A 113,765-nucleotide genomic window follows, 5' to 3' on the forward strand; every position below is an offset into this window, starting at 1 on the left:
TTACCAGCTGCTTTCAATTCATTGGCACGACCAGTAATATCTTGAGCCGCTTCTGGATAGCTATCCACTCCCCAAGCTTTTTGAATAGCATCTGTTCTTGTCCAGCTCTTATCCATAACGACTGTGTTAGATCCTGGCAGACGGTAACCGTTGGCTACCCCATCCGTTACCAGGAGGAAGACCGTCTTACGACCGTTTTCCATATTGCCTTTGACACGGTTGTACTGAGCAATTGTATCATCAATCGCAGGAACAGTTGGAGTCCCACCATCAACAGCGATATTATCGATGAAGCTATGAACTTTATTTTGATCGCTCGTTAAGCCACTATTGCCATAGGTATAGTTTTTACCAGTCGAATTCGCATCGGTATATACATTCGCAGGGCTACCACTAAAATCATTGTTTTCAAAGTAACGCACCTGATCCAAACCTTGGTAAGAAGCAACGAAGACCCGGTCAGTTGTCCGAGGATCATCAGTCTTAACGAGATAAGGGTTTGTCTCATCGTATTGTTCTGGACTAACATAAGTAGTCAACCGTTTAAGGGCACGTTTGACACTTGGAATCGTTGTTCGGAATGACCCACTGGCATCCTGCAGGATGACCAAGTCAATCGGCTTCCGCGGAACTGACCAGTCCGTTGCGTCTGTTTTTTCAATCTTCCGATAACACCCATTTTGTGTAATCGTTGTATGTTCATCGATCCGTCTCGTCTCGATATTGAGCGGATTATTTTCCTCAGCTTTGACACTACTGATAAAGGAACCTGTAATAGCCGATGGAATGGACATGAACAAAATTGTAAATAGAACTAGAATTTTTTTTATAAAATCTCTCATATCTCCATAAGTCCTTAATAGTCTAAAACTATTAATCTTTACCTCCTACCTCATTTTCATATATAGCAAATAGACTAATCTAACCTCTCTTACAGGATTATCTCTTCATATAAAAAATACTTAGCTAGAAAAACAGCCTATTATAGTTACAAAGCAAATCTTTACCTAGAATTTAATATTAAGTTAATAGTTTTAATTCACTGAAACTATTTCTATTAAATTATTTCCCATCAAACTATTATGTTAAAAGGCAATAATAAAAGACATGCAAAATAATTAAACAAACTTTTTAGCACCTCTATATTCAAAACAAAATCTTTTTCAATCTATACAGTACTTTCTTAACAAGAATTAGATTGAGAATTAAAATTTCGATTTATATCGACCAATATAATTCGTTTTAAATCGTTTTTTAATTTTTGTTAAAGGTGTCCTGTAAATCATCCCTCCTTTTATTAATTTAGAATCATATCCTACTGTCATTTTCTCATTTCATCTCCATAAGCATTTAAACAATTACAAACAAATTAAATACTTCATTTATATTACAGTATGTTACGATATCGGTTTATTATATCATATTTTTTTAAAGTAATCACCTATTTTTGCATATTTTATTAAGTTTTTTTTATAAGTAATATGAATAATAAAAATATTACTAAGCAATAATTAAAAACCCCGTTTTCACGAGGTTTAGTGTCTGATTATAATTGTTATCTGGGAACGGAATCGAATTAAGCTTCGATTTCTGTAACCATACCTGAACCAACGGTACGTCCACCTTCACGGATAGAGAAAGTAGTACCTTGTTCAACGGCGATTGGGTGGATCAACTCAACGTCGATTGTTACGTTATCACCAGGCATTACCATTTCAGTACCTGCTGGAAGTTCGATTGAACCTGTAACGTCAGTTGTACGGAAGTAGAACTGTGGACGGTAGTTGTTGAAGAATGGAGTGTGACGTCCGCCTTCTTCTTTAGTAAGGATATAAACTTCACCCTTGAATTTAGTGTGTGGGTTGATTGAACCTGGTTTAGCAATAACTTGTCCACGTTCGATTTCATCACGTTGGATACCACGAAGAAGTACACCTACGTTGTCCCCTGCAAGACCTTCGTCAAGCTGTTTACGGAACATTTCAACACCAGTAACAACTGCTTTTTGGATTTCTTCTTTGATACCAACGATTTCGATTTCGTCGTTGACCTTAACGATACCACGGTCGATACGTCCTGAAGCAACTGTACCACGACCAGTGATTGAGAATACGTCTTCGACTGGAAGAAGCAATGGCTTGTCAGTATCGCGTTCTGGTTCTGGGATGTACTCATCAACAGTGTCCATCAATTCCATGATGATGTCTTCATATTTAGAGTCACCTTCAAGAGCTTTAAGAGCTGAACCTTGGATAACTGGAAGATCGTCACCTGGGAAGTCGTATTCTGACAAGAGGTCACGGATTTCCATTTCAACCAATTCAAGCAATTCTTCATCGTCAACCAAGTCAACTTTGTTCATGAAGACGATCAAGTGCTTAACACCAACCTGACGTGAAAGCAAGATGTGCTCACGAGTTTGTGGCATTGGTCCGTCAGTTGAAGCTACTACAAGGATTGCTCCGTCCATTTGAGCGGCACCAGTGATCATGTTTTTAACGTAGTCCGCGTGTCCTGGAGCGTCGATGTGAGCGTAGTGACGCTTAGCAGTTTCATACTCAACGTGCGCAGTGTTGATAGTGATTCCGCGTTCGCGTTCTTCTGGAGCAGCATCGATAGACGCATAGTCTTTAGGTTGGTTAACTGCTGAAGGCAAGCGACGTGCCAATACAGTTGTGATAGCTGCTGTCAAAGTAGTTTTACCGTGGTCAACGTGTCCGATAGTACCAATGTTAACGTGTGGTTTACTACGATCGTATTTTTCTTTTGCCATTTGAGTAAAAGCCTCCAATAAAATATATTTTATAGATAGACAGTAGGCAATACAGTCTAACTTTCCTTACTATTTTATCAAATTTAAATGAAAATGCAAGTCTTTTAGCATTTTTTTGTGAATTATTCCTTGTCTAATTTATAGTAAGGTTGATACCAAGAAAAGCGGTTGAATTGTCACAAGTATATCGAATTAAAAAGCACTTTGGTTACAAAAATAGAAAAAACCGGAACAATTCCGATTTTCTCTTTGTATTAGCCAGAGTTTCGCAGACCAGTCGCTATACCGTTGATGGTTATGTGAATCAGCTTTTCTTGATCTGGTGTAAGCTGACCGTTGCGCTGACGCTTGATTAGCTCTAGCTGGATATAGTTCAAAACATTGAAATAAGGCATACGATAGTGCAAGCTATCTCTCAGATAGGTGTTTTCTGCCAGAAGCTCATCGTGCCCTTCAATCTCTAGAATGACATCCTTAGTCAGCTGCCACTCATCCAAGATAATATTGAAAATATCACGCACATTCTGATCTTCGCAAAGCTGCGCATACTCAAAAGCGATATTCATATTTGACTTAGACAGAACCATGTCTACATTTGATAAGAGTGACTTGAAGAACGGCCATCTCTTATACATAAATTGCAGAAAAGCTAAGTTATTTTCTGGGTCTTCATCAATGAATTCCTTGAAACTCGACCCAACACCATACCAGCCTGGGAACATAACTCGACTTTGAGACCATGAGAAGACCCATGGAATAGCTCTGAGACCACCGATTTCAGTGATGGTTTTACGGGCAGCTGGACGAGAACCGATATTAAAGCTAGAGATAGCCTTGATCGGGCTGGATTCAAAGAAATAATCGTAAAAACGCTCGTCGCCAAAGACCAAATCACGGTAAATCTGATAACTGCGATTGACTACTTGGTCCATGATTCGCTCATATTTATCAGAAGTATGGCTATCGCTCTTCTTATGAGTTACCATGCGGTTAATGGCGGCAGATACCAGCATTTCCAAGTTATAGTAGGCTGCGTCTTTGTTTCCATATTTATTTCCAATAACTTCCCCTTGCTCAGTCAGACGAATCCGGTCATTGATACTGCGGAGTGGCTGAGAAGTAATAGCTTCATAGGTTGGGCCGCCACCACGTCCCACCGTACCTCCCCGGCCATGGAAGAAGGTGATTTTCACGCCAAACTTATCACCGATGGCTGTCAGCTGCTGCTGAGCCTTGTAGAGAGTCCAGCAAGAAGATAGGTAACCACCGTCCTTATTACTGTCTGAATAGCCCAGCATAATTTCCTGGTAATTATCCTTAGAGGCAATCCACTTCTGTGCAATCGGTAGAGACAGGTATTTCTCCATGGTATCGCAGGAATTGTCCAAATCCTCAATGGTTTCAAAGAGCGGAACAATCTGGACACGAGCCCCATTTTCGTCAATCAGCCCCACTTCCTTGAGCATAATAGCCAACTCAAGTAAATCTGATACACTGGTCGAGTGAGAGATAATATTCTGCTTAATGACTTCCTCACCGATAGCATCTTTTAGCTGACGGGCTGTTTTGAAGATTTCCAGTTCCTTTTGCAGAAGTTCGGACTTAGGCTCGTGAGTAGCTGACAGGATACGAGGATCTTCTAGCAGCTGTTTGAGGAGAACTTGGCATTTTTCTTCTTCCGACAGACTACTATAATCTTGAACAATATTAGCTGAAGCCAAGAGCTCAGCCACACAGGCTTCATGAACACTGGAATCCTGCCGCATATCAATGCTGGCCAAGAAGAAACCAAAAACATCAACTGCTTGGAGAAGTTCAGTCAAGTCGCCACTTACCAAGGCTTCGCCATGATGTTCGATAAGAGAATCATAAATGACCTGCAAGTCTTCCTTGAATTCCTGAGCTGTTTTGTAAGAAGGTGTCTCTTCTTTCTTCAGCTCGGTCAGGGTCTCGCTGATACGAGACCGGATATAATTAGGGATGATTTCTCTTCCTTTATTGCTGACAGAAAGATTGGCCTTCGCAGACAATTTTTCCTCAGCTCGGTCAGTCAATCGCTGATCGTCACTTGAAAAGTTGCCTTCTTTAAGGTAAAGCAAGGTTTGAATCAGCTTGGACTGGATATAGTGGAAAGCTCGGCGGTAAGGCTCATTTTCCCGATAAACAGACTTGTCTGTAGACAGAGCTGCCATTTCTGCTACTGCCTGACTGGTTTCTGAGAGGTTGGTCGATAGCGAGAAGGTGCGATAGAGTGTATAAACCTTGTCAATGTAATAGTTGAGAATGACTTCACTCTGGAGGGTAGCTGATAGTTTGAGGGTTTCTGCGGTTACAAAAGGATTGCCATCTCGGTCTCCACCAATCCACATTCCCATGGTAATAGGCTTAGGATTATCCAGCTTGATCCCCCGCTCTTCCGCCAAGCGTCTGTATTCGACCATAAAGTTAGTGATCGCTTGTAGGAAAGAGCTGTTGTAGTACTCCATGACATTGGTAATCTCATTGGTCACTTTCAGCTTTTTCTCACGGATCATATCCGTCTGCATCATGAGCTCAATATAGCGACGGAGATTTCCTAGCCACTTCTTCTCATTGACCAGACCCGCTTTAACATCACGATGCTGGCGCAGCAAACTATGGATATGATTGGTTAAGTCCAGAATAGTCTTGCGCTGAACTTGCGTCGGGTGAGCAGTCAGTACTGGCACAACATTCAGATTTTCCAAGATTTCCTGAGCATTTTCCCGCGTTGAAATCAGGTCAATGGTTGTTGATAGCTTTCCAAGATAATCCTGATCGATATTGTTCTGATGGTTGATTTCATAAGCTAAATCCACGTCTTCTGAGATATTAATCAAAAGCGGCAAAATAGAGAAATAACGGGAAATATAAACCATTTCATCTGTCGTTAGCTCTTCTACAATTGCTTTTAACTCATGATATTTGGAGTTAACCGCCAACTCCTCCATGAGGGAGATTTTTTCAAAAGTCTCAGGGCTGAGAAGATTTCGAGTAATGTCGGCAAGCAAGTCTGTCAAAATGGCGACTTCTTCTCGAATCACTTCTTTATTGCTGTAGCTTTCTAATTTGTTAAATGACATAATCTGCACCTTTCATTTTTGCAACAACTGTTCACACGAACTGCGTTTGAGCTTCCTCAGACTGGTCTTGCGCCTCCGCTTCCATCTGTTCATAGAGGGCATCACGGCGCTCGTTGGCATCAATATTAAGTACCAAGGCGATGGCTACTGACAAGACCAGAAGACTGTTCCCTCCTTGCGATAGGAAAGGGAAAGTTACTCCTGTAGACGGAATGAGACCTGAGATTCCACCGATATTGATAAAGGTCTGCATGAGTATCATACCGCCGATTCCCAAAGCCATCATGGAGTTAAATGGATTCTTAGCCCGAATCCCGACCAAGATAATTCTCAAAATTAGGAAAAAGAGCAAGGCCAGAATCAGACTGGCACCAAAGAAACCAAACTCCTCTATCACGATAGAAAATACAAAGTCCGTATGAGCTTCCGGCAGATAACCGCGCTTCTCAATAGAGTTACCCAAGCCTAGACCAAACCAGCCGCCATTACTCATAGCATAATAGGAATTAGCCAATTGGTGGCCTGAGCCAGACAAATCCTTGAAGGGATTGAAGAAAGCGCTGAAACGCTTGGCCACATACCCAAAGACTGGAATCTTGGCCACGCGCTCAACCCCAATCAACCAAATGCTCGCCAGAACCAATCCCGAAACACTGACAATGGCTCCAAGCATCGTAGAAAACCACCGGTAGCCAATCCCGCTGACAGCTATCATTATCACGACGGTCAAAAATAGAATAGTCGCATTTCCAAGGTCTGGCATAATCGCTACAATCCCAATCAGAATAGCCACCATGGTCCGCCAGTCGTTAAAGGCTTTGGGAAACCAATGGTTGTGAGTCAGGGCTTGGTAGTCATAGACCTTTATCTCCCCCTGCCTCTTTGTAAAGCGAAAAGCTAGATACCAGACCAGAATAATCTTCAAATACTCCGCAGGCTGAATACTGAAAGCTCCAAGCTTGAGCCAACCATGGGCACCGTTAATAGTACCAGTTATAAAACGAGATAAGAGTAAGAGGATAATCTCAGCAAAGATAACTATAGTCAGGATGCCTCCTTTTTTCAGGAAACCCAAGCGGATTCTATATAGGAGCGCAATTATAAAGAGACTTATTATCCAAAAAATCCCCTGATTCAAGACCATTCCAAAACCATTTCCTCCGGCCTGAATCGAGGTGGGACTCGTTGTTGAATAGACCACAATCAATCCCAAAACAGATAAAATCAAATAGGGAATCAAGATGGAATAATTCAACAAGTGCTTCTTGTCAATTTTCATATTTCACCATTAAACTTCTAAAAATTCAATTCTCATTATACCACCTTTTGGATTGAAAAAAAAGCATTAGTGCAGAGACTGGAATAATAAGGACTTGCTTTCTCTCTTTTACATAAAATTGTGATAAGATATGAAGCAAGCAAAGGAGGAGAACATGACAGACATTTATGATATCGAAATCCAAAAACAAGACGGAAGTCTGCAAAAAATGAGTGATTATAAAGGAAAGATTCTGCTGATTGTCAATACAGCGACCGGTTGCGGCTTCACTCCTCAGTATCAAGAACTGCAGGGACTCTATGAGCGCTACCAGAAAGACGGATTTGAAATCCTGGATTTCCCCTGTAATCAGTTTGGCCAGCAGGCTCCTGGAGACGCTGCAGAAATCAACAGCTTTTGCAACCTTAACTACGGAACGACCTTTCCTCGATTTGCTAAGATTGATGTCAACGGTCCTCATACTGCTCCACTCTTTGACTGGCTCAAAAAAGAAAAGGGTGGTCTTCTGGGCGAGAAGATCAAGTGGAATTTCACAAAGTTTCTGGTCAGCCGAGATGGAACAGTCATCAAACGTTTCTCTCCACAAACCTCTCCTCAAAAGATAGAAGAACTGATTCAAAAGCTATAATCTGTCGCAAGACCAAAACTATTTAGGCATCGAAACCCTATCTTCCATAGCTTAGCTAAACTCTTTAAAAATATCTTGATTTTGCTTTATAATATTTCAATTATGTTACGTTTTATTCATTTTTCGACGAATACAGGGGATATTTTTTGCTTTTTTATTTATTTTAAGTTAAAATAAACCAGTATGAGAAAGAGGATTAAACCGCTTGCAATCCTAATTTTCTTTGCTTCTTTTATCACTTTAATTTTGATAAGCAAGCAAATTACTGACTCTCAGGAAAAGCAAGCACAGGCAAAAATTTCACAAACTAAACAAACTCCAAGTTCCTCAAAAAAAGAGGAAACATCTGACGATTCGTCCTTAGATGAAGAGTTTATTTCCAGACCAATCATTGACATTTCTGGCTGGCAGCTGCCAAGTGAGATTAATTACGACTTACTCGCACAGAATGTTTCAGGAGTAATTGTCCGTGTTCATAGTGGAGCACAGGCAAAAAAAGAAAACGCAGCAACCCACCTGAATGGTCTGGACAAGTCTTATGAAAGACATATCAAAGAATTTCAAAAGCGCAACATCCCTGTTGCTGTCTATGCCTATGTGGCCGCCAATAGCAAAAAGGAAATGGAAAAAGAAGCTGAAAGTTTCTACAAGGCTTCTGCCAAGTACCATCCAACCTATTATTGGCTAGACGTCGAAGAAAAGACCATGTCTGACATGAATGCGGGAGTTGAAGCTTTCCGAGCCAAGCTAGAGTCACTTGGTGTTAAAAATATTGGTATCTATATTGGTACATACTTTATGGAGGAGCATAGCATCTCTACCGACAAGTTCACAGCAATTTGGATTCCGACTTATGGTAATGACGACGGCTACTACAATGCCGCACCGAATACAGAGCAAGATTACGACTTGCATCAGTACACATCACAAGGTCAGCTGACTGGTTTCTCCCATTATCTTGATTTGAACCAGTTGTCAACCTTGAAAGACCAGACAGCTACCTATCAAAAGCTATTTACGGTTCCTAAAGAAAGTCAATAGCTCAGAGCGACAGCTCAAGTCTCAAAGACTGCTGTCGTTTTTTATTGTCACAAAATAGGAAATTTCCAGCCATTCCCTCTTAATAAAGCCTATATTTTATGATATAATGATTTGATAAATGAAATTAGAAAAGGAAAATACAATGATTTCTTGGTTGAATAGAATTTTCAAAGGAATGGTCATTGCACTTGGCTTTATTTTGCCGGGAGTTTCAGGCGGAGTTTTAGCAGCTATCTTAGGTATTTATGAACGCTTGATTCATTTTTTAGCACATTTAAAAGAAAACTTCGTCGAAAATGTTCTCTATTTCATACCAGTTGGAATCGGAATGATTTTAGGAATTGCCGCTTTCTCCTATCCTGTCAATCTGCTGCTGGATAACTACAAAGTGATTGTCCTTTGGGGATTTGCTGGAGCTATCATCGGGACTGTTCCCAGTATTATTAAAGAGTCTGTCGCTAAAAGTGAGCGCGATCGGACTGATATTCTCGTTTTCTGGGTCAGCCTCATTCTTTCAGGAATCTTTCTTTATTCCTTAAATGGCATGGTCGGCACCTTGCCAGCTAACTTTCTCTCTTTCATCTTAGCTGGAGCCTTGATTGCACTGGGCATTTTAATTCCCGGACTCAGTCCGTCCAATCTTCTCTTAATTTTAGGACTCTATGCACCTATGCTGAATGGCTTTCGTAAACTGGATCTCTTGGGCACCTTCCTTCCTATCGGAATCGGAGGCGCCTTAGCACTGATTCTCTTCTCTAAACTCATGGATCATATTTTGAAAAACTACTACTCTCGTGTCTATCACTTTATCATTGGCATCGTCCTATCCAGTACACTTCTCATTGTAGTGCCTCAAGCAGGAAACAGTGAAAGCATCAGCTATCATGGAGTTTCTATATTGACACTTGTTCTTGCAGCCTTTTTCTTCGGTCTAGGAACCTGGTTGGGTCTCTGGATGTCACAATTAGAAGAGAGATATACTAATGGCTAAAAAAACAAAAATCAAAAAAACACTGGTCGAGCAAATTTTAAGCAAGGCTAAGATTGAACATCGAGGCCTGCAGCTAAATGCCTTAGCAGAACAGCCAGCCGATGACTTGGATCGTTCGCAGATTTATAAAACCTTGGCCTTGACAGGAGACAAGACTGGCACAATAATCGGTATCTTGCCAATCACAGAACATCTGTCCGAAAAGAAAATGGCCAAGATTTCCGGTAATAAAAAAGTCAGTATGATTCCTCAGAAAGACTTGGAAAAGACAACGGGCTATGTCCACGGAGCCAACAATCCTGTCGGTATCCGTCAAAAGCACAACTTTCCAATCTATATCGACCAGTCAGCTCTAGAGCGAGATAGCATTATCGTTTCTGCCGGTGAAGTCGGCCGCAGTATCGAAATCAAGGCTCAAGATTTGGCAGATTTTGTTCAAGCTAACTTTGCAGACCTCAAGGAAAGTTCTAGCTCATAATTCTTCAATATTGCACCTAATATTCTCAATAAACCCTAATAAGAAAGAAACAATCAACCACTATGAAATTATACTTTGTCCGACACGGAAGAACGGAATGGAATCAGGAAGGCCGCTTTCAGGGAGCCAGCGGTGATTCGCCACTGCTGCCAACCGCCGTTGAAGAACTGCAAACCTTAGGAAAACATCTGGCTCAGACACAATTTGACAAGATTTACAGCAGCGATCTCCCACGCGCCATTCGCTCTGCTGAGATTATCCAAGAAGAAAGCCAGTTTCCGACTGAAATCGTATCAGTACCTGAACTGCGAGAATGGCAGTTGGGAAAACTGGAAGGCGCAAAAATCTCTACCATAGAAGCCATCTATCCGCACCAGATGACTGCCTTCCGCCACAACCTTTCGCAATTTAATCATACGTTTTTTGACGCTGAGTCGGTTTACCATACGACTCACCGGACCATTTCCTTTATCAAGACCTTAAAGGACAAGGACTATGAGCAAGTGCTCATTGTCGGGCACGGAGCTAACTTAACCGCCAGCATTAGAACCATGCTGGGCTATGACACACCTCTCCTGCGCAAGAATGGCGGTCTGACCAATGCCAGTATCACCATTCTTGAAACAGAAGACTTTGAGAATTTTGAGCTGATCACTTGGAATAATACGGATTACTTACTTGAAAAGGCAGAAAATTAAGGCTGGATTTCTAGCTTTTTTTCTTACTTTATAGCCAAATATAGATGAATTTCCCTATCTTTTGTGATAAAATAGGTAGGAAAACTTTTGGAGGAAAAACATGACTACTGAACATATCGAGGAATTAAACGACCAGCAGATTATCCGCCGTGAAAAAATGGCTGCGCTGGCTGAGCAGGGAATTGACCCTTTTGGCAAACGCTTTGAGCGGACTGCTAACTCTGCTCAACTAAAAGAAAAATACAACGATAAAGATAAAGAAGAATTAAACGAACTCAATGAAACAGCTATTATCGCTGGCCGTCTCATGACCAAGCGTGGCAAAGGAAAAGTTGGCTTTGCCCACATCCAAGACCGTGAAGGCCAAATCCAGATTTATGTGCGTAAAGATGCGGTTGGTGAAGAAAATTATGAAATCTTCAAAAAGGCTGACTTAGGAGATTTCCTCGGTATCGAAGGTGAGATTATGCGGACAGATATGGGTGAGCTTTCTATCAAGGCGACCCACCTTACTCATTTGTCTAAGGCTCTGCGTCCCTTGCCTGAAAAATTCCACGGCCTGACAGATGTCGAAACCATCTACCGCAAGCGTTATTTAGACTTGATTTCCAACCGCGAAAGCTTTGAACGCTTTGTAACTCGTTCAAAAATCATCTCTGAAATCCGCCGTTACTTGGATGGCCAAGGCTTCCTTGAAGTTGAAACTCCTGTTCTTCACAATGAAGCAGGTGGTGCTGCTGCTCGTCCATTTATCACCCACCACAATGCCCAAAACATTGATATGGTGCTACGGATTGCAACCGAGCTTCACCTTAAACGTCTTATCGTTGGTGGTATGGAGCGAGTGTATGAGATTGGCCGTATCTTCCGTAACGAAGGAATGGACGCAACTCACAATCCAGAGTTCACTTCCATCGAGGTTTACCAAGCCTATGCAGATTTCCAAGATATCATGGACTTGACTGAAGGTATTATCCAACATGCTGCTGTCTCTGTAAATGGAGATGGACCAGTCAACTACCAAGGAACTGAAATCAAGATTAATGAACCATTTAAACGCGTTCACATGGTTGACGCCATCAAGGAAATTACTGGTGTTGATTTCTGGCAAGATATGAGCTTTGAAGAAGCTGCTGCCTTGGCTAAAGAAAAGAAAGTTCCGCTTGAAAAACACTTCACTGAAGTCGGCCATGTTATCAACGCTTTCTTTGAAGAATTTGTGGAAGAAACCTTGATTCAGCCAACCTTTGTCTACGGTCACCCTGTAGCAGTATCACCTCTGGCTAAGAAAAATCCAGAAGATCCACGCTTCACGGACCGTTTCGAGCTCTTCATCATGACCAAAGAGTATGCCAACGCCTTCACAGAGTTGAACGATCCAATCGATCAATTATCTCGTTTTGAAGCACAGGCAAAAGCCAAAGAACTGGGCGATGACGAAGCAACTGGCATTGACTATGACTTTGTCGAAGCTCTGGAATACGGTATGCCACCAACTGGAGGCCTAGGAATCGGTATCGATCGTCTGGTTATGTTACTAACAGACGTGACTACCATTCGCGATGTCCTGCTCTTCCCAACGATGAAATAATCTGTATTTTATACGATCTTAAGAAAACAGATCCTGCTGGAATTCCAGCAGGATTTTTTACATCATAAAAAAGTCTGGTTCCCCAGACTTTTGACTATATTATTCATATCTCAGTGCTTCGATTGGATCCAGTTTAGAGGCCTTGTTGGCCGGCAGGATACCGAAGAGAACACCGATGGTTGCTGAGAAGAGAAGGCTGACGATGCTGACTGGTAGAGATACCGTTACTGGTGTTCCTTCCAGCATTTGACTCATGGCCGAGCCTAGTACAGACGCAAGTCCTGCAGCTAGAAGCAGTCCAATCAAACCACCAATCAGTGTCAAAATCATAGACTCAATCAGAAATTGCATCAGTATATTGCCACGCGTTGCTCCCAGAGCCTTCCGCAGACCGATTTCCCGAGTCCGCTCAGTGACCGATACCAGCATGATATTCATAACGCCGATACCTCCAACAAAGAGAGAGATTCCGGCGATGGCTCCGATAACACCCGTCATTGCACCATAAATATTTTGCACTTCCTGATAGAGGGCACTATCATCTGTCACTTGATATTCTCCCTGTTGGAGACCAGCAATTTCTGTTAATTTCTTGGCAACCTTAGGACCAAGTTCTGGAACCAAGCTGGTATCATTCACTCGAAGAACAATCTCTGAAATCTCATCTACTCCAAAGTTGGCAGCTATGAGAGTATTGGTCGTAATGGCATTGCCACCATAGACCTGCATGGAACCAGATGCAGCAGCAGTTTCAGGATCTCTATAAACCCCAATCACCCGATAGTTACTGGCACCCACTGTCACAATTTTATTGATTGCCTCTTCAGCGGAAGAAAAGAGGGTCGCAGCCAGATCTTCGTCCAGCAGCACAACACTAGCAAAGCCCTGATAGTCTTGCTGCCTCAAAGCACGACCAGCAATGATTATGTATTTTTTCACTTGAATATAGGTCATGTTTGCGCCGACAAAGTTGACGCGCTCAGCCTGCTTATTTTCATAGCTAAAGGTTTCCATAGCAGAGTTGGTCACATAATAACCATCCACTCCCTTGATATGGGTCAATTCCTTAACCCATGCTTCCTGGACCTTGGGTGGTTCCACCACTTCTTCACTTTCATCTTCCACATTTACAGAATAGAGATCAGCCGTCTGTGTGTAGGAGCCGTCCTTGCTCTTTTTAGGAGAAAAGACAAGGCGCATGTTTTTCTGACTTTTAGTAAAACTCTCATTGACCCGCCGGGTAATAGAATCTCCTAAGGCCATGATAACCACAACCGAAGCCACTCCGATAATAATCCCAATCATGGTCAGGAAAGACCGCATCTTATGTCCAAGAATGGAGCTAATGGCAAATTTCCAGTTTTGCATTAGACTAGTCCTCCTTCCTTAGTGCTATCAGATGAGATGACACCGTCACGAATGACAATCTGTCGTTTAGCATAGGCCGCAATCTCAGGCTCGTGAGTTACCATGATAATGGTTTTCCCTTCTCGATTGAGCTCAGTTAAGAGCTCCATAATCTGCTCACCAGTCTTGGTATCCAAGGCCCCCGTCGGTTCGTCAGCCAGAATCAGAGAGGGATTATTGACCAAAGCACGCGCAATGGCTACCCGCTGCTTCTGTCCTCCGGAAAGCTCTGAAGGCAGATGATGCATCCGCGTGTCCAACTCCACCTTGGTCAAAAACTGCTCGGCCAAGGACTTACGTTTAGATAGACCGACTCCTGCATAGATTAAGGGCAGTTCCACATTTTGCAAGGCATTGAGCTTAGACAAGAGAAAGAACTGCTGAAAGACAAAGCCGATTTGCTTATTTCGAACCTTGGCCAGCTTCTTATCACCTAGCTTAGCTACTTCTTCGCTTCCCAGATGGTATTCACCAGTGGTCGGACGATCCAGCATACCAATGATATTCATCAGTGTAGACTTACCAGATCCAGACGGTCCCATGATGGCAACAAACTCGCCCTCTTCAACCTCCAGACTGATGTCTTTTAATACCTGCAGTTTCTGGTCTCCATTGCGATAGCTCTTATTAATATTTTTTAACTCAATTAGCTTCTTCATAAGATTTCACCTCTTGACCGTCTTTCAAGCTATCTGTCGGATTGATGATAACTTTACTATCCTTTGTCAAACCAGATGAGATTTCTTGATTTTCAGCATCAGCATTTCCGAGCGTTACTTCTGTCTTCTTGGCAACTCCTTTTTCCAGGACCCAAACATAGTTCTTGTCTCCGTCCATTACCACACTGCTCACTGGCACAATGAGTCCCTGAGTATTGTTTTTAACTTCGATATTGACAGAGAAGCCTTGCTTGAGCTCACCAATCTCACTTGTAATGTCAATTGTAAATGGATATTTAGAACCTGAAGCTGTTCCGCTGCCACCTGTTCCAGATGGCTGAGCTGCTGCTTGCTGGCCGTCTTTCGGATAGTTGGAAATGTAGCTGATTTTACCAGTCCATTTCTTGTCTGGGTAAACCTTTGATGTAATGGTCACTTCTTGGCCGACAGACAAGTTAGCCAAATTGTATTCGGATAATTCACCCTTAATCTGCAGATTCCCATTGCTGACGATGTGAACCAATGTTTGAGTGGCACCAGTTGTTGATTTTGAAACATCACGGTTGACTTCCACGACCGTACCATCTGCAGTGCTGGTCACTGTTAAGGCATTGAGAGTAGCTTGTGCTTTGTTCATATTATCCACTGCATCAGCTCGAGCATCGCGCAGGTCAGCTGCCTGAGACTCCACAGAACGCTGAGCCTGAGCTTCAGACGCCCCATCAGCTTCTTCGTCGCCGGTAGTATTTACAGTCACACCATTGGTTTGCAAGTCATGCAATTGACGATCGGCTTTGCTAACCGCCCGAGCAGCCGCATCATAAGCAGCCTGAGCCTCTGCACTTTTATAAGTGACCAACGCTTGACCGGCAGTCACTTGGTCACCAACATTGACCAGTACATTTTCCAAGTCACCTTTGGTGCTGTCATAGTAGATGTACTGCTCGTTGCTGGCTGTAACATTGCCTGTCAGTAAGACTGAAGAAGCCACTGAGCCTTCCTTGGCTTTCTGAACCAGCGGAGTCGTATCGACCGGTGCCTCAGAAGGATTCCCTCCATTTAAAAACATGAAGAGAATTGCTCCTGCAACAACTGCAATCGTAGCTCCAATAATGCTAAATAATTGCCATTTCTTTAACTTTTTCATCTCTTTTCCTCCTCTTGATGAAAACGATTTTCTTTTGTTATATTATATCACAAGGCTATCATAATTCTTCTAAAAAAATTTACAGTTTTTCACAAATGGTTGCTATTTTATCTCAGATAGTCACTCCACTCAAATCCGTAGCAGATTTTTGCATTCACCTGCTAAAAAAGGTACAATTACCTCATATAATAGAAGGAGATTCTAACAAAATGAAAGAATTTGATATGATTGCTATTGGCGGTGGCAGCGGGGGGATTGCTACCATGAATCGGGCCGGCGAATACGGTGCCAAGGTTGCCGTTATTGAAGAAAAGAAACTAGGTGGCACCTGTGTCAATGTCGGCTGTGTCCCAAAGAAGATTATGTGGTACGGAGCCCAAATAGCTGAAGCTATCCAGCATTATGGACCAGACTACGGCTTTACCTCTGATAACCAAGCTTTTGATTTTGCTACCCTTCGGAAAAATCGCGAAGCTTATATTGACCGAGCACGTTCGTCCTATGACGGTAGCTTCAAGCGGAATGGTGTCGAACTGATCGAAGGACGTGCCCGTTTTGTGGATGCAAACACTGTCCAAGTCAACGGCGAGCTTATTCGCGCCAAGCATATCGTTATCGCGACGGGTGCTCATGCTGCTATTCCAAATATCCCTGGCGCAGGCTACGGCGAGAATTCCGACGATGTCTTTGCTTGGGAAGAGTTACCTGAATCTGTAGCCATTGTCGGAGCAGGCTATATAGCAGTTGAGCTAGCTGGCGTGCTCCATGCTCTAGGAGTTAAAACAGATCTTTTTGTTCGTAAGGATCGACCACTGCGCAACTTTGACAGCTATCTGATTGACGGCCTGCTCCAAGAAATGGAGAACTCTGGACTCCAGCTTCATACCCATAAGATTCCGCAAAAGCTGGAAAAACTGCCTGATGGTCAGCTCAAGCTCTATTTTGAAGACGGCAGCAGCCACACAGCCCAGCATGTTATCTGGGCCATCGGGCGTAAGCCAAATGTTCAAGACCTCAATCTGGAAGCAGCTGGCGTCACTCTCAATGAACGTGGCTTCATCGCTGTAGATGAGTATCAAAACACTGTGGTTCCTGGCATCTATGCTCTAGGCGATGTAACAGGTGAAAAAGAATTAACTCCTGTTGCTATCAAGGCTGGACGGACCCTGTCTGAGCGTCTTTTCAATGGTAAAACAAATGCTAAAATGGACTACTCAACTATTCCAACTGTTGTCTTCTCCCATCCTGCTATTGGGACAGTCGGCCTGAATGAGGTAGAGGCTATCAAGACTTACGGAGCAGAAAATATTCACGTTTACACATCTAGCTTCACATCCATGTATTCAGCTGTCACCCAGCATCGCCAACAGGCCAAGTTCAAGCTCATCACTGCCGGTGAGGATGAAAAGGTCGTTGGCCTGCACGGTATTGGCTACGGAGTAGACGAGATGATTCAAGGTTTCGCTGTTGCTATCAAGATGGGCGCTACCAAGGCTGACTTTGATGCTACAGTTGCTATTCACCCGACAGGTTCCGAAGAATTCGTGACCATGCGATAAAAATTCAAAATCAGAAGAGGTTTGGTATTCCATCCTCTTTTTGACTTCTGCTACCATTTTATAATAAAGATGTTGATCGTTCCATAACCTAATCTTTCATTTTACAGACGAATCTTACATTTTTGTAAGATTGTAATTAAAGCTATTTCAGCTTCATTTGACACTCCTTTGAAATATCCATAAAGAAATTCCAAAGATTATAAAAAGCGATCTTTTTATTAGTTATTATATGCGACAAGGAGCCTGAAATGAAATCTCAGACTCCTTTTTCTTTATGGTAAAATAGCTACAGCCCTAACTGGTGAACCGCTGGCTTGATGCCAGTTGGGGAAGCTAATTGAGATGAGAGCACCTTTAGCCGGCAGCTGATCCAGATTGGTCATAACTTCTAGCTGATAAATGTCCTGCTCCAAAAGATAGTATTCATTGAGCAGCCCATGCTCCGCTGTAGGAATACCCGCATCTGTATCAAAAGTTTCGTGACCTACCGCCTTGACACCACGCTCATGGATAAGGAACTCTAGAGCATCCCGTCCCCACCCAGGAGTATGCTGAATCTTCTGATCATCCAGATTGCGCATAGCTGATTGACTTGGCCAACGCTTGGACCAGTCTGATCGAAAGGCAACAAAACGTCCCTGGCTCAATCTGTCCGTGCTCCGCTTCAAAATCTAAAATATCCTGCTTGCCTAGTATAAAGTCTGGATTCTCTGTTACTTCCTTAGACTTATCAATAACCACCACAGGCAGGAAAAGATCTTTTAGCTCAATCTCTCCCAACCAACGACCACCCTCCACAAAGTGAATCGGAGCATCAATATGAGTCCCGTATTGGCCAACTACAGAAAATTGCTGAACATGAAAACCGTCTTTCAAAGTGAAAATATCCTTCTTCTCCAAGGCAGGCAGAGCTGGAAAATGCGGACTGTCTTCCCTAATCTGATGGGACAAATTAACCCATTTTTTCTCCTGTAGTTCCTGATAAATTTTTAATAAATCTGTCATAGCCTTCTCCAATCTAGTCAGTCTTGCTTTAGGAAGATGTTGATTACGCACCCACACCTCTAGCAAAAACTCTTATTTACTTTTGCATTATTATATCAATCAAAGTGTGCTGCTGCAATTCTTTATAGCACTTTTAGATAATCCTTTTTTATTGATAAGAATATAGTTTGAAGCTATAGCTAATTTTTCTAATGAAGCCTATTCAAGCATTGAAAATTTTGATATGATAGTACAAAGCAATCCAGAAACGAGGAAAACTGATGAGTAAAACAAAAAAACTTCTTGCAGCCTTGGGCATCCTTTTCTTTAACATTTTTGGTCTTATCGCCTTCATCGTCTTGCTCATCAGAAGCAAGAAACGAAAATAAGAATCTGTCTGTATAATTGTCTCGTTCGATTAAGAAGGACTTGACTTTTTTTTATTTAGTTTTTAAAATAGTTACCATAAAATTAAAAAGAGGTTTACTATTTATGAACAAGAACAAAGCTTTTCTTCTTGCCCTCCCAGCTATCGGAGCTGCTTTCCTAGCTGTCCTGTCCCAATTTACTATTTCCATCGGCCCCATTCCCATCACACTGCAGACTTTTGTTATCGGTCTGATTGCGACGATTTTCAAACCTCGCGAAGCTGTTTTGTCAGTCTTTATTTATCTGCTGCTGGGAGCTATCGGTCTGCCGGTCTTTGCTGGAGGAAGCGGTGGTTTTCAGGCTCTCTTTGGCCCAAGCGCCGGCTATCTCTGGTTCTTCTTACCCTTTGCGCTTGTGACATCCAGTCTGACTCATAAGGACAGTCCTTTCTATATGATTTTTATAGCCAATGTATTGGGTGCCGCTCTCGTCTTTGTCGGTGGTATCTTAGGGCTGCAGTTCTTTGGAGGGCTTGATTTCTCTAAGTCAGTAGAGGTTGGCCTAACTCCTTTTATCCTGCCTGGATTGATAAAAATTATTGCCATCACCATTATCAGCATCCCTATTTTTAAGAGTCTGAAGTTTCATCCCTACTTTTCAGAGAAATAAGAATCTGTCTGTATAATTGTCTCGTCCGATTAAGAAGGACTTGACTTTTTTTATTTAGCTTTTAAAATAGTTACCATACAATATAAAAGAGGTTTACTATTCATGAACAAGAACAAAGCTTTTCTTCTTGCCCTCCCAGCGATCGGAGCTGCCTTCCTAGCTGTCCTGTCCCAATTAACTATTTCCATTGGTCCCGTTCCCATCACGCTGCAGACTTTTGCTGTCGGTTTGATTGCAACGATTTTCAAACCTCGCGAAGCTGTTTTATCAGTCTTTATTTATCTGCTGCTGGGAGCTATCGGCCTACCGGTCTTTGCTGGAGGAAGTGGTGGTTTCCAGGCTCTCTTTGGCCCTAGCGCCGGCTATCTCTGGTTCTACTTACTCTTTGCCTTTGTTACATCCTGTCTGACCCATAAGGACAGTCCTTTCTATATGGTTTTTATAGCCAATGTATTGGGTGATGCTCTCGTCTTTGTCGGTGGTATCCTAGGACTCCATTTCTTGGGAGGATTTGATTTCTCTAAGTCGGTCGCGATTGGTCTTACTCCTTTTATCCTGCCTGACTTGCTAAAAATGGTTGCCATCACCATCATCAGCATTCCTATTTTTAAGAGTTTGAAATTCCATTCCTACTTTTCTGAGAAATAGAAAAAACTGATAGAACTTTCTCTATCAGTTTTTAAATGCATCCACGAGAATTTGGAATTCTTCATTAGAAAGTGTAATTCCCTTGCCCATCTTGCTGTGGTCTGGACTCCAATTCCGAATATCATACTTAGCTGGTGCTCCGTTAAAGCTAACGCGGTTAAGTTCCTTGGTCCAGCCCTTGTCATTTTCAGACAGGACCAGAAGTTTTTCTTCAATTTCGAATGTAAATTCAGCCATATTTCACCTCTTGTTTTATTTTCCAACTAATAATTCGTAAAAGAATTTACAATTTAGGGAATTTTGTTATATAATATATTGTAACAAGTTATGGAGATTTTAGCTATGAAAAAATATCTCGAAATGATTTTACAAAGAGCCAACGAATTTATCAGTGGCAAAAAGAATGAACAAGGACCAGAGGACAGCGGCCGCATCCTGCGTACCATCGAGCTAGCTCTGCGAAAACAATCTGGTGTCCACGTTATCTTTCTGGATAAAAGCTTCACTGGCGATATTGTTAAATACGATCGCGAGCGCCAGCAGCTGATTATCAAAAATTTCAAGAAAAGTATGACCACTATTATCCGCGTGCAGGACATCAAGCGAATCAGCCTCGTACCCAATAATATCCGTGAAGCCCAAAAGAAAGACATTCGCATCACTAACCGTCGTTTCAAAAGATAACTCTTCTATCCAGCTGGATGGAAGAGTTATTTGTTTGTCTGAAAATAAATCGATCGATGCTTCTTGCATCTTGGATTAAACGGATGAGTACAGATAGGACAAGCATCCTCACAGCCAAGATACTGAGAAATAGTCAGCTCCGTCCTGCAATGACCACAAAGAACTACTCGATCTTCTGACCGACTCACAGGATAGGCCAGAAAAGCATGATCTTCGTAGCGGTCATGACAGAGAAAGCAAGGATAATATTTCTGACAAGCAAAGCACTTAAGGGCTATGATATCTCTCTCACTGTGATAATGCTGGCAGCGAGTCTCCTCATCAAGAATATCACCGTAAACCTGAATCATGCTATTTCCTCTCTGAAAATCTCTATTCATAAAGATGGCTTTTAGATTAAAAAGTCACCTAAGAATATAAGATTAAGCTCGGACGGTCACGCTAGTGCCATCTTCCTTGTAAAGATTAATCAAGCCTTCCTTTCGAGCCCGCACCATATCGCCAGCCTCTACGGGCTGCTCCAAGTGAATGGTCAGAAGCTCCATCGGATTAGGAGCCCGATCAATTTTGTTACCATCAGCATCACGAAGGTCTGTGACAAAGGTTTCAAAATGACGGAAGCCCGGTCCATAAAACTCAACCTGATCTCCTTCATGGATAACATTGCGCTGACGGATAGTCGCTGTCTGACTGTCTGCGTCATAGGCTACTACTTCAGCTACAAATTTGTATTCTGGAATCTTGCGTCGCGCTCCGAACAGCTGCTCATTCTCAGTTGGAGTATGATAGTAGAATCCTGTGGCCAATTCACGTTGAGCAACCTTCCACATCTCATCAACCAAGTCCTGCTTGATAGCTTCAAACTTTTCAGGACTTTCTAGATAAGCGTTCACTGCTGCTTTATAGCAGTTAGTCACCGTAGAAACGTAATGAATGGACTTCATCCGTCCCTCAATCTTCAAGCTATCTACTCCATTTTCAATCATGTCTGGTATGCGGTCAATCATGGACATATCAACTGCGGACATGGAAAATTCTTCCGGAACTTCCCCCTCCAAGCTCTTACGTTCTTGACCAAAGGGCATATCGTAGAGGTCATATTTCCAACGGCAGGATTGTGAGCAGCCTCCACGATTGGCATCACGCATACTCATGTGATTGGATAACGTACAGCGGCCGGAGTAGGAAATACACATCGCTCCATGAACAAAGGCTTCTATTTCAACGTCAGTCCGTCGGCGAATTTCAGCCAGCTCAGCCATAGAAACTTCGCGAGCTAGGACAACACGAGTCAGTCCTAGATTTTTCCAGAACTCCAGCGTTTCATAGTTGGTCGCACTAGCCTGAGTTGACAGGTGGATTTCCAGACCAGGTGCTTCTGATGCTGCAATAGCAATCAAAGCTGGATCTGAAACAATGACAGCCGCAATCCCAATGTCCCGCAAACGGCGGAACCACTCACCAGCTCCCTCTTCATTCCCCTCGTGCATGACCATATTGGCCGCGACATAGACCTTGGCACCATAACTAGCCGCAAACTGAACCCCTTCTTCCATCTGTTCAAAGGTAAAGTTCCCAGCCCGGCTGCGCAGACCATAGGCTTGTCCGCCAATAAAAACAGCATCTGCTCCATATCGAACAGCTACTTTTAGCTTTTCCAAAGTACCAGCAGGTGACAACACCTCTGGTCGTTTTAACTTTCTTGCCATCATTTTCTCCTATTTGCAATATAAAAGTGTTGATGTCTAATCCTTATTATTTTATAGTAATTTACCCCTAAAAGCAAGGTTCTTTGAATTATTTTCACAATTCTAATTTTTAGATTATTCGAATTAATTCAAAAAAAATAGTTTGAAGCATTTATTTTTTACTCATGTTTTATAAATCTCATTTTTGTTCACAAAAAAGAACTCCTAAAAAGAGTTCTCGTTTCTAAATTTATTTTATCATATCAGGGTCATAGTCATAAAATCCTGTATCAAGAAAACGATTTTTCGGATGCAGTTTATGAATCGCCTCATCCAGCACAAAGGCATGGTCTGAGCTAAACTTGCCTGCTTCAATCAAATCTCTCGCCTCTACAAAAATCTTTGCAATCTCGACAAAGTTGTGACCAGGTGTGTAGAGACCTTCCAACTTCCAGTTGCAGAAGCCATGGTCAACCAATTCTATCAGCTTGGTCATCAAATCCAAGTCATTATTGGCAAAAATATGAGTACCATGATTGTCCTCAAAAATCGAGTAATGGCTCTGCGGATCGCTTGGTTCTGCCAGAAAAAGATCTCGTTCCCGTGTCTTTTCATCATCGATATGAGTGAAATTATAGTAATTCTGCAAAAGAGGACGCTTGGAGTGATGGATGACACTAGCTCCGTAAACCAAGACTTCAGCAGGAATTTCCAGAATTTCTGGCATCTTAAAAAGCTCAGCAGAAGGAATCTCACGCGCTAGGACAGCTTCTGAAACTCCAGCGTTCTTAGCCCAAAAGTTAATCTGACGGCTGCTTGTAACCATGGTCGAGGCATCGTAAATAGTCTTTAATTTATAGCTATCTCGCTGCAGCACATAAAAAACACCAGCATCCCCAACGGTAATATAATCTGCCCCAATCTCCTGCAAAAAATCAAGGTAGGGCTTAATATTATCCATCATTTCCTGATGCATGAGCGCGTTTACTGCAACGGTCAACTCTTTTCCTGCTTGGTGAACTAAGTCAGAAATTCGATTTAATTCGTCTAAACTAAAATTATGAGGCAAACGAAGGCCATAATTTTTCTCACCGACATAAATTCGATCGACATTTGCCTCTAAAAGTTCCTCAACTTGTTCTATACTTTCAGCTGTTGCTGTAATAATTATCTTTTTCATACAACCATTATAGCAAAAAAATATAAAGGAGAAGTTCTTAATTCGAATTTATTCGTTTTGTAACACTTTTGTAACATTTTGAACAAGCAAAAAATGGTAGAATTAAGGGGTACTGTAAGGAGAGAGAATTATGCCCGTAAGAAAATATCAACAATATGACGATCCAACTGACTACTACTATCAAGAAATTGAATCTGAACAAACTCCACTTTATCAGGATTACCTCCCTGAAGCGGATTACTCACCAAAATTAAGTGAACTCTTTTTCTTCGTGAATATTGCTGTTTTTTGTGTCTTGACAGTTTTGTTTAGCTTCTTATTCTTGAGTTTAAAAATGAATACATTTATGTCCTTCACTTTAGCCATTGCTTCTAGCCTGATTAGCATTCAATCTTATCGCCTATTCGCAAAAAAACGCCAAACTAGCAAATAAACCAACCTTGTGATTCTACGATTTTAAAATATAAAATGAAACCGAAGAAGTTTTACCTCTTCGGTTTCGTTTTCATTCTAACAAAGAAGACTAGCAAAATTGCTAGTCTTCTTTATTTTTCTTCTTGACTATCTTTTTCAACAGCCTTTTCTTCTTGTCCTTCTGTCACTTCTGCTCCGAAGTCAATGATGATTTCTTCTGAAGGTTCCTCTTCTTCCTCTTCGAAGATCACAGGTTCTTCCTCAGCAAAGCTGCTTTCTTCTTTATCAAATTTTTCTTTGATTTCGTTAAACCTATCTTGCGAATAGTCCACGACTGACTTGGTCGTTTCTTTGACAGATTCGATGACTGTTTCAGCTGTAATCTCGCCTTTCTCAACTTTTTCTTTGGTTTGTTGAATTGCGCTGACAGCTTGATTTGAAAAATCTTTAGCGGACTGAACAACAGCTTCGTGGATATCATCAGGATTTTCTTGGTATTCCTTAACAAAGTCCCGAACCTTATCTGTAGTTTCCTTTCCTTTCTTACTGGTTAGAAAATAGGCAGCTGCTGCACCTGTAATGGCACCCAATAATAGTGATGAAAATTTTCCCATGGTAGACCTTCTTTCTTATTTTTTAAACAATTTTGAAGCAAAACGCAAAGCAGACAAACCAGCTGTAGTTTTGACGGTTCCTTTACCAGCTGACACCGCTTTTTTACTCAGCGAGCGGGCCTGAACGTTTAAATCTGAAACAGACTCAGACAGGTCCGCCACAGCTGTAAACAAAGGATCAATAGTTGCAACTTTTTGATTGATGTCGTCAGTCAAGACATTGACCTTGGCCAGCAGATCATTGGTTTGGTGAAGTGTCACGTTGACATCAGAAGTCAAGACCTTGATGGTGTTTTCTGTTTCATCTAGCATCTTACCAGCTTTTTCGCCCAGATTTTTGACAGTAATCGTCAAGTAAATCACGAAGATAATAAGGGCAACCGCCAGTAAAGAATAAGCAATTTCAATTATCATATTTCTCTCCTTTCATCGCTGACATCTCTTATGAATGAGTCAACGAATCTATTATTTCTTATTCTTGGTAATAAGGGGCTTGCTTTTTTCTTTGGTAAATGATGATGCCTATTCCAACAAAAATAAGAATCAGCGACAGCCATTGGGAAACACGCAGACCAGCAAACATGAGACTGTCCGTCCGCATCCCCTCAATAATCATCCGACCAAATCCATACCAAATTAGATAGAAGGCAGCGATTTCTCCCTGTCTCAGCAACTTAGGCCGACGGCGAAGAACAATAATCAAGATAAAGCCAATTAGGTTCCATACAGATTCATAGAGGAAAGTTGGCTGTCTGTAGCTACCCTCTATATACATATTTTCCCGAATAAAGCTAGGCAGATAGTCCAAATTCTTAACTGCCGCACCATAGGCCTCATGGTTGGCAAAATTTCCCCAGCGACCAATACTCTGGGCAATCATCACACTTGGTGCTGCAATATCCAGAAAATCAACTGGGTGAATCAGCCTTCTCCTACAAAAAAAGTAGAGAACGATAGCACCAGCTATCAGCCCGCCGTAAATAGCAATACCTGCTATTCCGCCATTCCAGAAATCAATGATTTTTATCAGATTCTTACCGTAATAATCCCACTCGAAGGCCACGTAATAAAGCCGGGCACCCACGATAGCTACGGGAAAAGCCACTAGGATAAAATCCAAAATATCATCAGGAATAATCTTCCGACGCGGAGCCTCTTTCATGGCAAGATAAACGGCTAATACTAAGCCTGTGACAATACAGATGGCATACCAGCGAATACTGATAGGTCCTAGTTGGATAGCTACTGGATCAATCATGTTTCACCTCATTCCGGCTAATTAAATCAGTGAGGCGCTCTTCAAAGATCTTTGTAGCATCATAGCCCATTTCCTTAGCCCTATAATTCATTGCTGCTGCTTCAATCACAACCGAGATATTACGACCAGTTTTCACAGGAATCCGAATACGCGGAATTCTGACGCCAACAACTTCCAGCTCTTCAGCATTATTTCCCAGCCGATCAAATGTTTTGAGAGTATCGTAATTCTCCAAATAAACAGCTATCTGAACTTGAGAAGAATCTTTAACTGCACTGGCTCCGTATAAGCTCATAACATCTATGATACCAACACCACGAATTTCCAATAGATGTCGCAGGATTTCAGCTGGCTCTCCCCAAAGTGTCATTTCATCCTTGGCATAGATATCCACTCGGTCGTCCGCAACCAAACGATGGCCACGCTTAACCAATTCAAGCCCTGTTTCACTTTTACCAATTCCGCTGTCCCCTTGGATGAGAACCCCCATGCCATAGATATCCATCAAGACACCATGAACACTGGTTCTCTCAGCCAGTCGGGAATCAAGGTAGCTGGAAATTTCTCCAGATAAGCGACTAGTAGAGGTTTTACTTCTGAGAATTGCAATCTGCTTCTCATCAGCTGCCTTAACCATTTCTTCAGGAATCTCTAAGTTTCGAGCAATGATAACCACCGGTGTTTCAGGTTGAAACATTTTCAATAACACTTGATGGCGGTTATGCGAGGTCATTTTCATTAGGTAAGACCATTCCTTCATTCCAATCAGCTGTATCCTCTCGGGTGTATAAAAATCAAAATATCCAGTCATTTCAAGTCCTGGGCGGGAAATATCAGAGGTTGCTATTTCTTTTTCTAGTAAACTTTCGTCTCCACATACCTGAGACAGACGGGATATTTTTAAGAGGTCTTTAACCTTTACCGACATTGTCTTCTCCCTTCAAATTTGTCTGCTTCTATTATAGCAAATTTTCATCCCAAAAGAATCCTTAAGATTGATTTTAGAACGAAAAAATATTTTGATTTAAATCAACTTTTAGTGAAAATAGAAAAACAACCGCGATATCAATCGATTAGGCTGCTGAGAATTTTCTTTTGGTTATTAAAACATGGATGGTTTTCTACAAAATCTGGGACCTCTTTCAGAGGCAACCAGACATGAGCATCTGTTTCGCCTTCCTGATAGCGGACTTGGCTCTTATCGCCAGACACAACCACTTCAAAATAGTCGAAATGGCACTGGTCTTTGATAGAGCAAACCTGCTCCAAAAGTCTGATGCTGTCAAGAACCAGGCCTGTTTCCTCTTTTAATTCACGTAGTGCAGCAGTCTGACTATCCTCTCCAGCCAGCACACTCCCTCCTGCTCCGAACTCATAGTAGCCAGGATAGAGACTTTTATTTGCTGACCGCCGCATAAATAAAATATCACCATCCTGATGGCGAACCAAGACATTAACACATAGATGAAACTGTCCTTCAGGAATTTTTTCTCCTCGAACTAAGAGATGAGGGAGTTGATTTCGATTTAAGTCATAGGCATTCCAAATTTCTGTCATATTTCCTCCTTGAATAAATGCTTAGGATTTCGTTGAATTTGCAAGGTTCAGTCTATTTCAATTTGAGATATAGATCGCTTTTTATAGTTAGAAAGGTTGATTGAATGAGCTATAGAGTACACGATTGTATTTGAAACTAGCATACCAAAAATATAAAATAGGCTGTTAGGAAGGGAGCTTATAATTATTTGGAAACCTCCAACAAAACCATAAATTACGAGACATAGAACTGGCAGAAATAAGATAGATATAAGTCCTACTAAACGCTCTGAACTTTGCTCCGGGGATAATACTTTCAAGAAAAAGAATAAATTCCACAAACCAAATGGAAATGCTAGAATACCTATAAAGAAAACAAAGAAGCTAGCATATCCTCCTGCTATCATGCCCGCTGCAAAAATAAGAACTATATGTAAAATTAAACTAATAATCAAATAGAGGAAAAATTTCCATAAATACACCGATAAAGAAAATTGTTTCATAATACTGCCTTTCTAATCTTCAAAATGATCTGATAAATCAAGGGACTCAGCCTTTTCCATTTGTTTAGCCATATGTAGCTGCTCACGTGCCTTTTTGATAGAAAAGGCTAAAAAATAAAAGAAAGTATTGACTAAAAGACAAACGAATAATATTGGAATCATGCTTTTAAAGCTATTGATCCCATTACTTAGACCATCTTCATAAGAACTATCCAAAAAGAAAACAGAAACTGCAATAAAAAGCGGATGCATGAAAATAGATAGTAGCAAAACACTTTTTTTCAGAGATTGACTAATTGGTGGTGTAAATAGAAAGAAGAAAAAATTCAAAAAGCCATAACCAAAAATCATCATCCCTAGAAAAGACACTGTTAGACTAGTACCATAGTTAAACTTAAAGAGAAAAGCCAGAAGACCAAGTCCTCCAAAACTAACAATATATGACAGAATAATATAAAGCAAGAACTTGAATGCATACCGTATGATTGAAAATTTTTTCATAAAATCATTCTCTCCTCTTCATCTAGTAAAAAATCGGGAGTGAATCCCGAAATTTTCTATTTTATTAAGAATTACCAAAACCAGCCGTCTTTATCGTCTTCGATAGCTTCTGCTTCTTTTCGTTTGCGTGGACCAGTTCCGTACATTTCTTCTTCTATGTCTTCTTTATAGGGCATAACCATAGCCAGCAGGATATAGATGAGAATTCCCAAGCCGAAATTGACCACAGTAAAGATAATAAAGAGGAAGCGCACCAGACTCAGATCAAAATCAAATTTATCACACAGACCGGACAAGACACCGGAAATCAGTCGATTCTTTTTCAACTTATAGAATTTCACGTTCATGATAGAGACCTCAATGATCATATTTACTTTATTCTACCACATTTCACAGAAAAACAATCGGGCCAAAGGCTGATTATACCTTAGAAAATTCATTCTTTTGAAAAAAGAGAGTTCTTCAAGGAACTCTCTTGCTAATCTATCAAGCTTTCTCTGATAAACAGAGCTTGCCCATACAGCGTCCGCAACGGTATTTTTGAAGATTGACTCTGCGTCTGCGACGGATAAGTGCTCCGCAGCTCAGACATTCATAGATGAGAAGGGATTGCGAATCTGACAATGAGGGGGCGTAGCGCAGACCATCAACTAGCTTGAGCAGGTCTTTAAAATCTCTATCCCCATGGCGGTATCCTTTACCCTGATAATATAGGTGATAGTGAGCCAGCTCATGGCGAACAATTTTTCGAAAAGTCTCCAACCCAAAAGTTTCATAGATTTTTGGGTTAAAATCCAGATGTCCGTCTTTAGGAAAGAAGCGTCCCCCTGTAGTGCGGAGACGCTTGTTCCAATAAGCTTGGTGGCGGAATTCCCAGCCAAAATCCTCAGCTGAAACCCGCTTGACATAGTTAGTTAGATTCATTTGGTGCTATCAGAGAGAGGTTAACCTTCTCCCGCTCCACATCCAGTTTATCCACCCAGACTGTGACTAAATCGCCAACAGATAGGACCTGACTAGGATGCTTGATATAGTCAGTGCTCAGCTTGGAGATATGAATGAGACCGTCTTCGTGGATACCGATATCCACAAAGGCTCCGAAATCGACGACATTACGTACGACCCCTTCCAGCTTTTGACCGATACGCAGATCCTTGATATCCAAGACATCCTGCCGCAGAACTGGCGCATCAAAGGAATCACGCAAATCCCGACCAGGCTTGAGCAGATCAGCAATAATATCTTTGAGGGTTTCTTCTCCCAAGCCCAGCTCTGCAGCCAAACTAGCAACCCGAACAGCCTTTAATTTGGCTTGGGCCGCTTCATCCAAACTGCTGATTTCCAGACGCTTAAAGAGCTCCTCCACCGCCTTATAAGACTCTGGGTGAACGCCTGTATTGTCTAGCAGATTATCACTCTCGGGAATACGCAGGAAGCCGGCTGCCTGTTCAAAAGCTTTTGCACCCAGACGCGGCACTTTCTTGATGGCCTCGCGAGACCGAATCAAACCTTCTGTTTCCCGATACTTGACAATATTTTCTGAGATAGTTTTATTAAGACCAGCTACGTGGGCCAGCAGTGCAGGACTGGCGGTGTTGATATTAACTCCGACTTGGTTGACCACGGTATCAACGACAAAGTCCAGGCTTTCAGACAGCTTTTTCTGGCTGACATCATGCTGGTACTGGCCAACCCCGATAGACTTAGGATCTATCTTAACCAACTCTGCTAAAGGATCCTGCAGACGGCGGGCAATGGAAATAGCTGAGCGCTTTTCAATAGTCAAATCTGGAAATTCATGACGAGCTAGTTCACTAGCAGAGTAAACAGATGCTCCGCTTTCATTGACGATGACATAGCTGACAGTTGGATGGGATTTCAAAACTTCTGCTACAAAAGCTTCACTTTCTCGGCTGGCAGTTCCGTTTCCGATGGCAATGATTTCCACGCCAAACTGCTCAATCAGCTCCGATAACTCTTTCTTAGAAGCTTCAATCTGAGCTGGCTTTGCTGGCGCTACTGGATAAATAACATGAGTCGTCAGCATCTTACCTGTCGCATCAACAACAGCCAGCTTGGCTCCTGTCCGAAAGGCTGGGTCAAAGCCCAGTACTACGCGACCTTTGAGAGGAGCAATTAGGAGAAGATGACGGAGATTATCTGAAAAGAGCTGAATCGCTCCATCCTCAGCGGCCTCAGTCAGCTCGGTCCGAATACGGCGCTCCATGGCTGGAATGATTTTCTTTTTGACCGCTTGCTGAACAGCTTCAATAATATAGGCATTTTTCACCTTGAAACGTACTTCAAAGAAGCGCAAGATCTTCTCAAGATTGTGCTCAAAACCAACCTTGAGAATACCTTGCTTCTCACCACGGTTAAGGGCCAGTGTCCGGTAGCCTTGCATGGTCGCTACTTTTTCGGAAAAATCATAATAAATCTGGAAGACCTGCTTTTCATCCAAATCACCGTCTTTGAGACTGGATACGATAAAAGAATTGGTCTGCATCTCATGGTAGGTCCAAGCCCGCAGCTTAGTATCTTCGGAAATTGCTTCAGTCAGAATATCCACTGCTCCAGCAAGAGCAGCTTCTGCTGTCGGAAAGGCTTCACTAGTCAGTTTCTCAGCTTCTTCTTGCAAGTTAGCCGCATCCTGTAGGATGAGGCGGGCCAAAGGAAAGAGACCTGCTTCACGGGCAATAGTAGCCTTGGTACGGCGTTTCTCCTTATAAGGAAGATAAAGTTCTTCCACATCAGCCAGCTTTTCAGCAGCCTCAATCTCAGAGCGCAACGCATCCGTTAGTTTTCCCTGCTCCTCAATTTTAGCTAAGACCGTCGCTTTACGCTCTGCCAAAGCAGTCATGCTCTTATCTAAGTCGATGATCGCCTTAATCTCGACCTCATCCAGATTTCCTGTCATTTCCTTACGGTAACGAGCAATAAAAGGAATCGTATTCCCTTCAGCGGTCAAATCTAGGACCTGTGATACTTGGCTTTCTTTAAGGCCCAATTTCTGGGCAATTTTTTCAATATTTATATTTTCCATAACAATCCTATTATATCACAAGTGCTTTGAAAGATAGGCTATTTTAGAACTATTTAGTACTATTTGTACAAAAAAATTTAGGGTAAATCAGCGACAAGAAGTCCCTTATGTTTCAAAATTTCATTTTTTGATGATTGGTAGTATAATAGAATTATTATTTTAGAAATGAGGTGCCTTTATGGCTGTTAAATTTACTAGATCAGACGATTTGGACAAGATGTTCGAGGAGTTTGCTACCCTACCCAAGATGGAAAAGGTAGAATTCCCTGAGGAAGACAAGAAAAGATCTAAAAACGAGAAGGATAAGAAAGAATGAGCTTCTTCTCTCAGTTGCCGGCCAGTGTCCTGCAAGCCGGTGCCATCTTTCTCTCCATTATCATTGAGGCCCTGCCTTTTGTCTTGATTGGAAGTATCATTTCTGGCTTTATCGAGGTGTATGTCACGCCAGACAAGGTTTATCGTTTCCTACCCAAGAACAAATGGGCTCGGATTTTCTTTGGAAGCTTGGTTGGTTTTGTCTTCCCATCTTGCGAGTGCGGAATTGTTCCCATTATAAATCGGTTTTTGGAAAAGAAAGTTCCCAGTTACACGGCTGTGCCCTTTCTGGTAACGGCTCCGGTCATCAACCCCATTGTGCTCTTTGCGACCTACTCAGCCTTTGGTAATTCCTTCCGAATGGCTCTGCTTCGTGCTTTAGGTTCTATGGTAGTGGCTATTCTTTTAGGGATTTTTCTGGGCTTCTTTGCAGACAGCAATATCCAAAAAGAAAATCGCAAAGCAGTCCATGAGCATGACTTTTCACATCTCAGCAAGGGGCAAAAGTTTTTTCAGGTCTTTGTGCAGGCCATTGACGAATTTTTCGATACTGGTCGCTATCTGGTCTTTGGCTGTCTCTTCGCCAGCCTGGTTCAGGTCTATGTGCCAACCAGAATCTTGACCTCCATCAGCTCAACACCAGCTGTTGCTATTCTCCTGCTCATGCTGCTGTCCTTCCTGCTCTCACTTTGCAGCGAAGCTGATGCTTTCATCGGGAGCTCCTTGATTGCTAGCTTCGGCTTATCGCCAGTCTTAGCTTTCTTGGTCATTGGGCCTATGCTAGATGTCAAGAATCTGCTGATGATGAAAAACTACTTTAAGACACGCTTTATCTGGCAATTTATCAGCCTGGTTACTGTCGTTGTCTTTCTTTACTCTTGGCTTGTGGGGGTGGTGCTATGATTCGATTTCTAATCTTAGTTGGCTACTTTGAGATCACCATGTACCTGCAGCTGACAGGCAAGCTCAACCAATATATCAATCTCCACTACTCCTATCTGGCCTACTTGTCTATGATTTTGTCCTTTATCTTGGCAGTCGTGCAGCTCATCATCTGGATGAAGAAGATGGAGGTCCACAGTCATTTAAGCACTCGCTGGGCCAAGTTAGGCAGCGTGCTGCTCCTTGTCATTCCGCTTTTTGTAGGAATTTTCTTTCCAACTGTTACCTTGGATTCGACAACAGTTTCGGCTAAAGGATTTCATTTCCCGCTAGCTGAGGGAACTTCAACTGCTATTCAGCAGGACGAAGGCACTACCAGTCAATACCTGAAGCCTGACACTAGCACCTACTTTACCAAAGGGGCTTATGAAAAAGAAATGCGGGCAGCCGCCAAGAAATATGTCAAGCAAGATACCATTCAGGTCACAACTGAGAACTACATGGAAATCATGGAGGTCATCTATGATTATCCCGACGAGTTTGTAGGGAAGACGCTGGAGTTCACCGGATTTGTCTACAATGATCCCAGCGATCAGAAGAGCCAATTTCTCTTTCGCTTCGGTATTATCCATTGTATCGCCGACTCAGGTGTCTATGGCCTCTTGACGACTGGAAATACCCAGCATTTCGAGAATAATACCTGGATTCATGCCAAGGGAAAAATTACCATGCATTACCATAAAAGTCTTGGACAAAGCCTGCCAACTCTAGAAGTTGAAAGCTTTGATAAGGTAGAAAAACCGGAAAATCCTTACGTTTATCGGGTATTTGAATAAAGAAAACGAGGCTGGCACAATCGTGTCTTAGCCTCATTTTTTGTATTTGAATATGTTTCAAGCAGTGGTTAATTTCTTTCTATTTATCTCCCTTTTCAGAAACCGAATTTCTGAATACAATCTTTAGAAAAATTGTGATAAAATAGAGACATCATTTAGAAAATAGGTATCAGGATGTCTTCAAAAGTTATTGTAACAATTTTCGGAGCCAGCGGTGACTTGGCCAAAAGAAAACTCTATCCATCCCTCTTCAGGCTCTATAAGTCTGGTAATCTTTCCAAGCATTTTGCAGTCATTGGAACAGCCCGCCGGCCTTGGAGCAAGGAGTATTTTGAGTCTGTCGTTGTCGAAGCAATCGCTGATTTAGCTGACAGCCCCGAGCAAGCCCAAGAGTTTGCCAGCCACTTCTACTATCAAAGCCATGATGTGCAGGATACCGAGCACTACATTGAACTGCGCAAGCTTCAAAACCGACTCAATGAGCAGTACCAAGCCGAGCACAATAAACTCTTCTTCCTGTCCATGGCTCCGCAATTTTTCGGAACCATTGCCAAACATCTCAAGTCTGAAAACATCGTAGATGGCAAAGGATTTGAACGTCTGATTGTCGAAAAACCTTTCGGAACAGACTTGGCAACTGCCAGCCAACTTAACGAAGAACTCTTGGCAGCCTTTGATGAAGAACAGATTTTCCGTATTGACCATTACCTAGGCAAGGAAATGATTCAGAGCATCTTCGCTATTCGTTTTGCCAATCTTCTCTTTGAAAATATCTGGAATCGTGACTACATTGACAATGTCCAGATTACTTTTGCTGAAAAGCTAGGTGTCGAAGAACGTGGCGGTTACTATGACCAGTCCGGTGCTCTACGAGATATGGTGCAGAATCATACTCTGCAACTCCTGTCACTCTTAGCTATGGACAAGCCGAAAAGCTTCAGCAAAGAGGACATTCGGGCAGAGAAAGTCAAAGTTTTTGAACGCTTGGTACAGCCCGATAAAGAAGACCTAAAACGTTTCTTTATACGCGGTCAGTATAAGTCTGGCACGGTCAAAGGCAAGAAATACATCTCCTACCGGAGTGAGCCTAATGTCAATCCTGACTCCATGACCGAGACTTTTGCTTCAGGAGCTTTCTTCGTAAATAGCGAGCGTTTCCGTGATGTTCCATTTTTCTTCCGAACTGGTAAACGTCTCACTGAAAAAGGCACTCTTGTCAATATTGTTTTCAAGCAGATGGAGTCTATCTTTGGTGAGGAATTAGCACCAAATGTTCTGACCATTCATATCCAGCCGACTGAGGGCTTCTCACTTAGCATGAATGGCAAAGAGGTCGGCGAACGCTTCAGCTTAGCTCCCCTTTCTCTGGACTACCGGACAGACGCAACAGCTAGTGGTGCTTCCCCTGATCCTTACGAAAAATTAATCTTTGACGTTCTTAACAATGACTCAACCAACTTCAGCCACTGGGATGAAGTGCGCTCCAGCTGGGAGCTGATTGATCAGATTGAAGAGCTATGGCGTAGCAACGAAGTGCCTCTTCATGAGTATCCTGTCGGTTCTATGGGACCAGATGCTTCTTTTGAACTCCTTAGAGAATTTGGAGCTGACTGGCAGTGGTCTCCAAACAAATAAAATTTAAAAATTGTTCATAAAAAACCAGTACTCATACTGGTTTTTTGTTTTATACCAAGCCTTCAAGTAGGCCTTTCATAAAGTTCTCTGAGTTGAACTCACCGATATCATCAATCTTTTCTCCAAAGCCAATCAGCTTCACTGGAATATCCAATTCCTGACGAATGGCTAGCACAACTCCGCCTCGGGCTGTTCCATCGATTTTTGTCAATACAATTCCTGTGACTGGAGTGATTTTAGAAAATTCCTTGGCCTGAACCAGAGCATTCTGACCGGTTGAAGCATCGAGAGCTAGGAAAGTCTCATGCGGTGCTTCTGGATCCACTCGCTTAATAATGCGGCCAATTTTCTCTAGCTCTGCCATGAGGTTGTCCTTATTTTGCAGGCGGCCAGCCGTGTCAATCATAAGAACATCAACCTGCTCTGCCTGAGCACGCTCCATACCGTCATAAACCACGCTAGCAGGATCGCTCTTCTCAGGCCCCGTTACGACTGGAACATCTACGCGCCGACCCCATTCAGCCAACTGAGCCACCGCTCCAGCTCGGAATGTATCTGCTGCTACCAACATGACTTTCTTGCCTTGTTGTTTGTACTTATAGGCTAGTTTACCGATAGAGGTGGTTTTACCAACTCCGTTGACCCCTACAAAGAGCATGACAGTCAGTCCATTTTGGAAATTGATTTTTTCATTAAAGCGGCCATCTTTCTCATAAATGTCCACCAATTTTTCAATAATCAGCTGGCGTAGAGCAGCTGGTTTTTTAGCATTTTCCAGACGAGCTTCATAGCGTAGTTCCTCAGTCAGACTGGAAGCCACTTGAACCCCTACATCACTAGTGATGAGCAGTTCTTCCAAGTCTTCGAAGAACTCTTCATCTACCGAGCGGAAATTAGCAAAGAAGGCATTAAGCCGTGCTCCAAATCCTGTCCGAGTTTTCTTTAGGCTGCGGTCATATTTTTCCTGAGTGGATTCCTCTTGAGGAGGATCAGCAGGCTCTTCTGTAGCGGCTGCTTCTGATTCTTCAGCAACATCAGCTGCTTGAACGACCTGTTCTGATTCTGTTAGTAACTCATCTCCTATTTCTGGCTCAAACTCACTATTTGAATCAGTTGCCACCCCGTCATAAGAAGCTGCTTCATGCTCAGTATGAGATGATGCTTCATCCGAAAGTTCCACTTGTTCAACAACTTCTTCTACCGTTTCGTCACTGCTTTCAGGCTGGTGCTCTTCTAGAGTTTCTTCAGTCTGAGTTGCTCCTTGAGCCACTTCTTGATTTTCTGCAATAATTTCTCTTTCATGCTCTGGCTCCTTGCTTTCTTCTTGGATAGTTTGAGATGCAAGCTCTTCTGTTACTAACTGCTCTTCAACATCAGCCAAACTATCTTTTGTATCCGAAATTTGGTCATCAAGTTGCTGCTCGTCCTGATAGGACTGAACAGCTTCCGCTTCAAGATTCTCTCCTGCTTCTGGAACAGGCGCTGTTTCTTCTTCAAGCTCGCCAATGTTTTCCAATGCTTCCTTTACAACTTCTTCAATCGGCGGTTCTTGTTTTTTTCGGCCGAAAAGGCGGTCAAATAATCCCATCGGCTAATCCTCCTTTAGTACATATTCTTCAATAGCCCAAGCCACTGCATCCTCATCATTAGTCATAGGTGTCACCACATTGGCTGTTTCTTTGACGATGGCTACTGCATTCTGCATAGCCACTCCCAGACCAGCCCACTCAATCATAGACAGATCGTTGGCTTCATCACCACAGGCCATGACCTGACTTCTCTCAATGCCTAAATGGGCAATCAGTTTCTCCAAGCCATTAGCCTTATGAACATTTTTAGGGGACCACTCCAGCAGCATTTCTCTAGATTTGAAAATCTCATAGCGCTCAAATAATTCTGGAGAGATTTGCTCAATAGCCGCATCCAGTGGTTCTTTAGCATAAGCGGTGACACATTTGTTATAAGTCTGCTGGCTGGACAAATCACTGAAATCAATAGGCTCAAAGGTCAGAGCTGGATTGAACTGAGCATAAAGCGAATCTTGATCGGATTGAATCTGATAGACCAGTCCTTCGCAGATAGCATCAAGAGGGATATGGAGCTTGTCTGTCTCCTCGTAAATCCGAGCCACATCATCATAAGAAAAGACTGTTTTATCAAGGATTTCTCCAGTATTGCGCTGAACAAGACCACCATTAAAAGTAATGGTGTACTCATCCTCTCGACCGTCTGTTCCCAGCTCATGCAGGAAAAAGTCCATGGCCTTGAGGGGACGACCAGTCGTCAAAACTACCTTAACTCCCTTATCCTGAGCTGCTTTTAGAGCTGCTAAATTGCGGTCAGAAATCTTCTTGTCTGAATTTAAAAGAGTTCCATCCAAGTCCAGAGCAATCAGTTTTATATCTGCCATTATAATCCCTCCATGTAAGTGATAACCGACTGAGCATCATGGTGACCGATGACTTCCTTGGCCACTTCTAAAATCTCAGGGCGAGCATTTTCAGTCGCGATCGGATAGCCAGCCACCTGCATCATGTGCAAATCGTTGAGATTATCACCAAAAACCATAACCTGAGAAAGATCTATGTCTAGCTTCTTAGCCAGCTCAACAATGGCAACGCCCTTATCCACATGGTCCAGAACGATGTCAATGGACTTATAGCCAGTTGTCATGGCCTTGACTCCATCGATATTCTCATTGACCCAGGCTTCACCAGCTGCGACTTGGTCCTCAGCAAAATTGGTCGTAAACTTGAAGATTTCATCGTCGATATCAGCCAGGCTAGCTACTTTTTGAATATTTTCATTATAATGAGCACTGAAAGAAAGATAGGTCGGATCCACAGTCTCCAAGACATAGCAGGCACGTTTGCCTGTCAAAAGCAGCTCGTTGACATTGACATAGGGAGATTCCTGCAGCTTATCAAAAACCTTGAGATAAAAATCCCTTGGCATGGTTGCCTCATAGAGATCCTCTCCATGAAATTCCACCAAACTGCCGTTTTCAGCAATAAAAATAATCTCATTGCGCACTTCCTCAAACAGCTTTTCCAGCGACAAGAGGGCGCGCCCGCTGGCTACAGCAAAATACATGCCTTTTTCTTTGAAGCGAGCCAAAACTTGCTTGAGACGGTCCATATCAAACTGACCTTTACTGTCTAAAAAGGTGCCATCCATATCCGTTGCTACTAATTTTATACTCATTTTACATACTTTCTAAATCTTTTAACTTGACCGAGACAATCTTGGAAACGCCAGATTCCTGCATGGTAACTCCGTAAATAGAGTCTGCAGCTGACATGGTTCCCTTACGGTGAGTAACCACGATGAACTGACTGTCCTTGTCAAAGCGATTGAGATAATCCCCAAAGCGTTTAACATTGGCTTCGTCCAGCGCTGCTTCCACCTCATCCAAGATAACAAAAGGAATGGTCTTAACGCGGATGATAGAGAAGAGCAGAGCCAAAGCCGACAAGGCCTTCTCGCCACCGCTCATCAGATTAAGCGACTGGATCTTCTTACCCGGTGGCTGCACGGAGATTTCTACACCAGCCGTCAGCAAGTCTCCCTCCGTCAATATCAGGTCTGCAGAACCACCGCCAAACATCTGACAGAAAGTCACCTTGAAACTTTCACGAATGGCTTCAAAGGTTGATTTAAAGCGTTCCTTAACTTCGTCATTCATCTCTTCAATCGTCTCTAAGAGCAAATTTTTAGCTGATAGGACGTCGTCTCGTTGCTCGTTGAGGAAGTTCAAACGGTTGCTGACTTCTTCAAACTGCTCAACTGCTTCCAGATTGACTGGACCTAAAGCTCGAATGGCTTTTTCCAGATCCTTAACTTGGCTTTCAGCAGCTGATAAACTTTCTAACGGACGAGCCTGGCTGCTTGCTTCATCGAAGCTCATCTGATAGTCATCTGTCAGATTGCTTGCCAGACAGCGCATGACATCCATGAGCTTATCCTTTTCTGCCTCTGCCTTGGCCTGCCGGCGAATCAATTCTTCATTTTGATGGCGGGCTTGCTCCAAACGACTGGCAATATCGTCAGACTGACCTTCTAGATCTTCAAGCTCAAATTTCAGACGAATCAGTCTTTGATCTAGCTCAGTCTTTTCTTGCTTGGCTGTCTCTAATTGCTCTTCCATGATTGTAATATCCACTTTCTGCAAGCTGGACTGCTCCTTTTGCTCCATCAAGAGTTCCAAGGTCGCCTGCTCTTTTGCAAGGCTGGCTTTTTCCTCGGACAGACGCTCCAAGTCATTCTTTTCAAAGCGTTGGTTGGAGGTCAACTCTGTTCGCTGGAGCTTGAGTTCAGCTAGACGAGAGGAAAGCTTGTCAAAACGAGCCTGAACTGCATCTTTGTTCGACTTAACCTGCTCTATTTCTGCAGTGATGTCTGCTTTTTCTTGCTCAATCTCAGTCAAGCGGGTCTGCAGTCGGTCTTTCTCTTCTGAAATATCCAAAGCAGATTGACCAGCCAACTCCTGTTCCTGTAGATTTTTCAGACTTGTGAGCTCTTCTACACGCTTGGCTAACTGTTCATAGGCCAAATTAGCCTTTTGCTCAGCCAAGCGAGCCTGCTCACCGTCTGTCTTGATTTGTTCCAATACCTGCTTAGCCTGACTTAGCTGGTTTTGCAGAATTTGCACCGCTTCTTCCTGCTCTTTCAAGCTGACATTTTTCTGCTTAATCTCTTCAAGCAAAGCATCTAGCTCCGGCTTGATAAAGATAGTATTGTTGTTGCGGTTGGCACCACCAGCATAAGATCCGCCAGTCCGAAGCTCTGTTCCATCCAAAGTCACCATACGAACTTGATAGCGCACTTGGCGAGCTGCTGCTCTGGCATGCTCCACTGTATCAAAAATAGCAGTCGTTCCCAGCAGATTTTGAAAAATGCTGTCTAACGATGACTCATAGCTGACCAAGGAAGAAGCCAGTCCCAGAAAACCAACACTTTTTTCAATCGTAGCACGGTTATGGTCAGGCAGCTGACGCGGCTTGATGGTTGTTAAAGGCAGGAAGGTTGCCCGGCCAGCCCGATTTTTCTTCAGAAATTCGATAGCCCGAGTCGCAGCCGCCTCATCTTCTACGATGATATTCTGACTGCTGGCTCCCAACGCAATTTCCAGCGCTGTCTGATAGTGGGGATCGAAGCTGAGTTTTTCGCTGACTGCTCCAACAATGCCACCCAGTCGGCCAGCTTCCTGCAGCACACTCTTGACCCCAGCATAGAAATTGCTGTGATTTTTGAGAATGGCTTCCAAACTATTAGAACGTGCCTGCTTGTTTTTGAGGTCGTCCAAAAGTTCAAACATCTTAGTCTGCTGATGTTTATAATCAGCCTCTAGCTTCTCTACCAACTGAACCTGACTCTGGTAATCTGCTAGTAGAGTCTTGAGGGCTTGGCGAGCAATTTCCAACTCCTCCAAACCAGCCTGTTCCTGAGTCTGACTAGCCTCCAAATCAGCCTGCAGCTTTGCAAAGTCTGCCTTCTTGCTCTCAGCCAATTTAAGCTCACTAGCCAGCTGACTCTCCAGAGAAGTCAAGTCATTAGAAAGATTTGCCTCTTCCTGCATGAGCTTGACATACTGCTCACGCAGATGCTCAATCAGCTGATCCGGATCATCTGAAAAGTCTGCTAATTCTGCTTCCAAAGCAGCGATAGACTCCTCATTGTCAGTCAGTTGGGCAGCTATTTGGCTCAATTCAGCCTGCTTGTCTTCTATGTTGCTTTCTATCTGAGCCAGTTTTTCTGACAAAGCAGCCAAACGCTCTTCATTTTCCCGGCGGCTCGTCGCTGCCTGACTGGACTCCAACTTAGAAAGATCAATCTGACGCTCCAAATCACTGATTAAGCGGGTCAATTCCAGCAAACTAGCTTGATCATCAGACAAAGTTTGATTGAGCTCATGGCGCTTGGCCTTCAAGGTTTGGTTTTCAACTTCCAGCTCATCTCGCTTGCTGTAGTAGGCTGCCAGCTCCTGCTGGATATTCGTTAAATCTTCTTCAGCCTTGATCAACTTTTCCTTATTAGCTGTCAGCTGAGCGACCAAAACATCCAAGTAAAGCTCTCGGCGCTGGCCATCCAGACTCAAGAAGCGCTTAGCAGTTTCAGCCTGCTTCTCCAAGGGCTTGACCTGGCTCTCCAGCTCGTAGATAATGTCTTCCAGTCGATCCAGATTATCCTGGGTTTGACTAAGCTTGCTTTCCGTTTCCTTACGACGCGTCTTATACTTAAGCACTCCAGCAGCTTCTTCAAAGATTGCCCGACGTTCCTCCGGCTTGCTGTTAAAGATTTCCTCGACCTTCCCTTGGGAAATAATGGAGAAGGAATCTCGTCCCAGCCCAGTATCCATGAAGAGATCGTGGACATCGCGCAGACGGACTTTTTTGCCGTCAATCTTATACTCACTGTCACCGCTGCGGTAAATGTGACGCTCCACCCGAATCTCATTGGCAGCATCCTTGATAAATTGGTCGCTGTTGTCCAGAACCACTACCACTGATGCGTAATTTAGTGGTTTGCGGGTTTCTGTTCCCGCAAAAATCACATCGGGCATCTTGCCGCCCCGCAGACTTTTGACACTGGACTCTCCCAAGGCCCAGCGCAGGCTCTCCGTAATATTGGACTTGCCGGAACCATTTGGCCCAACAACCGCAGTCACTCCCTGATCAAAGACAACTTTAGTCTTGTCAGCAAATGACTTGAAGCCCTGAATTTCAATTTCCTTTAAAAACATGAAGAACTTTCCTTTTCAAATGCGTTTTTAGCAGCTTCCTGCTCGGCCAGCTTTTTAGAACGCCCCTGGCCTTGACCGGACTTGCGACCATTGATGAGAACGGCCACCTCGAAATTTTTGGCATGAGCCGGTCCTGTTTCAGAGACAACCTGATAGGCAATTTCCACATCACCATTAATCTGCAGCAACTCTTGCAGCTTGGTCTTATAGTCCGTCACCCGCTCAAAATCTCCCGCTTCCACCTTAGGAATCATGACTTGATAGAGAAAGCTTTTGACTGCTTCCACACCCTTATCCAAGAGCAAGGCACCTAAAAAGGCCTCGAATAAATCCCCTAAAATCGTATCACGATTCCGGCCGCCAGACTTCTCCTCACCGCGTCCCAGCTTGATAAATTGATCAAACTGACAATCACGGGCAAAGCCTGCTAGACTCTCCTCCCGAACAATCATGGAACGCAGCTTAGATAGATCACCTTCTGGTCTCTTAGGATACTTGGTATAAAGATACTCCGAAATAATCAATTGTAGAACAGCGTCTCCTAAAAATTCCAAGCGTTCATTGTGTGAAATTTTTAAGAGGCGGTGCTCATTGGCATAGCTCGTATGGGTAAAAGCCGTTTCCAACAAGGTCTCATCAGAGAAGACCAAGTCAAACTGCTCCAGCAATGCTTTTTTCAAATTTTCCATTACTATTTTAGATCATGCTGGCTTCAGCCAGATAAGCAGCATGACACCTTTTCCTTTCCAAAGATATACAGTCTCTATTATAACAAAAAACAGGCGCAAACGCACCTGCTGACAGTGATTTCTATTCCTTATCCGGAATTACTTTAAACAAATAATAGGTGATAAAAATGGTCAGACCCAACAGTCCAATCTTAACCCAAATAATAGGCGCTAGAAAAATGGAAATCCCCATCAAGATATAGATGGAAACGATGATCTTTTTTTTACGCTCCTTGGCAATCGTTCCCGTCTCTCGAAAATCTGCCACATAGATCTGGTACATCTTTGTATGATAGAGCCAATTCTCAAAGCGCTTGGAACTGCGTGAAAAGCAGGCAATGGACAAGAGAAGAAATGGTGTCGTCGGCAGGAGAGGCAGAAAAATCCCCAAAACTCCTAACCCTAAAGATAAGAGACCTACCACAAAGTAAATTGGTCGCATACAAGCTCCTTTGCAAAATAAAACCGTTACTTTTTAAATATATAATGGATACCGCACTAGAGCAATAAAACCAAACCTTTCGGTCTGGTGTTTAAATACTCGTCAAAGGCGTTGCGGTATCAGGCGAGGTATCATAGACCTGGAAATCGTGGCCGACTGCCATATCGGCTTGAGCCAGTTGATTGACCATGGTCATGTGAGCCAATTCCTTGATATTGTTTTCCTTGCTGAGATGCCCTAGATAGATTCGCTTGGTGCGATTGCCTAAAGTCCGAATCATGGTCTCTGCTCCGTCCTCATTGGACAGGTGACCCATATCCGAAAGAATCCGCTGCTTGAGACTCCAAGGGTAGGCACCGCTGCGGAGAATTTCAATATCATGGTTGCTCTCAATCAGATAGCCGTCGGCATTTTCGATAATCCCAGCCATCCGGTCACTGACATAGCCCGTATCCGTCAGCATGACAAAGCTTTTGTCATCCTTCATGAAGCGGTAAAATTGTGGACAGGCTGCGTCATGGCTGACACCAAAGCTCTCCACATCCAAGTCTCCAAAGGTCTTGGTCTTGCCCAATTCAAAGATATGCTTTTGACTAGCATCCAGCTTGCCTAAGTCCTTTTCCATAGCCTTCCAAGTGGCCTCATTAGCATAAATATCTAAATGATACTTGCGGGCCAACACTCCAACACCATGAATGTGATCCTTGTGCTCATGAGTCACTAAAATAGCATCCAAATCCTCAGGCTTGCGGTCAATTTCGCCCAACAAGCTAGTAATTTTTTTCCCTGATAAGCCAGCGTCAACCAGAATCCGCTTTTGGTCAGTTTCCAGATAGAAACAATTACCGCTTGATCCTGACGCCAGAATACTGTATTGAAATCCTTTAGTCATGTTTACTTTCTATATATCATCTTCATTATCCCAGTCGTCATCCCGGACGCCATCATTCTCATAAGGCAAGACAATGGTAAAGGTCGAGCCCACACCATACTCACTCTTAGCCCAGATAAAGCCCTGATGCTGCTTGATAATTTCCTTAGCAATGGCCAACCCCAGACCCGTTCCGCCCTGTGCGCGGCTGCGTGCCTTGTCCACTCGATAAAAGCGATCAAAAATCTTAGGCAGGTCCTGCTTGGGAATCCCCAGACCTTCATCCGCAATTGAGAGAATCAACTGCTCATCCGTTGTCTTGATGGAAACAGTAATGGTTCCACCATCTGGCGAATACTTGATAGCATTGTTCATGATATTATCAATGACCTGGGTCAGCTTATCTGTATCAATCTCTACCCAGATCGGTGTTATAGGATAATCACGGATAATCTCATATTTCTTAGTCTCGTCTTGATTTTTTATCTTGTCAAAGCGATTGAGGATAAAGGTGATAAATGCGGTGAAATTCGTCAGCTCCACTTCCAGATGACTGGTCTCGTTGTCGATACGTGACAAGCTGAGCAAGTCCGTCACCATCCGCATCATGCGGTTGGTTTCATTGAGTGATACCTTGACAAAATCTGGTGCTACCGGCTCAGACAAGGCTCCCTCATCCAGGGCTTCCAGATAGGACTTAACACTGGTCAGCGGAGTCCGCAACTCATGGCTGACGTTAGAGACAAAGAGGCGACGCTCCCGCTCTTCCTTGTCCTGCTCGGTCGTATCATGCAAGACAGCTACCAAACCAGAAATGAAGCCCGACTCCCGCCTTACCAAGGCAAAGCGAACCCGCAAGCTCAGATACTCACCATTTTCATCCTGAGAATCTATCGTCAGCTCAGGAACATTGGTAATCAGATCCCGCAAATCATACTCGTCTGAAATCGAAAGCAGATCCAAAATACTCATATTTTGGACCTCATCTCTCTTAACTCCCAACTGCTTGGTTGCCATATCGTTGATAGTGATGATCTGCCCCCGGCGGTTGGTCGCAAGCACGCCATCTGTCATATAGGACAGGATACTGGAAAGGCGTTTTGTTTCTTGCTCAAGGTTTTCATGTGTCAGTCGAATGACCTCTGAAAGATCATTGATACTGTTGGTCATATCTGTGATTTCTGGACTCCCTTGCATGTCCAGCACTTCAGAATAGTCCCCTGCAATCAAATCTTTAACCTTTTGATTAAGCTGCACAAGCTTTTGGTTATCACGGCGATTTTCCAATAAAAGCAAGGCAACAACTACAATGAAGCCGATAATAATGATAGCAAAGACGAAATCCGCAGAAATCACAAATTGTTTAATTGCTTCAATCATTATTTCTCATATAATAGCCAACTCCGCGGCGAGTCAAGATATACTCAGGCCGGCTTGGCGTATCTTCAATCTTTTCACGCAGGCGGCGGATCGTCACATCCACTGTACGGACATCGCCAAAATAGTCATAGCCCCATACTGTTTCCAGCAAGTGCTCACGTGTCATGACCTGACCGATATGTGTCGCCAAATGGTGAAGCAGTTCAAACTCACGGTGGGTCAGCTCCAGCTCCTTACCATGCTTCTTAGCTACAAAAGCATCTGGCAAAATCTGCAGTTCCCCAATGGTCAATTCGTTTGGGCCACTTTCTTCTACTTGGTTTTCCACAACAAGGTCTGCCCGACGAAGAAGTGCCTTGACACGCGCCTGCAGCTCACGATTTGAGAAAGGCTTGGTCACATAGTCATCAGCACCGATTTCAAGTCCGATAACCTTGTCAAACTCACTGTCCTTAGCAGACAATACAATAATCGGAACATTGCTGGTCTTGCGAATAGTCCGAGCAACTTCCAGTCCGTCCACTTCTGGCAACATCAAGTCCAGAATCAAGATGTCTGGCTGTTCTGCCTCAAACATTTCCAAGGCTTCCTTACCATCAAAAGCAGTCAAAACCTCATAGCCTTCTTTGGCCATATTAAACTTAATAATATCTGAGATTGGTTTCTCATCATCTACAACTAATATTTTCTTCATATGTTCACCTTAACATAAGATTGGGATTGAATCAACTCCATGATAGAAAAGTTGTGATATAGTCAGCTAAGTCGTCCTGCATCAATACGTGCAAAAGGCAATCTAGTTTGCCTAGCTAGACTCCCAATCCAATTTTATTTATTTATATAGTCTTATTATACCAAAGTTTTCTTAAAAAACACTAATTCAAGCCATTTTTATTCCACATTTGTAGAAAATGGACGATTCTCATCAAAAAAATTTCTCTCTGAATAAAAATAGTCATTTTTATTCAATTTGACAGTTTATTTATTCTATGGTAAAATCTATGTCATATTATCTAACACAAAGGAGAAAGATATGGCTTTAGTTGAATTTAAAAATGTCGAAAAGTATTACGGAGACTACCATGCTCTGCGCAATATCAATCTCAGTTTTGAAAAAGGGCAAGTAGTTGTACTGCTGGGACCATCTGGCTCAGGAAAATCTACTCTTATCCGTACAATCAACGCTTTAGAAGGTATTGACCAGGGAAGTCTGATTGTCAACGGCCACGAGGTCGTGAACGCTGCTGCCAAAGATCTGGTCAACTTACGCAAAGAAGTCGGAATGGTCTTTCAACACTTTAATCTTTACCCCCACAAAACAGTGTTAGAAAATGTCACTTTGGCGCCTATTAAAGTTCTAGGAATGGATAAACAAGAAGCTAAAAAAATCGCTCAAAAATATCTAGAATTTGTCAACATGTGGGACAAGAAAGACTCTTACCCAGGCATGCTGTCCGGTGGACAAAAGCAAAGGATTGCCATTGCCCGTGGATTAGCCATGCACCCTGAGCTTCTACTCTTTGATGAACCGACTTCTGCCCTGGACCCTGAAACAATAGGGGATGTTCTGGCTGTTATGCAAAAATTAGCCAAAGACGGCATGAACATGATTGTGGTCACACACGAGATGGGCTTCGCCCGTGAGGTAGCTGACCGCATTATCTTCATGGCAGACGGTGAGGTGTTAGTGGATACTACTGATGTTGATGCTTTCTTTGACAATCCTACCGAACCTCGCGCTAAGCAGTTTCTCAGCAAAATTATCAACCACGAGAGTGATAACGTGCTTTCTTAGAAAGGAGAAGAACTATGAAATTACAAAAAATACTCATCAGCCTACTCTTACTCCTTCTGACTCTAGGCTTAATCCATGCCGCTCCCGCACAAGCCGATTCCAGTACCAGCCAACAGGTCAAGGCTATCCAGAAACGCGGTGTTCTCAATGTCGGTGTCAAGCAGGATGTACCTAACTTTGGTTACCTAAACCCTGATAGCAATACATACAGCGGTCTAGAAATCGATATTGCAAAGAAAATTGCTAAGGAACTAGGCGTCAAAATCAACTACGTCCCAGTTACTGCACAAACACGCGGACCACTTCTGGACAATGGGCAAGTTGACATGGTCATTGCGACCTTTACCATCACAGATGAGCGTAAGGAAATCTATAATTTTACAACCCCTTACTACACAGATGCTTCTGGTTTTCTAGTTAATAAATCCAGCAAAATTACAGACGTCAAGGACTTGAATAACAAGACTATCGGCGTCGTCCAAGGCTCTATTACTCAAACCTTGCTGGAAGAAATCGCTAAAGAGAAAAAGCTCAACTTCAAATATGTGGAGTTAGGCTCCTACCCTGAACTTGCTGTTTCCTTGCGGGCTCACCGTATTGATGCCATTTCTGTTGACAAGTCCATCCTGACTGGCTATGTAAGTTCCAAGTCAAACATTCTGGATTACAGCTTCAAAAAAGCTGATTATGGTGTGGTAACAAAAAAATCCAATACTCAATTGAATGACTATGTAGATGGCCTAATCTCTAAATGGAAGGAAGACGGCAGTCTACAGAAACTTTATGACAAATATGATTTAAAACCATCTACTTCAACAGATGATTAGAAAGGAGACCCCATGAGTTTTAGTATTTTTTCTTGGCAGGCCTACTTTGCGGACTTTGGCAAGTTTTTCCAAGGATTCCTCTTTACCTTAGCTATTTCTATCGGTGCCCTGACCTTGGCTCTTTTACTAGGGATTTTCTTTGGAGCTATCAGCACTGGTAAGCATAAAGTTCTACGTGGTCTAGCTCGTGTTTTTGTTGAGTTTTATCAGAATACACCACTCTTAGTGCAATTTGTAATTGTCTTTTACGGTCTTCCGCTAGTCAGCAATTACACCATCATGCCCTCAATCTATTGGACTGCGGTTCTCTGTGTAGGACTGTACCACGGTGCTTACATCGCCGAAGTCATCCGCTCAGGTATCCAGTCCATTCCTCGCGGACAGACTGAAGCTGCACTCTCTCAGGGCTTTACCTATGTAGAAACCATGCGATACATCATCCTGCCCCAAGCTTTTCGGATTATCCTGCCACCGTTAATCAATCAGGTCGTCAATCTGATAAAAAACACTTCTACCGTCGCTATTATCTCTGGTATGGATCTGATGTTCGTGACCAAGTCTTGGTCTGCTCTGAACTCCAACTACATCCCAGCCTTTGCTGGAGCAGCTTTGCTCTACTTCCTCCTTTGCTTCCCAATCGCCAGCTGGGGACGTAAGGTAGAGGAAGCCAATAAACAAGCTTACAGCATCTAAGGAGGTCTCTATGGAAAATATTTTAAAAGTCTTAACCGCAAACAACCTCCTCTTTATCCTTAAGGGGCTCTGGCTGACGCTGCAAATTTCTTTCATTTCCATTGTCCTATCCACGATTTTTGGAACTATTCTAGCCGTCATGCGAAATGGAAAAACTAAACTGCTCAAGCTGATTGCCAGCATTTACATCGAATTTGTCCGTAATGTACCCAATCTGCTCTGGATTTTCACTATCTTTTTAGTCTTTCAGATTAAGTCAACGCCAGCCGGTATCATCAGCTTCACTGTCTTTACTTCTGCTGCTTTGGCAGAAATTATCCGAGGCGGTCTCAATGCCATTGACCCAGGTCAGACTGAAGCTGGCTTATCTCAAGGATTTACCCAGTTTCAGATTTTGCGTTATATCATCCTACCTCAGGCTATTCGGAAAATGCTGCCAGCCATCATTTCTCAGTTTGTCACAGTGATTAAGGATACCAGCCTTCTCTATTCTGTTATTGCGCTCCAAGAGCTCTTTGGTTCTGCTCAAATTCTAATGGGACGCTATTTTGAAGCTGAACAGGTCTTCGCACTCTATCTACTAGTAGCAGCCATCTATTTCCTGATTAACTTCGCTATTTCCAGCTTCTCGCGCAAGCTATCCCAACGCTGGGCTCAAGCTGCAGAATAAGTAGCTCAGATACAGATCAACTGTCCAAAAGTTGAGTTTACCAACTCAGCTTTTTTATTTTTAATATTTGTGGTAGAATAATATCAAAGGATAGACAAGGAGAACGATATGAAAAAACTAACATGGCTTTTCATCACTTTCTTAACAGTAATCTTTCTCAGTGCTTGTGGTCAGTACACTAGCTTCCAGGGAAAATGGAAGGCTCAGAAAGCAAATGGAGAGGACATTGACATTGTCTTCAATGACAAGACCGGCAAGCTAGGTGATAAAGAATTTCACTATAAGATAGATAAGTCAGGCTATCAAGATAATACCAAATATTACAGTATCACTGTCAGCGACACCTATCACTACACCATCCTTTTCCCAGATGATGATATGAAAATAGCTACTCTTCTAGAACCTGATGACCCGTCTAGCGACCCTCTCTATGGGGAAATGCTCTATGCCATGAACCGAAATGAGTATCCTGATTTTGATGATTATGTGGATAAATACTTGAATTAAAACTAGAAAGACCACTGATGTAATCAGCGGCCTTTTTATTACTCTTTTTTAAATAGTTTGTCAGCTAGAAAAACAGCATTTAGTACCCTAGGAAATCCGACGTAAGGGATGCATTGCAAAAAGCATTCTATAATCTTTTCGGGGGTTAAGCCAACATTTAAAGCCGCTTGAATATGTACTTCCAGCTGTGCTTCACAACCTCCCTGTGTCAAAAGGCTAGCAAGAGTGACGATTTCTCTCTCCTGTAGATTCAGTCCCTCCCGACTATAGATATCGCCAAAAGCAAATTCTACAATATAGTCTCCTAGATCGGGAGCTATTTCTTTCAGAGAGGAAATGACCTTCTCACCGCCCTCACCATCAATCTGATTGAGTCTTTCCAATCCACGTTCAAATCGCTTATTTTTCATTTGCATTTACCTCCTTAAACGATTACAATGTCATTATAAATCTTAGACCATACTCTAAGTCAAGAAATCAAAGGAGGTTTTTTATGAAAATCGGTCTATTTGCCCAAAAAGTGAATTTATCAACGCATACACTCCGATATTATGAGAAACGAGGATTGATTAAAGTTGATAGAGATCAAAGTGGTCAGCGTTCCTATGATGAGAACGATCTTGCTTGGGTTCAGTTTATTCAGCGTTTAAAAGATACGGGTATGCATTTGAAAGATATTCAGAGATATGCTGACTTACGCTACCAAGGTGATGGCAGCCTGAAAGAACGCTTAGAAATGCTGCAGAAGCACCGCAGCTTTGTTCAAGAACAAATTAAAAATTGGCAAATGTCACTTAAAAAATTAGATAATAAAATTGAATGGTATCAAGCAGAAATCAGGAATCTTCCTAAATAGTCTATAAACGAAACCCGAGCCAATTGCTCGGGTTTTATTGTTTTCCAATGAATTCTACTTTTCAACGCGTGATTTGCTGGCAATGTCTGCTAAGATCTGCTCTACAAATTCGTCTACTGATATTGTATGTGTTTCTTTTTGACCGTAGCGGCGGACATTGACAGTCCCGTCTTCTACTTCCTTATCACCAACGATGAGCTGATAAGGAATCTTGCTAGTTTGTGAAGCACGAATCTTGTACTGCATCTTTTCATTGCGCTCATCCACATCAGCACGGACACCCTTATCGCGCAGCTTCTTAGCCACTTGCCAAGCATAGTCAATATGGGCTTCGTTAGAAACAGGAATCAAAGTCACTTGATGCGGAGCCAGCCAAGTCGGGAAGGCACCCTTGTAATTTTCAATCAAGATGGCTGTGAAGCGCTCCATGGTTGAGATAACCCCACGGTGAATCATAACTGGGCGATGCTCTTCACCGTCAGCTCCGACATACTTGAGGTCAAAACGCTCTGGCAAGAGGAAGTCCAGCTGGATAGTTGACAGAGTTTCTTCATTTCCTAGGGCTGTTTTGACCTGGATATCGAGTTTCGGACCGTAGAAGGCTGCTTCTCCTTCTGCCTCAAAGTAGTCCACACCCATTTCGTCCAAGGCTGCTCGCAACATGGTTTGGGCATTTTCCCACATCTCATCGTTATCAAAATACTTATGCGTATCCTGAGGGTCTCGAAGAGACAGACGGAAACGATATTCTGTCAAGTTGAAGTCAGCGTAAACGTCGATAATCAACTGCAGCGCACGCTGGAATTCTTCTTGAATCTGTTCTGGCGTTACAAACAAGTGGCCATCGTTCAAGGACATTTCACGAACCCGCTGCAAACCAGTCAGGGCACCAGATTTCTCGTAGCGGTGCATCATGCCAATCTCAGCGATACGGATTGGCAACTCACGGTAAGAGTGAACATGGTGTTTGTAGACTTGGATGTGGTGAGGGCAGTTCATGGGACGAAGAACAAACTCTTCCCCATCACCCATATCCATGGTTGGGAACATATCTTCTTGGTAGTGCTCCCAGTGGCCAGAAGTCTTATAAAGCTCCACAGAAGCCAAAGGCGGAGTGTAGACGTGTTGGTAGCCGGAAGCCAACTCTTTATCAACGATGTAACGCTCCAACTCGCGACGGACAGTCGCACCATTTGGCAGCCAGAATGGCAAACCTTGACCCACTTCTTGAGAAATCATGAAGAGATCCAGCTCTTTCCCTAACTTACGGTGGTCGCGTTCTTTAGCTTCCTCCCGCATTTGCAGATATTTCTTCAGGTCTTTCTTGTCAAACCAAGCAGTACCATAGACCCGCTGCATCATAGCATTGTCGCTGTTCCCGCGCCAGTATGCTCCAGCTACGTTCAAGAGATGGAAGATTTGGATTCGACCTGTGGATGGAACGTGAGGCCCACGGCAGAGATCCACATATTCGCCTTGACGGTAGATGGTCAAACCGCCCTCATCTTCTGAGTGCTCTTCAATCAATTCCAACTTGTAAGGATCGTTTTTGAAAATTTCACGCGCCTCATCCTTGGTCACTTCCTCACGGATGGATGGGAAGTTTTCTTTGACGATTTTCTTCATTTCTTCTTCAATACGAGGCAGGTCTTCGTTAGAGATTTGACCAGCTTGATTGTCCGTATCGTAGTAGAAACCATCCTGAATGGCAGGACCAACGCCCAAGTGAATATCTGGGAAGAGACGGCGAGCTGCTTGCGCAAACAGGTGGGCTGCTGAGTGACGCAAGATATCTAAAGCATCTTCGTGGTCAGGTGTCACGATTTCAATGGCACCGTCTTCAGTGATGGCACGAGTCGTATCAATCAATTTGCCGTTGAATTTACCAGCCAAAGCTTTTTTAGCTAGGGAATTGCTGATAGATTGAGCAATTTCAAAAGTTGTAACGCCAGATTCGAATTCACGAACAGCGCCATCTGGGAAAGTAATCTTAATCATGAGTTTTCTCCTTTAATATCTATTCTATTTATATTGGACAATTTAAAGATTCGAGCAATCTCTTCCGCAGTCTGCTTTTCTGATTGACGACCATCTGTCATGAGACTAGAATAACCTAATTTCATCGCTTCCTTACGAACCATTTGAGCAAAAAGAATGTCTCGCTGCATCCAGTTTTCAAAAGCTTGCTCAGGATTGGTTGTTCCCTCTAAGACATAAGGAACCCATTCTCTCTGTCTATAATGCTTTTTCTGAAAATCAGCTGTCGGAGTCAAGCATAGATAGGAAGACGCTGGCCATTCAAGCTCCTTTACCAAGTGAGGCAAAAGTCCTGCCCCCTCAACCAAGAGTGGTCTATCTTGATTTTTTATCAAGTAAGATTTTACATAAGGAAAAATCTCTTCATAAAAGCGCCATTCTTCATCTGCCATCTCTTCTGGATTTCTCATCCAGATTTGTTCCGGATTTCTGTCCTGTCTAAGAAGGCAAATCGGCTGTGAGTCTGCACTTGCTTGACTCATCATCTCGTCTACCAAATCATCCAGCTTGATATGAAGCAGCTGATACTGTCTAGCAAGAAGTGAAGCAATTGTTGACTTCCCACTACAAGGCGATCCGCCAATCATATAAAGCACCATTCTCCCTCCTTCTGACAAAAGAAAAACGACATCCATAAAAGGACGTCGCAACGTGGTTCCACCTTCATTTATGCAAGTCAAAAGACTCACACCTCGAATCGGCTCTAACGTAGCCACCGTTTTATGTTTGCATAAAAGCTAACAGAGTAGTCCCAACTGCATCCTCTACGCGATTTCCAGCTCCACGCGCTCTCTAAAAGATTTCCTGCAGGTGATATGTCTCTAGAAAACATTATAGCACGATTGGAAAAATTTGCAAGAGCTATTGTCCATCAAAACCAGAAAAATGATTTAGAGCCTCTTGACTCAAAGTGGCAGCTTGACGTTTTTTACGGTATTGCTCTGCCAACAGCATTCCTCCCAAAGAAAGGAATAACAAGACATGAATATCCCTAGCATTATAAAGCGTGGAAGTGATTGGATTATAAATCTTGTCTCCTGAGTAAAAAAGTCCGTCAAAAAAGTTTTTGAATAGATAATAATACTGAACCCCTGGAATCAAAAGAAGAAAGGACAGTGAAAAACCTTGCATCCGAGTATTTATATAAACAATCACTGCACCAATCAAAGGAAGCAGCACAGCATAATAAAATAAATTAAGATTAGAAAGCCAGTTCAAATCGCTTCCCATACTTTCTGTATTATTTATAAAATATTGCCAAATTTGTTCCCAAATCAAACCCGAACCAACGACAATGCCATAGAACAAAAGCAACAAAGGCAGCTGTTTGAGATATTTTTTCATAAGATTTCTCCTCTATTTCTAAACAAAACCTTACATAAATAGCTATCGCCATAATGATGCAAGTCATGTTTTTATTCTAATAATTTAGTTATATTCCTTATTTTTTTCACTTGCTTACTCGAAGCTTTGAGGATACGAACGGAGCCGTTGATTGGTAGAGAAATGACTTTTCCAGGCAGATAGGCCACTGTCTTGGCCAGACGCTTGGCAGCACTTTCCTCTGGGCTAAGCTCATTATGGAAGTCCTTGGAAATAGTTAAATCCAGATAAAACTCATAGACTCTGCGACCAAAATTCTCCGCTGAAATCTCGTAGAGCTTGCCTGCTAACTTCTGCTCATCCATATCAGGCGTCGCAATAATTGCCTCTAAAATAGCACCTGATAAATCTCGCTCTTGGTAATAAAGGGTTCCAAAAATCTTGTCACTGATAACATTATCCAGATAAGGATTTCCATGGGCAATAATCGGTGTGCCGCTGGCTAAGCTTTCTAAGTAAGTCAGACCTTGGGTCTCGCTGGTTGAGGCAGATATAAAGAAATCCGCAGCTTTATAGTAAAGGGCTGTATCACTAGGAGCAATCATCCCCGTAAAGATGACAGCTTCTTCAATCTGAAGCTTGGCAACCAGTTCTTTCAAGTCTTCCGCATAGGGACCGTCGCCGACAATGACCAACTTGACTTTGTCATTTTCTTCAAGGACGGCAGGCATCGCCTCAACGATAGCCTGGATATTCTTTTCATAAGAAATTCGCGACAGGCTGAGCAGCATTATCTCATCTTCAGCCAGTCCTAGCTTGAAACGCAGCTTTTTGATATCCTCACGCGAAATTTCCGGTCGCTCAAACTTCGCCAGCTCAATCCCTGTCGGAATCACCCGTTTTTCTGCTTCGATTTTATAATCAACCAAAAGGTCATAAACAATCTCGCTAGGGCAAATAACCCCATCCAAGTCACTCATGAAGCCACGGACGATATACTTGACCATGCTAGGACGAATGACCATCCCCTTGGCAATATAGTGCACATAATCTTCATACTGGGTATGGTAGGTATGTACTACCGGAATCCGTAGCTCTTTAGCAATCCAAATCCCCAGCAGCCCTAGTGAAAACTCAGTCTGAGTATGGATAATATCCAGCTGGTACTGACGAGCAATTTCCAGTGCATGAGAAAATCCTCGGTAAGCCACTCTTCGATCCTTAAAGGCAAAGAAAGGTACGCTGGGAATCCGAATAATCTGCCAATCCTCATAGCGATTGACATCCTTGTCCGTCGTTGTAAAAATAAATACCGTGTGACCTAATTTTTCCAGCTCCGTCTTCAAAGTCCGAATACTGGTAGCAACCCCAGAGACCTGAGGAAAATAGGTATCTGTAAAAAGACCAATACGCATCTTACATCTCCAAAACTGTTTGATAAGCCTTAACTAACTGATCTGCAACATCGTCAATAGACCGGCTTTTAGCCACCTGATAGCCTGCTTCGCGCTTGTCCACCTTTTTATCTAAGACATTTCTCAGAGACTGGACAAACTCGTCTACGTTATGACAGAGCTCGGCTGAACGCTCATCCACCCAGCCATGATAAACTGGAATATCGCGCAACACAACATTCTGCTCACTGGCCAAGGCTTCCAGGACAACAATTCCTTCAGTTTCCTCATAGGACGGGAAAAAGAAGGCATCTGCTCCAGACATGGCTCCCTGGAAAACCGCTCCCTTAAAATAACCAGGGAATTCGACATTATCAGGGTGGTCAAAGAGAACCAGCCGACGAATCTTGCGCGGAATCAGCCAGAGATTGATAGAGCCCAGCCAGATAAAGCGTACATCTGGCATCCTGCGGGCAACCTCTACAAAGTCCTCAATCCCCTTGCGGCGGAAATAAAGGCCAGCACAGACGACCACCTTCTGCCCCTCTTCAATCTTGAAATGTTTTTTAAATACTTCTTCCTTATGAGCATCTTTCTTATACTTAGGCAGGTCAATACCGTTTGATACAGCCACTATAGGAGTAGTGACCCCATAAGACTGGATCAGCTGCTTGGAATACTCCGATGGCGTGATAATGAAATCTGCCTTTTTATACATGTGCGTCAGGTATTTACCAAAGAGTGGGGCAAAGAGATTGGATCCAATAAAGGAGTTTTCAAAGTCCTCCTTGGTCGAATGCCCATGCATAATCACTTTTTTATTGCCCCTCTTGGCAGCATGGAGGAGAAGCAAGCTACGGGGACCATAGGTATTGATGTGGACCACATCATAATCTCCTAAAACGTCCGTCGTATAAGGAATCCCAGCCAAATCCAAGGCATGCATCTGATGCTGGAGGGCTCGGCCGATTCCTGATTTCTCCAAAACGGACTTTCCTTCAAGATACAGTAATACTTTCATACTTCCTATTATACCGAAAATCAAATAAAAAGGAAAACCACAAGGGCAACTGAGGTAAAAAATCCATCCAAAGCCTGATAGCATATAGAAAACGCTCTAGCTGAACGGAAACACAAAAAAGCTGAGGTACTATACCTCAGCCTCGCTTCATAATCATGAAACTCCATTAAAGCAGTCATTGACTTAGTCTCTTCAGACGCTTTTCAAGTTCAGAGAAGTTCCTAATCAGACTTGCAGAACACCGCTTATTTCCGAGTTGATTTACGCTCGCTAATGCTGTGAGCCAGGAGAACTTCGCGTTCTTCCAATTCTTCCTTATGCATAATCTTAGTCAGCATGCGCATACTGATAGCGCCGATGTCATAGAGGGGCTGACCGATTGTGGAAAGGTTAGGACGAGTGAAACGAGCTACTTGCGAATCATCACTGGTAATGATTTCAAAATCTTCTGGAACTTTGATGCCTTGATCAGACAGACCATTTAAGAGGCCTGCTGCCAGTTCATCTCCTGTGACAAAAGCTGCAGTTGCTTTGGAAGCAACGACACGCTCCGCCAAGTGGTAGCCATCATCATAAGAATATTTAGATTCAAAAACCAAGCCTTCGCTATATGAAAGTTTCTTGTTCTTCAAGCCATCTTTATAGCCTGATAGACGGATTTTACCGTTGATATCATCTACGAGCGGTCCGCTTACAAAGGCAATTTTCTTATTGCGCTTAGCCAGTAATTCTACAGCATCAACCGTTGCTTGCTTGTAGTCAATATTAACGCTCGGAAGCTGATGCTCCACATCGACAGTACCCGCCAAAACGACCGGTGTGCGTGAACGTGAAAACTCTGAGCGAATTTTCTCTGTCAGATGATAGCCCATGAAAATAATGCCATCCACCTGCTTAGAAAAGAGCGTATTAACAACGGATACTTCCTTATCATCGTCCTCATCACTGTTAGCCAAGACAATGTTGTATTTATACATCTCGGCAATATCATCAATCCCTTTTGCCAAGGTTGAGAAATAGCTATTGGTAATATTTGGAATGACAACGCCGACGGTTGTAGTCTTCTTGCTGGCTAGTCCACGTGCTACTGCATTTGGACGATAGTCAAGACGATCAATGACCTCTAAAACTTTTTTACGTGTGTTTTCTTTGACGTTCTTGTTTCCATTCACTACCCGACTGACTGTCGCCATCGAAACTCCCGCTTCACGGGCGACATCATAAATGGTTACTGTGTCGTCTGTGTTCATATAGTTTCCTTTCTTCTATTGAAAATATCGTTTTCACTTTCCTACATTCACCATTTTATCACTTCTTGTAAACACTTTCAAGTATTTTGATAAGTTTTTGAAAAGTCTTGCTTTTTTTGACATTTTTTGCCAAAATAGAGGCATAGAAAGAAGGTTGTGACCATGACAAAAATCCAACAAATCACCCACTATCTCGAAAATGAGAAGCTAGATGCTGCTGTCCTGTCTGATCCAGTCACTATCAATTATCTGACTGGTTTTTATAGCGACCCGCATGAGCGGCAGATGTTTTTGTTTGTCTATCCTGATCATGAGCCCCTGCTCTTCGTTCCTGCTTTAGAAGTTGAGCGTGCTTCAGGTTCTGTTCCCTTTTCAGTCCTTGGCTATATGGACTCTGAAAATCCTTGGCAGAAGATTAAAGCTGCCCTGCCGGCTCACTCCTTCAAGACTGTCGCTCTTGAGTTTGACAACTTGATTTTGACCAAATATCATGGATTGAAAACTGTCTTTGAATCTGCAGAATTTGCCAACCTGACTCCTTACGTCAACCGCTTGCGCCTGATTAAGTCTGCCGATGAAATCCAGAAAATGCTAGTAGCTGGCCAATATGCTGACAAGGCTGTTAATATCGGTTTTGACAATATTTCACTGGACAATACCGAAACGGACATCATCGCTCAGATTGACTTTGCTATCAAGCGAGAAGGCTATGAGATGAGCTTTGAAACTATGGTGCTGACGGGAAATAATGCAGCTAATCCGCACGGCATTCCCGGAGCAAATAAAGTCGAAAATAACGCCCTCCTCCTTTTTGACCTTGGCTGCATGGTCAATGGCTATGCCAGCGATATGACACGGACCGTTGCTGTCGGCCAGCCGGATCAGTTCAAAAAAGATATCTATTATCTGACATTGGAAGCCCAACAAGCTGCACTTGACTTTATCAAGCCAGGCGTCACAGCTCATGAAGTAGACCGTGCTGCTCGGCGAGTTATCGAAAAAGCGGGCTACGGTGAGTATTTCAATCACCGCCTCGGCCATGGTATCGGTATGGATGTTCACGAATTTCCATCTATCATGGAGGGCAACGACATGGTCATCGAAGAAGGCATGTGCTTCTCTGTTGAGCCTGGTATCTACATCCCTGGCAAGGTCGGTGTCCGCATCGAGGACTGCGGCTATGTCACTAAGAATGGTTTTGAACTCTTCACCGAGACTAGCAAGGACTTACTGTATTTTGAATAGAATTTTATAAGCCTATATTATGTCTTGAATGATTATTGGGTTTGGCAAAGGACTTCTGGTTATTTGAGCTATCATTGTTGTGCATCGTTATAGCTGTCTTAGTCCTTAAGCATTTATAATTTCAAAAAACGATAGAAAATTTTCTGTCGTTTTTTCTTGTTTCCCAATAATTATACTAAGTCATTTAGATTTACCTGCTTTTCCTCCAATGACGTCGTCTGTCAGAGACATTCCGAAGAAATCAATTACTCCGCACTATCCAGTTTTTATCTCTTCTTGCCCTTCTGATTTAAAAATGTTATAATTTTTTATGAAAAATTGTCTAAAAATTCTAATCTTTGCTGTTAAGGAGGTCTGGATGCTCTTCAAAAGGTCAGAAAATCACGGATTTTCTCGCTATGTCTGCCTGTTCTTGCTTCTCACCATTTTTCTGGCTTGTTCCCTCTTTTTAGCTGTTTCTTTGGGATCAGTTACTATTGATATACAAGACACTTACCAGATTATTTTCAGCAAACTCGGATTTCCCCTTGGCACAGGTAAACTATCTCCATCCACAATCGCGATTGTTTGGAACATGCGGGTTCCAAGAGTGCTTTTGGGAATCCTAGCTGGTGCTGGCCTGTCTGTCTGTGGCAGCGTCATGCAATCTACTGTCAATAATCCTATCGCAGAGCCTTATATCCTGGGAATTTCAGCCGGTGCAACCTTCGGAGCCACACTGAGCATTATCTTAGGGCTCAAATCCATTACTGGCGCTGGCGCCTTTATAGGAGCCATTCTGGCATCGGCAGTGGTACTTTTTATCGCATCCATGCAGGGAAAAATGACGACAAGCAGTCTGATTTTATCAGGAACAGTTGTAAATGCCCTTTTTATCGCCTTTTCCAACTTTATCATTTCTGTCGGTGCCAATGCTGACAGCCTTATGACAATCAAGTTCTGGACTATGGGCTCACTGGCTGGAACTTCTTGGTCAGATCTTGCCTTGCCGGCTCTTGTTGTCGGTCTCTCCTTTTTGTTTTTCTGTTCCCAGTATCGTATTTTCAATACTATGATGATGGGGGATGAAGCAGCTTTGACACTGGGAGTCCCTCTGCGTTTTTACTGGTTCCTCTATATCACAGTTGTCGCAGTCATGACTGCGGTGCTAGTTGCCTGCTGCGGTATTATCGGCTTCGTCGGACTAATCACTCCGCACATTGCTCGAAGATTAGTCGGTACCAACTACAAAAGGCTCTTTCCTATCGCTACCCTGCTCGGCTCTCTCTTTCTTGTCTGGGCAGATGTTTTAGCTAGAATTTTGGTCAAAAATGCCGAGCTGCCGATTGGGATCTTCACCGCTTTGGTCGGCGCACCCTTCTTTATCTACATTGTAGCCAAAAGCCGAAAGGAGGTAAGTAGCTGATATGGATCTAACTTGCCAAAATATCCACTATTCTATTGGCCCAAAAGAGATTTTGAAAGGGATTTCGCTCAAGGTCGAGGGAAATCAGTTTCACACCATTTTAGGGCCCAATGGAAGCGGCAAAACTAGTCTGCTCAAAACCATCTACCGCCAAATCAAACCTGACAGCGGGGACATTTATCTAAACGGAAGGCCACTTGAACAGATCCGCATAAAAAAAGCAGCCCAGAAAATAGCCGTTGTAACTCAGTTTAACCATCTTCAGTTTGACTGCACTGTCCAAGAAATCGTCATGCTGGGCAGGACGCCGCATCTCTCTTTTTTTCAAAAAGAGAGCGAAAAAGACTACGCCCTTGTCCGTCATGCCTTGAGTCAGGTAGACATGCTAGACAAGGGAGAGCGAACCTATCTATCCCTGTCCGGTGGTGAGAAGCAAAGAGTCCTGCTGGCACGCGCTTTGGCCCAGCAGCCAAGCCTACTGCTCCTAGACGAGCCGACCAATCACCTGGATATCAAATACCAGCTGGATATGCTGCGTATCGTGAAAGACCTGAACATCAATGTTTTGGCTGTTTTACACGATATTCAACTGGCTTGTCGGTATTCAGACTATTTGTACCTCATGAAGGGAGGTGAGATTGCATACCAAGGCGCTCCAAAGGAGGCCATCACTCATGATTCACTGCAAGCCGTTTACGGTATTCAGAGTAAAGTGATCTGGACCAAGGATCGACAGGCCATGCTTCAGTATCTATAAGAGTCTACTCTCAGCTTTATCTATACAAGCTCCAAGCCCAAGAAAGGAAGGCAATATGAAAAAAACACTCAGTATCTTACTCGTCGCAACTGCTGCACTGACAATGGCAGCCTGCAATTCTTCATCTAAGGAAAGTACGAAAGAAAGCTCAACTTCGCAATCTTCCTCCAAAACAGAGAGCGCGAAAAAGAGCACAGCAGAGACAAAATATCCAGTGACAATCAAAACTTACGATGCAGAAGGCAAGGAGATTGATCAGGTCTTTGAAAAGGCACCGGAAAAGGTCATCACCAACAACCTTTCAACGACCGAAATCTTGATTGAACTAGGATTGAAAGACAAGATCGCCGGTATGCTCAATCCAGACAATGATGTCACAGATAAATACAAGGCTGATATTGCCACCATTCCGCAAGTCGGCGACAAGAAAACCGTATCACAGGAAACTGTGCTATCCTATGAGCCAGATGCTCTTCTTGGCCGAAACATGATGTTTTCCGAGAAGTCTCTGGGGACAGTCAGTGCCTGGAATGAAAACAAAATCCTTGTCTACACACAGAAGGCTTCCCTGTCCAATACCAAGCAAGACCTAGGCAATATTGTTGAAGATGTCAAGAATATAGGAACCATTTTTAATGTCCAAGACAAGGCCAATCAGTATGCTGACCAGCTGCAAGCAAGAATTGACACTGTCAAGAAAGCCAATAAGACTAGCCAAGGCGAAAAGAAAAAAGCGCTCATCATGTGTGCCTACAACGATGAGACTTTCGGTGCCTATAAATCTGCCCTGCAGGAGAGCCTGCTCAACCAGCTCGGCTATACCAATGTAGCGACCGGAACCTCTGACTTGACCTTGGAAAATCTGGTCTCTATGGATCCTGAAGTCATCATCTACGTAACCAGCGACCGCAACAAGGCCATGGATGAGCAAGCAGTTGATCTAATGAAAGCCAATTCCGTTCTGGAAGATGTCCCAGCGGTCAAAAATCAGAATATCATGACCATCTCCTATGATGAGTTCATGGATTACGGTCCTGCAGTAATCGACTCACTCGAGAAAATCAATGACTTTGTCAATAAATAAGACTTTTGTCTGGGAGGGTATCACTGTCAACATTGCCCTGCCCCAAGATTATGACAAATCACGACCTTATCCTGCTGTCTTGCTAAACGATGGACAGATAAACTACCTAAGCAAGCTTTCTCCATCGGTAATCTTAATCGGACTGATATCAAACAACAGGCTGGACGATTATACACCCTGGAAAGCCAATGCTCTAAAGCCTGGCAATCCTGATTTTGGCGGCAGAGCAGATAGCTACCACCAAAAGCTCTTCAGTGATATATTAACAGAAATCAGACAGCACTACAGACTGGATGACAAGAGAATTGCCTATGGTGGCTACTCTCTCGGTGGACTAGCGGCTGTTTACAGTCTCTATAGCGACTGCAAGATCCCCTGCGTCTTTTCTATCTGCGGTTCCTTTTGGTACCCTGGTTTTACCGACTATTGCCGGACCCAGAACTTGAAAAACAAGGGCTGTCTGGTTTATTTGCAGAATGGAAAGGCTGAAGGCGCGAATCACTCGAACCGACTTTCCAAGGCTCCTTTCTATGCTGAAGAAATTCATCGCTTGATTCAGAAAGAAATCCTTACCACCTGCTCCATCTTTGACCCTTATGGGCATCATGAAGTCCTCAAAGAGCGCTATGTTGCCTTTGCCGACTGGCTGGCCACACAATGGCATATTGACTAATGAAAATCCCCTTTGTCACTTACAACAGCTGACAAAGGGGATTTTTAGTTTATTGCTGTACGTAAAAAAGACTCTTACCAGTAAAATGGTAAAAGTCTTGAGTAGAAAGATTTATTCAGTTTTCTCCCCTGCCTCTAGTTTCAACAAAAAGGCTTTTTTATCAAGACCGCCGGCATAGCCGGTCAATTTGCCGTCGCTTCCGACAATCCGGTGACAGGGAATCAGAAGGGAAATCGGATTATGACCGATAGCGCCACCGACTGCTCTAGCCGAGCCAATTTTTCCATACTCAGCCTGCAATTCTCGCAAAATATCTGAATAGGTAGCCGTTTGCCCATAGGGAATCTTCTGCAGCACTGTCAGAACCTTGCTTCTAAACTCAGTTACTTGAGGTGCCAATGGAATTTCATTTATTGCGGGATTTTCTCCCTTAAAATAAGCGTCCAACCAAGCAAAGACGCGTCGGCTGACTTCTGTCTCTTCCTCCTCTGCTTGCTCCAAATCATAGCCTGCCCCAAAATATTTCTGTCCCTCAAGCCAAAGTCCCAACAAGGCATTTGAGTCCGTCAAGATGAGAATCCGGCCAATCGGCGATGTATAATAAGTCTTGTACATATTTTTTCTTTCTTCGATCTTCTTGATATGCCTTATTATACCACTCTTGTCTTAATTTTTGCCACAATCCCATCTGGGTCTGTGACTTCTAGCTCTTGGGAGCTAATCCATCGGACTGGCGCTTGTAAGACCTGAGCATTTTCATAAATAGCTACTAGTTCTTCTTTCCCTTCTACTTGCGCTTCAAAATAGGCTAGTCCCATTTGCTTAGGTTGGCGATGATTCAAGTGAGAACCTCCCCACTCATTGACGGCTAAATGATGATGGTAGTTCCCTGATGCCAACCAGCTAGCAGAAGGTACAGAAAATTTATCCTCCAAGCCTAGAAGCTTTTGGTAAAAATGACTGGCAGCTCTGCTATTTTTCACAGACAGATGGACATGGCCCATACGAGTGCCTTCCGCAATACTAAATGGTTGGACTTCCTGACCTAGTTCATAGATTTCTTGAGCCGCGAGCGCTTCCGTCACTCCGATAATGCGGCCATCTTCTCGAATATCCCAATCAGTCTGAGGTTTATCCCGATAAAGCTCAATGCCATTGCCTTCTGGATCCTCCAGATAAATGGCTTCACTATAACCGTGGTCTGCCCCTCCAACCATAGGAACTTTATTCTCTGATAAATGCTTAAGGATATCCGCCAAAGCTTGACGACTTGGAAGCAAAAGCGCCAAATGATAAAGACCGTAAGCCGACTTGACGGGCTGTCGGTCACTGGTTGCTAAGAGCCTCACCAGCGCTTGTCCGTCCCTGCCCAAAGCAACCTGTCTGTCCTGCTCTTCCAAAAGCTCCAGCCCTAAAACACGCTGATAAAAGTCCTTTTGTCTTGCTAAATCGGCCACATAAAGCGCCACCTCTCCTAGATAAATCTTGCTTTGATATTCAAAAGTCATGTTTTTCTCCTCTCTTAAATTTTAAATTTCAGCAGTGCTCCTGCTCCATCTTTTTTTATTTCTCCAAAACAGAAATAGGTTCCTTGATATGGTTTTCCACATCTCTATTTGCTCCGAAGGATTATTCGGATTGTAATTGTTTTTATTACAACTATTAGTATAGCACATTCTAATGTAATGTCAATAATTACATCTCGGAAAATTCTTAACAAAAAAAACAATCTGCTTCCTAGGAAACAGATTGTTCTTTAATTTCTTTTTCGGTTGCTGCGACAACTTCGTCAAGGCTGGTCTGAGCCAATTCAGCTTCCATAGCTGCCTGAATAGCTGCCAAGCGGTCATCTAAGACATTGTGAATGTTCTTGCCGATAGGACAGTCTGGATTGGGCTTGTCATGAAAACTAAAGAGCTGGCCACTCTTGCCTAGACATTCAACCGCACTATAGACGTCCAACAGACTAATATCTTTCAAATCTTTGGCAATCTCAGCTCCTCCAGTCCCACGAGCAACGGTAATCATCCCGGCATTCTTGAGCTGAGACAGGGTCTTGCGAATAATAACTGGATTGACGCCAACGCTGCCGGCAAGGATATCACTTGTCAGTTTTTGTTTTTTTCCCTCCAAAGCCAGAACAATCAGCATATGAGTGGCAATGGTAAAACGGCTAGAAATCTGCATTTTTTCTCCTCCCTCATCATTTTCTCTCACTATTATATCCCAAAAAGGGTGTAACTTCAAGAGTTACGACTGGACTTTAAGAAAGCTGCAATCTCATCTGCATAGCCTTCCCGTTCACTGATTTCTCTCAGTAGGTCGTGATTGTGGGTATGGTGGATACCATTGACCAAACTCTCCTGATAAATCTCATAATAAGGCAAGTGGAGCTCCCGAGCCAATCTCAGCTCCTGCTCCACATCGTAGGCCACGCGCCGAAGGTCGACATCAGCCAGACCCGTCTCATCAATCTCTAAAATGGCATACTGGGCTCGCAAGTCCTGACGCAAAGCCGAATCTAGAAAGAATGGCTGACCAATAGAGCCGGGATTGATAATCAGCTGCCCTTGAGTCCCATAACGGAGAAACTGTTGGTGAATATGACCATAAACAGCGACAGCGCAGTCATTCCCCTCAAAAAGTCGGTCGAAATCGCTCTGCTCGCCAATATGAATCAGCTCCCGCCCCCAATTCTTATCGGGCAGATGGTGGCTGACCGCAATCTTCAATCCTTCTACTTCTGTCAAGATCTGCAGACGAAGTTCCTGCATGCGGTCAATCTCTTCAGGACGGATTTCCTCTAGGACAAAATGACAGAGCCGGGTCAGATAGAGATGGCTGGGACGATCCAAATCTAGTTTTTGATGCAAGGCATGCCAGAGGCTGTCTTCCCAATTCCCCCTGACCTGGACGCTGATGCTCAGCTGCTCCATCCTATCTAGGATATTCCTGCGACCGGTTCCTGGCAGGAGCAAATCCCCCAAAAACCAATAGTCTGTCACTTGCTGGCTTTCCGCATCCGCCAGTACTGCTTCCAAGGCTGTGCTATTTCCATGCACATCGGATAATAAGGCAATTTTTCGTGTCATAGCGTGTCTTTCTCTTTCTTTACAAGGAATATTATATCAAAGTTCAAAAAAACTTCCACCTCACAAGTGAGGGAAAGTTTTGAAGTATTTTTATCAATCAACAGACTTGAGTGCTTCCAGCATATCCACCCGTCTGAGGCGGTAATTGACAAAGAAGCCAAGCAAGGTCAGAATAAGAGTCACCGCTGTTAGAGGAAACAGATAGACTGAGAGACTTACTTGAGGGGTTAAGCTGATAATGCTAGGCGCAACCTTCTCAATCAAAAAACGATGCAGGAAGAAACCGCCTAGAAGCCCAACTGCCATCCCAATCACTGACAGAATAATGGTCTCTCGATAGATATAGAGGGTCACTTCCTTATTATGGAAGCCCAAAACCTTGATAGTGGACAGCTCGCGAATCCGCTCAGCTACATTGATATTGGTCAGGTTGTAGAGAATGACGATTGCTAAAAGAATGGAAATCAGGACCAAAATTAGCATTGTATTATTAAGAGAATCAGCTAAAACATTGAACTGCTTCACCATGCTTGCATTTTGAGAAACACTCTTGACAAACTTGAGACTCATAAATTCATTGGCCTTGTCCACAATATTTTTGCTAGAAGAGTCCTTGAGTCGCACTAGATAAGCGTTTTTCTCGGGCTTTTTCCAGTAAATTTTCTGGTAGTCAGTTGCCTTCATAAAGGCAAAATGGCCAAAATGATTCTCATTGACTCCTGTGAGCTTGACTGACTTACCACCCAGCTCTATACTACCACCGGGGCTAACTCCAGCTATACGGGCCAATTTATCCGAAACAACTACACCGTCCTTGATAGTCAGCTTTTGCTGGTTGTCAGGACTCTCCATAGAAATAAAAGGTTCAAAATTTTCCTTGTCCGTAACCATTAAAGTGACTGATTCTGTCTCTTTTTTTCCTTTGTATTTCTCTGTCAAGGTTTCACTGTAGATCTCCTGATAGTCAGCAATCGAGTCATCTGCCAGCATCTTTTTCAGCTTGTCTTGCTCGGCTTGATTCTCCCCAGGATTGACAGCGACAATCAAGTCGTATCGCAGAATCTCCTCAAACTGACGTTTTGGAATACCACCAATAGAAGATTGGAGTCCTAGACCGGCAAAGAGCAAGGCAACAGAACCCGCCACACCAAAGATGGTCATAAACATCCGCTGCTTATAGCGAAAGATATTGCGAGCTGTGACCTTCTGAGTAAAGCTAAGACGTCGCCAGATAAGGGTCAGTCTTTCCAAGAAAATCTTGGAGCCTTTGACCGGTGGCTTGGGCAAAAGCAAGTGGGCTGCTTCTTCTGTCAGCTCCCGTCTTGCCACCAAATAGGCAGGGAGAACACTGGATAGAAGGGAAAGCCCAAGGGCCAGTAAACTATAGGAAATATAAAAATATGCATGAGGGGCAGAGAGCACCATCCCTCTGGTAATAATAGAAGAAATCACTCCAGACAAGAAATAATGTCCCAGCAGAATCCCTATGAAAGTACCTAGACTCCCCGCCACCAAACCGTAAAGAGCAAACTTGCAAATGATATCTCGGCTATGATAGCCTAGAGCCTTGAAGACGCCTGCATTCGTTCGCTCCTCATCGACAAAGCGAGTCATGGTGGTAAAGGTCACCATAGCTGCCACCAAATAGAGCACCACCGGGAAGATATTGCCAATCGACGCAATACTATTCATGGAGTTTTTATACATATGATAGCCATTCCCACCTGGCAGGGACTTGCGGTCATAGCTATGATAGGCCGGCTCTTTCAAACGACTAAGCTTTGCCTTAGCGTCAGCTAGCTTGTCCTTGCTAGCTGATAAGTCTTTCTCTGCCTGAGCTAGCTCTGCTTTTTTCTGATTGAGCTGGAACTCAGCTTCCTGAATCTGCTGCTGGCTCTGGCTGAGCTGTGCAGGAGGGAGGATAGAAGCAGATTGAGCTGCCGCTAGCTGGCTTTTTTGCTGGTCTAGCTGACTCTCAGCTTGCTCTAATTGCTTTTTACCTTGGGTCAGCTCGCTCTCTGCCTGAGCAATCTTATCTTGGCCCTTCTGAATGGTGCTTTTGGCATCTGCCTCTAATCGCTTAAAACGGGCCGCTCCGTTATCTTCCAGGCTCTTGTCCAAAGCAGTCTGGTGCTGCTCCAAACGCTCCTGATAGCTTTCAGAGAAGGGAGCCAGCTTTTCTAAATCATGATAGCGCAGGCGGGCAATACTGTAAACATCTGTATCAAAGGCCTTGGGGCTGACTACAGCATAGGCTGATAAAGCACCGCTTCCACTAGTCGCATTGCCCAGATTTCTATCAGACCAGAGTTCTGCCGAGTTGACAAATCCCACAATCTTATAGGTCTTATTTTTCAGAACTGACCGACTGCCTGCTTTCTCGGTCAGATCAATCTCCTGACCAAGTTTATATTTCTTGGACCAAAAGCTAGCCAAGGCAATTTCTTGCTCTTTCTTAGGAAGACGACCGGAGGTCACTTGAAAGTTTGAAATATCCTTGGTATCTGAGAATACTCGGAGAGCCTCCTCGTCCACGGTGACATCTGTCAGATAGCCAAACTCGACATCAGTTCCCTTGATAGCTTCCAGCTCTTTCTGATCCTCCGCATCCAATCCATAATCCGCCATAACGGCCAAGTCCATGGTTCGCTGCTCTTTCAAGTAATCTGTTGCTGTTCTGCGCATATTGGGTGGAGCGACCTTAAGTCCCACAAGAGCTAAAGAGCCCAGCATCATGAGGATTAAAATAGATAGGAAACGTCCTTTAGAGCTAGTGAAGGAGCGCAGAATATCTTTCCAATAAATCTTTCTCTTCATATCAATACTCCAATGTACTTATATCCTGTGGTTGATCATTGACTGTGATACTCTTGACTCTCGCGTCGTGCATGCGAATGACCCGATCAGCAATGGGAGCTAAGGCAGCATTGTGGGTTACGATAATCACCGTTGCCCCTTGATTGCGGGACATATCCTGTAAGATTTGCAGCACTTGCTTGCCGGTATTGTAGTCCAGAGCTCCTGTCGGCTCATCGCAGAGCAAAATCTTGGGATTTTTTGCCACAGCCCGAGCGATAGACACCCGCTGCTGCTCCCCGCCTGATAGCTGGGCTGGAAAGTTATTGAGGCGATTTTCCATACCAACTGCGGTTAGAACGGCCACTGGATCTTGGGCATCCTTGACAATTTCAGAAGCCAATTCGACATTTTCCTTGGCCGTCAGGTTGGGCACCAAATTGTAAAACTGAAAGACAAAGCCCACATCATTGCGACGATAGTCCGTAAGCTGGTGGGAATTGTAGTCAGCAATATTCTGGCCGTCTATCAAGATGTCTCCCTCATCATTGGTATCCATACCTCCGAGGATATTGAGCACTGTTGACTTACCGGCACCAGAAGCACCCAGGATAATGACCAGTTCCCCCTTTTCAATCTCAAAAGAAATATCATGATTGGCAACAATTTCCGTGTCACCTACCTGATAACGTTTAAAACTATGTTTCATTTCAATATAAGCCATATCGTTTCTCTCCTTTTCAAAGCTCGTTTCCTTAAATCAACAAGGTGTTGATTCTAAATCACAGATATTATATAATGAGCTTAGATAAAAAGCAATAATCAAAAATCAACAAAGTGTTGATTTAAGCAAAAAGGAAGAAAAATGGTCCAGAAACGAAAAACTAGCACTAAGGAAGACATCAAGGAAGCCTTGATTCAACTACTATCAGAGGAAAGGTTTGATACTATCTCCATCAGCAAACTCTGCAAACGGGCAGGGATTAATCGCGGCACCTTCTACCTCCACTACCAAGATAAATATCAGATGGTTGATAGTCTCAAAAACGACATTATTTCCCAACTTTCTAGTTATAGCATGTTTGAAGCAGAGAACGAATATCCCAAAAAGTTAATGATAGCAAAATTTCATATACTCCGTGCTAATGAACGTCTTATCAATGCCTTGACCAAGAGCCATTATATTGACTTTCGGGAGGCTATTCGGGAGTACATAACCAGTATCATTCTGAGTGATAAGCAAAAGGCTGCTACCCAGCGTTTTTTAGAGGAGAACTTCCATATCCCTCAGAAATACGCCTTGGAAATCTTCCTATCCAGTGTTGAGGGGATTATTTCTCTTTGGATAGCCGGAGGAGCTCAAGAAGAACCTGAAGAACTCACTGACATAATTTTGACTACTTATAACTATGATTATTTGAGATAAGGGCTCTAGCTTGAAGGCTAGCCTGGACAAGAGTCGTTTTTTTCCACTATGAAAGGCCGAACATATTGCTCGGCCTTCTTTTTATTTTAGATTAGTTTTTCTTTGTTTTCTTCAAAAGGAAGAAGACTCCTGCTAGGATAATCAATCCTGCAAGGCCCATGATGGTCACTTGCTCACCTGTTGATGGCAGGTCTTTTTTCTTGGCCTTGACGGACTGCTCATTTCGATACTGCACTTGGTAAACAGAGAAATGATTGGTCGTGAAGCTGATGGTCTGGTTTTGATTAACCGTTACATCAAATTTCTCAACCTGCTTACCATTTTCATCCAAAGCATAGACGGCATCTACTGGCAGATCTTTGCTAAGTGGGATCGTCACAAGAGTTGGACTGACCTGATGCACCGGCTGACCATTCGGATCGGTCAAGCTAATGTCATAAGTATCAGTCGGCTGAATCTTGCTTTCCAGTTTTTTCACAGACAGCTGAAGACCGGCCTTGACCAAGTCAGCGTTTTTCAAGCGAATGCCAGTTGCGAGATCCACCAAGTTGTCATCTTCTACATTGACTTCCGTCCGTGTATCAGAACTGCTAGAGGTTGCCGAAGAGGAAGAACTTGACGAACTTTGAGATGACGAAGAGCCGCTAGAATCTTTGCTGGAGCTAGATGGAGTTGTTTTTGTTGCTTCCTTGATTTTAGCTTCCATTTCAGCTTCTAGCTCTTTCATTTCCTTAAAGACTTGCGCTGCTCGAGCTTGTGTTTCCTCAGTAACTTTTGCTGAAGAGTCTGGCAGAGCTGCATTGGCTGCATCCAGAGCATTTTGCTCCTCAATAAAGCGGGCTTCCAAAGCCTTCCACTTGTCTTGGACAGAAGTACCAAATAGGTCCTGATGCTTGGCCGCCATATCGTAGATATGAGATGCCACCCAGTACCAAGAGTCTGGACTGTAGCTAGTTGTGTTGACCTTATAAGCATCGTAAGTATCCGTGATATTCCCATTATAAGGCAGGTAAGGTGAGAAGCGCGGACTGCCTACCGCCAGCCACATAGTGCCTCCGCCCATATTGGCTGGAACGCCGTCTTTGAGCTGGAAGATATGAGCTTCCATGACATTTGGGTTGCCCAGCGGATATTTGTAAACAGGATCAGTCGTACCGCGTTGTGGCAGCCCCTTACCATCTAGCTCCATTTGGTCCAGCGGTTTGAACTGAGTACCCTCAAAGCGATTGCGCTGCATAGCCATTACATCTGCTACACTGATCTTTCTGTCTGTGGAGTGCATGAGATCAAAGTAAGAGTCGTTATAAGACACGGCCACATTTGGATCTAGACTGGTGATACCTGCCCAGGCACGAGAACGATCTGCCTCTGCCATCGGTGGATTATAGGACTGAGAAATGTGGAATTTGCCGTCAATTTCTTTATAAGAGTTAGCTTGCTTGGCTACATCCTGAACACCTTTTGAGGCAATGACGTTTTCTGTATCGTCAAAGTCAACACTGCCCAAGAAGAAAGTATTAGGAAAGACAGCATACTTGTCATCTGGGAATTTAATAGCAACATATTGGTGGCCAGATAGGATTTCCATATACCAGACACCAGTCTTGTCAGCAATGGTGATAATATTCCCCTCTGCTGCTCCCTGCTCTCTGACAATCTGCGCCATCAGTTCCACACCCTGACGGGCTGTCTGAACATGAGGCAGAACGACAGTTGTCAGGATAGACTCAGCCAAGCCATTTTCTACATAAGGATCCACTTTTTGAATGGCATCATTGGCCTTGGCAGAAACAGTCGCAGAAATGGAAACACCGTATTCATTGAAGCCAACCTCGTCAAAAATACCTTGGGATGGGGTCACATCTGATACCGAAGTATACTTGTAGCTTTCTGCCGGCAAGGTCCATTCAAAACCGTTGGCTTCATCGACTAGTTTGGCACCACTCGCATTAGTCTTTCTCGGATGAACCAGAAAGACCTTATTGTGATTTGGCTCCAAGTCCTCTGTCCGACCGTAAAGCGTTGTGCCGTCTGCCGTAAGGTCTTTCCCGACAATAAATCCTGTGCAGGCTTCGACCACTTGGAAAGGAAAGAGAAAAATGGTCGAAATAGCTAACAAGGAACGAAACAATATTTTTTTCATAAAAATATCTCCTTTGTTTTTTTGTGAAAAATTACAAAATTAAATACTATATTCAGTATAGCCTTTTACTCTAAGTTTTGCAAGCGATTTCATTTTTTTGACGTGTAAGATTTACTAGATAAATAATTCATTTCAAAATAGAAAAAAGCCAGATAAAATCCGACTTTAAAGACACGTGGCTGCGGAGGCACAAACCGCAGCCGCGCAAGTATTGCAGGAAAGAATGGATAGGAGAAAAAGGACAAACTTCTCTCCTATTACCAAACTGGTTGTGCTTCATAACTTATATTATTTTCTCATCTTTTCCTAGACAAGCAATCTTACCATACGCTGACCCGCTTATCTGGAGCCAGATACATGGCATCACCTTCTTTAATTTCTGGATAAGTTTCATAGAAGGCCTCTACATTTTTGAGTTGCTGGTTGACCCGCAGTTCGGACGGAGCATGGACATCTACCTTCAGAAGAAGTTGGTTAAATTGCAGACTAGCCTTGCTTCTCCAGATATTGGCATAGTTTTCAAAGTAATTCTTCAAGTCTGCATCTGGATATTTCTTTTTAACAACTTCGAGAGTGGCTGAAAGTCCACCGGCATCGGCTACATTTTCTGTTACTGTAAGCTTTCCGTTGACCTTGCCGCCGTAAATTTCAATACCATCCCACTGCTTGGTAACAGCTTCAATTTTCTTGTCAAAAACTTTCTTATCTGCTTCTGTCCACCAATTGTTCAAATTACCCTCTTCATCAAAGTTTGCACCATTTGAGTCGAAGGCGTGAGTAATCTCGTGACCGATAACCATACCGATACCGCCGTAGTTCTTTTCCATCTCTTGCTTAACATCAAAGAATGGATTCTGCAGGATTGCGGCTGGGAAGTTGATACTGTTATTTTCCTGTGAGTAGTAAGCGTTGATATCATAGGAAGGCATCGCCCACTCGTCCTTGTCTACTGGCTCAGAGAAGTGCTCAACATCATATTGATGTTTTGCTTGACTCAAAGCAATTGCATTCTCAAAGAAGGATTTTTTATCGTCTACTTTCAAGGCCTTAGTCACTTCGCGAACTTTTTCAGGATAGCCGATATAGAGTTTCATAATATCCAGCTTCTTGACTGCCTTCTGTTTGGTTTCTTCTGATAGCCATTCGTTTTTCAGCATACGTTCCCGATAGACTTCCTTGATATCCTTGACCATTTGGGTTACTTCTTGCTTGGCTTCCTCACCGAAATATTTGCGTCCATAGTAAAGACTGAAGACATCTGAAAAAGTTCCTGTTGTCAGATTGTATGCTGCATCTTCTTTTGAAGTTGCTTCCTTAGTACCTTGCAAGGATTTTTGGTACTCTGCAAAAATCAGCCGATAGTCATCGGTTAGAAAACTAGATGCTGATGCTGCCTGCTTCACAAGCATCCAAGATTTGAGCTTGCCAAAGTTCTTGTCATTAACTACCTTGGCAAAATTTTCATAATACTTAGGGTTAGGTACATTGACATCACCAGATTCCTGGCCTAGATAGTCATTGATAATATCGTGAAACTTAAAGGTATCAGAGTAAGCATTGATGTCTTCAGCCGTCTTAGGATGGTGAAGATTTTTAATTTCCGAAGTTTCTTCATTACTTTGGGCATACTTGGCCAATTCTCCATCAAATTCTAAGGCTTCTTTGACAATCTTTTCGCTCTCTTTTTCACTGTAGCCCAGCTTTTGCATGGCTTCTTTGAATGCTTTTTCCAGCGGATCCATCATCCTTTTCTTAGCAGCTTCATCTTCATAGTAGCTCTTATCCGGCAGCATAAGACTTGGACTGGACAGATTCACTTGTTTCTGATTGGTATTTTCTAGGTTAGAACTAATTTCAAAAGTAAACGGCAGAGCCAAACCGCGTTTTTCCCAGTCAACAGCCTTGCCAGCTAGGTCCTTTAGATCGGACAAGTCTTCAATTTCCTTGAGATAGGACTTGAGAGGATCTAAGCCATCCTTTTCCCGCTGCTTGAAGTCAGTCGCTTGCTGGTAGTATTTGATAAACTCAGGCATGCCTTCAATCGTTGACTCTTCTTTACCAGAGACTAGATTTTTGACATCCGCCTTCATCTTATCCTTGACCTGCTCGTTCAGCTCATAAAACACACCATTAGACGGCTGATCGCTAGGGATTTCTGCCTTTTCCAGCCATTTTTTATTGATAGCCTGATAGTAATTGGTCCTCACTGTGGCATTCTTATCGATCGGTGTCTCCTGAGGGACAAAGGTCTTATAAGCCCAATAGCCACCGGCAGCCAAGATTAGGCCGGTCACAGTCAACGTAGAAGTTAGAATGATTTTGGTTCTTTTCTTCATGAGTTCCTCCTTGTATATTAAGTAAAATATAATTGACTTTTTTATTTTACTCATTTACTTTAACATATTCTTTTTTCCTCGTCAACAGAAAAATGAAGGTCTGGAAAAAATTGCCGCAAGAAGAGAGAATAAGGTCGTTCAGTCTGCTTTTAAAAGTGATCTGCTCTAGAGTCACACTTAAAGAAAAACTAAAGTTTCTATCAGCTGTCCTGTTGCTTCCAGCTCTTTTCTCTCCTCCTTGCACTTTCTAGTATAGCGTCCAAACTTCAGATATTTCTCAAGAAATTCTAAAATATTTCTAAAGTTTTTTACTAAAATAAAAAAACTGAGACAAAAATGCCTCAGTCTAGCTTTATTAAGTTCAAAAAATATTGAATCTGAGACAATTTAAATTGTCTCCCAGACCTTTTAAACCTGAACCTCAAAATAAGTGAGCAAAGCTAAATTTAAAAAAATCAACTTCTGTCCCACTGTATTCTACTGAACCTTTTTAGCCAGCATAGTCGCAAAGCGCAGCTGAATTCGATTGCCATTTTCATCACGTCGGTGGAGGTGACCAGGATTTTCATTGTACTTAACCAGCTCCCAATCCTTGTAATACTCGGCAAGCTCGCCTTCCTTAAAAGTAAAAGGAAAGGGAACAGAGCATGGGAAGTCTTCTGAATCCATAGCACAGACGATGAGATTGTAGCCACCAAGCGCTGTGTGCTCTTGCATATTGCGGATAATATCCGGAATCCGCTCCGCCTGCAGGAACATAAGTACAACGGTGGAAACGATCAAATCATAAGTCTGGGTCAGACTAGCTGAATTGATGTCGTAGCTACCAACTGGAAGATCCAAATCCTCCTGCTCCACAATGCTCCGTAAGATCTCCAGTGCTAGCTCATTCTGATCTACGGCCGTTACTTCAAAGCCCTGCTTGGCCAAAAAAAGAGCATTGCGGCCTTGACCACAGCCTAGGTCTAAGGCCCTCCCTGGCCGGACTGTCTGCATAGCTTCCAAAACCTCTGAGTGCACTGGATTGCTGCTGTATTTTTTAGGGAAATAATCCTCAGGCCGGCAATAAAATTCCAAATACCACTCCACATCATCTGTCAGGGCTTCGACCCGATGCCAAGCTTGGGGCTGGGCAAAAGGATTGTCCTGACCAGCCTCAAAGATGTGCTCAGCCAGCTCCTCACCTTCCTCTGACATCTCGATAAACTTAAGGCGTCCCTTAAGAACAGTGATTTTGCCCCAAGTTCCCTCTTTGGTATTGTGCTTTCTCTTTACCGCTTCTGGCATGGTCTCAGCCGTCCACAGCGGCATACGTTTATAAGCTAGCAATTCTTCTGTCATAAAAAATCCTTTCTCTAAAAGCTACACTACGAATAATCTAACTGTCTTTATCATACTCGAAAAGAACCGACTTGACAAGTGGCAAATTGAACGGCCTTCCCTGCAAAAAGAAAGAACTGGTCAGTCAGCCAGTTCTTTCTCACATAGGAAGTTTACTTTCTTTTACTTTTCAGCATCTATCTCTTTACGACTCATCAGTATACCCTTTCTTGTAAAATTGATTTATTCTGTTTTTGTTTCATTAATTCCTTATCCTTACTCTCGTCATAAAACTGGTTGAATTCCTCTTTAGAGCTAAAAGGATGTTCCAATCCATCTTTACTGATACTTGCTGGAATCACACCTTCATATAAGTCTGTATTCGAAGGAACCAATAGACTATAAAACTCTAGATAGTCTTTAACGCTCTTATCAAGTATATAAAGTTGAGAGTTCGTTTTTTCCAATAATTCCGCTGCCTTTGGGTCTGTTTGCGCCATCAAGATATTTCGAATCCAACTTGTATCCACAGCTTCGCCTAAAGGATATGTAATAGGAAATTTAAAATTTCCCAACTTTTCGTCAAATTGTTGCGTATTTAGTTTAAAATTAAAGGTGGGACTTTGGTATTGTGCTGTCTTATTATCTTCCCATTCAATTTTTCGAGTATCAAGATTGTACCAAAGAGTTTGAAACTTATCATGTTCCCCAGACTCAGAGGCATAAATAGACAAATAATTATTTCCATCAATGACAGTTAATGTTTCCTCTATTCCTCTAGGTAAATATCGAGAATTATAGTCTGAAACTAATTTATACAAATCTTCTTTATAACCTTCTAACTGTTGATTCTTAATATGGTAAATGGATAAGGTATAATAGTTACCTTCATTTTTTTTATCAATAATATTCGGCATTGAAGGAAGTTTGATATTTTCTCGAACAATATAGTTGGGATTATGCGCACCACGTGTCACATGCGTTGGATTCTCTGAGGTTGCCGGTAGAGTAGCATATTTGCGAACTAAAGCATCTTCCTCTGGATTTTCTGATTTCCAATGAACCACTACCCCTGTACCATTTTCAAGAAAAGAATAATCATCAATTGTAAAAGTCCCTGTATAATAATTTAAGGATTCATAAGTTTCTCTTTCTTCCTTGGCTTTTTGAAGCTGATCTTGTTTTAAATGACACTGCCAAGCAAATATGGCAAGTCCCAAGACTGCTAAAGAAAGAAGACTTAACAATAGTTTTCTTATCATTTTTTACCTTTCTTCTTATCGTTTCTATTTTTCTTTTTGTGGATGGGTTTCAACCCACTGCTTGAAATCATTAAAAGATCGAATCTGTGTTTTTTCTCCAGTTGTTTCATCTGTGGCATAAAGTTCCATTACATCCTGACCTTCGGGCGCAAACCAATGAATTAAATCATTAAACCATTCTTCTTCATTATACTGATTAGGACGGAAATAGATTTTATTCATGTCTCTCATTTTTTTCGCAATTTCTGGATAAAGTTTTGCAAAATTAGTACCTGAAACTTCTACAGAATCACCTATTTTATATGAAGGTATTATGTAGCCAGGAACATACTCCATACCATACTTTAATAGTGCGTTATTAATCTGATCCCCTATTCCACCTCTTACAAGATCCATAGTCTTATATATTGTTCCTCTCATATAAGTTCTAGTATCCTTCTGATCTAAAAGTAGATTAATCTCTTTTTCTGACATCTCTTTTTCAATTTTTCCTGACTCCAATGCTAGAATAAAATATTTGATTTTCTCCGGTTTCCCTTTTTCATACGAGTGCATACTAAAAGTTAGAAATTCTTTTCCGTTCCTTGTAAATTGTGCACGAATTTGCTTAAGCCTATAAGTATTCTCTTGTCCTAACAAATCGTAGACATTGACTTCCTTACTAGTTATTTTAGATGGATCCTGCAAATTATAAATCTTGATTTTGAAATATTCCTCTTTACTAACTTTAGACGACGTTAAGCCATCCTCTTCAGTAAGAATATTATACTTGAAATCTGTTATATAATTCTGTCCATAATTGAAAGAACCATCATTTTTGCTAGTAACCAATACATATTTGTTTTGACTGAACAACTCTATTTGATCAACATTATAATCTTCTTTATCATACTCTTTTTTTCGCCCACCTACTAAAAAGGCGAAAAGAACTACTAAAGTCAGAAGAAGTCCTCCAAGAAACATGAATAACTTTTTATTGAGTTTCATTTGCTTACCACCAGTTTTTAATTTATCTAGCCATTTATTTTGATAGTCCTTAGAGTCATTCCGCTTTTTCATCAATCATTCCCAAAAGTGGTCATCCTCAGACCTCATCCTTTCCATTATAGCATAAATTAAAAGTCAAAGTTGAATGCTAAAAAAGACCGGTCGCCCAGTCTTTTATCTTGTATTAAAGTTCTTCATCTGTCTTGCGATGTCGCGGTTTTGCTCGCGGCGTTTGATGGACTCGCGCTTGTCGTAGTCGTGCTTCCCTTTGGCTAGACCTAGGAGGAGCTTGGCATAGCCGTCCTTGAGATAGACCTTAAGCGGCACCAACGTCATACCAGTTCCCTTGGTCTCCTGCTCCAGCTTTTGGATCTGCTTCTTATGCAGCAGCAGCTTTCTGCGGCGCTCAGGCTCTTGGTTCCAGATATTGCCCTCTTCATAAGGCGCGATATGCACATTGCTGAGCCAGGCCTCACCGTTCTTGATCTGGGCAAAGCCGTCTTTTAGATTGATACGAGCAGCGCGGACGCTCTTGATTTCCGTCCCTGTCAGTACCATGCCAGCTTCGATGGTATCTACGATGGTGTAGTCGTGTCTGGCCTTTTTATTTTGCGCGACGACCTTTCCTTCTCCCTTTGCCATGCTTGGCTCCTTTCTTGACTAGTTCCTTGTAAAATGCCTTCTGGCTCTTGCCTTTCTTGGACTTCTTCTCTTTCTTATCTCTGTTGCCTTTTTCTTTGGAAGAATGGCTGCGCTTGTCATCCTCACGGCGTCTCTTTCTACCTGACTTGCCTCTGCCACTCTTACCAGTCTTTTCTACCAGGTCAAATTCACTAGGCAGGTATTCAAAGTCAATCTCGCCTGTAGCCTTATCTGCTCGGACCAGCTTGATGCGAATCTGCTGACCGACCTTGAAAACCACGCCAGACTTTTCTCCTTGCAGGGTCATCGTCCGCTCATTGTAGTTGTAAAACTCTGGCAAGTTGGTAACATGAATCAAGCCCTCGACCGTATTAGGCAGCTCTACGAAGAGTCCAAACTTAACCACGCTTGAAACTACGCCGTCAAACTCTTCCCCAACAAATTCTTCCATGTACTCCGCCTTCTTCATAGCTTCGACTTCACGCTCGGCCTCGATAGCCCGACGCTCTCGGCTGGAAGACTGACTGGCAATCTCTGGAATCACTTGCTCAAAATGCTCTGCTATTTCCTTAGACTTGCCATAATCCCGCACCATCCGGTGAACCAGAAGGTCCGGATAGCGGCGAATCGGACTTGTGAAATGCGTATAAAACTCCGCTGCCAGACCATAGTGGCCGTGATTGTGCTTAGAGTAGCGAGCCTGTTGCATGGAGCGCAGAAGCATCATGGACAGGACATCTTCATAAGGCTGGTCTTTAACCGCCTCCATAATATCCTGCAGAGCCTGCTGACTCATAGAGCTAGCCGTCCCGTATATCCGAATCCCAAAGCTAGAGGCGTAGTCAATGAACTTCTGCACCTTCTCCGCCTTTGGCTCCTCGTGGATCCGATAGATGAAAGGCAGATTTAGCTTAGCAAAATGCTCAGCCACCGTCTCATTCGCCACCAGCATAAAGGACTCAATCATGCGCTCAGCAATTCCTCGCTGACGCAGGACAATATCCACCGGCCGGCCTTCCTTGTTGACCATGATTTTGGCTTCATTGGTATCAAAGTTAAGCGCACCGCGTTTAAAGCGCATGCTTTCCAGAATCTCATGCAGCTGGACCATGCTGTCAATACTGGGCACAATGGCCTTGAACTGCTCAGCTTTTTCCTGATTTCCAGCAATGATGTCGTTGACATCACTGTAGGTCATGCGGAAGGTCGTCTTGATAACAGTCTGGGTGATGGCATGCTTTACCACGCGCCCCTTGGCATCTATCTCCATGATAGCCGACTGGGTCAGCCGGTCCACATTGGGATTGAGAGAGCAGATTCCGTTGGACAGGCGCTCTGGCAGCATGGGTACCACGCGGTCGGTCACATAGACAGAAGTCGCCCGATTGAGGGCTTCCTTGTCCAGCTCAGATCCTTCTTTGACATAGTAGGAAACATCTGCGATATGGACACCCAGCTCAAAGTTACCATTTTTCAGGCGCTTGATATGAACCGCATCGTCCAAGTCCTTGGCATCCGCTCCATCGATGGTGAAGGTAATCTCTTCACGCAGGTCCAAACGTCCTTCCAAATCACTCTCTGTCGGTGCATCCGGAACTCGCTCGGCCTCTTCCAAGACTTTTTCTGGAAATTCAGAGACAATGTCCATCGACTCCAGTACTTCCAGTACATCAATACCTGGATCGTTGACATGGCCGACTACATCGACCAGACTAGCCACGAAGAAATCGTGTTTCTTGGTTGGATATTTGTCAATAGCGACCTTGAGCACTTCTGTGCCATCCAAAACCATGGCTGGTTTTTTGACATAAATAGGCTGGCTGATTTTCTGATTTTTCGAGCGGATATAGCCCGCGTACTTGGGCTTTTCCTCATCCAAAACCAGCTGGCCAACTGCTGAAGTCAGGCTGTGCTCCAAAATATCAATAATCTTAGCTTCAGCTGACGTTCCCTTGATCCGGTCTGCCACCTTGGTAATGACTACTTCCACCGTATCGCCATCAATGGCATGATTGACATCATTACGGCCGACAAAGAGGTCATCCTCTTCCTCATTCAAGGTGACAAAGCCAAAGCCATTCTTGTGGGCATGAAAAACACCCTTGAGCGTCAGACGCTCCTGCTTTTTCTTCTCATAAAGCTCAATCCGCCCCTTGTCATCAAAACGAATCTGATGCTTTCTTTCCATCTGGGAGATGGTCTTAACCAAGCTACTAAAATCCTTGGAAGACTCTTTCCCCAAAGCAGCCGCCAGCTCATCCACGCTGGCCTGCTGCCTGTCTTTTAAATATTCAATGATTTCTGATTTCATATTCCTCTTCTCTTAACGAGCTCTTTCTTCATCCTTGCTAAATCTCTTTAAAACTTAAAAAATAGGCCAAGACGAAGTCAGAGCCCATTTTATTTACTTGATAATACTGCTAATACCAATGCAATCAGTAGCCAGAAGAAAATCATGATTCCCGTCATACGCTGCATCACAGCTTCAAAACCGCGTGCCTTAGGACGTTCAAACAAGTCGTTGGCACTGGCATCAAAGACGTTGCTGGACTGATTTTTGGTTGGTTGCATGAAAATTGCAATGACAATAATAGCTGATAAAATGACTAAAATGGTTAATAATAGGTTGTACATAAATAAAAACTCCTTAAAATCCTATCTATTTTATCATAAAATCTACTTGGATTCAAGATGTAAAGTAACTTTTCTTTCCTTAGGACAATACTTTAAGACCTCAATTTTTTCCGGATGCGTTTTAGTATTTTTGCTGGTCAGATAGTTCTGACTGCCGCAGCTGGAACATTTTAAATTTATTTTAACGCGCACTAGATATCCTTCTTTTTAAATAAATTTCGAAAACTAAAGAGATTGGCCAGCATACTGACAGCAACTAGCCCTGCTGTTGCATAAAAGACTGAATGATAGCCATAGGCTGCCGCAATGAACGATCCAGACATAGGGCCGACCACCCCACCCAGATAAAAGAAAATCTGATTATAGCTGAAAATCCTAGAGATTCCAAATTTGGGTGTTATCTTACTTAGCAGAGCATTGACACCTGGTATCAGCGCCCCTGTTCCTAGACCAAATAAAAAGCGATAAAAGCCTAGCTGCATAGGGGAGCCAGCATTGGCACAGAGCAGATAAATCAGGATTGAATAGAACTGAGCCAGCACCAGAAGCCGGTGATTGCCGATACGGTCTCCTAATCGCCCCAGAATACTGGAGCTCATCATGCTGGAAAGTCCCATGCTAGATACGATAAGACCCGAAATAAAGATCAGATTGTCCTTTTGCCCCAGCTCTCTGACATAGAGGGCAAGGATAGGGCTGATAGATTGAGCTGCAAACTGGATAACAAAGCTGGTCAGAAAGAGATTCATCAGCATCTTAGGATACCTGAGTTGGCGCAGCAATTCCCTAAAGCCTACCTCTTCTTGTCGGGTCACTGGCACAAAATCCTCCCGAATCAAATAAAAGGTCATTAAGGCTGCCACTAGAAAGAAGCCGCCAATCAGAAGAAAGACATTGCGAATACCGAACATCTCCGCAATCAGACCGCCAATAAATGGCCCCATAAGATTACCCGCAACGACACCGGTCGAGAGAGTTCCCAGAGCATAACCCGTTTTTTCCTTGGGAGCCTGACTGGCAATCAGAGCTGTGCTGTTGGGAACATAACCAGCGAAAACACCGTTTAGAAAGCGTAGGAGCAAGAGCCAGAAAATGTTGGGCACAAAAGCAATGCCGCCCATCGTGAAAACCATGGCAGTAGCTGCACGTATCATCATAGGCTTACGACCATACCGATCGGCCAGGCTTCCCCAAACAGGAGAGAGCAGCGCCGCTGAGATTGCAGAGAGTGAAATCCCTAGTCCAGCGTAATACTCCACCTCATGACCTCTGGCACCCAGCTGCTCCACGAAAAGTGGCATAAAAGGCGTCACCAGAGAAATGCTGGCACCTGTTAGGAAGTTCCCAAACCAAGCGATTTTCAAGTTATGTTTCCAATTTACTTGTGTCGTGATAAATCATCTTCTTTCTAATTTCTGCAAAGCATCGCGAATCTGCTGTCGAGTTTCTTCAAGCGAGCCATTATTATCTATCAGCACATCCGCCCTCTTTCGTTTTTCTTGTAAAGATAGCTGAGCTGCTATACGTTTTTCTGCCTCTTCCTGACTGAGAGCATTTCGAGACATAAGACGACTGAGCTGAGTTTCCTCCGTCACATCCACCAGCCAGATTTGGTCAAACCAGTCCTCATATTGTAACTCAAACAGCAAGGGAAGATCCATAAAAAAGATATCTTCCTTCTCTGCTAGCAAACCTCGTCTGCCAGCCAGTTCCTCGCGAATAATACGGTTTTGTATTTGACTGGATTGCTCCAAGAGTTCGGGATTCCCAAAAATCATAGCTCCCAGCTTAGGCCGGTCCAAGCGCCCATCTTCCTGTAAGATAGCTGAGCCAAAAGCGGTTAAAAGAGCTTGATAAAGCCGTCCCCCCGGCTCTTGCAGCTCATGCACTACCTGATCCGCATCGATGACCTGGTAGCCCTGCTGCCTCAAAAACTCTGTCACTGTTGACTTACCCGAGGCAATGCCGCCAGTGATACCGATAATTCTTACCATGACAGCTACCTCGTTTTCTGACAATGAGGACAGAGATGTGTACCGCGTCCACCCAGCTTAATTTTCTCAATCGGGCTGCCGCATCTAGCACAGGGGTGACCAGTCTTTCCATAAACCTGCAGAAAATCCTGCATCGTGCCATCTTCACCTAGAGCATTGCGGTAGGTCCGAATGGTCGATCCTCTCTTTTCAATCCCGAGCTGCAAAACTTCTATAATCTGCTCACGCAGCTGCTTCACTTCAGCAGGCTTTAGACTATCTGCCGGCCTTGCCGGATGAATCCGCGCCCGCCAAAGGGCCTCATCTACATAGATATTGCCCAGTCCAACGACCAAAGTCTGCTCCAGCAAATAGGGTTTTATAGGCTTCTTGGAACGACCCAAAGCTGCTGCAAAAGGCTCCAAAAGAAAGTCCGCCTCTGTCGGCTCAGGACCAAGCTTTCTGGCAGCAAAATAAGACTCCAGCTGATCCTTTCTCAATAGCTCCATGGTCCCAAACTTGCGAACATCCTCATAAACAAGCGTCCCACCATCCGTCATTTCGAAAAAGACATGGGCATGCTTGCGCTCAGGCACCGCATCAGGATAAAAAAGATACTTACCTTCCATTCGCAGATGGGAAATCAAGACCTTGTCAGTTAGGTAAAAAAGTAGATATTTCCCCCGACGACGCATAGACCGAATTTCTTGACCTAGAAGATCTTGACGAAAAGCATCCAGATCCATCTGAATCATCTTAGGATACTTTACTTCCACTGATTGGATGGTTTTCCCAAGAATTAATTTCTCAAGACCACGTCGAACTGTTTCGACCTCAGGTAACTCAGGCATAGCTCCTCCTTCTTAAAATTTTAATTCAAATTGCAATAATTTTTTTACTTCTTCTCCTAAGATGGTTTTTATATTTTTTAATTTATAAATTTTTTCTACTATATCCTTTTGTATCTCTAAATCAATTTCACCAAAGCGATTGAAAGGTACAGGAATTTTAGTATCCAAAATTACATTTCTTTCTATTTTGGTATACTCATTTCTACCATTTTCACCACTTCTTCCTTTAACCTTTTGTCTTAAAAGAGGTTCTAAAATATAAGCAATATAATCAATGTTAGTTTTTTCCTGTTTAGGAATTAAAATCATTCTATCCGCATTCAAAGAAAACTTATTATCTATTAAAGTTATCTTACCTGCTATACCATTGACAGAGATTGTAGCATAACAACCATCAAAATCAAAATCATTTCGGTAGCCAAGAGGAACTGAATTATTAGCTGAGTAGACGGGATACTTTCCATTGTTATCCAAGCAATATTTTTTCGTATATTTACTAAAACCACGTTTCAAATCAAACAATTCAGCTAAGGTTATATATATATATATATATATGGAACACCGTTCGAATTAAAGTCCAGATTCGATTGAATAAACTGATATCCTTGCTTCTCAATATTATTTTTCATTTCAAGGATTGTTTGAGAATTTTTTACAATCTGATTTTGCTTTTCAAGGTCAATTTCTCCTGAAGAGGTAAGAGGAAGCACGACCTCTAAATTTTTTATCATAGAGGTATTTAACTTTGTATACTCATTTTTACCATTTTCTCCTTTTCTCCCTTTAACATGGGAACGAAAAATTGGTTCTAAAACTTGTTTCAAATATAAAGGATTAACCTTACTAGCATATTCTTCTTTTATAACTAACGGACGTACTTTCTCACTCAAACTAAAGCGACCCTCGTGATAAAAAATATAGCCAGCAAGACCATCTATATTGTAAGTCAAGCAGTTTTCAAAATAGCGAACAGGAAATTCACGTTTTCCATCTTTGTCCACAATTACAGCATTGTCTTTCACATAACCATAACTTGGTAAGTTATCACTACTAGCACCATAAACTGGTATATCACCTGAATTTTCTTTTACAAATGTCTTGGTAAATTTGGAAGAATTTGTTGAGATGGTTAAGTCAAATAACTCTGCAACTTTTATTGAAGTAGTCTTATCATTATCTCCTGAAATAATATCCACCTCTACAGACTTTATTGTTTGAATCTTTTCAGACAATTCTGCTTTGCGTGCTTCAATTATTTCAAACTTTCTGACAATCTCTTCTTGTTTTTTAAGGTCAAATTCTCCATCTTCATTAACAGGAATACTAACTCTTATATCTTTGATTTGTGACCAAGCTAATGATGGAACATCACCACGTCTTACAGAATTATAGAATATACTTTGAAAAACATATTTGCAATAAGATAAGGATAGGTTATCCACTTTGCTTATTAAAATAGCTCTGTGTCCCCCAACATTGTATTTACCTTGTAAAACATCCAGAGTTCCGGCATACTCACCATCTGTTGTATAGGTTAAATGAGGCGTTTCATATTCATATGTATCTATAAATCCAAAGGAAGTTTTAGTTGAACCAGTGTAAACTTCAAAATCACCAGTATTTCTATTAACATAAGCTTTCGTATACCTACTATTTCCTCTTTTATTGGTAAATAGTTCAGAAAGTGTTACACGCTTGCTTCTTACTTCAACCATTCCAACTCCTCCTTGAAATCTTGCATAAGAGAAATCATATCATCAATCATTGCTTGGAATTCATCAATCGAAACGACTTGTCTTTCTTTTTTTAGACCAATAGCAATCTTTTCTTCTTCAGACCACCAATTTTCAATAATCCAACTCTTCTTACTATCTAATTCCTCAATCGGAAGTAATTTTAGTCTAGAATCACCTAAAAGGTGGGATTTTATTGGTTCTTGTAAATCATTTCTATCTGGAGATTGGCGATAAAAATTATATTTGACGACAGCTTGCTTTAAGTCATTTTCTTCAGAATCAAATCGATAAACATCTAAGGTTTCACCAATACTACCTGCAATGTAGGTAAAAACAGGATAATCTTGTACGATATTATTTTCAATCTCATTCTCTGTTTTCTTACGAATGGTCAAAATGTAGGTTTTTTTAGGTGTGTTAAAGAAAGCGTTGACTGGTAAAGAAATCAAAGCGTCAATAAAAAAGAGTTCTTTTAACTTTTCTTTTAACTTTTTATTTGCATGATTAGAAAAAATACCATCCGGTAAGACAATATTGGCAACACCACCATGTTTTACGGAACGCATAATCCACTCTAAAAAGAGAGCTTCAACACCACTACCACCATACTTATAAATATCCGTAGCTTTAGCAAGGTCTGACATTTCCTTACTTTGATAATAAGGAGGATTTGCTAAAATTAGGTCGTATCTATTTTCTTCCAGATTTTCCAGAGTACCTAACATACTCTTATGTAAGTAGAATGAATCATTTAATAGTATTTTCGCAATTGTTTGCACATCTTTAAAACTATTATTTTGCTGGAATAATTCAGAAAAATAAATTAACGTATTAGCTTTAGCAAGAATAATTGTGATATCGTCTTTTTCAGACATCATCTTGTCATAGCCAAAAAATCGAATTTTAGAAGTTAACTTTCCTTTAGAGTAGCTATAACTATCTTCTATACGTTTTTCAACTGCTTCAAGCAAAAACTTTCCAACACCACAAGCAGGATCGCAAATAGTCATTCCCTCAGAAATATCTACCATAGAAACCATTTCGTCTACTATTTTTAATGGTGTAAAAAACTGCCCCATATCACTCTTGTCATCACTATTTTTCATAAAAGTTTCAAACAGTTTTGACTTGAAGTCTTTACTTATATTTAAGAATTTTCCATATTTTTTATCATATTTTTCAAATTCCAAAATAACAGATTTAAATACTGTATCCGTATTATCTACGCTGACAAATTCGTTTTGTTCATCTCTTTCAATATGAAAAACTTTACCATTGATAATGCTTGTCCCATCCATACCTTTTGGAAACAATTTAACCATCGTCTTTCTAGCACCTTCTAGGTATTTCCCTAAAACATAGGCGGTAGAATATCCTTCCATTTCATATAAAGAAACAATGTATTCAAAACTATTTTCTCCATTTAAAACACCAATATCTGATAAATATTTAAAGAGAAACAACTCAACAAAAGTATATAAAGACATCTTTGCTGATGCAAAAGTTAAATTTTTTAAAATTCTATTAATCTTTTGAGCTAAATCAGTAGGATCCAAAAATTCCTTTTTCAATATCTGATTATTTGTTTCAGAAATAGATAATGAAATATCGTTAATGAACTTGACAATTTGTTTGCCATTTTCTTTTGGCTTTATTGCTAAATTAATTTCATTTCCATTCTCATCTAAAATCTTTTCCCCGGTTTTAGGATTAACCCAGATAAAAGAATCACCGTCGCTTACAATATAAATAAGTGCACCCAAAGCTTTAGCGACCTCTATCTCTTGTTTAATCGCACCTTCAATATCCTTAGCACTCTTAAATTTACTTGGTATCTTTTGCTCAACATATATAATTACGTTCTTATTATCATCTAGAATTAAAACATCTGGTTTTTTATTCCCAAGACTTCTCTTTAGATTTACATTCTTAATAATATTTGATTTCATCAAATTATTAACGGTTGTTGCACCAATACTATAACATTCATATTTATCAAATATTACTGGTGTCGAATAAATACTATTTTGAATTAACTGCTCTGACATCGTGATTGCCTTCTCTCTATTTTTTGTTTACATTAAAAACTCTTTTAAAAGAGTTTTTTAGTACTCCTTCTTATTATAGCCAAAATCCGCCAAGTCCAGCTTCTTGTCCCGCCAGTTTTTCTTGACCTTGACCCAGGTTTCTAGGAAGACCTTGTCCCCAAGCATGAGCTCAATATCGCGCCGAGCCATGGATCCGATTTTCTTCAGCATGGAACCGCCTTTACCGATGATAATGCCTTTTTGGCTGTCACGCTCCACCATGATAGTCGCTCGGATATGGACCTTGTCCGTCTCCTCGTCTCGCTTCATACTGTCAACAACCACCGCGACTGAGTGGGGAATTTCCTCCCGCGTCAGCATCAAAACCTTTTCCCGAATCATCTCTGACACCAGAAAGCGCTCCGGATGGTCGGTAATCTGGTCTTCTGGGAAATACTGGAAGCCTTCCTCCAGATTCTCACTGAGAATATCAATCAGATGGGACACATTATTGCCTTGCAGGGCTGAAATCGGCACGATTTCTTTGAAGTCCATCTGCTGACGAAAATCATCAATTTGCGCTAAAAGCTGATCCGGATGGACTTTATCAATCTTATTAACTACCAAAATAACTGGTACTTTAGCCGCTTTCAGTCGTTCGATAATCATGTCATCGCCCTTGCCACGCGGCTCATCAGCCGGCACCATGAAGAGGACGGTATCCACCTCACGCAGGGTGCTGTAAGCTGCTTCCACCATAAAATCGCCTAGAGCCGTCTTAGGCTTATGGATTCCCGGCGTATCGATAAAGACAATCTGCTCCTTATCCGTCGTGTAAATCCCCATAATTTTATTGCGAGTGGTCTGAGCCTTATCACTCATGATGGCAATTTTTTGCCCCATAACATGATTCAAAAAGGTTGATTTCCCAACATTGGGACGTCCTAAAATAGCTACAAAACCTGATTTAAAAGTCATTATTTTACCTCTATTATTTCCATTAAAATAGCAGAAAATCGGCAGTCTCCCCCGATTTTCAAATCTTTAAAAAATCCAATCCCAAATCTTGGGAACAAAAATAATCAGCCCTGTCACAACAGCAAAGCCAGACACGACTAGAACAGCTCCTGCCGCCATATCCTTGGCATTCTTTGCCCGCATAGAAAAGTGGTAATCACTGGCCAGATCCACGACATTTTCAATGGCAGAATTGACAATCTCAAAGGCAATGACCAGAAAAATGCTCAAAAAGAGAAAGAGCCATTCTATAGCGGACAAGTCAAAAATCAGTCCCGCAACTATCACCGCCAGAGCCGAAAGAACATGCTTGCGCAGGTTGCGCTCCTCTTTAAAGGCTGTAAAAATACCGGTTAAAGCAAATTCCAGACTCGAGACCACATCTCGATTTTTCCATTTGCGTTTGTTATTTCCTTGTGAGTCCATAAGCAGTTAAAATTTCTTCCTGTAAACCAAACATTTCTGCTTCTTCTTCCGGCGTATAGTGATCATAGCCGTTGATATGCAGAAAACCATGCACTGCCAAAAAGCCCATCTCCCGCTCAAAGCTGTGGCCGTATTCTTCAGCCTGCTCATGCGCCTTGTCCACTGAAATGAACAGCTCGCCGATATAGGCGTCAAAATCTTCCAGCATCTCAGCTAGCTCAGGGTGGTCCAGCAAATCTTCCTCGTCAACAGCGATGTCCAACTCAGGCTTATACTCCAAGCTGATCACATCCGTCGGCCGATCCGTATCTCTATATTCCAAGTTGAGTTCATGACTGCGCTCATTGCTGACAAAAGTCACAGCCATTTCCTTCTTTTCCTTGCCCGTTTTCTGGGCTGCAAACTCCAAAATTTCCTGAGTCTGTTTAAGAATCTCTTCTGAAACCTGACCCGTCTCATCTACCATTTCGATATACATATCTTACCCGCTTTGCTAGTATTACCTTATTATATCATATTTTGACTCACTTTAGGGAGCCGAGGGCAGGGTTTTGGAAAATAGCAGAGCAGATTTGTCAACCACTCACCGCAAAGACAAAAGCAGCTATTTTTATTTTATACCTTCCCGAAACTTTGCCTTTCACTATTTGCTATAACTGACAAAAAGAAAAGGCTGGGAAACCCCAACCTTGTCCTACAAGATGCTAATTGCCGGGATCGAACCGGCGACCTCATCCTTACCATGGATGCGCTCTGCCAACTGAGCTAAATCAGCGTACCTATCTAATATATCATGTAGATAGGTGCTTGTCAATATCCTTTCTCATTTTTTTGCAAAATAATCTTCCCTAGTCAGATAGTAATGAACCCGTGTCACAATACGCCCTTTATCATGTTTATCTAGTGATGCATAAGGCTCTTCGTGGGAATATTTCATACCAGACTTGACCATAACCCGGCCAGATGCCGGATTGTCCACATCGTGCAGCGCTACAAGTTTATTCATTCCGACTTCCTCAAAAGCCAGCTTGATGACTGAGCGATTAGCCTCTGTCATATAACCCTGATTCCAGTATTTTTTATTGATTACATAGCCGATAGCTGCCGTTTTCAAGTCCAGCCTGATCTTATGCAGGTCAATAGTCCCGATGAATTTGCCGCTTTCCTTCATTTCTATTCCCCAGCGCCCCAGAGGATTGGCCAGATAAAAGAGAGCGATATTATTGCGTGTTTCTTCCAGGCTTTTGTTAGTCTCAAAGGTATAGCGAGTATTTTCCTCATCCGAAGCGTACTCAAACATCGCTGGGGCATCTTCCAAGGTCACTGGACGCAGAATCAACCGCTCAGTTTCCAGTCTGGTATGACGAGCCAGTTTGACATAGATATTTTCCATCGGGGCCTCCTATTTTTTCTTAACAGAATAGCACAATTCACTAATGAAAGCAAACCTCTCCGATTTTTTCTTGATTTTTGAAGCGTTTTCATATACAATAAAAACATCTTAAAAAAGGAGCATATTTTTTATGTTAATCGGTATTCCAAAAGAAATCAAAAACAATGAAAATCGTGTCGCTCTGACACCAGCTGGTGTTCATAGCCTCGTTGGTAAAGGCCATGAAGTTCTGATTGAGACAAATGCTGGGCTGGGATCTGGTTTTACAGATGCAGACTACCAAAAGCAAGGTGCAAAAATCGTCCCTACTGCTGCAGAAGCGTGGGCAGCCGAGCTAGTGGTCAAGGTCAAAGAACCTCTGGCAGCTGAATACGGATTCCTCCGCGATGACCTCTTGCTCTTTACCTACCTGCACATGGCTGCCGCTCCTGAACTAGCAGATGCTATGACTAGTGCCAAGACGACTGGTCTGGCGTACGAAACTGTCCGCGATCAAGATGGACAACTGCCACTCTTGGTACCTATGAGTGAGGTAGCTGGACGGATGGCAGTCCAAATCGGAGCCCACTTCCTGACTAAGCGTGAAGGCGGATCTGGCGTACTTCTTGGTGGTGTACCGGGCGTTCCGAAAGGGAAAGTTACCATCATTGGTGGCGGTGTCGTAGGTACTCATGCCGCTCGTATTGCTCTAGGACTCGGTGCTCAAGTGACTATTTTGGATATCAGCGCTAAGCGCCTGTCTGTCCTAGAAGATGTCTTCGGTCATCAAATCCAGACCCTTATGTCTAATCCGTTCAATATCGAAGCTAGCGTTCGAGAAGCAGATGTCGTGATCGGTGCCGTCCTCATTCCTGGTGCAAAGGCTCCAAAATTAGTGACAGACGATATGGTTAAGCAAATGCGTCCAGGCTCTGTCATTGTAGACGTAGCTGTTGACCAAGGCGGTGTCATTGAAACTGCTGACCGCGTAACGACTCACACCGAGCCTGTTTACGAAAAACATGGTGTCCTCCACTATGCAGTTGCTAATATCCCAGGTGCCGTAGCCCGCACTTCTACTATTGCCTTGACCAATGTCACCCTTCCTTATATTGAAGCCTTGGCAGAGAAAGGCTTCAAACAAGCCATTGCAGATGACCAAGGACTGCGCCAAGGTGTAACGACTTACCAAGGTCATATCACCAGCCTGCCAGTTTCAGAAGGCCTCAACAAGGACTACACATCTATTGACGAACTCGTTTAGTCGAACATTTCGACTTTAAAATCAATCGCACAAAAAGAGCAGAAATAAATCTGCTCTTTTCGTATGTTATTCCATTTCTTCTGGCTCAGTTGCAGCCTCTCTAACAGGAGTTGGTTCATAAGCTCGGATAATCTCCGCCACCACTGGATGACGAACGACATCCTTAGCTGAGAAATGCACAAAATCGATCTGGGAGATGTTCTTCAATTTCTCCTGAGCATCAATGAGTCCTGATTTAACATTGCGAGGCAGGTCAATCTGGCTGATGTCTCCATTGACAATCATCTTGGACTGGAAACCGAGGCGTGTCAGAAACATCTTCATCTGCATGATGGTGGTATTCTGTGCCTCGTCCAGAATTACAAAAGCATCATCCAAAGTCCGCCCCCGCATATAGGCTAGGGGAGCAATCTCAATGATTTCTCGCTCCATAAGGCGCGTTGTCTGGTCCTTGCCCAAAATCTGATACAAGGCATCATAGACCGGACGCAGATAAGGATCCACCTTTTCCTTAAGGTCACCAGGCAAAAAGCCCAAACTCTCACCAGCTTCTACCGCTGGCCGTGTCAGAATGATTCGTTTGACCTGTCCACGCTTGAGAGCTGTCACCGCCAAGGTCACCGCCAGAAAAGTCTTCCCTGTTCCAGCTGGTCCGATCCCAAAGACGATATCATGATTTTTAACACTGTCCACATAGATTTTCTGACCCAATGTCTTGACCCGAATTGGCTTGCCATAGCTGTCCTTGATAATCTCTTCTTCGTAAAGAGCTACAAACTTATCAATTTCATCATTTTTGACCATAGTAATGGCTGTCACAACATCGGGAGTACCGATGGTCATGCCACGATTGACCAAGACCAACAGAGCCTGAACGACCTGTCGAGTCTCCTCGCAGGCAGCCTCCGTACCTAAAATCTGCACAATCTCGGTTCGGGCATGGATGGTGACCTTTAATTCCTGTTCCATCAAGCGCAGATGGCGTTCATTAGAGCCAAAGAGATGAAAGGCATCATCTGGATGGCCCAGTTTCAATTCTACTGAATGTTCCTGCAAATAAAGAACCTCTCTATTTTAATTTATTGAATGAATTACCTTTATTATATCAAAGCAAGCAGAAAATGACTATCCCTAGCCACTATCCACTCAATGTGCCTGATACTCTTCCCAAATAGCATCGAACTCGCCCAAGTTAAAGGAAAAATTTGCATGCTCCTCTAGAAATCGACTGACCTCATCAAAATCATCCGTATGCTTGGGAAAGGCAGTATCCTGAAAAGCCAAATCCGCTAAAATAGCCTTGGGCTCCTTGCTCTTAGGATTGCGCTCTGTCATCAGCCAGCTGTAAAAAGATTTTCTCATAGGTTCCTTTCATTTCTTTAAAATCGTATTTCTATAAGCATCAGCTCTAGATACACGACTCTTTATCCTCACACCAACTCCGTTCCGGTCGGGTCCTGCTTGATTTTACCAGCTTTCATCAGCCCACCTAGAGCTTTTTTAAACTGGCCTTTGGAAATTCCAAAGGTAGCCTTGATGTCGTCTGGTGAAGATTTATCGTTCAAAGTCATAAAACCGCCATTGCTCTCCAGATAGGTCAGAATCATCTGGGCATCGTTTTCCAACATTTCAAAGGAACGGGGCTTAAGCGAGAGGTTAAGCGTGCGGTCTACTTCACGGAAGCCAATCACCCGTGCATCTAAGACCTGCCCCAAACGTGGCTCTGCATAGCGCTCACTCGGATGAATGAAGCCCAGCATATTATTCTCTGGCAGGTAAACAAAGGTACCAGAAAGCTTGAGCCGATAAACGATGGCTGGCCAGTTTTGGTTCTGCATGTTATTGTAGGCAGGACGAGCCAGACGCTGGAAATCCTCTTGATAGGCCAACTGACCCCAGATGCGGTCTTTCTTGTCCACATCTAGACGGATATAAAGGCGATCACCCTTTTTAGGCCAGAGTTCCTTGATTTCTGGCAAGATGTCTAGTGACACGACAATTTGCTTGTCCGGCAGACCGGTATCGACAAAGACACCTAGATCCTTTCGGACCTCCGTTACTGTTCCCCAGCCAAACTGGTCTTGAGTAGCTGTAACTTCAAGAGTTGTCAGGCGAAGCTTCTGCTTCATATCGCTGTAGGCAAAGCCTTTGACAGACTGACCCAGCTCATGCGCCCCCTCTTCCTTAGAAAGAGCGTAAAACTGACCATCCTTTTGAACAAAGTAAAAACGATCATTTTCATCCGTGATGATACCCACGATGAAGCTGGCAAGATTTGTATTCATATAGACCTATTTTCTACCTTGCTTCTTCAAACCAGGCAAGGATTTTTGATGTTAAAACAACTCAGTCAGCCAAAGCCAACTGAGTTTTGATTCTGATAAAAATGTTAAACTTCTAAAAGTTCTTTTTCTTTGTTTGCTGTCATCTCATCAATATGTTTGACAGCATCGTCCGTTACTTTTTGAATATCCTTTTCCAAGGTCTTCAATTCATCTTCAGTGATTTCTTTGGCTTTTTCCTGCTTCTTAGCTTCGTCCATCGCATCGCGGCGGATGTTACGGATAGCAACTTTAGCATTTTCACCGACCTTTTTCACTTCTTTAGCCAAATCACGGCGAGTTTCCTCTGTCAGGGCTGGAATGACCAGACGAATCACAGAGCCATCGCTGGCTGGCGTAATCCCAAGGTCAGAAGCATTAAGCGCACGCTCAATATCCTTGATAGAAGACTTGTCAAATGGTGTCACCAAGAGAACACGCGCTTCCGGAATCGTAATCGAAGCGATTTGGTTGAGCGGAGTTTCTACTCCATAGTACTCCACATGGATGCGGTCCAAAAGGCTGGCATTGGCGCGGCCTGCACGGATGCTGCCAAATTCACGAGCCAGACTTTGGTGCGAGTGGGTCATTCTTTCTTTTGCTTTTTCTACAATTGCATTTGCCATGAGTTTCTAATCTCCGTTCTTATAAATTATTTGATACTGTTGTTCCGATTTGCTCACCGATAACAACACGTTTGATATTACCTGGCTCATTCATGTTAAAGACAACCAAGTCAATGTCATTGTCCATAGACAGGGTCGAAGCCGTTGAGTCCATAATTCGCAGTCCCTTACTGATGACATCCCGGTGGGTCAGTTCATCAAACTTAACGGCGGTCTTGTCTTTCTTAGGATCGGCATTATAAACACCATCCACGCCATTTTTGGCCATGAGAATCGCATCTGCTTCAATCTCTGCTGAGCGCAAGGCAGCGGTTGTATCGGTTGAAAAATAAGGAGAACCAATACCTGCACCGAAAATGACTATACGGCCTTTTTCCAGATGACGAAGGGCCCGACCTCGGATGTAAGGCTCAGCTACCTGCTGCATAGCAATCGCAGTCTGCACGCGCGTATCTACACCGACTTGCTGCAGCGAATCCGCCATTACCAGCGCATTCATGACAGTGCCCAACATACCAGTATAGTCGGCCTGCACGCGGTCCATGCCTGCTTCTGCTGCCGGCTCACCCCGCCAAAGGTTTCCGCCTCCGATAACCAGAGCAATTTGAACTCCCAAATCATGAACTTCTTTGATTTCTTCCGCCATCTTCTGAACAGTCTGAATATCAATACCAACGCCTTTTTCACCGGCAAGAGCTTCACCCGACAACTTAATCAAAATACGCTTATACTTAGGTTCTACCATTTTTTTACTCCTTATTTTATCTGTACTATTTTACCACATTTTGTGATTTTTATATAGTTAAATCACTGAAATTTTTCTTTTTTCCTTTTAGTAAAATAGCAGAGCAGGCAAGCTCATTTCACAGAAAAACCAGCCCCATCATCAGATAGGACTGGGAATGAATATTTCAATCATCTTTTACAAGGTCTACTCACTGCTTGAGCGACTGTTTCTTTTCCCGCTTAGCTAAGAGCGGCAGGATAACACCCAGACTGATTAGGACGATTGGCGTCAGGATATTTGTCAAGAGAGAGAATTGCCAGCCAGCTGGGTCTTTGGCAAAGTCCACTTTCGGAACCATTCCTAAAATGCAGGCAAAGGCTGTAAAGAGGAAGCACCAAGCTCCGATGGCAAAGCCAACTTTGGGATTCTTGGTAAACTTGTACTCGGCATCCTTGTACTTCTTCCAGGCCTTGTTCAACATCATGTAGGCCAGGAATACCCAGAGATAACGCATAGGCATAACGATGGAGTTGAGATTTGTCATCCATTTGACCAGGCCGTCAATTTCTTTGATTCCAAAGATAGGCAGAATAATCAAGAGGCTAACTAAAATCCCAGTCAGGATGTAACCGTTAATGAGGACACCTTTTGATGTCCGCTTGCGCAGCCAGCTTGGGACAAACTCTTCATCGGCATTATTGAGCATGATTTGCAGAGGTGCGTCAATAGAGAAAGCCAGTGCTGCAATCTGTCCAACCATATTGGTCAGGGCATAGATGACTACTAGTACATTGCCCACTCCCCAATAGTTACCCAGCTTTTGGAAGGCTTGATAAGCACCATTTCTCATCAGGTCTTCAGGAATATTGCTGCCGTCAAAAAGCATTCCCATAGCAATAGAGCCTAGGATAGCAGATGCACCAACCATGACAGCCATGACAATCATCCCCTTTGGAAATTCCTTGGCTGGATTGCGTGTTTGATTAACGTAAGGCGATATTTTCTCAGCTCCGCCGACCGCAAAGACTAAGAGGGAGATAGTCGTGAAATAAGAAAAATCAAAGTTAGGAATATATGTGCTAAGCTTATCCATATTGGCCGTCGCAAACTGCATATCAGGTTTGATAAAAGGAGCCCCGACCGCTAAGAGGACGAAGAGGAAAGACATAATCAGCATAGCACTTCCTGCCAAGCCCCCAATCACCTTAAGCGTTGACAGTCCCTTGGTTGACAAGTATAGAAAGGCACCAAAAATCAGTAAGCTAAGAATAACAATCCAATGAATATCAAGACTGCTCAAAAAGTCGCCATTTCCCTGAAGAGCCCAGCCCAGCGGAATCAAAACTCCCTGCGGCTTCTGAGCCAGATAGGGAATATGCACCACCCAGTAAGTCCAGGCCGCAAAATACGCCAGCCGCTTGGTAGAGGTCTTTTCCACCCAGTCACTGACACCGCCTCCGCTCTCCTTAAAAGTCGAGCCTAGCTGCCCCACGATGAGAGCATAGGGAATAAAGTAAATAGCCAGGATAAGAATCCAAGAAACAATTACCGAAATACCCTGCTGGGAATAGTTATTAACCACATTTCCCAGACCCCAGACCATATTAAAAGCAATCAGAGATACCATCAGCCAGGTTAGCTGGTTCTGATCTTTTTTCATGACACCGTCTCCTTTTGTTATAAAATAAATTGATTCGATATTATTATAACATGTTTCTATGAGTTTGTAATCGCTATCATCAATTTTATTTCAAAAAAAGAACTACCCGAAGGCAGTTCAATTTAATTCTTAAAGTGAGTTTACGTCAACCTTGATACCAACACCTTGTGTAGTAGTGATAGTTAGGTTAGTTACGTAAGTACCTTTAGCAGTAGCTGGTTTCGCTTTTTGGATTGTGTCGTTGAAAGCTTTGAAGTTTTCAACCAACTTGTCAGCTTCAAATGAAACTTTACCAATGATAGCTTGTACGTTACCTGCACGGTCTGCACGGTAAGTAATCTTACCACCTTTAGACTCTTCAACTGCTTTTGCAACGTCCATTGTTACAGTACCAGTCTTAGGGTTTGGCATCAAGTTACGAGGTCCAAGGACACGTCCAAGGCGACCTACAAGTGCCATCATGTCAGGTGTAGCGATTACTACGTCAAAGTCCAACCAACCGTCGTTGATTTTTGCAACGAGGTCATCTTCACCAACGAAGTCTGCACCAGCAGCTTTTGCTTCTTCAGCTTTAGCACCACGTGCGAAAACAAGAACGCGTGAAGTTTTACCAGTTCCGTTTGGCAATACCATTGCGCCACGGATTTGTTGGTCAGCTTTTTTAACGTCGATGTTCAAGTTGTAAGCAACTTCTACAGTTGCATCGAATTTTGCAAAGTTAGTTTCTTTTGCAAGTGCTACAGCTTCTTCTACGCTGTATGCTTTTGTGCTGTCGATTTTTTCAAGAGCAGCACGAAGTTGTTTGCTTTTTTTAGCCATTTTATCTTTCTCCTTGTAAGTGGTTCAATCGATTTTCATCTCCCACGTCACTCGTCAATCTGATCAAGTGTAGTGCGGGCAAATGGGATGAACGTTATTGATTAGTCAACAACAGTGAATCCCATAGAACGAGCAGTACCTTCAATCATACGCATTGCAGACTCGATGTTTGCAGCGTTCAAATCTGGCATCTTAGTTTCAGCAATTTCTTGTACTTGCGCACGAGTAACTGTTGCAACTTTCGTTTTGTTTGGCTCACCAGAACCTTTTTCAACACCTGCAGCTTTCTTCAAAAGAACAGCAGCTGGCGGAGTCTTAGTCACGAAAGTGAATGATTTGTCTTCGTATACTGAGATAACAACTGGAATAATCATACCAGCTTGATCAGCTGTACGAGCGTTGAACTCCTTAGTGAATCCCATGATGTTGATACCGGCTTGACCAAGCGCAGGACCAACTGGTGGAGCTGGAGTAGCTTTACCAGCAGGGATTTGCAATTTTACAAGTTTTTCGACTTTTTTAGCCATTTTTAAATCCTCCTTTGTGGTTTTGGCGGTAAATAAAGATTTTTACCTCCCACAAGTATGCTTTTTGCATACCTTTCTATTATACACTAAACTTTGTTAAATGCAAGGAATTTTATCTTCTTTTTTGAATTTTTTGTGGTAAAATAATCTTATGACACTATTAAAGATTGCTTCGATTTTATTTATCTTTTTAACATTGATTTTAACCACTATTACAGTGCGAGTTTTTCAATTAAGAAAATACGGTTTAAACTTTGCGGACTTGGCTTTTCCGCTTTTTGTTGTAGAATTTTATATCATTTCAGACAAGGCCTACTATCATAGCTTGCTGCCCCAGCTGACCCTAGCTCTATCAGTTCTCGCTATCGCCATCACCATCTATTTTCTCAAGAAAAAAAGGAGCTTCTACTATCCCAAGTTTTTCAAGTTCTTCTGGCGGGCTGGATTTCTTCTGACCTTCTTCATGTACCTAGCCATGGTCATCGGTCTCTTTTTGTAATAATGTAAAATAAACCCCATCGGTCACGAGTTAGCCGATGGGGTTTTCATATGCGGGACTTACAAGTCCTTCTTTTGCCGTGAAAGAAGAATCTTACGATGCTCCTAGTCTTATTCGTGAATCTCCAGAGGCAGGCCATCCGGATCAAAGAAGAAAGCCATCTTACGACCGTCAAAGTCGTCATAGCGCAGCTCGGTATGAGGAATCTCCAAACAGTCAAATTCCTCTAGCGTTTCTTCGACATTTGTCACTCGGAAGGCCAGATGCCGTAGACCTGTATGCTCTGGAGCAGGCAGGGCTGGACGCTTGGGAGCTTCTTCCTTGATAAAAATTTCCAGAGTCAGATTTCCCTTGCGGACATTAAAGAGAATATCCTGCTTGTCCGGCCGATGGTGCTCGTCTAGCATATCAAAGCCCAGCTTGTCCACATAAAACTCCCTGGTCTTGGCATAATCATGACCAATGATGGCTATATGGTGAATGGTGTCTAGTTTCATACTTTTTTCCTTTCCTTGGCAATGTTAAGTAGAGAAAATCTGCCGGCTGACTGCTGGCAGATTTGTTTTTATCAAATGATTATCTTGCTAGCAGACTAGTGAAATTAGAATTAATTTGTCTGCAAAACCTTTCGAGGCTTGGTGCCTTCGGCTGGTCCGATAACGCCTGCCGCTTCAAGTTCTTCCATAAGACGAGTGGCTCGATTAAAGCCGACCGAGAGTCGCCGCTGAATCATAGAAGCGCTGGCTTTCTGAGTCTCGATAACCAAGGCCTTGGCTTCTTCAAAGAGCGGATCACCTTCATCGTCGCCACCGCCAGACTCCATATCACTTTCAGATACTTCACCAGGATCAAAGCTATCGTCATAATCCGCTTCAGCTTGGTTCTTGACAAAGGCTACGATTCGCTCAACATCTTCATCTGAGATAAAGGAGCCCTGCAGTCGAACCGGATGGTTTTCATCAATGGGCTTAAAGAGCATATCCCCACGACCCAAGAGCTTTTCTGCTCCATTTTCATCCAGAATGGTCCGACTGTCTGTCCCACTGGATACAGCAAAGGCAATCCGAGAGGGTACATTGGCCTTAATCAGACCGGAGATAACATCTACTGATGGACGCTGGGTAGCCAGAATCATGTGAATCCCAGCTGCACGCGCTTTTTGTCCCAACCGGATAATGGCGTCTTCCACTTCCTTGCTGGCCACCATCATGAGGTCAGCCAGCTCATCCACGATGACGACAATTAAAGGCAGGGGCACCTGCTTGTATTCTGACTGAGCATTGTACTCGGCTACTTTAGCATTGTAGCCAGCAATATTACGAGCACCGACCTTAGAGAAGAGTTCATAGCGATTTTCCATCTCATCTACAACCTTCTGAAGCGCACGGCTAGCCTTGCGAGGATTGGTTACGACTGGAATAAGCAAGTGAGGAATGTCATTATAAACGGACAGCTCCACCATCTTAGGATCCACCATCATAAACTTGACTTCATCCGGTCTGGCTTTCATGAGAATGCTGGCGATAATACCGTTGACAGCCACAGATTTACCAGAGCCAGTAGAGCCCGCTACCAAGAGATGGGGCATCTTAGCCAAGTCAAAGGAGCGGACAGAGCCGTTGACAGCCTTCCCAAGTGGGATTTCTAGGAGCTTGTTGGCATCCGTTTTCGACTGTTCCCAGAGTTCTCGGAAAGTCACGGTCGCAACTTCAGAATTGGGCACTTCAATTCCGACAAGAGATTTCCCAGGAATCGGTGCCTCAATCCGTACATCCTTGGCAGCTAGGGCAAGAGCCAAGTCATCAGCCAGATTGGAAATCCGATTGACCCGAACACCAACAGCTGGCTTGACCTCGTACTTAGTGACGGAAGGTCCGATTTCAGCCCTCTCAACAGCAGCCTTTATCCCAAAACTAGCAAAGGTCTCTTCCAAAATTTTGATATTATCTCGAACAATGCGCTTTTCTTTGGACTGATTCTTAGGCTTGTCGGGCGCAAAGAGGTTAATGGTCGGCAACTTGTAGTCCAGACTTTCCTTGGCGGTAAAGTCCACTTCTACGTCAACGTCGGCGTCTGTCTCCTCCGTCTCTTCTTCGCGACCAAAGTCCAGAGGCTCATGAGGATCATACTCTCCCACTTCCTCATAGTCTGCCTCGTCAAAGTCCACAGCTGTATCTAACAAGTCTTCGTCATCTAAAATCTCTCCTGTTTCAGGATCGACTTCAACTTCTTCTTGCTCTACTTCAATAGCTTGCATAGCTGCCTGTGCAGCTTTCTCTTCCTGCTCCAAGAAACGAAGCTGTCGCTTTTCTTCCTGCTTCTCTCTCCAATTTTGAAAAGCAGCCATAGCCTTTTCTGAAATATCATAGATAGACCACGGGCTCATAAGGAGACCGCCCAAAAGAATGAGGAGCAGGCCGAAGAAATAAGAACCGATATTTGAAAAAAGGAAAGAGATAGGTGCGTATAAGAGAGAGCCCAGCAGGCCGCCTCCCGCGAAGGAGCTGACCTTAAAGGCTGTCAGATCAGTCAAAACCCTGCCTAGAGTTGTCGATAAGATGGCCGCTCCCTCGAGCTTCAACACGCTGACAAAATAAGCTTGGAAAATTAACTCCAGTCCCAAAAAGAGGCTGATAAATCCTGAAACCGTCCCTTCGTGCTTGTGCAGCCACTTGAAAAAAAAGAGATAGCCAAAGCTGGCCAGAATAGCCAGATAGGCCAAGCTTCCCACCAAGAGACGAATCATGTTATAAATAGTGACCCCAAAGGCGCCCAGCTTTATAGCTGCAAACAAAAGAATAAGAGCCAACACAAAGGTGGCAATCATTCTCTTTATTGCTTTTTGTCTTTCTAATTCTGCTTTTGTCGGCCGACGAGTTGTCCGGCCTTTTTTCGTGTTTTTCTTAGTTGCCATGACCATTATTATACCATATTTGAGCCTTAGATGAGAAATCTTTTATCTAGATTAGAAGCAAAAAAATTATTTATCCACGCAAAAAGAACTGGACTAACCAGTTCTCATTTCACTATCACATAATCTTATTAAGCCTCTGAATTTGAATCTTCCGGTATAACTGCCCAAGCAATCAAGTAAGCCAAGACTCCAGCGCCTCCTACACATACAAAAAGAATCCAAATAACACGAACCAAGGTTGGATCTAAATTAAAGTAGTTTGCAATACCAGCACATACACCAGCGATTTTCTTGTTGTTGACATCTCTTGTCAGTCTTTTCTCCATGGAAAATACTCCTTATTATTTTTACTCTGTTTATTTTACCATAATATTTCACGACGCACAAGTTTTTTTTGTCTCCTTTGGTATCTAAATCTTACTTTTTCAAGTGGAAGATGTTCGCTAGATCATTCCTTTTGCGAGTCAAAGCAAAACTCTTGTTCTTGTGTTAGAATAGAGGGACATTTTAATTAGCTTACAGTAAAAACATATCAGGAGGAAGATAATGCGAGCCGGAGTCATTCTTTACAATCCCCAATCTAAGCAAATACTGCTCATCCACCGCTGGAAAAATGGAGAAGAGTATTTTGTGATACCGGGCGGCGGAGCCGAGTCAGGTGAGACTACAGTCCAAGCAGCTCAGAGAGAAATTCAGGAAGAGCTGGGTTGGAGCTTGTCTGAAAAGCAACTGCAGCCAGCCTTTACTTTCAGAAATGGCCAACGCTTAGAAATCTATTTTCGTGCCACTATCAGCCATACATCAGCCCCAATGATTCAGGGCGAGGAAGCCCTTCGCAGTCATGCCCAGAATATCTATCAACCTGAATGGCTAGACATAGAAGCAATTTGCGGCCTGAACTTACGGCCAGCAGGACTTAAAAATCTGCTCCTGGATTGTCTGACACAGGAGGGTTTGAAAAACTAGCTTAATTGTAGTAAAATATCAGTAGTTTACAATCTAATGTGAGAAAGGTTTTATATGAAAAAAATTCTTCTTATCAGCCTCTTATCAGGACTTGTCTTGGCTGGCTGCTCTGGTAAAGATAACAAAGAGGAGACTACTAGCTCCTCCAACTCATCCAGCAGTTCCTCACTAGTGAGCTCTAGCTCTGACCCAGAGGAAACCAGCAAACTCCGTGAGCAATTCAAGGATGCCATGACCAACGAAAATGCCAATTTTCCGCAGCTATCTACAGAAGTTGCTGAAGATGAAGCGGAGGTCAAGTTGGTAACGACTGAAGGCGATATCCGCATCAAGCTCTTTCCAAAACAAGCCCCATTGGCCGTTGAAAATTTCCTGACCCATGCCAAAGAAGGCTACTATGATGGCGTTTTATTCCACCGTGTTATCAATGAATTTATGATTCAGACCGGAGATCCTAAAGGCAACGGCACTGGAGGCGAGTCTATCTGGAAGGGCAAAGACAAGTCTAAAGACTCTGGAAACGGCTTTAAAAATGAGTATTCTCCATATCTCTATAATATTCGTGGTGCCCTATCCATGGCTAATGCAGGCCCTGGTACCAATGGCAGTCAGTTCTTCATCAATCAAAGCAAGAAAGATTTGACTAGCCAAATGTCTACGGATTCTTTCCCAGCCAAAATCATCGAAGCCTATAAAAACGGTGGAAATCCTAATTTAGATGGCGGAGCTTATACCGTCTTTGGCCAAGTGCTGGAAGGTATGGATGTGGTGGACAAAATCGCTGCCGCAGAAACAGACGATAATGACAAGCCTAAAAAAGATATCAAGATTGAAAAAATCGAGATTATCAAGGACTATGACTTCAGCAAATAAGCTGACTGCCCAACTAATAAAGGAGGGAAATCAATATGATTATCTGGGGATATAAAGGTTATCAGAAAAACTTAGGACAGACCCAAAGCAATATCGAGTGTGCTAACTGCCACAATGTCGCACCTTGGGACATTATTGAAACCGGCCGAAAGTTTACACTTTATTGGATTCCTACCTTTCCTTACGGTAGAAAACATTACCTCACCTGCCCAGTCTGCCAGCACGGCAAGCAGATTGAAAAGCAGGAAATCGAACAGTTTTTGAATTATTAGCAACAGAAAGAGACGATTCTCAATGAACCGTCTCTTTTCTTTTTTAAATTTTATCAAGTCAACTGGTTGAAATCCCAAATCTGGTCCATCCAGCCTTCATAGAAATCAGGCTCGTGGCAGACCATGAGAATGCTGCCCTTGTATTCTTTCAGAGCTCGCTTAAGCTCCTCCTTGGAATCTACATCCAAGTGGTTGGTCGGCTCGTCCAGCACCAGAACATTATTTTCTCGGTTCATGAGGAGGCAAAGTCGGACCTTGGCCTGCTCTCCACCTGAAAGAACCTGGATCTGGCTCTCGATGTGCTTGGAAGTCAGGCCACATCTGGCCAGAGCTGCTCGGACTTCTGCTTGGTTAAGAGCCGGAAAGGCGTTCCAGACTGCTTCCAGCGGTGTCTGACGATTGCCGCCCTCGACTTCCTGCTCGAAATAACCCAGCTCCAGATAGTCCCCACGCTCGACCTGACCTGCAATAGGCGGGATAATCCCCAGCAGACTCTTGAGCAGGGTCGTTTTCCCAATCCCATTTGCCCCGATAATCGCCACCTTCTGATTGCGCTCAAAGGTCAGGTTAAGGGGCTGGGTTAGCGGTCGGTCGTAACCAATCTGCAAATCCTTGGCTTGGAAGATAAAGCGGCCAGGTGTTCGGGCAGGCTTGAAGTCAAATGAAGGCTTAGGCTTCTCACTTTGCAGCTCAATAATGTCCATCTTATCCAGCTTTTTCTGACGTGACATAGCCATATTACGGGTCGCCACGCGGGCTTTGTTGCGAGCCACAAAGTCCTTGAGGTCCGCAATTTCCTTCTGCTGGCGCTCGTAGGCCGCTTCCAGTTGAGATTTTTTCATCTCATAGACCTCTAGGAACTGATAATAATCACCAGAATAACGAGTCAGTTGCTGATTTTCCACATGGTAGACGATATTGATCACGTCGTTCAAGAAAGGAATATCATGCGAGATCAGAACAAAGGCATTTTCATAGTTCTGAAGGTAACGCTTAAGCCAGTCAATGTGCTCAGCATCCAGATAGTTGGTTGGCTCGTCTAAGAGCAGGATATCCGGTTTTTCAAGGAGCAGCTTAGCTAAGAGAACCTTAGTCCGCTGCCCACCAGATAGCTCCGTCACATCGCTCTCCATACCGTAGTCCATCACACCTAGTGCCCGTGCGACCTCGTCAATCTTGGCATCTAAAGTATAGAAATCTCGGCTCTCCAAGCGGTCCTGCAGCTCGCCCACTTCTTCCATCAGGGCATCCACATCCGCTCCATCCTCAGCCATGCTCATATAGATGTCGTTGATTCGGCTTTCTGTCTTGAAAAGCTCGTCAAAGGCCGTGCGCAAGACATCGCGAACAGACTGACCTTGCTCCAGCACAGCATGCTGATCCAGATAGCCAGCTGTCACATACTTGGACCACTCAACTTTACCTTCGTCCGGCAGCATTTTCCCCGTCACAATGCTCATAAAGGTTGACTTCCCCTCACCATTGGCACCGACCAGGCCGATATGCTCACCCTTGAGCAGGCGGAAGGATACATCCTCAAAAATAGCCCGGTCTCCAAAACCGTGGCTGAGATTTTTCACTTCTAAGATACTCATTTTTTCTCCTCTATCATTGATTGCAGTTCCTTGATTATACCATCAAATGGGATTTTTTGGCAAGACAGAAGAAAAGGAAAAGCGAGCCACTTAAGTCTCGCTTGCTTAGTCTCAATTCGCATGATGCGTATGCTTGGTAATCCATTGAGTCAGTTTGATATCAAGCCAAAAGCCATAAATACCAAGAGTAATAATGGTTAAGAACCACCACTTGATCCAATTTCCAAAAAGCTGCATGGCAGTACCATCAAAATAAAGGCGGTGCCCGTCAATAACTGTATGTTTCACCTTCCAATTATACAGAATACACATACCCCAAGGTGCACAAATTCCTAGCGTAAATACTGTAATCAAGGTAGCTAAAATCACATGACCGATGTAAGAAAAGAGACCACCATCAAAATAAGACTCTTTGTACATACTATCTCCCCCTTTAAACCAACTCTTTCAGAAATTGAATCAGGGTTTCTGCCGAGCGTTTACCAGCTTCAAGAATGAATTCATCAAAAGTGACATTAGCATCATGACTTGCCGTGTCGCTCATGGCTCGAATAACCATAAAAGGCAGGCCAATCGAATGAGTGGCTTGAGCAATGGCTGCGCCCTCCATCTCGACAGCCAAGACATCTGGGAAATGCTCCTTGATGCGGTCAATCTTGTCTTGACCAGCAACAAAGCTGTCACCTGTCGCAATCAAACCTACTCTTGCATTTTGATGGGTTTTTTCCAAAATTTTCTTCATCTCAGCAACCAGATAGCGGCTTGCTTCAAAATAGAGCGGCTGCCGTGCCATCTGACCGTAGTCATAGCCAAAGGCCGTTACGTCCACATCATGGTAGACCAGACGATCTGCGACCACCACATCACCGATAGCCAGGCCTTCTGCCACTGCTCCAGCTGAGCCTGTATTAATCACAGCTGTAACCTTGAAATCATTGACCAGAACAGCCACACTCATAGCGGACATAACCTTGCCAATCCCGCTTTCGACCAACACCACTTCATGATAGCCGATGGAGCCCGTATGATAGACATGGCCCAAACGTAGGTGCTTCTGCGGGTTTTCTAAATGCTCCAGCAGTATCTTCAACTCTTCGGGCATGGCAGCGATAATTCCAATTTTCATATAATACCTCAAATCATCTGATGAAAAAGAAGCTTAGACAGACTAGGCTTCCTTTTAAGTGCAATAGAGCAGGTTTTTAAGGCCACCAAATAATAGCAGCAATCAAACCAATCAGCAGGATAACCACCCAAAGGAGAATCTTATTGAGTTTGGCTTGAAAGAGGCTCCGCTTCTGATTTTCAATTCGACGGCTCTTAGTCACGGTCGGATCTACCTCAATGTGCAGAGTCTCATCCGTAAACTCCTCTTGGTTTTGAGCAGTCTGATGGCCAAATTGACTCTGATACTGCTGAGACCGAGCTTCTTCATAACCAAAGCGGTTTTGAGGGCTTTGATAACCAAACTGAGTATCCTGTCGACTAGACTGCTGCGAGCTAAAGGAGCTTCTGCCAGTTGAAAGAATCTTGGTTTCCTCGTCATCCATGAGAGGTGGCCCCGAAATATCCTCACCGCGGTTAGCCCGCTCAATGATTTCATCTGTTAATAAAGCTTTTCCCATTGATCTACGTTCCTATTTATTCAGATTTTTGTTCCCAGTACTGAAGGGCCATGATGGTCTTGGCATCGCAGATATCACCGTTTTGCAGCAACTGGTGTGCCTCCTCCAGACTGACTTCAAAAAGTTCCAATGTTTCATCCTCGTCTTGGGGACGAGGGTTTTCGACCTTTGTCAAATGGCTGGCGCTGTAGAGCTTGATTTTTTCATTGCAAAAACCGATAGCAGAGTAGAAATCATAGACCAACTCCAGCTGTCCAGTGTAGCCGGTCTCTTCTTCTAATTCTCGGAGGGCAGCCGCTTGGGGATCTGCATTCTCTCCTAACTCAAGCTTACCAGCTGGAATCTCGTAAGAAGTCGCTTCAATTGCCTTGCGGTACTGCCTGACTAAAATCATCTTATTTTCTGGGGTGATAGCAATTACAGCCACCGCCCCATTATGAAAAATCAAATCCCGTTGGGCGTGACCCTTGCCCTCTGGCAACTCTACCTGATCCTGAACCACTTTAAAAATCGGTCCCTGATAAATTTCCGTCCGTTGGACGGTTTTTTCTTCAAATTCCATGACTAAACCTACTTATTTTGAGGGTGATGAGGAAGACGCTTAGCATAATCTTCCTTGTTAATCTGACGGCCACGTCCCAGAGCAATGGCATCTGCTGGCACGTCCTTCGTGATGGTAGAACCCGCACCGACCAGTGAGTTATCACCCAGCTCAACTGGGGCAATAATGGTCGAGTTGGAACCAACAAAGACATTGTCGCCAATGACAGTCTTGTACTTCTTCTGACCATCATAATTGACTGTAATCGTACCTGCACCAAAATTGACATTAGCGCCAACTTCAGAGTTTCCAATGTAGGTCAAATGACCAGCCTTGGTATTTTCTCCGATTGACGATCCTTTAACTTCTACAAAGTTGCCGACATGGACATCCTTAGCCAGACTAGAACCTGGACGGATATGAGCGTAAGGCCCTACCGTCACTCCATCTGCAACACTTGATTCTTCAATCATGGAGTTGGTGATAACGGTCCGCTCTCCAATAACAGAGTCTACGATGTAGGTACCATTAGTCAGGATAGTCTCTGCCCCAATCTTGGTCTGACCTTTCAGGGTCACATTTGCTTCAACCTGAACTTCAGGCGCAATTTCTACATCCACATCAATGTAGATCGCGTCTGGATTGACAAAGCTGACACCGTTGACCATATGCTGCTGGTTAATCCGGCGGCGCATAACACTCTCAGCTGTAGCTAGAGCCACGCGGTCATTAACCCCCAGACTTTCATCAAAGTCTTTGAGCGTATAAGCGCCGACTTTTTCACCATTTTCGCGGAAAATACCAATCACATCTGTGATATAGTATTCGCCTTGAGCATTATTGGTATTGATATTTTTGAGGGCTTCAAAGAGGCGAGCATTGTCAAAGACGTAAGTCCCCGTATTGATTTCCTTGATTTGCTGCTCAAAGTCAGAAGCATCCTTCTGCTCAACAATTTTCAAGACTTCGTCATGCTGATTGCGTACGATACGGCCGTAGCCGAAAGGATTATCTGCTTCTGCCGTCAGGATAGTCGCAACATTCTTGTGGTTGATATGAAAGTCAATCAGATTTTTCAGGCTTTCTCCTGTAATCAGGGGAGTGTCGCCAGCAATGACCAGCGTCTGACCAGTCAGATTTTCCAAAATAGGCTCTGCCATCATAACGGCATGCCCTGTTCCCAGCTGCTCGGTCTGACGGACAAAGTCTGTCTGACCTGCCAAGACTTGCTCGACTAGCTCTGCCTTGTGGCCAACAACTGTAACGGTCTTTCCCGGATTAATGGCATTGACACTGCGGAATACATGTTCCAGCATGGAAATACCTGCAACCTTATGCAGCACTTTTGGTAAATCTGACTTCATGCGAGTACCCTTACCCGCAGCCAAAATAATCGCGTAATTTGTCATCAATTATCTCTTTTCTGTAGGATATCACCTTTATTATATCACTAAAAGGTAATTTTTAAAAATTTAAAATCAAGAAATATTGCAGTAGACATAGAAATAATTATTTTTTGACAGGAAAGCTTTTACTTAAGGTTTCCGACTAGGAATGATAAGAATACACCTAGATAAAGCATGTTGAACTGAAACCATACTCTCACTTTTCCATTCATTCAATCTTCCTTTCTCATAAGTGAGATTTCCTTAAAAGTGCAGCGTATTGGCAAGCCAATTGAACTGGTTCATTTTCAAATTCTTTTCTCAATTTGATAATAATAAAAAGACAATACAAATTGTAATATACTAGGTAGACTTGAAAAAACGATAAGAATGATTAATGGAGACTATAAGAAAAAAGAGAAAGAAGATTGACTTTTCTCTTACCTTTGTTAATAGAAAAGTCAATCTTTCTATGCATGCCCGCAGGCCGTTAGGATAAAGACAGAAATCAGAGCCAGAAACAAGTTCCCAATGTTCTTGAACCTAGACATACGAGTCCTCCATTTATGCGAAGCTTGATGAGACTAGTACTTCGCCAAAAATGCCTGCACAGTCTTGACATCTTCTGGAGTTCCGCCTTGGTCAATATCGCAGATATGCTGGAGCCCATATTTTTCGATAATCAGGGCAGTAGCTCCGCAGAAGGTCCGACCGTTTTTAACAGAGTCGCCATTGTTAACAAAACCTTTAATCAGCCCAGGATGTTTCTTGATAAAGCGTTTGGTAGACCAAGGAATTTTCCCAGCACCAGCATTTCGAGTAATGAGGATACAGGGTTCTTCCAGTTTTTCCTTGATGTTCTGGGTAGGATAGCCCAGTGATTCTGCAAATCGTTTACCAATACCAGTATTTGAATCATAAACTACAATCATCTTCATCACCTACTTTCTTAAAAAAAGGATAGCAAACCAAGCCGCAAAGCCTAAAACTACAACATCTGAGATGAGCATAAGCATGAACTCCAAATCTGGCATTATGTGAATGTAAATCAACAATGACAAAGTTGTCAAAGCCAGCGCCGCCAGCTTAGCAACTGCTGGCAAGCCCGAAATCAAAGCTGCTCCGATTAGGAGAACGATGAGACCTCCGACTAAAAATGACTGAAAATCCACACTTAAACTAAAACCAACTGTCACACCGCCGTAGCCAATGGTCAAAAGACCAATCAGCACCAGACAGATACCCAAAATAGCCAATCCGCTCATGGCAAATCCTCCTTGCTTATTCATTCTTTTCCTCACTTTCTATTGTTGAATGAACTTTAACGAGTATTCATTCATATCATGATAAAAAATAATGTACTTTATCTAATTACGTTCCTCTCCATTTCCGAATCACAGGACATAACCCATCACCTCCTTTGTTCATGAGTGAATGAATAGTTATATGAATTCATTCATGACTACTTCTAAGAAAAGGAATTTCCTCTATTTGGAAAAAATCCCCTTAACAAAATATTTCACTAAAGTCTCAAGACTATCGAAGTAGCCTGAAAATTCCTGCTCTGTGACATGCATGTCTATGTAGTAAATCAAGTCATAAACCTTCATGATCTCAGCTATTTTCCCTTTCGAAAAGCCCTCTTCCTGCAAGCGCTGGCTGAAGGTCTGAATCAGAAACTGATGAAAGGCATTGGACGCTCGGCCGGAATCCTGATTATAGTAATCATGCAGAATCTGAGAAATGCCCGGCTTGTTCCACTCAGCTAGAATTTTATTGGGCGAAATCAACTCAAAAGTGACTGCAAAAAGCTGTTCAACGATTGCCTCGGGCTCGCCCTGCCAGTCTACGCGCCGCATGGTTTCCTCACGTATACGGCTATTTTCAGCTACATAAACCTCCAAGAAGATAGCTTCCTTAGACTCATAATACTTATAAAAGGATCCAACAGCCATCTGGCTTCTCTTAGCAATATCAGAAATTCCAGCTGCCTTATAGCCTTTTTCTGCAAAGATTTCTCTAGCCACAGCCAGGAGCTCATTTTTTTTATCCATTTCCCTGCCTCTTTTGTGAATGAATTTCATTTTATATTCATTCATATTTTAACACAATCTTGCCACTTGTCAAGCATTTATGTTATACTATACAAAAAAGATAGTTTGCTAATCAAATTATTTTTTAGATTATATTTTGGAGGTTGAGCTATGCTCAAGGAAAGACGAAACCAGGGTACCATCGCCCTACTGGTAATTTCTCTTATTTTTCTAGTTGTTGCTGCAGTGATGGGCTTTATCCAATACCAAAAAGTCAACACCAAGACTGCCTATGACCGAAATAGCGAGCCTGGAGCAGATTCAGCAGTCTATGCTGAAGTATCATATATTTTTCCAGAGGCTCTGATTGAAGTAGATGATAATACCCAAGTTTGGCTGGTTGCCTACCAAGATGGATATGTTGGTCTGCAGGCTAAAAAAGGGGACAAGCAGATTGCCCAGCTCTTGGAAAAAGAGAAAAAGGGCGAGCTGGAAAAAAATCCTGTCCGAATCGTTGGCTCCTATGTCAATGCTAACTCCCCTAAGAAAAATCAGGGATATATCTCTAATTATGGCAGCCTCGTTCGCGGTCTCCTAGCAGACAATCCCGAAGTCATCACAGTAATGTCAAGCAGCTCCTATATTTCTATCACTGAATTTGAATCTGACAATCTTGCATTCATGTTCTACATTCTGTTTTTGATTGGACTCAGTGTTTTCTTTGTCGTTATAGGAATTATAGGCCGCAAGAAAAATATTGCTGCCTACGAAGAAATCTATGCAGCCTATCCAGAGACCAAGGACAATCTCAATATCCTGCTGGAGCAAGCGTCTTTCCACGATGATGTGCTGAAAATTGCTGTTTATAAAGACCATCTCATTACCTACTATCGAGGTTTCAAGGCGATTGATCTCAAACAGGTTGTCCATCTCTACCACCACATTCTCACCATGCATCGCGGCTTCGTTGCTTCAAACAGAAACTCAACCTTAGTTGCTGTTCGAAACAATCAAAAGAAATACCAAATGCCTATTAAGAACATTGGTAAAACAACAGATACCAAACTCCAGTCAACCTTTGACTATCTCTACAACCACTTCCCTCATATCAGATTGGGAGTGTAAATGACTATAAAATAAAGCTAGGTTAGTCATAGCTTTAAATTTCAGACAAACTAGTTCTAAGTTTGTCTTTTTTGTTTTATTGATATAGTACAAGAGATAATCTTTTATTTACTATTGTACTTTCTTTGGAAGGCTTCCATGGCCTTGAACTGTTCTAGTTCTTTTTCGTTAGCCGGTTGCTTGCCGAGGTGTTTGTATTCAAAAAAGTTCATTTGTTGGCCTGAGGTAAACCCACTCTCGAACCAGGGTGCGTAGTCAAATGTAGCAGTCAATTTTGTACCAATAATCTTTATAACACATGTTGTCCATAAAGCTTGCTCTTCATTTTTAAAGATTTCCCTCAATTCCCAAGCTAATTTGAAGGTGCGTCTTTCATTTTCTCTGAATTCTGAGTTAGGAACCCCATATTGTTTGGGAATATAGAGATTATAGACATAGTCACTTTTTCCTTCTTCATTAAAAAAATAGTAGACTTCGCCACCATCAAAAGTCAAGGTAATATTAATAAAAAGATTTTCCCAAGCTACAGGTATAGTCTTATGGACACTCAGTGCGATTTCCATCACTTTCTCATTAATCTGTTTTTCCATATTATCCTCTTTCTAGCTCACTAAATTGCAGCTGGTAAATCTTGCCCATCTTTAACCGTATTGACATAAGTTTCTTTTTAAAAATCCAGTCCAATGATAATCCATTCATCAATGATATCCCAAAAATTTAAGTTTCCTTTAGGAAGCTCTTTTGTGGACCAAAGATAAGCTCCAGTTTCTATATTCTGCGTCAAATCCAGAACGATATAGGTCCCCATCCCGTTACTGAAAAAGTTATAGCAAGAGGTCAAATCCATCTCCAGCTGGTCTTCATATTCCCATTCAAAATCAGCCATAGAATCGATATTTTCAGCGCTATCCAAGCCCATTGTTTTACTCGGATAGTAATAAAAACCATTATGAACCTTTGTGTAAAAGTCTACAATTGTTTTATCAATATTTTCAACTGTACAATCAAATTTTTTACCAAAATTTGATTCAGATAGTGGGTTTTTCCCTTCGTAGAAAGCTATCTTTTGAGTCTTGTAACTAAGAATGGTATACAAAATAGAGTATTCATCCCCAATTTTCATCAACTCAATATTTGTCAAA

General features: G+C 42.9%; 117 protein-coding genes, 1 tRNA gene and 1 pseudogene (1 of these 119 running past the window's edge). 33 read left to right on the forward strand and 86 right to left on the reverse strand.

Translation table 11 applies throughout. The features are described from left to right. The 4 genes from HMPREF9380_RS03355 to ftsW form a co-directional block, all read right to left on the reverse strand. Window positions 1-842 (reverse strand): vWA domain-containing protein (locus tag HMPREF9380_RS03355; protein WP_002934183.1); only part of this gene is annotated, 842 nt, incomplete at its 3' end. A 734-nt stretch (window positions 843-1,576) separates the two neighbouring features. Next, window positions 1,577-2,773 (reverse strand): elongation factor Tu, encoded by a 1,197-nt coding sequence (tuf, locus tag HMPREF9380_RS03350; RefSeq protein WP_002895003.1) that lies wholly within the window; start codon window positions 2,771-2,773, stop codon window positions 1,577-1,579. A 254-nt stretch (window positions 2,774-3,027) separates the two neighbouring features. Next, window positions 3,028-5,874, reverse strand: coding sequence for a phosphoenolpyruvate carboxylase (gene ppc / locus HMPREF9380_RS03345; protein ID WP_004192792.1), 2,847 nt, complete (start codon window positions 5,872-5,874; stop codon window positions 3,028-3,030). A 31-nt stretch (window positions 5,875-5,905) separates the two neighbouring features. Beyond that, window positions 5,906-7,153 (reverse strand): cell division peptidoglycan polymerase FtsW, encoded by a 1,248-nt coding sequence (gene ftsW / locus HMPREF9380_RS03340; protein ID WP_004192793.1) that lies wholly within the window; start codon window positions 7,151-7,153, stop codon window positions 5,906-5,908. 154 nt (window positions 7,154-7,307) lie between these two features. On the opposite strand from ftsW, the gene HMPREF9380_RS03335 reads away from it, so the two are divergent. The 6 genes from HMPREF9380_RS03335 (at window position 7,308) to lysS (ending at window position 12,580) form a co-directional block, all read left to right on the forward strand. Further along, the gene (locus HMPREF9380_RS03335; protein ID WP_032907622.1) at window positions 7,308-7,781 is read left to right on the forward strand and encodes a glutathione peroxidase; all 474 of its coding nucleotides are present in this window, start codon (window positions 7,308-7,310) and stop codon (window positions 7,779-7,781) included. A gap of 183 nt (window positions 7,782-7,964) precedes the next feature. Beyond that, the gene (locus HMPREF9380_RS03330; RefSeq protein ID WP_004192795.1) at window positions 7,965-8,822 is read left to right on the forward strand and encodes a glycoside hydrolase family 25 protein; all 858 of its coding nucleotides are present in this window, start codon (window positions 7,965-7,967) and stop codon (window positions 8,820-8,822) included. 142 nt (window positions 8,823-8,964) lie between these two features. Then, a complete protein-coding gene (locus HMPREF9380_RS03325; protein ID WP_032907625.1) occupies window positions 8,965-9,813 on the forward strand; it encodes a DUF368 domain-containing protein in 849 nt (282 codons plus the stop codon). Beyond that, window positions 9,806-10,291: an aminoacyl-tRNA deacylase gene (locus HMPREF9380_RS03320; RefSeq protein ID WP_004192800.1), complete on the forward strand. Its 486-nt coding sequence runs from the start codon at window positions 9,806-9,808 to the stop codon at window positions 10,289-10,291. The genes HMPREF9380_RS03325 and HMPREF9380_RS03320 overlap by 8 nt, the downstream gene beginning before the upstream one ends. Before the next feature lie 62 nt (window positions 10,292-10,353). Beyond that, window positions 10,354-10,989, forward strand: a complete 636-nt coding sequence (locus tag HMPREF9380_RS03315) for a histidine phosphatase family protein (RefSeq protein WP_004192802.1) — start codon at window positions 10,354-10,356, stop codon at window positions 10,987-10,989. Window positions 10,990-11,089: 100 nt separating this feature from the next. Next, a complete protein-coding gene (gene lysS / locus HMPREF9380_RS03310) occupies window positions 11,090-12,580 on the forward strand; it encodes a lysine--tRNA ligase (RefSeq protein WP_002914784.1) in 1,491 nt (496 codons plus the stop codon). A gap of 99 nt (window positions 12,581-12,679) precedes the next feature. On the opposite strand, the gene HMPREF9380_RS03305 is transcribed toward lysS, so the two are convergent. Genes HMPREF9380_RS03305 through HMPREF9380_RS03295 form a run of 3 tightly spaced genes read right to left on the reverse strand, consistent with a single transcriptional unit; the run spans window position 12,680 to window position 15,793 of the window. Then, window positions 12,680-13,948: an ABC transporter permease gene (locus HMPREF9380_RS03305; protein WP_004192803.1), complete on the reverse strand. Its 1,269-nt coding sequence runs from the start codon at window positions 13,946-13,948 to the stop codon at window positions 12,680-12,682. Continuing rightward, the gene (locus tag HMPREF9380_RS03300; RefSeq protein WP_004192805.1) at window positions 13,948-14,646 is read right to left on the reverse strand and encodes an ABC transporter ATP-binding protein; all 699 of its coding nucleotides are present in this window, start codon (window positions 14,644-14,646) and stop codon (window positions 13,948-13,950) included. Before HMPREF9380_RS03300 ends, HMPREF9380_RS03305 begins: the two co-directional genes overlap by 1 nt. Then, complete coding sequence (locus HMPREF9380_RS03295) at window positions 14,630-15,793, reverse strand: efflux RND transporter periplasmic adaptor subunit (RefSeq protein WP_002920756.1); 1,164 nt, start codon at window positions 15,791-15,793, stop codon at window positions 14,630-14,632. Before HMPREF9380_RS03295 ends, HMPREF9380_RS03300 begins: the two co-directional genes overlap by 17 nt. Window positions 15,794-16,002: 209 nt before the next feature. On the opposite strand from HMPREF9380_RS03295, the gene gorA reads away from it, so the two are divergent. Beyond that, entirely contained in the window at window positions 16,003-17,352 is a 1,350-nt protein-coding gene (gene gorA / locus HMPREF9380_RS03290; RefSeq protein ID WP_032907628.1) for a glutathione-disulfide reductase, read from the forward strand. A gap of 272 nt (window positions 17,353-17,624) precedes the next feature. Here gorA and HMPREF9380_RS0111095 read toward each other — a convergent pair. Next, a pseudogene (locus HMPREF9380_RS0111095) lies at window positions 17,625-18,357 on the reverse strand (cyclase family protein). A 471-nt stretch (window positions 18,358-18,828) separates the two neighbouring features. On the opposite strand from HMPREF9380_RS0111095, the gene HMPREF9380_RS03285 reads away from it, so the two are divergent. Together HMPREF9380_RS03285 and HMPREF9380_RS03280 are read left to right on the forward strand one after the other, a co-directional pair. Further along, window positions 18,829-19,374 (forward strand): biotin transporter BioY, encoded by a 546-nt coding sequence (locus tag HMPREF9380_RS03285; RefSeq protein ID WP_004192816.1) that lies wholly within the window; start codon window positions 18,829-18,831, stop codon window positions 19,372-19,374. A gap of 102 nt (window positions 19,375-19,476) precedes the next feature. Continuing rightward, entirely contained in the window at window positions 19,477-20,022 is a 546-nt protein-coding gene (locus HMPREF9380_RS03280) for a biotin transporter BioY (protein ID WP_004192819.1), read from the forward strand. A 24-nt stretch (window positions 20,023-20,046) separates the two neighbouring features. On the opposite strand, the gene HMPREF9380_RS03275 is transcribed toward HMPREF9380_RS03280, so the two are convergent. Further along, on the reverse strand, window positions 20,047-20,259 hold the full coding sequence (locus HMPREF9380_RS03275) for a YdbC family protein (protein WP_004192822.1): 213 nt from the start codon (window positions 20,257-20,259) through the stop codon (window positions 20,047-20,049). 90 nt (window positions 20,260-20,349) lie between these two features. Here HMPREF9380_RS03275 and HMPREF9380_RS03270 point away from each other — a divergent pair, with 90 nt between their 5' ends. Then, window positions 20,350-20,706, forward strand: coding sequence for a hypothetical protein (locus HMPREF9380_RS03270; protein ID WP_002897226.1), 357 nt, complete (start codon window positions 20,350-20,352; stop codon window positions 20,704-20,706). A 26-nt stretch (window positions 20,707-20,732) separates the two neighbouring features. Here HMPREF9380_RS03270 and HMPREF9380_RS11550 read toward each other — a convergent pair whose 3' ends face one another. The 3 genes from HMPREF9380_RS11550 to HMPREF9380_RS03260 form a co-directional block, all read right to left on the reverse strand. Beyond that, the gene (locus tag HMPREF9380_RS11550) at window positions 20,733-21,056 is read right to left on the reverse strand and encodes a CHY zinc finger protein (protein ID WP_162093961.1); all 324 of its coding nucleotides are present in this window, start codon (window positions 21,054-21,056) and stop codon (window positions 20,733-20,735) included. Window positions 21,057-21,128: 72 nt separating this feature from the next. Beyond that, window positions 21,129-22,415 (reverse strand): peptidase U32 family protein, encoded by a 1,287-nt coding sequence (locus tag HMPREF9380_RS03265; RefSeq protein ID WP_032907634.1) that lies wholly within the window; start codon window positions 22,413-22,415, stop codon window positions 21,129-21,131. Between the two features lie 229 nt (window positions 22,416-22,644). After that, complete coding sequence (locus HMPREF9380_RS03260; protein ID WP_004192828.1) at window positions 22,645-23,574, reverse strand: peptidase U32 family protein; 930 nt, start codon at window positions 23,572-23,574, stop codon at window positions 22,645-22,647. A gap of 130 nt (window positions 23,575-23,704) precedes the next feature. On the opposite strand from HMPREF9380_RS03260, the gene HMPREF9380_RS03255 reads away from it, so the two are divergent. After that, the gene (locus HMPREF9380_RS03255) at window positions 23,705-24,007 is read left to right on the forward strand and encodes a DUF3270 domain-containing protein (RefSeq protein ID WP_004192830.1); all 303 of its coding nucleotides are present in this window, start codon (window positions 23,705-23,707) and stop codon (window positions 24,005-24,007) included. Window positions 24,008-24,119: 112 nt separating this feature from the next. On the opposite strand, the gene HMPREF9380_RS03250 is transcribed toward HMPREF9380_RS03255, so the two are convergent. The 10 genes from HMPREF9380_RS03250 to HMPREF9380_RS03205 form a co-directional block, all read right to left on the reverse strand. Next, the gene (locus HMPREF9380_RS03250) at window positions 24,120-24,602 is read right to left on the reverse strand and encodes a YtxH domain-containing protein (RefSeq protein WP_004192831.1); all 483 of its coding nucleotides are present in this window, start codon (window positions 24,600-24,602) and stop codon (window positions 24,120-24,122) included. 15 nt (window positions 24,603-24,617) lie between these two features. Continuing rightward, window positions 24,618-25,016, reverse strand: a complete 399-nt coding sequence (locus HMPREF9380_RS03245) for a DUF948 domain-containing protein (protein ID WP_004192842.1) — start codon at window positions 25,014-25,016, stop codon at window positions 24,618-24,620. A gap of 58 nt (window positions 25,017-25,074) precedes the next feature. Next, a complete protein-coding gene (gene lgt / locus HMPREF9380_RS03240) occupies window positions 25,075-25,860 on the reverse strand; it encodes a prolipoprotein diacylglyceryl transferase (RefSeq protein ID WP_004192845.1) in 786 nt (261 codons plus the stop codon). Beyond that, window positions 25,853-26,788 (reverse strand): HPr(Ser) kinase/phosphatase, encoded by a 936-nt coding sequence (hprK, locus tag HMPREF9380_RS03235; protein ID WP_004192847.1) that lies wholly within the window; start codon window positions 26,786-26,788, stop codon window positions 25,853-25,855. The genes lgt and hprK overlap by 8 nt, the downstream gene beginning before the upstream one ends. Before the next feature lie 137 nt (window positions 26,789-26,925). After that, window positions 26,926-27,417: an NUDIX hydrolase gene (locus tag HMPREF9380_RS03230; RefSeq protein ID WP_004192850.1), complete on the reverse strand. Its 492-nt coding sequence runs from the start codon at window positions 27,415-27,417 to the stop codon at window positions 26,926-26,928. A 47-nt stretch (window positions 27,418-27,464) separates the two neighbouring features. Then, window positions 27,465-27,899: a hypothetical protein gene (locus HMPREF9380_RS03225; protein WP_004192852.1), complete on the reverse strand. Its 435-nt coding sequence runs from the start codon at window positions 27,897-27,899 to the stop codon at window positions 27,465-27,467. Window positions 27,900-27,911: 12 nt separating this feature from the next. Further along, window positions 27,912-28,400 (reverse strand): hypothetical protein, encoded by a 489-nt coding sequence (locus HMPREF9380_RS03220; protein ID WP_004192854.1) that lies wholly within the window; start codon window positions 28,398-28,400, stop codon window positions 27,912-27,914. A gap of 71 nt (window positions 28,401-28,471) precedes the next feature. Beyond that, on the reverse strand, window positions 28,472-28,747 hold the full coding sequence (locus HMPREF9380_RS03215) for a PspC domain-containing protein (protein ID WP_032907817.1): 276 nt from the start codon (window positions 28,745-28,747) through the stop codon (window positions 28,472-28,474). A gap of 139 nt (window positions 28,748-28,886) precedes the next feature. Further along, entirely contained in the window at window positions 28,887-29,324 is a 438-nt protein-coding gene (locus HMPREF9380_RS03210) for a SprT family protein (protein WP_004192856.1), read from the reverse strand. Continuing rightward, on the reverse strand, window positions 29,311-31,443 hold the full coding sequence (locus tag HMPREF9380_RS03205) for a Tex family protein (RefSeq protein WP_004192858.1): 2,133 nt from the start codon (window positions 31,441-31,443) through the stop codon (window positions 29,311-29,313). The genes HMPREF9380_RS03210 and HMPREF9380_RS03205 overlap by 14 nt, the downstream gene beginning before the upstream one ends. A gap of 178 nt (window positions 31,444-31,621) precedes the next feature. Between HMPREF9380_RS03205 and HMPREF9380_RS11935 the strand changes: the two genes are divergently transcribed. The 4 genes from HMPREF9380_RS11935 to zwf all read left to right on the forward strand — a co-directional run bounded on the left by HMPREF9380_RS11935 (window position 31,622) and on the right by zwf (window position 35,111). Next, on the forward strand, window positions 31,622-31,759 hold the full coding sequence (locus HMPREF9380_RS11935; RefSeq protein WP_004192860.1) for an SPJ_0845 family protein: 138 nt from the start codon (window positions 31,622-31,624) through the stop codon (window positions 31,757-31,759). Then, complete coding sequence (locus HMPREF9380_RS03200; protein ID WP_004192862.1) at window positions 31,756-32,661, forward strand: permease; 906 nt, start codon at window positions 31,756-31,758, stop codon at window positions 32,659-32,661. Before HMPREF9380_RS11935 ends, HMPREF9380_RS03200 begins: the two co-directional genes overlap by 4 nt. After that, entirely contained in the window at window positions 32,658-33,476 is an 819-nt protein-coding gene (locus HMPREF9380_RS03195) for a TIGR03943 family putative permease subunit (protein ID WP_002920740.1), read from the forward strand. Before HMPREF9380_RS03200 ends, HMPREF9380_RS03195 begins: the two co-directional genes overlap by 4 nt. 174 nt (window positions 33,477-33,650) lie before the next feature. Beyond that, window positions 33,651-35,111: a glucose-6-phosphate dehydrogenase gene (zwf, locus tag HMPREF9380_RS03190; protein ID WP_004192864.1), complete on the forward strand. Its 1,461-nt coding sequence runs from the start codon at window positions 33,651-33,653 to the stop codon at window positions 35,109-35,111. Window positions 35,112-35,160: 49 nt separating this feature from the next. On the opposite strand, the gene ftsY is transcribed toward zwf, so the two are convergent. The 9 genes from ftsY to yycF form a co-directional block, all read right to left on the reverse strand. Then, entirely contained in the window at window positions 35,161-36,699 is a 1,539-nt protein-coding gene (gene ftsY, locus HMPREF9380_RS03185) for a signal recognition particle-docking protein FtsY (protein ID WP_004192865.1), read from the reverse strand. 3 nt (window positions 36,700-36,702) lie between these two features. Further along, entirely contained in the window at window positions 36,703-37,521 is an 819-nt protein-coding gene (locus tag HMPREF9380_RS03180; RefSeq protein WP_004192867.1) for a Cof-type HAD-IIB family hydrolase, read from the reverse strand. Beyond that, window positions 37,521-38,315, reverse strand: coding sequence for a Cof-type HAD-IIB family hydrolase (locus tag HMPREF9380_RS03175; RefSeq protein WP_004192870.1), 795 nt, complete (start codon window positions 38,313-38,315; stop codon window positions 37,521-37,523). The genes HMPREF9380_RS03180 and HMPREF9380_RS03175 overlap by 1 nt, the downstream gene beginning before the upstream one ends. A gap of 1 nt (window position 38,316) precedes the next feature. Beyond that, window positions 38,317-41,853, reverse strand: a complete 3,537-nt coding sequence (gene smc / locus HMPREF9380_RS03170; protein ID WP_004192872.1) for a chromosome segregation protein SMC — start codon at window positions 41,851-41,853, stop codon at window positions 38,317-38,319. Next, the gene (gene rnc, locus HMPREF9380_RS03165) at window positions 41,844-42,542 is read right to left on the reverse strand and encodes a ribonuclease III (protein WP_002903151.1); all 699 of its coding nucleotides are present in this window, start codon (window positions 42,540-42,542) and stop codon (window positions 41,844-41,846) included. Before rnc ends, smc begins: the two co-directional genes overlap by 10 nt. A gap of 121 nt (window positions 42,543-42,663) precedes the next feature. Continuing rightward, window positions 42,664-43,023 carry a DUF454 family protein gene (locus HMPREF9380_RS03160; RefSeq protein WP_004192874.1) on the reverse strand — a complete coding sequence of 120 codons (360 nt, stop codon included), beginning with the start codon at window positions 43,021-43,023 and terminating at the stop codon, window positions 42,664-42,666. 91 nt (window positions 43,024-43,114) lie between these two features. Further along, window positions 43,115-43,915, reverse strand: a complete 801-nt coding sequence (locus tag HMPREF9380_RS03155) for an MBL fold metallo-hydrolase (RefSeq protein WP_002913382.1) — start codon at window positions 43,913-43,915, stop codon at window positions 43,115-43,117. A 9-nt stretch (window positions 43,916-43,924) separates the two neighbouring features. After that, window positions 43,925-45,274 carry a cell wall metabolism sensor histidine kinase VicK gene (gene vicK, locus HMPREF9380_RS03150; RefSeq protein WP_002899938.1) on the reverse strand — a complete coding sequence of 450 codons (1,350 nt, stop codon included), beginning with the start codon at window positions 45,272-45,274 and terminating at the stop codon, window positions 43,925-43,927. Next, on the reverse strand, window positions 45,267-45,968 hold the full coding sequence (gene yycF, locus HMPREF9380_RS03145; protein ID WP_002894937.1) for a response regulator YycF: 702 nt from the start codon (window positions 45,966-45,968) through the stop codon (window positions 45,267-45,269). The genes vicK and yycF overlap by 8 nt, the downstream gene beginning before the upstream one ends. A 339-nt stretch (window positions 45,969-46,307) precedes the next feature. Here yycF and HMPREF9380_RS03140 point away from each other — a divergent pair, with 339 nt between their 5' ends. The 5 genes from HMPREF9380_RS03140 (at window position 46,308) to HMPREF9380_RS03120 (ending at window position 49,766) form a co-directional block, all read left to right on the forward strand. Then, the gene (locus HMPREF9380_RS03140) at window positions 46,308-47,069 is read left to right on the forward strand and encodes an amino acid ABC transporter ATP-binding protein (protein ID WP_009659238.1); all 762 of its coding nucleotides are present in this window, start codon (window positions 46,308-46,310) and stop codon (window positions 47,067-47,069) included. 14 nt (window positions 47,070-47,083) lie between these two features. After that, window positions 47,084-47,896 (forward strand): transporter substrate-binding domain-containing protein, encoded by an 813-nt coding sequence (locus tag HMPREF9380_RS03135; RefSeq protein WP_004192877.1) that lies wholly within the window; start codon window positions 47,084-47,086, stop codon window positions 47,894-47,896. A 12-nt stretch (window positions 47,897-47,908) separates the two neighbouring features. Beyond that, complete coding sequence (locus HMPREF9380_RS03130) at window positions 47,909-48,589, forward strand: amino acid ABC transporter permease (RefSeq protein ID WP_004192879.1); 681 nt, start codon at window positions 47,909-47,911, stop codon at window positions 48,587-48,589. 10 nt (window positions 48,590-48,599) lie between these two features. Then, a complete protein-coding gene (locus HMPREF9380_RS03125) occupies window positions 48,600-49,259 on the forward strand; it encodes an amino acid ABC transporter permease (protein ID WP_004192880.1) in 660 nt (219 codons plus the stop codon). Between the two features lie 108 nt (window positions 49,260-49,367). Then, window positions 49,368-49,766: a hypothetical protein gene (locus HMPREF9380_RS03120; protein ID WP_004192882.1), complete on the forward strand. Its 399-nt coding sequence runs from the start codon at window positions 49,368-49,370 to the stop codon at window positions 49,764-49,766. A 38-nt stretch (window positions 49,767-49,804) separates the two neighbouring features. Here HMPREF9380_RS03120 and HMPREF9380_RS03115 read toward each other — a convergent pair whose 3' ends face one another. Continuing rightward, window positions 49,805-50,182 carry a carboxymuconolactone decarboxylase family protein gene (locus tag HMPREF9380_RS03115; protein ID WP_002899930.1) on the reverse strand — a complete coding sequence of 126 codons (378 nt, stop codon included), beginning with the start codon at window positions 50,180-50,182 and terminating at the stop codon, window positions 49,805-49,807. A gap of 77 nt (window positions 50,183-50,259) precedes the next feature. On the opposite strand from HMPREF9380_RS03115, the gene HMPREF9380_RS03110 reads away from it, so the two are divergent. After that, window positions 50,260-50,622: a MerR family transcriptional regulator gene (locus HMPREF9380_RS03110; protein ID WP_004192884.1), complete on the forward strand. Its 363-nt coding sequence runs from the start codon at window positions 50,260-50,262 to the stop codon at window positions 50,620-50,622. Between the two features lie 54 nt (window positions 50,623-50,676). On the opposite strand, the gene thrS is transcribed toward HMPREF9380_RS03110, so the two are convergent. From thrS to ccpA, 6 genes are all read right to left on the reverse strand, one after another. Continuing rightward, the gene (thrS, locus tag HMPREF9380_RS03105) at window positions 50,677-52,620 is read right to left on the reverse strand and encodes a threonine--tRNA ligase (RefSeq protein WP_004192887.1); all 1,944 of its coding nucleotides are present in this window, start codon (window positions 52,618-52,620) and stop codon (window positions 50,677-50,679) included. Continuing rightward, window positions 52,617-53,258 (reverse strand): ATPase AAA, encoded by a 642-nt coding sequence (locus HMPREF9380_RS03100; protein WP_032907643.1) that lies wholly within the window; start codon window positions 53,256-53,258, stop codon window positions 52,617-52,619. Before HMPREF9380_RS03100 ends, thrS begins: the two co-directional genes overlap by 4 nt. A gap of 262 nt (window positions 53,259-53,520) precedes the next feature. After that, window positions 53,521-54,003 carry a hypothetical protein gene (locus HMPREF9380_RS03095; RefSeq protein ID WP_004192892.1) on the reverse strand — a complete coding sequence of 161 codons (483 nt, stop codon included), beginning with the start codon at window positions 54,001-54,003 and terminating at the stop codon, window positions 53,521-53,523. 71 nt (window positions 54,004-54,074) lie between these two features. After that, complete coding sequence (locus tag HMPREF9380_RS03090; protein ID WP_004192894.1) at window positions 54,075-55,397, reverse strand: glycosyltransferase family 4 protein; 1,323 nt, start codon at window positions 55,395-55,397, stop codon at window positions 54,075-54,077. 1 nt (window position 55,398) lies between these two features. Continuing rightward, window positions 55,399-56,397, reverse strand: coding sequence for an LTA glycolipid anchor biosynthesis glycosyltransferase, IagA/BgsA family (locus HMPREF9380_RS03085; RefSeq protein WP_004192896.1), 999 nt, complete (start codon window positions 56,395-56,397; stop codon window positions 55,399-55,401). Window positions 56,398-56,642: 245 nt separating this feature from the next. After that, a complete protein-coding gene (ccpA, locus tag HMPREF9380_RS03080; protein WP_004192897.1) occupies window positions 56,643-57,647 on the reverse strand; it encodes a catabolite control protein A in 1,005 nt (334 codons plus the stop codon). 162 nt (window positions 57,648-57,809) lie between these two features. Here ccpA and HMPREF9380_RS03075 point away from each other — a divergent pair, with 162 nt between their 5' ends. The 5 genes from HMPREF9380_RS03075 (at window position 57,810) to HMPREF9380_RS03055 (ending at window position 62,811) form a co-directional block, all read left to right on the forward strand. Then, a complete protein-coding gene (locus HMPREF9380_RS03075) occupies window positions 57,810-58,892 on the forward strand; it encodes a M24 family metallopeptidase (protein WP_004192899.1) in 1,083 nt (360 codons plus the stop codon). Between the two features lie 358 nt (window positions 58,893-59,250). Further along, on the forward strand, window positions 59,251-60,297 hold the full coding sequence (locus HMPREF9380_RS03070; protein ID WP_032907646.1) for a FecCD family ABC transporter permease: 1,047 nt from the start codon (window positions 59,251-59,253) through the stop codon (window positions 60,295-60,297). A gap of 1 nt (window position 60,298) precedes the next feature. Continuing rightward, window positions 60,299-61,054: an ABC transporter ATP-binding protein gene (locus HMPREF9380_RS03065; protein WP_004192902.1), complete on the forward strand. Its 756-nt coding sequence runs from the start codon at window positions 60,299-60,301 to the stop codon at window positions 61,052-61,054. Window positions 61,055-61,109: 55 nt separating this feature from the next. Beyond that, window positions 61,110-62,138 (forward strand): ABC transporter substrate-binding protein, encoded by a 1,029-nt coding sequence (locus tag HMPREF9380_RS03060; RefSeq protein WP_004192904.1) that lies wholly within the window; start codon window positions 61,110-61,112, stop codon window positions 62,136-62,138. Further along, window positions 62,119-62,811: an alpha/beta hydrolase-fold protein gene (locus tag HMPREF9380_RS03055; protein WP_004192906.1), complete on the forward strand. Its 693-nt coding sequence runs from the start codon at window positions 62,119-62,121 to the stop codon at window positions 62,809-62,811. Before HMPREF9380_RS03060 ends, HMPREF9380_RS03055 begins: the two co-directional genes overlap by 20 nt. Window positions 62,812-62,922: 111 nt before the next feature. On the opposite strand, the gene HMPREF9380_RS03050 is transcribed toward HMPREF9380_RS03055, so the two are convergent. The 6 genes from HMPREF9380_RS03050 to HMPREF9380_RS03025 all read right to left on the reverse strand — a co-directional run bounded on the left by HMPREF9380_RS03050 (window position 62,923) and on the right by HMPREF9380_RS03025 (window position 69,423). After that, the gene (locus tag HMPREF9380_RS03050) at window positions 62,923-63,426 is read right to left on the reverse strand and encodes a methylated-DNA--[protein]-cysteine S-methyltransferase (protein WP_004192907.1); all 504 of its coding nucleotides are present in this window, start codon (window positions 63,424-63,426) and stop codon (window positions 62,923-62,925) included. Window positions 63,427-63,461: 35 nt separating this feature from the next. After that, window positions 63,462-64,319, reverse strand: coding sequence for a VOC family protein (locus HMPREF9380_RS03045; RefSeq protein WP_004192909.1), 858 nt, complete (start codon window positions 64,317-64,319; stop codon window positions 63,462-63,464). 229 nt (window positions 64,320-64,548) lie between these two features. Next, window positions 64,549-64,998, reverse strand: coding sequence for an Rrf2 family transcriptional regulator (locus HMPREF9380_RS03040; protein ID WP_002912933.1), 450 nt, complete (start codon window positions 64,996-64,998; stop codon window positions 64,549-64,551). A gap of 56 nt (window positions 64,999-65,054) precedes the next feature. Further along, window positions 65,055-65,903, reverse strand: a complete 849-nt coding sequence (locus HMPREF9380_RS03035) for a metallophosphoesterase family protein (protein WP_004192912.1) — start codon at window positions 65,901-65,903, stop codon at window positions 65,055-65,057. A 93-nt stretch (window positions 65,904-65,996) separates the two neighbouring features. Then, window positions 65,997-68,720: an FtsX-like permease family protein gene (locus HMPREF9380_RS03030; protein WP_004192914.1), complete on the reverse strand. Its 2,724-nt coding sequence runs from the start codon at window positions 68,718-68,720 to the stop codon at window positions 65,997-65,999. 1 nt (window position 68,721) lies between these two features. Beyond that, complete coding sequence (locus HMPREF9380_RS03025; protein WP_004192916.1) at window positions 68,722-69,423, reverse strand: ABC transporter ATP-binding protein; 702 nt, start codon at window positions 69,421-69,423, stop codon at window positions 68,722-68,724. A 141-nt stretch (window positions 69,424-69,564) separates the two neighbouring features. Here HMPREF9380_RS03025 and HMPREF9380_RS03020 point away from each other — a divergent pair, with 141 nt between their 5' ends. Next, complete coding sequence (locus HMPREF9380_RS03020; RefSeq protein ID WP_004192917.1) at window positions 69,565-70,125, forward strand: TetR/AcrR family transcriptional regulator; 561 nt, start codon at window positions 69,565-69,567, stop codon at window positions 70,123-70,125. 91 nt (window positions 70,126-70,216) lie between these two features. On the opposite strand, the gene HMPREF9380_RS03015 is transcribed toward HMPREF9380_RS03020, so the two are convergent. From HMPREF9380_RS03015 to HMPREF9380_RS02925, 20 genes are all read right to left on the reverse strand, one after another. After that, a complete protein-coding gene (locus HMPREF9380_RS03015; protein ID WP_004192919.1) occupies window positions 70,217-72,268 on the reverse strand; it encodes a C69 family dipeptidase in 2,052 nt (683 codons plus the stop codon). 320 nt (window positions 72,269-72,588) lie between these two features. Next, complete coding sequence (locus HMPREF9380_RS03010; protein WP_004192922.1) at window positions 72,589-74,658, reverse strand: M13-type metalloendopeptidase; 2,070 nt, start codon at window positions 74,656-74,658, stop codon at window positions 72,589-72,591. A 423-nt stretch (window positions 74,659-75,081) separates the two neighbouring features. Next, entirely contained in the window at window positions 75,082-75,945 is an 864-nt protein-coding gene (tehB, locus tag HMPREF9380_RS03005; RefSeq protein ID WP_004192926.1) for an SAM-dependent methyltransferase TehB, read from the reverse strand. A gap of 194 nt (window positions 75,946-76,139) precedes the next feature. Continuing rightward, window positions 76,140-77,186, reverse strand: a complete 1,047-nt coding sequence (locus HMPREF9380_RS03000; protein ID WP_004192928.1) for a hypothetical protein — start codon at window positions 77,184-77,186, stop codon at window positions 76,140-76,142. Window positions 77,187-77,210: 24 nt separating this feature from the next. After that, on the reverse strand, window positions 77,211-78,173 hold the full coding sequence (locus HMPREF9380_RS02995; protein ID WP_032907820.1) for a hypothetical protein: 963 nt from the start codon (window positions 78,171-78,173) through the stop codon (window positions 77,211-77,213). Window positions 78,174-78,347: 174 nt separating this feature from the next. Next, entirely contained in the window at window positions 78,348-78,815 is a 468-nt protein-coding gene (smpB, locus tag HMPREF9380_RS02990) for an SsrA-binding protein SmpB (protein ID WP_002894882.1), read from the reverse strand. After that, entirely contained in the window at window positions 78,778-81,126 is a 2,349-nt protein-coding gene (gene rnr, locus HMPREF9380_RS02985; protein WP_004192931.1) for a ribonuclease R, read from the reverse strand. Before rnr ends, smpB begins: the two co-directional genes overlap by 38 nt. Window positions 81,127-81,215: 89 nt before the next feature. Beyond that, complete coding sequence (gene secG, locus HMPREF9380_RS02980; RefSeq protein WP_002894878.1) at window positions 81,216-81,449, reverse strand: preprotein translocase subunit SecG; 234 nt, start codon at window positions 81,447-81,449, stop codon at window positions 81,216-81,218. 42 nt (window positions 81,450-81,491) lie between these two features. Further along, window positions 81,492-81,641, reverse strand: coding sequence for a 50S ribosomal protein L33 (rpmG, locus tag HMPREF9380_RS11565; RefSeq protein WP_072074309.1), 150 nt, complete (start codon window positions 81,639-81,641; stop codon window positions 81,492-81,494). Then, window positions 81,641-82,843, reverse strand: a complete 1,203-nt coding sequence (locus HMPREF9380_RS12050) for a multidrug efflux MFS transporter (RefSeq protein WP_328270746.1) — start codon at window positions 82,841-82,843, stop codon at window positions 81,641-81,643. The genes rpmG and HMPREF9380_RS12050 overlap by 1 nt, the downstream gene beginning before the upstream one ends. A 3-nt stretch (window positions 82,844-82,846) precedes the next feature. Then, window positions 82,847-83,443: a dephospho-CoA kinase gene (coaE, locus tag HMPREF9380_RS12055; protein ID WP_004192933.1), complete on the reverse strand. Its 597-nt coding sequence runs from the start codon at window positions 83,441-83,443 to the stop codon at window positions 82,847-82,849. A gap of 5 nt (window positions 83,444-83,448) precedes the next feature. Beyond that, entirely contained in the window at window positions 83,449-84,273 is an 825-nt protein-coding gene (mutM, locus tag HMPREF9380_RS02965; RefSeq protein ID WP_004192934.1) for a DNA-formamidopyrimidine glycosylase, read from the reverse strand. A gap of 12 nt (window positions 84,274-84,285) precedes the next feature. Beyond that, a complete protein-coding gene (locus tag HMPREF9380_RS02960; protein ID WP_004192935.1) occupies window positions 84,286-84,795 on the reverse strand; it encodes a restriction endonuclease subunit S in 510 nt (169 codons plus the stop codon). Window positions 84,796-84,806: 11 nt separating this feature from the next. Further along, window positions 84,807-85,988, reverse strand: a complete 1,182-nt coding sequence (locus HMPREF9380_RS02955; RefSeq protein WP_004192936.1) for a restriction endonuclease subunit S — start codon at window positions 85,986-85,988, stop codon at window positions 84,807-84,809. Next, a complete protein-coding gene (locus HMPREF9380_RS02950; protein ID WP_004192937.1) occupies window positions 85,976-88,057 on the reverse strand; it encodes an HsdM family class I SAM-dependent methyltransferase in 2,082 nt (693 codons plus the stop codon). Before HMPREF9380_RS02950 ends, HMPREF9380_RS02955 begins: the two co-directional genes overlap by 13 nt. Before the next feature lie 57 nt (window positions 88,058-88,114). Continuing rightward, entirely contained in the window at window positions 88,115-89,014 is a 900-nt protein-coding gene (gene era / locus HMPREF9380_RS02945; RefSeq protein WP_002894867.1) for a GTPase Era, read from the reverse strand. Between the two features lie 66 nt (window positions 89,015-89,080). Next, the gene (locus HMPREF9380_RS02940) at window positions 89,081-89,479 is read right to left on the reverse strand and encodes a diacylglycerol kinase family protein (protein ID WP_002894866.1); all 399 of its coding nucleotides are present in this window, start codon (window positions 89,477-89,479) and stop codon (window positions 89,081-89,083) included. After that, window positions 89,460-89,957 carry an rRNA maturation RNase YbeY gene (ybeY, locus tag HMPREF9380_RS02935; RefSeq protein WP_004192940.1) on the reverse strand — a complete coding sequence of 166 codons (498 nt, stop codon included), beginning with the start codon at window positions 89,955-89,957 and terminating at the stop codon, window positions 89,460-89,462. Before ybeY ends, HMPREF9380_RS02940 begins: the two co-directional genes overlap by 20 nt. Window positions 89,958-90,181: 224 nt before the next feature. Beyond that, window positions 90,182-90,254 (reverse strand) — tRNA-Thr (locus HMPREF9380_RS02930). A gap of 48 nt (window positions 90,255-90,302) precedes the next feature. Further along, window positions 90,303-90,872 carry a GNAT family N-acetyltransferase gene (locus HMPREF9380_RS02925; RefSeq protein ID WP_004192941.1) on the reverse strand — a complete coding sequence of 190 codons (570 nt, stop codon included), beginning with the start codon at window positions 90,870-90,872 and terminating at the stop codon, window positions 90,303-90,305. 130 nt (window positions 90,873-91,002) lie between these two features. On the opposite strand from HMPREF9380_RS02925, the gene ald reads away from it, so the two are divergent. Then, window positions 91,003-92,115: an alanine dehydrogenase gene (gene ald, locus HMPREF9380_RS02920; protein ID WP_004192945.1), complete on the forward strand. Its 1,113-nt coding sequence runs from the start codon at window positions 91,003-91,005 to the stop codon at window positions 92,113-92,115. A 66-nt stretch (window positions 92,116-92,181) separates the two neighbouring features. On the opposite strand, the gene HMPREF9380_RS02915 is transcribed toward ald, so the two are convergent. The 8 genes from HMPREF9380_RS02915 to rplK form a co-directional block, all read right to left on the reverse strand. Next, window positions 92,182-93,171 (reverse strand): PhoH family protein, encoded by a 990-nt coding sequence (locus tag HMPREF9380_RS02915; protein WP_032907651.1) that lies wholly within the window; start codon window positions 93,169-93,171, stop codon window positions 92,182-92,184. Between the two features lie 90 nt (window positions 93,172-93,261). Next, window positions 93,262-93,477, reverse strand: coding sequence for a YozE family protein (locus HMPREF9380_RS02910; protein WP_002894860.1), 216 nt, complete (start codon window positions 93,475-93,477; stop codon window positions 93,262-93,264). A 68-nt stretch (window positions 93,478-93,545) separates the two neighbouring features. Continuing rightward, window positions 93,546-94,400: an RNA-binding virulence regulatory protein CvfB gene (cvfB, locus tag HMPREF9380_RS02905; RefSeq protein WP_004192949.1), complete on the reverse strand. Its 855-nt coding sequence runs from the start codon at window positions 94,398-94,400 to the stop codon at window positions 93,546-93,548. Window positions 94,401-94,504: 104 nt separating this feature from the next. Further along, complete coding sequence (gene frr, locus HMPREF9380_RS02900) at window positions 94,505-95,062, reverse strand: ribosome recycling factor (RefSeq protein ID WP_002894858.1); 558 nt, start codon at window positions 95,060-95,062, stop codon at window positions 94,505-94,507. 19 nt (window positions 95,063-95,081) lie between these two features. Continuing rightward, window positions 95,082-95,807, reverse strand: a complete 726-nt coding sequence (gene pyrH, locus HMPREF9380_RS02895; RefSeq protein WP_002894857.1) for a UMP kinase — start codon at window positions 95,805-95,807, stop codon at window positions 95,082-95,084. Window positions 95,808-95,997: 190 nt separating this feature from the next. Then, complete coding sequence (locus HMPREF9380_RS02890) at window positions 95,998-97,449, reverse strand: APC family permease (RefSeq protein ID WP_004192951.1); 1,452 nt, start codon at window positions 97,447-97,449, stop codon at window positions 95,998-96,000. A gap of 129 nt (window positions 97,450-97,578) precedes the next feature. Beyond that, a complete protein-coding gene (gene rplA, locus HMPREF9380_RS02885; RefSeq protein WP_002894855.1) occupies window positions 97,579-98,268 on the reverse strand; it encodes a 50S ribosomal protein L1 in 690 nt (229 codons plus the stop codon). Between the two features lie 101 nt (window positions 98,269-98,369). Next, window positions 98,370-98,795: a 50S ribosomal protein L11 gene (gene rplK, locus HMPREF9380_RS02880; protein WP_002894851.1), complete on the reverse strand. Its 426-nt coding sequence runs from the start codon at window positions 98,793-98,795 to the stop codon at window positions 98,370-98,372. Window positions 98,796-98,946: 151 nt separating this feature from the next. On the opposite strand from rplK, the gene HMPREF9380_RS02875 reads away from it, so the two are divergent. Further along, window positions 98,947-99,294 carry a DUF3397 domain-containing protein gene (locus HMPREF9380_RS02875; RefSeq protein ID WP_002897148.1) on the forward strand — a complete coding sequence of 116 codons (348 nt, stop codon included), beginning with the start codon at window positions 98,947-98,949 and terminating at the stop codon, window positions 99,292-99,294. A 110-nt stretch (window positions 99,295-99,404) separates the two neighbouring features. Here HMPREF9380_RS02875 and gloA2 read toward each other — a convergent pair whose 3' ends face one another. The 3 genes from gloA2 to HMPREF9380_RS02860 form a co-directional block, all read right to left on the reverse strand. Further along, window positions 99,405-99,791 carry an SMU1112c/YaeR family gloxylase I-like metalloprotein gene (gene gloA2, locus HMPREF9380_RS02870; protein ID WP_004192954.1) on the reverse strand — a complete coding sequence of 129 codons (387 nt, stop codon included), beginning with the start codon at window positions 99,789-99,791 and terminating at the stop codon, window positions 99,405-99,407. Window positions 99,792-99,901: 110 nt separating this feature from the next. After that, a complete protein-coding gene (locus tag HMPREF9380_RS02865) occupies window positions 99,902-102,208 on the reverse strand; it encodes a DNA translocase FtsK (RefSeq protein WP_032907823.1) in 2,307 nt (768 codons plus the stop codon). Between the two features lie 128 nt (window positions 102,209-102,336). Then, on the reverse strand, window positions 102,337-102,534 hold the full coding sequence (locus HMPREF9380_RS02860) for a PspC domain-containing protein (protein ID WP_004192957.1): 198 nt from the start codon (window positions 102,532-102,534) through the stop codon (window positions 102,337-102,339). 220 nt (window positions 102,535-102,754) lie between these two features. Here HMPREF9380_RS02860 and HMPREF9380_RS02855 point away from each other — a divergent pair, with 220 nt between their 5' ends. The 3 genes from HMPREF9380_RS02855 to HMPREF9380_RS02845 are packed head-to-tail and all read left to right on the forward strand — an operon-like array spanning window position 102,755 to window position 104,319. After that, a complete protein-coding gene (locus tag HMPREF9380_RS02855) occupies window positions 102,755-103,174 on the forward strand; it encodes an NUDIX hydrolase (RefSeq protein ID WP_004192958.1) in 420 nt (139 codons plus the stop codon). A 54-nt stretch (window positions 103,175-103,228) separates the two neighbouring features. Further along, window positions 103,229-104,047: a peptidylprolyl isomerase gene (locus HMPREF9380_RS02850; RefSeq protein WP_004192960.1), complete on the forward strand. Its 819-nt coding sequence runs from the start codon at window positions 103,229-103,231 to the stop codon at window positions 104,045-104,047. Between the two features lie 35 nt (window positions 104,048-104,082). After that, window positions 104,083-104,319, forward strand: coding sequence for a zinc-ribbon domain-containing protein (locus HMPREF9380_RS02845; RefSeq protein WP_004192963.1), 237 nt, complete (start codon window positions 104,083-104,085; stop codon window positions 104,317-104,319). Window positions 104,320-104,372: 53 nt separating this feature from the next. Here HMPREF9380_RS02845 and HMPREF9380_RS02840 read toward each other — a convergent pair whose 3' ends face one another. The 9 genes from HMPREF9380_RS02840 to HMPREF9380_RS02800 form a co-directional block, all read right to left on the reverse strand. Continuing rightward, complete coding sequence (locus tag HMPREF9380_RS02840; RefSeq protein WP_004192964.1) at window positions 104,373-105,914, reverse strand: ABC-F family ATP-binding cassette domain-containing protein; 1,542 nt, start codon at window positions 105,912-105,914, stop codon at window positions 104,373-104,375. A 111-nt stretch (window positions 105,915-106,025) separates the two neighbouring features. Then, window positions 106,026-106,334: a DUF898 family protein gene (locus tag HMPREF9380_RS02835; RefSeq protein WP_004192969.1), complete on the reverse strand. Its 309-nt coding sequence runs from the start codon at window positions 106,332-106,334 to the stop codon at window positions 106,026-106,028. Between the two features lie 13 nt (window positions 106,335-106,347). Then, the gene (locus HMPREF9380_RS02830) at window positions 106,348-107,040 is read right to left on the reverse strand and encodes a 5'-methylthioadenosine/adenosylhomocysteine nucleosidase (RefSeq protein WP_004192971.1); all 693 of its coding nucleotides are present in this window, start codon (window positions 107,038-107,040) and stop codon (window positions 106,348-106,350) included. 76 nt (window positions 107,041-107,116) lie between these two features. Then, on the reverse strand, window positions 107,117-107,539 hold the full coding sequence (gene macP / locus HMPREF9380_RS02825; protein ID WP_002899866.1) for a cell wall synthase accessory phosphoprotein MacP: 423 nt from the start codon (window positions 107,537-107,539) through the stop codon (window positions 107,117-107,119). A gap of 16 nt (window positions 107,540-107,555) precedes the next feature. Next, window positions 107,556-108,101 (reverse strand): NUDIX hydrolase, encoded by a 546-nt coding sequence (locus HMPREF9380_RS02820; RefSeq protein WP_004192973.1) that lies wholly within the window; start codon window positions 108,099-108,101, stop codon window positions 107,556-107,558. An 8-nt stretch (window positions 108,102-108,109) separates the two neighbouring features. Further along, on the reverse strand, window positions 108,110-109,489 hold the full coding sequence (gene glmU, locus HMPREF9380_RS02815; RefSeq protein ID WP_004192975.1) for a bifunctional UDP-N-acetylglucosamine diphosphorylase/glucosamine-1-phosphate N-acetyltransferase GlmU: 1,380 nt from the start codon (window positions 109,487-109,489) through the stop codon (window positions 108,110-108,112). A gap of 560 nt (window positions 109,490-110,049) precedes the next feature. Beyond that, complete coding sequence (locus HMPREF9380_RS02810) at window positions 110,050-110,406, reverse strand: class Ib ribonucleoside-diphosphate reductase assembly flavoprotein NrdI (protein ID WP_004192977.1); 357 nt, start codon at window positions 110,404-110,406, stop codon at window positions 110,050-110,052. Beyond that, entirely contained in the window at window positions 110,407-110,754 is a 348-nt protein-coding gene (locus HMPREF9380_RS02805) for a hypothetical protein (RefSeq protein WP_004192979.1), read from the reverse strand. It abuts the gene before it with no gap. 198 nt (window positions 110,755-110,952) lie between these two features. Beyond that, complete coding sequence (locus HMPREF9380_RS02800; protein WP_004192982.1) at window positions 110,953-111,564, reverse strand: TetR/AcrR family transcriptional regulator; 612 nt, start codon at window positions 111,562-111,564, stop codon at window positions 110,953-110,955. A gap of 105 nt (window positions 111,565-111,669) precedes the next feature. Between HMPREF9380_RS02800 and HMPREF9380_RS02795 the strand changes: the two genes are divergently transcribed. Beyond that, complete coding sequence (locus HMPREF9380_RS02795; RefSeq protein ID WP_004192984.1) at window positions 111,670-112,623, forward strand: hypothetical protein; 954 nt, start codon at window positions 111,670-111,672, stop codon at window positions 112,621-112,623. A 104-nt stretch (window positions 112,624-112,727) separates the two neighbouring features. On the opposite strand, the gene HMPREF9380_RS02790 is transcribed toward HMPREF9380_RS02795, so the two are convergent. After that, window positions 112,728-113,213, reverse strand: coding sequence for an immunity protein YezG family protein (locus HMPREF9380_RS02790; protein WP_004192987.1), 486 nt, complete (start codon window positions 113,211-113,213; stop codon window positions 112,728-112,730). 77 nt (window positions 113,214-113,290) lie between these two features. Beyond that, window positions 113,291-113,765, reverse strand: partial view of a hypothetical protein gene (locus HMPREF9380_RS02785; RefSeq protein ID WP_004192989.1) — the 3' portion only. Its footprint extends 236 nt past the window's final position; only the last 475 of its 711 coding nucleotides appear in the window; its start codon lies beyond the right edge, outside the window; it ends in the stop codon at window positions 113,291-113,293.

It is taken from the genome of Streptococcus sanguinis SK49 (genome assembly GCF_000212815.1).
In the GTDB taxonomy this organism is placed as follows: Bacteria; Bacillota; Bacilli; order Lactobacillales; family Streptococcaceae; genus Streptococcus; species Streptococcus sanguinis_C.

Excerpts from the sequence above, each read along its gene's own strand:
- tuf (WP_002895003.1), bottom strand. The coding sequence starts at position 2,773 with ATGGCAAAAGAAAAATACGATCGTAGTAAACCACACGTTAACATTGGT.
- ppc (WP_004192792.1), bottom strand. The coding sequence starts at position 5,874 with ATGTCATTTAACAAATTAGAAAGCTACAGCAATAAAGAAGTGATTCGA.
- ftsW (WP_004192793.1), bottom strand. The coding sequence starts at position 7,153 with ATGAAAATTGACAAGAAGCACTTGTTGAATTATTCCATCTTGATTCCC.
- HMPREF9380_RS03335 (WP_032907622.1), top strand. The coding sequence starts at position 7,308 with ATGACAGACATTTATGATATCGAAATCCAAAAACAAGACGGAAGTCTG.
- HMPREF9380_RS03330 (WP_004192795.1), top strand. The coding sequence starts at position 7,965 with ATGAGAAAGAGGATTAAACCGCTTGCAATCCTAATTTTCTTTGCTTCT.
- HMPREF9380_RS03325 (WP_032907625.1), top strand. The coding sequence starts at position 8,965 with ATGATTTCTTGGTTGAATAGAATTTTCAAAGGAATGGTCATTGCACTT.
- HMPREF9380_RS03320 (WP_004192800.1), top strand. The coding sequence starts at position 9,806 with ATGGCTAAAAAAACAAAAATCAAAAAAACACTGGTCGAGCAAATTTTA.
- HMPREF9380_RS03315 (WP_004192802.1), top strand. The coding sequence starts at position 10,354 with ATGAAATTATACTTTGTCCGACACGGAAGAACGGAATGGAATCAGGAA.
- lysS (WP_002914784.1), top strand. The coding sequence starts at position 11,090 with ATGACTACTGAACATATCGAGGAATTAAACGACCAGCAGATTATCCGC.
- HMPREF9380_RS03305 (WP_004192803.1), bottom strand. The coding sequence starts at position 13,948 with ATGCAAAACTGGAAATTTGCCATTAGCTCCATTCTTGGACATAAGATG.
- HMPREF9380_RS03300 (WP_004192805.1), bottom strand. The coding sequence starts at position 14,646 with ATGAAGAAGCTAATTGAGTTAAAAAATATTAATAAGAGCTATCGCAAT.
- HMPREF9380_RS03295 (WP_002920756.1), bottom strand. The coding sequence starts at position 15,793 with ATGAAAAAGTTAAAGAAATGGCAATTATTTAGCATTATTGGAGCTACG.
- gorA (WP_032907628.1), top strand. The coding sequence starts at position 16,003 with ATGAAAGAATTTGATATGATTGCTATTGGCGGTGGCAGCGGGGGGATT.
- HMPREF9380_RS03285 (WP_004192816.1), top strand. The coding sequence starts at position 18,829 with ATGAACAAGAACAAAGCTTTTCTTCTTGCCCTCCCAGCTATCGGAGCT.
- HMPREF9380_RS03280 (WP_004192819.1), top strand. The coding sequence starts at position 19,477 with ATGAACAAGAACAAAGCTTTTCTTCTTGCCCTCCCAGCGATCGGAGCT.
- HMPREF9380_RS03275 (WP_004192822.1), bottom strand. The coding sequence starts at position 20,259 with ATGGCTGAATTTACATTCGAAATTGAAGAAAAACTTCTGGTCCTGTCT.
- HMPREF9380_RS03270 (WP_002897226.1), top strand. The coding sequence starts at position 20,350 with ATGGAGATTTTAGCTATGAAAAAATATCTCGAAATGATTTTACAAAGA.
- HMPREF9380_RS11550 (WP_162093961.1), bottom strand. The coding sequence starts at position 21,056 with ATGATTCAGGTTTACGGTGATATTCTTGATGAGGAGACTCGCTGCCAG.
- HMPREF9380_RS03265 (WP_032907634.1), bottom strand. The coding sequence starts at position 22,415 with ATGGCAAGAAAGTTAAAACGACCAGAGGTGTTGTCACCTGCTGGTACT.
- HMPREF9380_RS03260 (WP_004192828.1), bottom strand. The coding sequence starts at position 23,574 with ATGAAAAAGATAATTATTACAGCAACAGCTGAAAGTATAGAACAAGTT.
- HMPREF9380_RS03255 (WP_004192830.1), top strand. The coding sequence starts at position 23,705 with ATGCCCGTAAGAAAATATCAACAATATGACGATCCAACTGACTACTAC.
- HMPREF9380_RS03250 (WP_004192831.1), bottom strand. The coding sequence starts at position 24,602 with ATGGGAAAATTTTCATCACTATTATTGGGTGCCATTACAGGTGCAGCA.
- HMPREF9380_RS03245 (WP_004192842.1), bottom strand. The coding sequence starts at position 25,016 with ATGATAATTGAAATTGCTTATTCTTTACTGGCGGTTGCCCTTATTATC.
- lgt (WP_004192845.1), bottom strand. The coding sequence starts at position 25,860 with ATGATTGATCCAGTAGCTATCCAACTAGGACCTATCAGTATTCGCTGG.
- hprK (WP_004192847.1), bottom strand. The coding sequence starts at position 26,788 with ATGTCGGTAAAGGTTAAAGACCTCTTAAAAATATCCCGTCTGTCTCAG.
- HMPREF9380_RS03230 (WP_004192850.1), bottom strand. The coding sequence starts at position 27,417 with ATGACAGAAATTTGGAATGCCTATGACTTAAATCGAAATCAACTCCCT.
- HMPREF9380_RS03225 (WP_004192852.1), bottom strand. The coding sequence starts at position 27,899 with ATGAAACAATTTTCTTTATCGGTGTATTTATGGAAATTTTTCCTCTAT.
- HMPREF9380_RS03220 (WP_004192854.1), bottom strand. The coding sequence starts at position 28,400 with ATGAAAAAATTTTCAATCATACGGTATGCATTCAAGTTCTTGCTTTAT.
- HMPREF9380_RS03215 (WP_032907817.1), bottom strand. The coding sequence starts at position 28,747 with ATGAACGTGAAATTCTATAAGTTGAAAAAGAATCGACTGATTTCCGGT.
- HMPREF9380_RS03210 (WP_004192856.1), bottom strand. The coding sequence starts at position 29,324 with ATGAATCTAACTAACTATGTCAAGCGGGTTTCAGCTGAGGATTTTGGC.
- HMPREF9380_RS03205 (WP_004192858.1), bottom strand. The coding sequence starts at position 31,443 with ATGGAAAATATAAATATTGAAAAAATTGCCCAGAAATTGGGCCTTAAA.
- HMPREF9380_RS11935 (WP_004192860.1), top strand. The coding sequence starts at position 31,622 with ATGGCTGTTAAATTTACTAGATCAGACGATTTGGACAAGATGTTCGAG.
- HMPREF9380_RS03200 (WP_004192862.1), top strand. The coding sequence starts at position 31,756 with ATGAGCTTCTTCTCTCAGTTGCCGGCCAGTGTCCTGCAAGCCGGTGCC.
- HMPREF9380_RS03195 (WP_002920740.1), top strand. The coding sequence starts at position 32,658 with ATGATTCGATTTCTAATCTTAGTTGGCTACTTTGAGATCACCATGTAC.
- zwf (WP_004192864.1), top strand. The coding sequence starts at position 33,651 with ATGTCTTCAAAAGTTATTGTAACAATTTTCGGAGCCAGCGGTGACTTG.
- ftsY (WP_004192865.1), bottom strand. The coding sequence starts at position 36,699 with ATGGGATTATTTGACCGCCTTTTCGGCCGAAAAAAACAAGAACCGCCG.
- HMPREF9380_RS03180 (WP_004192867.1), bottom strand. The coding sequence starts at position 37,521 with ATGGCAGATATAAAACTGATTGCTCTGGACTTGGATGGAACTCTTTTA.
- HMPREF9380_RS03175 (WP_004192870.1), bottom strand. The coding sequence starts at position 38,315 with ATGAGTATAAAATTAGTAGCAACGGATATGGATGGCACCTTTTTAGAC.
- smc (WP_004192872.1), bottom strand. The coding sequence starts at position 41,853 with ATGTTTTTAAAGGAAATTGAAATTCAGGGCTTCAAGTCATTTGCTGAC.
- rnc (WP_002903151.1), bottom strand. The coding sequence starts at position 42,542 with ATGGAAAATTTGAAAAAAGCATTGCTGGAGCAGTTTGACTTGGTCTTC.
- HMPREF9380_RS03160 (WP_004192874.1), bottom strand. The coding sequence starts at position 43,023 with ATGCGACCAATTTACTTTGTGGTAGGTCTCTTATCTTTAGGGTTAGGA.
- HMPREF9380_RS03155 (WP_002913382.1), bottom strand. The coding sequence starts at position 43,915 with ATGACTAAAGGATTTCAATACAGTATTCTGGCGTCAGGATCAAGCGGT.
- vicK (WP_002899938.1), bottom strand. The coding sequence starts at position 45,274 with ATGATTGAAGCAATTAAACAATTTGTGATTTCTGCGGATTTCGTCTTT.
- yycF (WP_002894937.1), bottom strand. The coding sequence starts at position 45,968 with ATGAAGAAAATATTAGTTGTAGATGATGAGAAACCAATCTCAGATATT.
- HMPREF9380_RS03140 (WP_009659238.1), top strand. The coding sequence starts at position 46,308 with ATGGCTTTAGTTGAATTTAAAAATGTCGAAAAGTATTACGGAGACTAC.
- HMPREF9380_RS03135 (WP_004192877.1), top strand. The coding sequence starts at position 47,084 with ATGAAATTACAAAAAATACTCATCAGCCTACTCTTACTCCTTCTGACT.
- HMPREF9380_RS03130 (WP_004192879.1), top strand. The coding sequence starts at position 47,909 with ATGAGTTTTAGTATTTTTTCTTGGCAGGCCTACTTTGCGGACTTTGGC.
- HMPREF9380_RS03125 (WP_004192880.1), top strand. The coding sequence starts at position 48,600 with ATGGAAAATATTTTAAAAGTCTTAACCGCAAACAACCTCCTCTTTATC.
- HMPREF9380_RS03120 (WP_004192882.1), top strand. The coding sequence starts at position 49,368 with ATGAAAAAACTAACATGGCTTTTCATCACTTTCTTAACAGTAATCTTT.
- HMPREF9380_RS03115 (WP_002899930.1), bottom strand. The coding sequence starts at position 50,182 with ATGCAAATGAAAAATAAGCGATTTGAACGTGGATTGGAAAGACTCAAT.
- HMPREF9380_RS03110 (WP_004192884.1), top strand. The coding sequence starts at position 50,260 with ATGAAAATCGGTCTATTTGCCCAAAAAGTGAATTTATCAACGCATACA.
- thrS (WP_004192887.1), bottom strand. The coding sequence starts at position 52,620 with ATGATTAAGATTACTTTCCCAGATGGCGCTGTTCGTGAATTCGAATCT.
- HMPREF9380_RS03100 (WP_032907643.1), bottom strand. The coding sequence starts at position 53,258 with ATGGTGCTTTATATGATTGGCGGATCGCCTTGTAGTGGGAAGTCAACA.
- HMPREF9380_RS03095 (WP_004192892.1), bottom strand. The coding sequence starts at position 54,003 with ATGAAAAAATATCTCAAACAGCTGCCTTTGTTGCTTTTGTTCTATGGC.
- HMPREF9380_RS03090 (WP_004192894.1), bottom strand. The coding sequence starts at position 55,397 with ATGCGTATTGGTCTTTTTACAGATACCTATTTTCCTCAGGTCTCTGGG.
- HMPREF9380_RS03085 (WP_004192896.1), bottom strand. The coding sequence starts at position 56,397 with ATGAAAGTATTACTGTATCTTGAAGGAAAGTCCGTTTTGGAGAAATCA.
- ccpA (WP_004192897.1), bottom strand. The coding sequence starts at position 57,647 with ATGAACACAGACGACACAGTAACCATTTATGATGTCGCCCGTGAAGCG.
- HMPREF9380_RS03075 (WP_004192899.1), top strand. The coding sequence starts at position 57,810 with ATGACAAAAATCCAACAAATCACCCACTATCTCGAAAATGAGAAGCTA.
- HMPREF9380_RS03070 (WP_032907646.1), top strand. The coding sequence starts at position 59,251 with ATGCTCTTCAAAAGGTCAGAAAATCACGGATTTTCTCGCTATGTCTGC.
- HMPREF9380_RS03065 (WP_004192902.1), top strand. The coding sequence starts at position 60,299 with ATGGATCTAACTTGCCAAAATATCCACTATTCTATTGGCCCAAAAGAG.
- HMPREF9380_RS03060 (WP_004192904.1), top strand. The coding sequence starts at position 61,110 with ATGAAAAAAACACTCAGTATCTTACTCGTCGCAACTGCTGCACTGACA.
- HMPREF9380_RS03055 (WP_004192906.1), top strand. The coding sequence starts at position 62,119 with ATGACTTTGTCAATAAATAAGACTTTTGTCTGGGAGGGTATCACTGTC.
- HMPREF9380_RS03050 (WP_004192907.1), bottom strand. The coding sequence starts at position 63,426 with ATGTACAAGACTTATTATACATCGCCGATTGGCCGGATTCTCATCTTG.
- HMPREF9380_RS03045 (WP_004192909.1), bottom strand. The coding sequence starts at position 64,319 with ATGACTTTTGAATATCAAAGCAAGATTTATCTAGGAGAGGTGGCGCTT.
- HMPREF9380_RS03040 (WP_002912933.1), bottom strand. The coding sequence starts at position 64,998 with ATGCAGATTTCTAGCCGTTTTACCATTGCCACTCATATGCTGATTGTT.
- HMPREF9380_RS03035 (WP_004192912.1), bottom strand. The coding sequence starts at position 65,903 with ATGACACGAAAAATTGCCTTATTATCCGATGTGCATGGAAATAGCACA.
- HMPREF9380_RS03030 (WP_004192914.1), bottom strand. The coding sequence starts at position 68,720 with ATGAAGAGAAAGATTTATTGGAAAGATATTCTGCGCTCCTTCACTAGC.
- HMPREF9380_RS03025 (WP_004192916.1), bottom strand. The coding sequence starts at position 69,423 with ATGGCTTATATTGAAATGAAACATAGTTTTAAACGTTATCAGGTAGGT.
- HMPREF9380_RS03020 (WP_004192917.1), top strand. The coding sequence starts at position 69,565 with ATGGTCCAGAAACGAAAAACTAGCACTAAGGAAGACATCAAGGAAGCC.
- HMPREF9380_RS03015 (WP_004192919.1), bottom strand. The coding sequence starts at position 72,268 with ATGAAAAAAATATTGTTTCGTTCCTTGTTAGCTATTTCGACCATTTTT.
- HMPREF9380_RS03010 (WP_004192922.1), bottom strand. The coding sequence starts at position 74,658 with ATGAGTAAAATAAAAAAGTCAATTATATTTTACTTAATATACAAGGAG.
- tehB (WP_004192926.1), bottom strand. The coding sequence starts at position 75,945 with ATGACAGAAGAATTGCTAGCTTATAAACGTATGCCGCTGTGGACGGCT.
- HMPREF9380_RS03000 (WP_004192928.1), bottom strand. The coding sequence starts at position 77,186 with ATGATAAGAAAACTATTGTTAAGTCTTCTTTCTTTAGCAGTCTTGGGA.
- HMPREF9380_RS02995 (WP_032907820.1), bottom strand. The coding sequence starts at position 78,173 with ATGAAACTCAATAAAAAGTTATTCATGTTTCTTGGAGGACTTCTTCTG.
- smpB (WP_002894882.1), bottom strand. The coding sequence starts at position 78,815 with ATGGCAAAGGGAGAAGGAAAGGTCGTCGCGCAAAATAAAAAGGCCAGA.
- rnr (WP_004192931.1), bottom strand. The coding sequence starts at position 81,126 with ATGAAATCAGAAATCATTGAATATTTAAAAGACAGGCAGCAGGCCAGC.
- secG (WP_002894878.1), bottom strand. The coding sequence starts at position 81,449 with ATGTACAACCTATTATTAACCATTTTAGTCATTTTATCAGCTATTATT.
- coaE (WP_004192933.1), bottom strand. The coding sequence starts at position 83,443 with ATGGTAAGAATTATCGGTATCACTGGCGGCATTGCCTCGGGTAAGTCA.
- mutM (WP_004192934.1), bottom strand. The coding sequence starts at position 84,273 with ATGCCTGAGTTACCTGAGGTCGAAACAGTTCGACGTGGTCTTGAGAAA.
- HMPREF9380_RS02955 (WP_004192936.1), bottom strand. The coding sequence starts at position 85,988 with ATGGTTGAAGTAAGAAGCAAGCGTGTAACACTTTCTGAACTATTTACC.
- HMPREF9380_RS02950 (WP_004192937.1), bottom strand. The coding sequence starts at position 88,057 with ATGTCAGAGCAGTTAATTCAAAATAGTATTTATTCGACACCAGTAATA.
- era (WP_002894867.1), bottom strand. The coding sequence starts at position 89,014 with ATGACTTTTAAATCAGGTTTTGTAGCTATTTTAGGACGTCCCAATGTT.
- HMPREF9380_RS02940 (WP_002894866.1), bottom strand. The coding sequence starts at position 89,479 with ATGGACTCACAAGGAAATAACAAACGCAAATGGAAAAATCGAGATGTG.
- ybeY (WP_004192940.1), bottom strand. The coding sequence starts at position 89,957 with ATGTATATCGAAATGGTAGATGAGACGGGTCAGGTTTCAGAAGAGATT.
- HMPREF9380_RS02925 (WP_004192941.1), bottom strand. The coding sequence starts at position 90,872 with ATGGAAAATATCTATGTCAAACTGGCTCGTCATACCAGACTGGAAACT.
- ald (WP_004192945.1), top strand. The coding sequence starts at position 91,003 with ATGTTAATCGGTATTCCAAAAGAAATCAAAAACAATGAAAATCGTGTC.
- HMPREF9380_RS02910 (WP_002894860.1), bottom strand. The coding sequence starts at position 93,477 with ATGAGAAAATCTTTTTACAGCTGGCTGATGACAGAGCGCAATCCTAAG.
- cvfB (WP_004192949.1), bottom strand. The coding sequence starts at position 94,400 with ATGAATACAAATCTTGCCAGCTTCATCGTGGGTATCATCACGGATGAA.
- frr (WP_002894858.1), bottom strand. The coding sequence starts at position 95,062 with ATGGCAAATGCAATTGTAGAAAAAGCAAAAGAAAGAATGACCCACTCG.
- pyrH (WP_002894857.1), bottom strand. The coding sequence starts at position 95,807 with ATGGTAGAACCTAAGTATAAGCGTATTTTGATTAAGTTGTCGGGTGAA.
- HMPREF9380_RS02890 (WP_004192951.1), bottom strand. The coding sequence starts at position 97,449 with ATGAAAAAAGATCAGAACCAGCTAACCTGGCTGATGGTATCTCTGATT.
- rplA (WP_002894855.1), bottom strand. The coding sequence starts at position 98,268 with ATGGCTAAAAAAAGCAAACAACTTCGTGCTGCTCTTGAAAAAATCGAC.
- rplK (WP_002894851.1), bottom strand. The coding sequence starts at position 98,795 with ATGGCTAAAAAAGTCGAAAAACTTGTAAAATTGCAAATCCCTGCTGGT.
- HMPREF9380_RS02875 (WP_002897148.1), top strand. The coding sequence starts at position 98,947 with ATGACACTATTAAAGATTGCTTCGATTTTATTTATCTTTTTAACATTG.
- gloA2 (WP_004192954.1), bottom strand. The coding sequence starts at position 99,791 with ATGAAACTAGACACCATTCACCATATAGCCATCATTGGTCATGATTAT.
- HMPREF9380_RS02865 (WP_032907823.1), bottom strand. The coding sequence starts at position 102,208 with ATGGCAACTAAGAAAAACACGAAAAAAGGCCGGACAACTCGTCGGCCG.
- HMPREF9380_RS02860 (WP_004192957.1), bottom strand. The coding sequence starts at position 102,534 with ATGGAGAAAAGACTGACAAGAGATGTCAACAACAAGAAAATCGCTGGT.
- HMPREF9380_RS02855 (WP_004192958.1), top strand. The coding sequence starts at position 102,755 with ATGCGAGCCGGAGTCATTCTTTACAATCCCCAATCTAAGCAAATACTG.
- HMPREF9380_RS02850 (WP_004192960.1), top strand. The coding sequence starts at position 103,229 with ATGAAAAAAATTCTTCTTATCAGCCTCTTATCAGGACTTGTCTTGGCT.
- HMPREF9380_RS02845 (WP_004192963.1), top strand. The coding sequence starts at position 104,083 with ATGATTATCTGGGGATATAAAGGTTATCAGAAAAACTTAGGACAGACC.
- HMPREF9380_RS02840 (WP_004192964.1), bottom strand. The coding sequence starts at position 105,914 with ATGAGTATCTTAGAAGTGAAAAATCTCAGCCACGGTTTTGGAGACCGG.
- HMPREF9380_RS02835 (WP_004192969.1), bottom strand. The coding sequence starts at position 106,334 with ATGTACAAAGAGTCTTATTTTGATGGTGGTCTCTTTTCTTACATCGGT.
- HMPREF9380_RS02830 (WP_004192971.1), bottom strand. The coding sequence starts at position 107,040 with ATGAAAATTGGAATTATCGCTGCCATGCCCGAAGAGTTGAAGATACTG.
- macP (WP_002899866.1), bottom strand. The coding sequence starts at position 107,539 with ATGGGAAAAGCTTTATTAACAGATGAAATCATTGAGCGGGCTAACCGC.
- HMPREF9380_RS02820 (WP_004192973.1), bottom strand. The coding sequence starts at position 108,101 with ATGGAATTTGAAGAAAAAACCGTCCAACGGACGGAAATTTATCAGGGA.
- glmU (WP_004192975.1), bottom strand. The coding sequence starts at position 109,489 with ATGACAAATTACGCGATTATTTTGGCTGCGGGTAAGGGTACTCGCATG.
- HMPREF9380_RS02805 (WP_004192979.1), bottom strand. The coding sequence starts at position 110,754 with ATGAATAAGCAAGGAGGATTTGCCATGAGCGGATTGGCTATTTTGGGT.
- HMPREF9380_RS02800 (WP_004192982.1), bottom strand. The coding sequence starts at position 111,564 with ATGAATGAATATAAAATGAAATTCATTCACAAAAGAGGCAGGGAAATG.
- HMPREF9380_RS02795 (WP_004192984.1), top strand. The coding sequence starts at position 111,670 with ATGCTCAAGGAAAGACGAAACCAGGGTACCATCGCCCTACTGGTAATT.
- HMPREF9380_RS02790 (WP_004192987.1), bottom strand. The coding sequence starts at position 113,213 with ATGGAAAAACAGATTAATGAGAAAGTGATGGAAATCGCACTGAGTGTC.